This window comes from Streptomyces catenulae (assembly GCF_000718015.1).
Lineage (GTDB): Bacteria > Actinomycetota > Actinomycetes > Streptomycetales > Streptomycetaceae > Streptomyces > Streptomyces catenulae.
Genome location: NZ_JODY01000002.1, coordinates 1 through 115,343 on the forward strand (window position 1 = coordinate 1; position 115,343 = coordinate 115,343).

The 115,343-nt window shown below is 73.4% G+C and carries 57 protein-coding genes (1 of these 57 running past the window's edge); 32 read left to right on the forward strand and 25 right to left on the reverse strand.

Annotation, left to right across the window (positions count from 1 at the left end; translation table 11 throughout):
- Positions 1-80: 80 nt before the first annotated feature.
- The 4 genes from IF23_RS0102405 (at position 81) to IF23_RS0102420 (ending at position 3,930) form a co-directional block, all read left to right on the forward strand.
- Positions 81-1,304 (forward strand): amidohydrolase, encoded by a 1,224-nt coding sequence (locus tag IF23_RS0102405; protein ID WP_078653737.1) that lies wholly within the window; start codon positions 81-83, stop codon positions 1,302-1,304.
- Between the two features lie 40 nt (positions 1,305-1,344).
- Positions 1,345-2,796, forward strand: coding sequence for an MFS transporter (locus IF23_RS0102410; RefSeq protein ID WP_037677122.1), 1,452 nt, complete (start codon positions 1,345-1,347; stop codon positions 2,794-2,796).
- A 130-nt stretch (positions 2,797-2,926) separates the two neighbouring features.
- Positions 2,927-3,331 (forward strand): VOC family protein, encoded by a 405-nt coding sequence (locus tag IF23_RS0102415; protein WP_030279224.1) that lies wholly within the window; start codon positions 2,927-2,929, stop codon positions 3,329-3,331.
- Positions 3,332-3,369: 38 nt separating this feature from the next.
- Positions 3,370-3,930 carry a DinB family protein gene (locus tag IF23_RS0102420; protein ID WP_078653766.1) on the forward strand — a complete coding sequence of 187 codons (561 nt, stop codon included), beginning with the start codon at positions 3,370-3,372 and terminating at the stop codon, positions 3,928-3,930.
- A gap of 74 nt (positions 3,931-4,004) precedes the next feature.
- Here IF23_RS0102420 and IF23_RS0102425 read toward each other — a convergent pair whose 3' ends face one another.
- From IF23_RS0102425 to IF23_RS0102440, 4 genes are all read right to left on the reverse strand, one after another.
- Positions 4,005-4,502, reverse strand: coding sequence for a nucleoside deaminase (locus IF23_RS0102425; protein WP_030279227.1), 498 nt, complete (start codon positions 4,500-4,502; stop codon positions 4,005-4,007).
- 31 nt (positions 4,503-4,533) lie between these two features.
- Positions 4,534-5,004: a cyanase gene (cynS, locus tag IF23_RS0102430; RefSeq protein WP_030279229.1), complete on the reverse strand. Its 471-nt coding sequence runs from the start codon at positions 5,002-5,004 to the stop codon at positions 4,534-4,536.
- 76 nt (positions 5,005-5,080) lie between these two features.
- Positions 5,081-5,674, reverse strand: coding sequence for a carbonic anhydrase (locus IF23_RS0102435; RefSeq protein WP_030279231.1), 594 nt, complete (start codon positions 5,672-5,674; stop codon positions 5,081-5,083).
- Positions 5,675-5,843: 169 nt separating this feature from the next.
- Positions 5,844-6,563 carry a GntR family transcriptional regulator gene (locus IF23_RS0102440; protein WP_030279233.1) on the reverse strand — a complete coding sequence of 240 codons (720 nt, stop codon included), beginning with the start codon at positions 6,561-6,563 and terminating at the stop codon, positions 5,844-5,846.
- A gap of 226 nt (positions 6,564-6,789) precedes the next feature.
- On the opposite strand from IF23_RS0102440, the gene IF23_RS0102445 reads away from it, so the two are divergent.
- From IF23_RS0102445 to IF23_RS0102455, 3 genes are read left to right on the forward strand one after another with little or no spacing between them, the layout of a single operon-like run.
- On the forward strand, positions 6,790-8,034 hold the full coding sequence (locus tag IF23_RS0102445; RefSeq protein WP_245654865.1) for an amidohydrolase family protein: 1,245 nt from the start codon (positions 6,790-6,792) through the stop codon (positions 8,032-8,034).
- A 57-nt stretch (positions 8,035-8,091) separates the two neighbouring features.
- A complete protein-coding gene (gene cynR, locus IF23_RS0102450; RefSeq protein WP_030279237.1) occupies positions 8,092-9,000 on the forward strand; it encodes a transcriptional regulator CynR in 909 nt (302 codons plus the stop codon).
- A 59-nt stretch (positions 9,001-9,059) separates the two neighbouring features.
- Positions 9,060-9,710, forward strand: coding sequence for a GntR family transcriptional regulator (locus tag IF23_RS0102455; protein ID WP_037677124.1), 651 nt, complete (start codon positions 9,060-9,062; stop codon positions 9,708-9,710).
- Between the two features lie 79 nt (positions 9,711-9,789).
- Here IF23_RS0102455 and IF23_RS31840 read toward each other — a convergent pair whose 3' ends face one another.
- Positions 9,790-11,211, reverse strand: coding sequence for a VanZ family protein (locus IF23_RS31840; RefSeq protein WP_051739122.1), 1,422 nt, complete (start codon positions 11,209-11,211; stop codon positions 9,790-9,792).
- A gap of 415 nt (positions 11,212-11,626) precedes the next feature.
- Positions 11,627-12,784 carry a glycoside hydrolase family 76 protein gene (locus tag IF23_RS30835; protein WP_051739123.1) on the reverse strand — a complete coding sequence of 386 codons (1,158 nt, stop codon included), beginning with the start codon at positions 12,782-12,784 and terminating at the stop codon, positions 11,627-11,629.
- Positions 12,785-13,074: 290 nt separating this feature from the next.
- On the opposite strand from IF23_RS30835, the gene IF23_RS0102475 reads away from it, so the two are divergent.
- From IF23_RS0102475 to IF23_RS0102485, 3 genes are read left to right on the forward strand one after another with little or no spacing between them, the layout of a single operon-like run.
- Entirely contained in the window at positions 13,075-13,944 is an 870-nt protein-coding gene (locus tag IF23_RS0102475) for a protein kinase family protein (RefSeq protein ID WP_030279243.1), read from the forward strand.
- Positions 13,945-13,948: 4 nt separating this feature from the next.
- Positions 13,949-16,108: a protein kinase domain-containing protein gene (locus tag IF23_RS30840; RefSeq protein ID WP_051739124.1), complete on the forward strand. Its 2,160-nt coding sequence runs from the start codon at positions 13,949-13,951 to the stop codon at positions 16,106-16,108.
- A gap of 26 nt (positions 16,109-16,134) precedes the next feature.
- Positions 16,135-18,258 (forward strand): protein kinase domain-containing protein, encoded by a 2,124-nt coding sequence (locus tag IF23_RS0102485; protein WP_030279246.1) that lies wholly within the window; start codon positions 16,135-16,137, stop codon positions 18,256-18,258.
- 21 nt (positions 18,259-18,279) lie between these two features.
- Here the strand turns inward: IF23_RS0102485 and IF23_RS0102490 are convergent, their stop codons facing one another.
- Positions 18,280-18,501 (reverse strand): hypothetical protein, encoded by a 222-nt coding sequence (locus tag IF23_RS0102490; RefSeq protein ID WP_030279247.1) that lies wholly within the window; start codon positions 18,499-18,501, stop codon positions 18,280-18,282.
- 159 nt (positions 18,502-18,660) lie between these two features.
- Here IF23_RS0102490 and IF23_RS0102495 point away from each other — a divergent pair, with 159 nt between their 5' ends.
- Together IF23_RS0102495 and IF23_RS0102500 are read left to right on the forward strand one after the other, a co-directional pair.
- Entirely contained in the window at positions 18,661-21,405 is a 2,745-nt protein-coding gene (locus IF23_RS0102495; protein WP_030279248.1) for an AfsR/SARP family transcriptional regulator, read from the forward strand.
- 165 nt (positions 21,406-21,570) lie between these two features.
- Positions 21,571-22,206, forward strand: a complete 636-nt coding sequence (locus IF23_RS0102500; RefSeq protein ID WP_030279249.1) for a DUF4232 domain-containing protein — start codon at positions 21,571-21,573, stop codon at positions 22,204-22,206.
- 172 nt (positions 22,207-22,378) lie between these two features.
- On the opposite strand, the gene IF23_RS0102505 is transcribed toward IF23_RS0102500, so the two are convergent.
- A complete protein-coding gene (locus IF23_RS0102505; protein ID WP_030279251.1) occupies positions 22,379-23,584 on the reverse strand; it encodes a glycosyltransferase in 1,206 nt (401 codons plus the stop codon).
- Between the two features lie 400 nt (positions 23,585-23,984).
- On the opposite strand from IF23_RS0102505, the gene IF23_RS0102510 reads away from it, so the two are divergent.
- Positions 23,985-24,683: a glycosyltransferase family protein gene (locus tag IF23_RS0102510; RefSeq protein WP_030279253.1), complete on the forward strand. Its 699-nt coding sequence runs from the start codon at positions 23,985-23,987 to the stop codon at positions 24,681-24,683.
- A gap of 87 nt (positions 24,684-24,770) precedes the next feature.
- Here IF23_RS0102510 and IF23_RS0102515 read toward each other — a convergent pair whose 3' ends face one another.
- Positions 24,771-25,427: a TetR/AcrR family transcriptional regulator gene (locus tag IF23_RS0102515; protein WP_030279254.1), complete on the reverse strand. Its 657-nt coding sequence runs from the start codon at positions 25,425-25,427 to the stop codon at positions 24,771-24,773.
- Between the two features lie 110 nt (positions 25,428-25,537).
- Between IF23_RS0102515 and IF23_RS0102520 the strand changes: the two genes are divergently transcribed.
- Positions 25,538-26,767 (forward strand): GDSL-type esterase/lipase family protein, encoded by a 1,230-nt coding sequence (locus IF23_RS0102520; protein ID WP_030279256.1) that lies wholly within the window; start codon positions 25,538-25,540, stop codon positions 26,765-26,767.
- A gap of 22 nt (positions 26,768-26,789) precedes the next feature.
- On the opposite strand, the gene IF23_RS0102525 is transcribed toward IF23_RS0102520, so the two are convergent.
- A complete protein-coding gene (locus IF23_RS0102525) occupies positions 26,790-28,280 on the reverse strand; it encodes a UbiD family decarboxylase (protein WP_030279258.1) in 1,491 nt (496 codons plus the stop codon).
- A 215-nt stretch (positions 28,281-28,495) separates the two neighbouring features.
- Between IF23_RS0102525 and IF23_RS0102530 the strand changes: the two genes are divergently transcribed.
- From IF23_RS0102530 to IF23_RS0102545, 4 genes are all read left to right on the forward strand, one after another.
- Entirely contained in the window at positions 28,496-29,404 is a 909-nt protein-coding gene (locus tag IF23_RS0102530) for a helix-turn-helix domain-containing protein (protein ID WP_030279259.1), read from the forward strand.
- Positions 29,405-29,834: 430 nt separating this feature from the next.
- On the forward strand, positions 29,835-33,833 hold the full coding sequence (locus IF23_RS0102535) for a non-ribosomal peptide synthetase (RefSeq protein ID WP_281179945.1): 3,999 nt from the start codon (positions 29,835-29,837) through the stop codon (positions 33,831-33,833).
- A gap of 74 nt (positions 33,834-33,907) precedes the next feature.
- Positions 33,908-43,051 carry a non-ribosomal peptide synthetase gene (locus tag IF23_RS0102540; RefSeq protein ID WP_030279262.1) on the forward strand — a complete coding sequence of 3,048 codons (9,144 nt, stop codon included), beginning with the start codon at positions 33,908-33,910 and terminating at the stop codon, positions 43,049-43,051.
- A gap of 39 nt (positions 43,052-43,090) precedes the next feature.
- Positions 43,091-43,960, forward strand: coding sequence for a TauD/TfdA dioxygenase family protein (locus IF23_RS0102545; protein ID WP_030279264.1), 870 nt, complete (start codon positions 43,091-43,093; stop codon positions 43,958-43,960).
- Between the two features lie 58 nt (positions 43,961-44,018).
- Here the strand turns inward: IF23_RS0102545 and IF23_RS0102550 are convergent, their stop codons facing one another.
- Together IF23_RS0102550 and tatA are read right to left on the reverse strand one after the other, a co-directional pair.
- Positions 44,019-44,801 carry a hypothetical protein gene (locus IF23_RS0102550; RefSeq protein ID WP_245654866.1) on the reverse strand — a complete coding sequence of 261 codons (783 nt, stop codon included), beginning with the start codon at positions 44,799-44,801 and terminating at the stop codon, positions 44,019-44,021.
- 49 nt (positions 44,802-44,850) lie between these two features.
- On the reverse strand, positions 44,851-45,261 hold the full coding sequence (tatA, locus tag IF23_RS35550) for a Sec-independent protein translocase subunit TatA (protein WP_078653768.1): 411 nt from the start codon (positions 45,259-45,261) through the stop codon (positions 44,851-44,853).
- A gap of 138 nt (positions 45,262-45,399) precedes the next feature.
- On the opposite strand from tatA, the gene IF23_RS0102560 reads away from it, so the two are divergent.
- Positions 45,400-46,917 carry an LCP family protein gene (locus tag IF23_RS0102560; protein ID WP_078653738.1) on the forward strand — a complete coding sequence of 506 codons (1,518 nt, stop codon included), beginning with the start codon at positions 45,400-45,402 and terminating at the stop codon, positions 46,915-46,917.
- Positions 46,918-46,945: 28 nt separating this feature from the next.
- On the opposite strand, the gene mgtA is transcribed toward IF23_RS0102560, so the two are convergent.
- Together mgtA and IF23_RS0102570 are read right to left on the reverse strand one after the other, a co-directional pair.
- Positions 46,946-49,678 (reverse strand): magnesium-translocating P-type ATPase, encoded by a 2,733-nt coding sequence (gene mgtA, locus IF23_RS0102565; protein ID WP_078653739.1) that lies wholly within the window; start codon positions 49,676-49,678, stop codon positions 46,946-46,948.
- Complete coding sequence (locus tag IF23_RS0102570) at positions 49,590-49,880, reverse strand: ArsR/SmtB family transcription factor (RefSeq protein ID WP_391642655.1); 291 nt, start codon at positions 49,878-49,880, stop codon at positions 49,590-49,592. Before IF23_RS0102570 ends, mgtA begins: the two co-directional genes overlap by 89 nt.
- A gap of 233 nt (positions 49,881-50,113) precedes the next feature.
- Here IF23_RS0102570 and IF23_RS0102575 point away from each other — a divergent pair, with 233 nt between their 5' ends.
- Positions 50,114-50,527, forward strand: coding sequence for a DUF779 domain-containing protein (locus IF23_RS0102575; protein ID WP_037677127.1), 414 nt, complete (start codon positions 50,114-50,116; stop codon positions 50,525-50,527).
- 31 nt (positions 50,528-50,558) lie between these two features.
- On the opposite strand, the gene IF23_RS0102580 is transcribed toward IF23_RS0102575, so the two are convergent.
- The 3 genes from IF23_RS0102580 to IF23_RS0102590 all read right to left on the reverse strand — a co-directional run bounded on the left by IF23_RS0102580 (position 50,559) and on the right by IF23_RS0102590 (position 53,040).
- Positions 50,559-51,224, reverse strand: a complete 666-nt coding sequence (locus IF23_RS0102580; protein ID WP_030279276.1) for a nitroreductase — start codon at positions 51,222-51,224, stop codon at positions 50,559-50,561.
- Positions 51,225-51,411: 187 nt separating this feature from the next.
- Complete coding sequence (locus tag IF23_RS0102585) at positions 51,412-52,359, reverse strand: hypothetical protein (protein WP_030279279.1); 948 nt, start codon at positions 52,357-52,359, stop codon at positions 51,412-51,414.
- 162 nt (positions 52,360-52,521) lie between these two features.
- Entirely contained in the window at positions 52,522-53,040 is a 519-nt protein-coding gene (locus IF23_RS0102590; RefSeq protein WP_030279281.1) for a lytic polysaccharide monooxygenase auxiliary activity family 9 protein, read from the reverse strand.
- 339 nt (positions 53,041-53,379) lie between these two features.
- Between IF23_RS0102590 and IF23_RS0102595 the strand changes: the two genes are divergently transcribed.
- From IF23_RS0102595 to IF23_RS0102605, 3 genes are all read left to right on the forward strand, one after another.
- Entirely contained in the window at positions 53,380-53,703 is a 324-nt protein-coding gene (locus tag IF23_RS0102595; protein WP_030279284.1) for a WXG100 family type VII secretion target, read from the forward strand.
- Between the two features lie 25 nt (positions 53,704-53,728).
- Positions 53,729-54,049: a WXG100 family type VII secretion target gene (locus IF23_RS0102600; protein ID WP_037677135.1), complete on the forward strand. Its 321-nt coding sequence runs from the start codon at positions 53,729-53,731 to the stop codon at positions 54,047-54,049.
- 74 nt (positions 54,050-54,123) lie between these two features.
- Positions 54,124-55,500: an EsaB/YukD family protein gene (locus IF23_RS0102605; RefSeq protein ID WP_030279287.1), complete on the forward strand. Its 1,377-nt coding sequence runs from the start codon at positions 54,124-54,126 to the stop codon at positions 55,498-55,500.
- A gap of 188 nt (positions 55,501-55,688) precedes the next feature.
- Here IF23_RS0102605 and IF23_RS0102610 read toward each other — a convergent pair whose 3' ends face one another.
- A complete protein-coding gene (locus IF23_RS0102610; RefSeq protein ID WP_078653740.1) occupies positions 55,689-56,432 on the reverse strand; it encodes a response regulator transcription factor in 744 nt (247 codons plus the stop codon).
- 397 nt (positions 56,433-56,829) lie between these two features.
- Here IF23_RS0102610 and IF23_RS0102615 point away from each other — a divergent pair, with 397 nt between their 5' ends.
- Entirely contained in the window at positions 56,830-57,849 is a 1,020-nt protein-coding gene (locus IF23_RS0102615) for a hypothetical protein (protein WP_030279291.1), read from the forward strand.
- Positions 57,846-60,614: a right-handed parallel beta-helix repeat-containing protein gene (locus tag IF23_RS0102620; protein ID WP_037677136.1), complete on the forward strand. Its 2,769-nt coding sequence runs from the start codon at positions 57,846-57,848 to the stop codon at positions 60,612-60,614. Before IF23_RS0102615 ends, IF23_RS0102620 begins: the two co-directional genes overlap by 4 nt.
- Positions 60,615-60,704: 90 nt before the next feature.
- On the opposite strand, the gene IF23_RS0102625 is transcribed toward IF23_RS0102620, so the two are convergent.
- Positions 60,705-61,421, reverse strand: coding sequence for a hypothetical protein (locus IF23_RS0102625; RefSeq protein WP_157847969.1), 717 nt, complete (start codon positions 61,419-61,421; stop codon positions 60,705-60,707).
- 213 nt (positions 61,422-61,634) lie between these two features.
- On the opposite strand from IF23_RS0102625, the gene IF23_RS0102630 reads away from it, so the two are divergent.
- The 5 genes from IF23_RS0102630 to IF23_RS0102655 all read left to right on the forward strand — a co-directional run bounded on the left by IF23_RS0102630 (position 61,635) and on the right by IF23_RS0102655 (position 102,782).
- Entirely contained in the window at positions 61,635-61,937 is a 303-nt protein-coding gene (locus IF23_RS0102630; protein ID WP_051739126.1) for a WXG100 family type VII secretion target, read from the forward strand.
- Between the two features lie 150 nt (positions 61,938-62,087).
- Entirely contained in the window at positions 62,088-62,606 is a 519-nt protein-coding gene (locus IF23_RS0102635; protein ID WP_051739127.1) for a WXG100 family type VII secretion target, read from the forward strand.
- Between the two features lie 128 nt (positions 62,607-62,734).
- Positions 62,735-97,930, forward strand: coding sequence for a TcdA/TcdB catalytic glycosyltransferase domain-containing protein (locus IF23_RS30845; protein WP_037677137.1), 35,196 nt, complete (start codon positions 62,735-62,737; stop codon positions 97,928-97,930).
- 271 nt (positions 97,931-98,201) lie between these two features.
- The gene (locus tag IF23_RS31845; RefSeq protein WP_051739128.1) at positions 98,202-98,633 is read left to right on the forward strand and encodes a YbaB/EbfC family nucleoid-associated protein; all 432 of its coding nucleotides are present in this window, start codon (positions 98,202-98,204) and stop codon (positions 98,631-98,633) included.
- Between the two features lie 60 nt (positions 98,634-98,693).
- Positions 98,694-102,782, forward strand: a complete 4,089-nt coding sequence (locus tag IF23_RS0102655) for a type VII secretion protein EccC (RefSeq protein WP_030279303.1) — start codon at positions 98,694-98,696, stop codon at positions 102,780-102,782.
- Between the two features lie 75 nt (positions 102,783-102,857).
- On the opposite strand, the gene IF23_RS0102660 is transcribed toward IF23_RS0102655, so the two are convergent.
- Positions 102,858-105,569, reverse strand: coding sequence for a SpoIIE family protein phosphatase (locus IF23_RS0102660; protein ID WP_037677138.1), 2,712 nt, complete (start codon positions 105,567-105,569; stop codon positions 102,858-102,860).
- A gap of 592 nt (positions 105,570-106,161) precedes the next feature.
- Here IF23_RS0102660 and IF23_RS0102665 point away from each other — a divergent pair.
- The gene (locus IF23_RS0102665) at positions 106,162-106,851 is read left to right on the forward strand and encodes a TetR/AcrR family transcriptional regulator (protein ID WP_030279307.1); all 690 of its coding nucleotides are present in this window, start codon (positions 106,162-106,164) and stop codon (positions 106,849-106,851) included.
- A 121-nt stretch (positions 106,852-106,972) separates the two neighbouring features.
- On the opposite strand, the gene IF23_RS33345 is transcribed toward IF23_RS0102665, so the two are convergent.
- Together IF23_RS33345 and IF23_RS0102675 are read right to left on the reverse strand one after the other, a co-directional pair.
- Positions 106,973-108,292 carry a DUF6214 family protein gene (locus IF23_RS33345; RefSeq protein WP_157847970.1) on the reverse strand — a complete coding sequence of 440 codons (1,320 nt, stop codon included), beginning with the start codon at positions 108,290-108,292 and terminating at the stop codon, positions 106,973-106,975.
- Positions 108,293-108,478: 186 nt separating this feature from the next.
- Positions 108,479-108,850, reverse strand: a complete 372-nt coding sequence (locus tag IF23_RS0102675; protein ID WP_030279310.1) for an ArsR/SmtB family transcription factor — start codon at positions 108,848-108,850, stop codon at positions 108,479-108,481.
- 210 nt (positions 108,851-109,060) lie between these two features.
- On the opposite strand from IF23_RS0102675, the gene IF23_RS0102680 reads away from it, so the two are divergent.
- Positions 109,061-109,717: an HhH-GDP family DNA glycosylase gene (locus tag IF23_RS0102680; RefSeq protein ID WP_030279312.1), complete on the forward strand. Its 657-nt coding sequence runs from the start codon at positions 109,061-109,063 to the stop codon at positions 109,715-109,717.
- A 35-nt stretch (positions 109,718-109,752) separates the two neighbouring features.
- On the opposite strand, the gene IF23_RS0102685 is transcribed toward IF23_RS0102680, so the two are convergent.
- The 3 genes from IF23_RS0102685 to IF23_RS0102700 all read right to left on the reverse strand — a co-directional run.
- The gene (locus tag IF23_RS0102685; RefSeq protein WP_078653742.1) at positions 109,753-112,302 is read right to left on the reverse strand and encodes a phosphoketolase family protein; all 2,550 of its coding nucleotides are present in this window, start codon (positions 112,300-112,302) and stop codon (positions 109,753-109,755) included.
- Between the two features lie 1,025 nt (positions 112,303-113,327).
- Positions 113,328-114,434 (reverse strand): SCO6745 family protein, encoded by a 1,107-nt coding sequence (locus IF23_RS0102695; protein ID WP_245654867.1) that lies wholly within the window; start codon positions 114,432-114,434, stop codon positions 113,328-113,330.
- A 270-nt stretch (positions 114,435-114,704) separates the two neighbouring features.
- A protein-coding gene (locus tag IF23_RS0102700; RefSeq protein WP_037677139.1) for a SigB/SigF/SigG family RNA polymerase sigma factor crosses the window boundary here: on the reverse strand, positions 114,705-115,343 show its 3' portion. 177 nt of this gene lie beyond the right edge of the window; only the last 639 of its 816 coding nucleotides appear in the window; its start codon lies off the right edge, out of view — the gene reads right to left on this strand; it ends in the stop codon at positions 114,705-114,707.

Consider the following 115,343-nt stretch of genomic DNA (forward strand, 5'->3'; position numbering starts at 1 on the left):
TCCCCGCCCGGAGTGCCCCGGCCCCCTCCCCCGGCCGGGGCACCCCGCCGCTCCGCCCACCCCCCTCACCAGGAGTTGTCATGCCTTCCGCCCCCGATCCGTCCCGGCACGGCGCCGGGGACACCGGTCGCCCGGTGGTCTTCCGCGACGTCCGGCCCTTCGGGGCGGCCCGTCCGGTGGACCTCACCGTCGTCGACGGTCTGATCAGCGACCGGGCGGCGCCCGCCGACGCCGAGGTGGTCGAGGGCGGCGGGCGGATCGCGCTGCCCACCCTGGTCGACGCGCACATCCACCCCGACAAGACGACCTGGGGCGGCCCCTGGGAGTCGCGGCGGGCGGCGCACTCCATCGAGGAGTTCGCGGCACAGGACGCCGAGCTCTTCCGCCGTCAGCGCCGGTCCGTCGGTGAGCGGGCGTACGGGCTGATGGCGCACGCCGTCACCCGCGGCACCCGGGCGATGCGGGCGCACGCCGATGTCGCCCCGGCGTACGGGACGGCCGGTGTGGAGGGCCTGGCGCAGGCCCGCGAGCGGCTGCGGCACGCCCTGGACGTGCAGATCGTGGCCTTTCCGCAGCACGGCGTGGTCCGCGCCCCCGGCACCGCGAGGCTGCTGACGGACGCGGCGCGCGACGGCGCCGTGGATCTCATCGGCGGGATCGACCCGGCCGGTTTCGACGGGGCGCCGGAGGCCCAGCTCGACCTGGTCTTCGACCTGGCGGACCGGTACGGCGTCGGGCTCGACCTCCATCTGCACGAGCGCGGCGCGCAGGGCCTGACGTCGCTGCGCCGCATCCTGGACCGCACCCGGGCGCTGGCGCTGCACGGCCGGGTGACGGTCAGCCATGTCTTCTGTCTGGCGGACCTGCCCGAAGCGGAGCTGGCGGCGGTCGCCGCGGACCTGCGCGAGCTGGACATCGCGCTGACCACCGTGGCCCCCAGCGGCTCCCTCGTCCTGCCGATCGCCGCACTGACCGGGCACGGCGTCCGCGTCGGTCTCGGCTCGGACGGCGTCCGCGACTCCTGGAGCCCCTTCGGCGACGCCGACATGCTGCACCGCGCGCACCAGCTGGGCCGGGTCCGTGACGACCGCCTGGACGCGGAGTTGACGGCCTGTTACCTGACCGGGGCGCACGGCGGCGCCGAGGTGCTGGGGCTGCCCCGCGCCGACCTCTCCCCCGGCTCACCCGCCGACTTCCTGCTGGTGCGCGGCGAGTGCGTACCGCAGATCGTGGTGGACCTGCCGCCGCGCGACCTCGTCGTCCGCGGCGGCCGGATCGTCGCCCGGGACGGCGCCCTCGTCTGATCCGTCCGCCGTCCGCCCACCCCTTTGACCCGAGAAGGCCATGACCACCCGCCCGACGTCCCCCCTGCCCGCCGAACCGTCCGCCCCGCATCCGCGGCGCTGGTGGGCACTGTGTGTGCTCGGCTTCGCCCAGCTGATGATCCTGCTGGACAGCACCATCGTGACCGTGGCGATGCCCTCGCTCCAGAGCGAGCTGCACATGGCCGACGGCGACCGCCCCTGGGTGGTCACCTCCTACACCGTCGCCTTCGGCGGGCTCCTGCTGCTCGCCGGGCGGATCGCCGATCACGCGGGTCGGGGGCGGGTGTTCGTCGCCGGGCTGATCGGCTTCGCCGTCGCCTCCGCCGCGGCGGGCGCCGCCCCCACCGCGCAGGCGCTCTTCGCCGCCCGGGCGGTGCAGGGCGCGTTCGCCGCGCTGCTCGCCGCGTCCGCGCTCGCGCTGGTGGCCACCACCTTCCCCGACCCGGTGGAGCGCCGCCGGGCCATCGCCGTCTTCGGGGCGCTCGGCGGTGCGGGCGCCTCGCTGGGCGTCGTCCTCGGCGGGGTGCTCACCCAGTGGTACGGCTGGCGCTGGTGTCTGCTGGTCAATGTGCCGATCGCGCTGGCGGCGCTGCTCGGCACGGTGTGGATGCCGCGCGACCGCTCCCCGCGGGCGGCGGGCCGGATCGATGTGGCCGGTGCGGTGCTGGGCTGCGGCGGGCTGACGGCGCTGGTGTTCGGCTGCAGCCGGGCGGAGGCGGCCGGGTGGACGTCGCCGTCGGTGCTGGGTGCGCTGGGCGGCGGCGCGGCGCTGCTGCTGGCGTTCGCCCGGTGGCAGACGCGCGCGGCGCTGCCGCTGCTGCCGCCGACGCTGGTCCGCGACCGTGGCCGCTCCTCGGCGCTGCTGGCGGGCGGTGCGCTGATGATGGCCCAGCTGTCGGTGTCGCTGTTCCTCACCTACTACCTCCAGACGGTGCTGGGCTGGTCCGCCCTCGCCGCCGGGCTGGGGTTCCTGCCGATCAGCCTGGTGACGACGGCGACCGCGACCCAGCTCGGCACCCGGCTGCTGCCCCGGCTGGGCGCCCGGGTGATGATGACCGCCGGGCTCTCGCTGGCCGCCTGCGGGCTGTTCCAGCTGACCCTGCTGGGTCCGGACTCCTCGTACGCGGCGCAGGTCCTCCCGGCGCTCGCGACCTTCAGTGTCGGTCTGGGCGGCAGCTTCCTCGCGATCATGAACGGCGCCACCACCGGCGTCCCGCCCCAGGACTCCGGTATCGCGTCGGCGACCGTCAACTCCGTGCAACAGGTGGGGGGTTCGATCGGCTCCGCGGTCTTCAACACCGTCGCGGCGAGCACCGCCGCCGCCTTCCCCGGCACGGCACGCGCGGCCACCCTGCACGGCTTCACCACCGCCGTCTGGTACCCGCTGACGGTGCTGCTGCTCGCCGCGGCGGCGACCGCGACGCTGGGCCGGGCGCCGGGGCGGGCCACCGCGGCGGAGGGGACGGCGTGAGCCCGGCCGGTGCCGTCAATCCCGATTGACGGCACGGTCCGGGAGTGGTTACCGTCCCGGGCGGCATCGCGTGTCGGTCACCGTCCGGGTGAGGCATGGAGGTGCCGGGACATGCCTTCGGAGGCATTCCATGTCGGTCGAGTTGAATCACACCATCGTCCACGCCCGGGACAACCGGGCCTCCGCGGAGTTCTTCGCGGAACTGCTGGGGCTGGAGATCACCACGGAGTGGGGGCCGTTCGTCGCGGTCGCGCTGGGCAACGGCGTCACCCTGGACTTCGCCACCGTCCCCGGCGGCGACATCACCCCGCAGCACTACGCCTTCCTCGTCTCCGAGGAGGTCTTCGACGCGGCGTACGCGAAGATCGTGCACCGCGGCATCCCCCACCAGGCCGATCCGCACGGTGAGCGCCCCGGGGAGATCAACCACCACGACGGCGGGCGCGGCGTCTACTTCCCCGACCCGGCGGGCCACTTCCTGGAGCTGCTGACCGTGCCGTACGGCGGCTGGCCCGCCGAGGCGCCGGGAAATTAGGTGGCGGCCCGGTCAACCCCGGCGCCACCATGCCCCGTATGAGCGACGAACCCGCGCGATGGACCCAGGCGACCGTCCACCCCGACATGTGGACGGATCCGGACAACGACCCCCGCGAGAACACCGGGCCGAGCCCGGACGGTGAACTCGCCACGCTCCAGGACTTCCTGACGGGGTACCGGCTCACCCTGCGGATGAAGTGCGAGGGGCTGGACGCGGAGCAGCTGGCACGGCGTTCGGTGCCGCCGTCGACGATGTCGCTGCTCGGTCTGGTACGCCATCTGGCCGAGACGGAGCGGGACTGGCGCGGCTGGATCGGCGACGAGCCCGCACCGGCGAAGCTGTACGGCGCCCGGGACGCGGACTTCGACGGCGCGGTCGGCGAGGAGTCCCAGGTGGTGGCCGCCTTCCGCGATCTGGAGCGCGAGCAGGAGGAGACCGACGCCGCGCTGGCCGCGCATCCGGATCTCGGTGAGCGGGTCGGCAAGAACAAGATCGCGATCCGGGAGCTGCTGGTCCACCGGATCGAGGAGTACGCCCGCCACTGCGGCCACGCGGATCTGCTGCGCGAGCGCGTCGACGGGCGGGTGGGCCAGTAGCGGGGCCCGCCCGGGCACCGCGTGAGGGCCGCACCCCGGATGACGGGGTGCGGCCCTCGGCGTGTGGTGCGCGGTCAGGCGGTGGGGGCGCCGGAGACGCGGCGCTCGCCGCCGTTCCGCTCCTGCCAGCGGCGGTAGACGTCGACGGCGTCCTCCCGCGGCTGGTACGTCATCGGCATCCGGCGCTCCTGCCAGGGTGCGGCGATCTCGTCGTAGAAGGTGTTCAGCTCGAAGTACTTGCGGTCGTCCACGTAGTGCGGCTCGTAGGCGTCGCGGGTGGTGAGGAAGACGACCTCGTCCGGGGAGCAGTAGTACAGCGAGCCCAGGCACATGGGGCACGGGTGCGCCAGGACGTAGATGGTGGCGCCGGTCAGGTGCTCGGTGCCGAACTTGGTGCAGGCGTCGCGGATGGCGAGGATCTCGGCGTGCGCGGTCGGGTCCGAGGTCTGGGCGACCAGGTTGGGGCTCTCCGCCAGGATCTCGCCGTCCTTGACGATGACGGTGGCGAAGGGGCGGCCGCCCTCCTCGACGTTGCGGCGGGCGATGTCGATGGTGCGTTGTGCGAAGTCCACGGTTCCTCCGGGGAGTTGGCGGGAGGGGTGATCAGAAGGGCTTGGTCGGCAGGTACTTGCCGTCGAGGGTGATGACGGCGCGCTCGCCGCCCTCGGGGTCGGCGACCTTCTGCACATCGAGCTTGAAGTTGATCGCGGAGATGATGCCGTCGCCGAACTGCTCGTGGACCAGGGCCTTCAGGGTGGTGCCGTAGACCTGGAGCATCTCGTAGAAGCGGTAGATCGTCGGGTCGGTGGGGATGCCGCCGGGGATCGAGCCGCGGGTGGGGATGGTCTGCAGCAGCAGGGCCGCGTCGTCGTCCAGGTCCAGCAGCTCCGCCACCGCCTTGGCGGACTTCTCCGGCAGGGCGTGCTGGCCGAGGACAGCGGCGGTGGTGAAGGCGGCGGACAGCCCGGCGGCGTCCGCGATCTCCTGCCAGGTCAGGTCCTTACGGGTCTTGGACTCGACGGCGACGATCGAGAGGGCCTGGCGGGCGGCGGGGTCGAACTGGGCGTGTGCCATGGGGGTGTTCCTTTCGGGAGGTGCCGGACGCACGGTGCGTGCGGCACGGTACGGGGGCGGCGGGCGGCAGGGCCGGTCAGACGCCGGCGCGGTCGAGGGTTTCGAGCCGGTCGACGGAGCCGGAGGCGATGTCGAAGACCCAGCCGTGCAGCGTCAGACGCCGTTCGGCGAGGGCTTGCGCCACCGAGGGGTGGGTGGCGAGGTTCCGCAGCTGGGCGGAGACGTTGGCCCACACCAGGGCGCCCACGTCGGTGGGGCCTTCCGGGGTGGCGGCGCGGGCGACGGAGGCGTCCGCGTGGCGCAGCCAGGTGGCGAGTTGGGGTGCGTCGCCGAGGTCGTGTCCCTCGGCGAGTGCCGTCATGGCGCCGCAGCCGGAGTGGCCGCAGACGATGACGTCGGTGACGCCGAGCACGCGGACGGCGAACTCGATGCTGGCGACGGTGCCGTCGGCGGTCGGGCTGTGGGCGGGGACGAGGTTGCCCGCGGTGCGGATGACGAACAGTTCCCCGGGCTCGCTCTGGGTGATCAGCTCGGGCACCACCCGGGCGTCGGAGCATCCGATGAACAGGGTGGTGGGCCGGTGTTCGGTGGCCAGCCGGGCGAAGAGCCCGGCCTTCGCCGGGAAGACGTCCCGGCGGAAGTTGGCGACACCGTCCATGAGGTCGGGCATGGTCACTCCCTTCAGTGGCTGCCGACCCCTGCCGGGCCGACGGGTTCCACCATGCACGAGCTGGCCCTATAGCGTCCAAGACGCAGTGGAGATGATTGCTATTGGTGTCACCTATAGCTGTGGCTGTGGCTCCGCGCAGCTCCGCCGGAGGGGGCGGACGCCCGGCCCGTCAGGCGGTGCCGGACTCCGGGGCGAGGGCGTCCTCGGCGATCCGGGCGGCGAGGCAGCGGAGCGTGGCCTCGCGGGTGCCGACGACATGGGCGCGGGCCCGCTCCTCGGCCCGGTGCGCGTCGCCCGCGCGGATCGCCTCGTACAGCCGCTCGTGCTCCCCGCACATCGGGTCGCCGTCGTTCAGCTCGGAGGTGAGCCGGAAGAGGCGGCGCAGACGGGAGTCGAGGGGCGCCATCAGATCGCGGAGCAGCGGGTTGCCGGAGGCGTCCACGACGAGTTGGTGGAAGTCGGCGTTACGGGCCACGGCCTCCCGCAGCCGACCCGCCTCGGACGCCTTCCGGCTGCGCGTCAACAGGCTTGCCATGGAGCGGAGTTGGGCGGGGGTGGCGCGGCGGGCGGCGAGACCGGCGGCGAGGCCCTCCAGCTTCTCGCGGACGTCGAAGAGGTGCTCGGCGTCCTCGGTGCCGAAGTCCGCGACGACGGCACCGCGCCGCGCCTGCACCAGCAGGAACCCTTCCGACTCCAGGCGCTGCATCGCCTCGCGCAGCGGGATCCGGGAGACGCCGAACTCCTCGGCCAGCTCCCGCTCCACCAGGCGCCGTCCCGCCGGGTACTCCCCCTCGATGATCCGCTCGCGCAGCTCCTCGTGGACCCGGTCGCGCAGGGACCGGTGGGTGTCGCCTATCGGGGTGCGGCGGTCCGGGCGGCGGGTGGTCATGGCGTCAGCTCCAGGTACGGGCGGACAGGGGCGGCGGGGCCCCTGGCACTTCGATCATCGCAGACCGGGGCGGGCGGGAGAAGCCGCGGAGATCCGCCCGCCGGGCCCGTTGCCCGGTATTCGGTATACCAGTTAGCGTGGCTCTGCCCGTCGCCCGCCGACGCTCCGTGCCGCATCCGGCCGCCGGTGGCGTACGACGGCATGCCGCGAACAGCTGGAGGACCCCGTGTCGCACCCCGTCGACGCCCCGCCGATCCCGTCCGTACCCACCGCGCTGCGGAATGTGACCCTGCCCGACGGCCACCGCGCCGATGTCGCCCTGCGCGACGGCCGGATCGCCGCCGTCACCGGGCACCGCGCGGACGCCGCCCCCGACGGCGCGGCGGTCGACCTGGGTGGCGCGCTGCTGCTGCCCGCCCTCGTCGACGGCCACGCCCATCTGGACAAGACGCTGCTCGGCGCCGCCTGGCAGCCGCACCGGGCCACCGCCACGCTCCAGGAGCAGATCGCGAACGAGCGGGAGCTGCGCGCCACCGTCGGTGTGCCGGTCGCCGACCGGGCCACCGCGCTCGCCGAGCGGATGATCTCCCTCGGTACCGGCCATGTCCGCTCCCACGTCGACGTCGACCCGGACGTCCGGCTGGACGGGCTGCACGCGCTCCTCGGCGTCCGCGAGGCGTTCCGCGACCGGCTCTCCGTCCAGCTCGTGGCGTTCCCGCAGAGCGGGGTGGTCAGCTCGCTGGGCGTCGCCGATCTGCTGGACGCCGCGCTCGCCGAGGGCGCCGAGCTGATCGGCGGGCTCGACCCCGCCGGGTTCGACGGCGACGTGGACGGTCAGCTCGACATCGTCTTCCGGCTCGCCGAGCGGCACGGCGCGGGCATCGACATCCACCTCCACGACGGCGGCGAGAGCGGCACCGCGCAGCTGCGGGCCGTCGCCGAGCGGACCGCCGCCCTCGGGCTCGGCGGCACCGTCACCGTCAGCCACGCCTACGCCCTCGGCCAGGTGGAAGGGCCCGAACTGGACCGCACCGCCGCCGCGTTGGGCGCCGCCGGGGTCTCGATCATGACGAACGGCCCGCGCACCACCATGCCGCCGGTGCTGCGCCTGCGCGACCACGGCGTCCGGGTCTTCGCCGGGTCGGACAACATCCGCGACTCGTGGTGGCCCTACGGCACCGCCGACATGCTCGAACGCGCCACGATCATCGGCCTCCAGGGCGGTCTGATGACCGACGAGGAGCTGCACACCGCCGCCTCGCTGGTCACCGGCGAAGCCGCCGCGGCGCTCGGGCTGACCGGCTACGGGCTCGCCCCCGGGGACCGCGCCGATCTCGTGGCCGTCGCCGCCGGTGGGGTCCCCGAGGCGGTCGCCGCCCACCCCGAGCGGCTGCTCGTCCTGCACAGCGGGCGGGTCGTCGGGCCCACGCCGAGCGGCGCGTATCCGCGGTTCACACCGCCGTCCGTGTGAGGCGGCGGTCCGCGGGCCGGTGCGGGCGCCCGGCGCCCCGCTGCCTATAGTCCGCGTATGGGTCCGGAACTCCGTCATCTGCGCTATCTGATCGCGGTCGCCGAGCACGGCAACTTCACCCGCGCCGCCGAGGCGCTGACCGTCTCCCAACCGACGCTGTCGCAGCAGATCAAGCAGTTGGAACGGTCGGTGGGCGCCCAGCTTTTGGACCGCAGCGGGCGCACCGTGCGGCTGACCGACGCGGGCACCGCCTACGTCCACTACGCGCGGCGGGCGCTGCGGGAGCTGGCCGCCGCCGACCGTGCGGTGCTGGACGTCGCGGATCTGACCCGGGGCCATCTGCGGCTGGCCATGACGCCGACGTTCACCGCGTATCTGCTCGGTCCGCTGGTGGCGGCGGTGCACGACGAGCACCCCGGGCTGACGCTGGAGGTGCACGAGGAGCCGCAGGACCGGATCGAGGCGGGGCTGCTCGCCGACGACCTCGACCTCGGCATCGCCTTCGAGGGCCCGCATCTGCCGGGTATCGCCGCCACCGCGCTGTTCGCCGAGACCCTCGGGCTGGTCGCCACCGCGCACCGGCCCGGGGCCGACGATCCACGGCCGATGCCGGTGGACCGGCTCGGCGGGCAGCCGCTGGCGCTGCTCAGCGCGGACTTCGCGACGCGGCGCCACATCGACACCTACTTCGCCCACCACCGCATCGACCCGCCGATCGCGGTGGAGGCCAACACCATCCAGGCGCTCACCGAGATCGTCCGGCGCACCCCGCTGCTGGCCACCGTGTTGCCCGACGCGATCACCGACGACCATCCGCATCTGGCGCCGGTGCCGCTCGATCCGCCGCTGCCGACCCGGGTGGCGGCGCTGCTGCGGCGGGAGAGCGCGTACCGCAGCGCCGCCGCCCGCGCCTTCACCGGCGTGGTCGCGCGGGTGGTCCGCGACCGCGGCTACCCCGCGCCCTGAGCGCGGCGCCCGGGCGCGCGGCACCGGGCGGGGCGGGCGCCGATGAGAGAATCGGGCCCATGACAGGGTCTGAGAAGTTCGAGCCCGAATCGGAGCGGGTCACCCGGCAGTTGCGCGACGACATCATCGACGGTGTCCGCGCGCCCGGCAGCAAACTGGTCGAGCGGGAGCTGGCCGCGGAGTTGGGCGTGAGCCGCCTGCCGATCCGGGACGCCCTGAAGGCGCTGGTCACCGAGGGGCTGGTGACGCCGCGGCCCCGCAGCTGGGCCGTGGTGCGGGAGTTCACCCCGTCGGACCTCGCCGATCTGGAGGAGGTCCGCTCGGCGCTGGAGACGATGGCGTTCCGCCTCGCCGCGCAGCGCCGCACCCGCGCCGGGCTGGCCCGGCTCCGCGCCGACCTCGACGCCGAGCTGTCGGCGGCCCGCGCGGGCGATGCGGTACGGGCCCGGCGGGCGGCGGCCGACTTCCACGAGACGGTGATCTCACTCGCCGACAACGAACTCCTCAACGAGCTGGAGCGCACCCTGCGCAGCCGGATGCGGTGGCTGCTGGGCCAGCACGACGACCTGGTGGCGATCGCCGAGGAACATCAGGCGCTCTACGACGCCGTCGCGGACCGCGACGCGGACCGGGTCGCGGAGCTGACGGCACGTCACCTGGCGACCAGCCGCCGGGTGACCGCGGCCCGGCAGGCCCGCCGCGAGGGCTGAGGGCCCGCGCGACGGCGGGGCCCGGCGGAGCGTTCCGGGCGCGCGGCGGCCGGGCGAAGGGCCGCCGCGCACCCGTCGGTCACGGTCCGGCGGGGGTCTTTCCGGCAGTGTCCGGGGCGTCCGGGGCCTCCGCGGCGGGGGCCGCGGGCTTCGCCGCGGGGGCCGCGGGCTTCGCGTCGGCGGCACCGGCGGCCGGGGTGTCCGCGCCCGGGGTCGCGGGGGCACCGGGCTTCGCGCCGGTCTCGGTTGCGCCCGCACCGGCCGTGCCCGCTTCCGCAGCATCCGCACCCGGCCCCGGCTCCGTACCGGCAGCCGCCGTCGTCGCCGTCGCCGCCTCCGCCGCCCGCTTCCGGGCCCGCCCGTGTGGCAGCGGCCGGTTGACGACGCCGGACCAGATCTCGTGGTGGCCCAGGCCCTCGGGGTGGCGGTGGGCGGCGCGGGCGGCCCAGAGGTAGACGCCGAGGCAGACCAGCGCGCCGCAGCACAGCAGCGCCGCGAGGACCAGCATCTCCACCGCGCCGCCGGTCGCGCCGCCCTCCAGCACCCGCACGAAGAGCAGCGCCATGCCCAGCGCCAGGACCAGCGGCGGTGCGGCGAGGACCAGCGCCCGCAGGGTCAGCGCGCCCAGCCCGGGGCGGGAGCCGTCGCGGGCGGTCAGCCGGAGCAGCAGCACCCGCTTGCCCGGCGTGAACCCGCCGGTCAGCCACGGCACCACGACGAACCACAGCACGGTCAGGAGCACCGAGGTCAGCACCGCCGTCTCGGCGTCGCTGAGCAGCGTCACCACGAAGCTCACCGGCGGCCCCACCAGCAGCAGCCCCGTCACGTCCAGCAGCAGCGCGACCAGCCGTCGGCCGAACGGGACCTTGTCACCGGCGGCCAGCGCCCGGTCGTCCAGGGTGTTCAGCTCCGGCAGCCTGCGGGCCAGCGGCGCGACGACCAGCCAGCCCAGCGACGCCCCGGCCGCGTTGGCCAGCAGGTCGTCCATCGCGAAGAGCCGGTACGGGCAGGGGTAGATCCCCCACAACCCGGTGAACTGCGTCAGCTCGAAGAAGAGCGAGACGCCGAACCCGGCGAGGGTGGCGGCGAGCAGACCGCGCCGCAGGTGCAGCCGGACGAAGACGCCCAGCGGCAGCAGCAGGAGGAGGTTGAAGACCGTCTGCCAGAACGCCGAGTTGTGCAGGATCAGCGCGCCGAAGGAGACCTGGTGGTGGGCCTCCTTCCACATGTCGGCGACGAACATCCCCGGTGTCCACTGCGGATGCTTGAAGGTCGGGAACGCCCGGCAGACGTCCACCGCGCCGCTCGGCAGCGGCACCACCACGAGGCAGAGCGCCGAGATGGCGAAGTAGACGAACGCGAAGACGGAGAGGGTGCGCCAGCGGGTCATGATGCCGTGGCGCCGGTAGAGGACGATCGCCACCGGCACCGAGAGCAGCAGGGCGAGGGCGGGGAAGAGCATCGCCGCGGTGTTCAGCGGCAGGAGGTAGGCGCCGGTCACCGGGGGCCCTCCCCCGCGGCGGTGTGCTCCCGGTGCGGACGCGCCGCCGGGTATCCGTCGGCCGCCGGTGGCCCCGCGGCGCGGTGGTCCGCCACCGCGCACCGCGTCTTCGGCCGGACGACTCCCGTGGGCGGGAAGGTCCCGAGGTTCATCTCTGTCCTGTCATCTTTCACAGCAAGGATCGCGGGAGCCCGCCCCGGTGAACGGGGTCGTCCCGGCGCCGCAGGGCGGGGCACGGGAACGGGCTTCCGCCGTGATCCTGTCAGACGGAAAGTCGCCCCCGGAAACCCGTATACACCCCGTCCGACCTGCCCGTTTCACCCCGCGGGGGCGAATCGGTCGGTACCGCACCACTCCCCCCGACCGCCGCCGGGGGAAGCGGTGGGCCGGTGCCCGCCGGGCCGGGACGCGGCGGCTACGGTGCCGCGTTCAGCAGGTCCAGCGCGGAGTGCTGGCAGCCGTGGCCGGGACCGTCGCCGCGGTCGCCGTTCCAGTGCGGGCCGTACCGGTCGTGCGCGTCGCGGTCCTTGGCGTAGGCGGTGTCCGCCTGCTTCTTCAGATAGCCGTCGTAGGGGTGCCCGTCCAGCGCCCGGTCGAGGACGCCGAGACCGCGGACGTAGGCGCCCTTGAAGCTGGGACCGTCGCCGGTGCAGGAGGAGGACTCGCCCGGCTCGCGGAGGATGCCGCCCGGGTTGAGGTCGCGCGATCCGGTGGAGGCGTCGGCCAGTTCGCGGGCGGCGCGCAGCAGCTCCGGATCGCCGGTGGCCTGGTGCAGCTCGGTGAGACCGCCGAGGATCACGCCCTGGTTGTAGGTCCAGGTCGGCTGGCCGTTGTTCCGGCAGGAGCCGTCCAGACCGTCGTTGATCAGGTGCTTTGCGTTGATCATGCCGCTGCCGCGCAGCCAGTTCCAGCCGCTGGTCGCCCGGTCCAGGGAACGGGTGTCGCCGGGCGTCCGGTTGTGCAGGGCGGCGTTGAGCGCCACGTACAGCTCGTTGGTGACGGCGTTCTTGTACGCGGTGTCGGTCTTCCACTGGACGCCGCCGCCGCAGGTGCCGGTCCAGTAGCGGGCCATGTGGTCGGCGTCGGCGCGGGCGGTGTCGAGGTAGCGGGCGTCGCCGGTGAGGTCGTACGCCTTGATCCAGGCCAGCCCCCACCAGCCGGTGTCGTCGAGGTACTCGTTGCGGAACTGCCTCTGGTTGCCGCCGTCGGTGCGGTCCTTGTTCTTGTCGTACGTCTCGTCGACGGCGTGGGCGAAGCGCGTGTCGCCGGTGCGCCGCATGGTGTCGATGACGGCGGTCAGCGCGTTGGCACTGGTCCACCAGGCGTTGCCGCCGAAGAGCCCGGTCTTGTGGTCGTAGTCCCGCATCAGCGCGGTGGCGGCGGCCATCCGGCGGTCGGCGGTGACCGGGGCGGCGCGGTCCGCCCGGGAGCGGTCCGGTGTGGCGGCGGGCGCGGGTGCCGCGACGGCGGCGAGCACCCCCGCGGCGGCGAGCGCGGCGGCCGTGCGGCGCACCCTCGCGCGCCGCGGGGACGCCGGTGCCGGGTCGGAGGTGGTGTCCGGTTTCGGTGGCATACGGGCTCCTCGTCGTCGGGGGGCCGAAGGCGGCGGCCCACCGGATGCGGTCACCTCCGAGGACGCCGCCCGCCGGGCGTCAAGTTCCGTACGGCGCCGGAGCGTTGGCGTCCACGCCGGGCGGTGCGGCGGCCGGTCCGCGGTCGGGCGGCGGTCGGGCGACGGGAGCCGCCGCGGCGGGCGGTGCCGCGGCCCCGGTCCGGCCGGGTCCGGCGGGATCACCCCGGCCGCCCGGGGATCCGACCGCCGGGTAGGCTCGCGTGCCGGTGTGTGACGAACGGGGAGACGGTATGGAAGGGCTGCGGCAGGACGATCCGCCGCGGATCGGGGAGTTTCTGACGCTGGCGCGGCTCGATCCGGCCGCGCGGCGGGGCGTTCCCGAACGGCGCTATCTGGCGCGCAGCGCCGACGGGGCGCGGACGGTGCTGATCGCTCTGCCGCTCCAGGGTGCCGATCCGGGGCGCTGGGCGGCCGAGGCGCGGTGGGCGGCGAAGCTGAACCAGCCCGGTCTGTGGCCGGTGGCGGAGGTCGGCGGCAGCGCCGCGTTCCCCTGGCGCGCCTCGCCCTACCGGCCGGTGCTGCCGCTGCCGGAGGCGCTGGACGCCTGCGGCGGTCCACTGCCCGAGGAGGCGGTGCGGGCGCTCGGTGCGGCGCTCGCCGAATCGCTGGCGTCGGCGCACGTCCTGGGCGTGGTGCACGGCGGGCTGTGCCCGGCCGCGGTGCTGCTCACCGCGTACGGTCCGCTGGCGTCGTGCTTCGGCGCGGTGCGCGCGGCGGCTCCGGAGGGCGCGCCGCGGACCGGGCTGCCCGGCATCGACGCGGGCTGCCTCGCCCCCGAACCGGCCGCGGGCGGTCCGGTGCAGGCATCCGCCGATGTGTACGCGCTGGGCGCGGTCCTGGCGTACGCGGCGACCGGCCACACGGTGCCGGAGCGGGCGGAGCTACCGGCCGGACTGCGGGCGCCGATCACCGCCTGTCTGTCGCGGGATCCCGCCGCGCGGCCCGAACCGGCGCGGCTGCTCGCGGAGTTGGCGCCGGGCGCGGCCTGGGGTACGCAGAGCGCGGGCACCGAGCCGGCGAAGCTGCCCGGCCGGGTGGTCGCGGCCCTGTCCCTCCAGGCGGCCGCGGTGCTCGCCGCCGAACTCCCCGAGGTGCGCTGACACCATGCAGACCGCTCTTCTCCACGACGATCCGCACACCGTCGGCCCGTATCTGCTGCTGTCCCGGCTGGGCGGCGGCGGGATGGGCACCGTCTATCTGGCGCGGACGGCGGGCGGCCGCACCGTCGCGCTCAAGGTGCTGCACCAGCGGCTGTCCGCCGACACCGGGCTGCGCCACCGCTTCCGGCTGGAGGCGGACGCGGCGCGGGTGATCGGTGGCCGCCACGGCGCGCAGGTCCACGACGCCGATCCGGACGCGCCCCGGCCGTGGCTGGCGACGGAGTACGTACTCGGCCCGCCGCTGGACGACGCGGTGGCGGCCACCGGTCCGCTGCCGGAGCGGGCCGTGCGGGCGCTGGGCGCGGCGCTGGCCCGGGGGCTGGCGCAGCTGCACCGTTCGGAGGTGGTGCACCGCGATCTCAAGCCGTCGAACATCCTGGTCACGGCGGACGGACCGAGGATCATCGACTTCGGGGTGGCGCACGCCGTCGGCGAGGCGCCGCTGACGCAGGCGGGCGCGGCGGTGGGGACGCCCGCGTTCATGTCGCCGGAGCAGGCGGCGGGTCTCGAACACGCCACGGCGGGCGATGTGTTCGCGCTCGGCGGGCTGCTGGTGTTCGCCGCGTCCGGCCACGGCCCGTTCGGCTCCGGGCAGCCCACCGATCTGCTCTACCGCGTCCGCTACACCGAGGCGGACCTCGGCGGGGTGCCGCCGGAGCTGGTGCCGCTGCTGGGCCGCTGTCTGGCGAAGGACCCGGCGCAGCGCCCGACGACCGAGGAGCTGGCCACCGCGCTGGCGCCGGACGGCGTTCCGCAGGTCTTCGCGGAGGTGCTGCCGGACGGGGTGCTGCGGATGATCGCGCGGCGCGGTGACGACGTGTGGCGGCAGCCGCCGCGGCTGACGCCGCCGCCCCCGGACCTGCCGCCGGGCCCGGCGACGCCGCCGGGCGGGGCGGCGGGGCCGTCGCGGCGCCGGATGCTGGCGATGACCGCGGGTGGCGTCGTCGCGGGCGCCGGGGTGGCGGGCGGGCTGTGGGCGTGGCTGGGCCGGGGCGGCGGGCCCGGCGGGGAGGCGCCGCCGCCGGAGCCGGTGAAGCCGCCGACCCGGCTGTGGACGTTCCCCTCGCGCACCCCGGACCGGTTCGGCGACGTGGTGTCGACCCCGCACGGGCTGGCGATGCCCGCGGGCGTCGTGCTGTGCGGCGTCAACCCGGAGAGCGGCGAGGGCACCTGGCAGGCGAACGTCGCCGACGTCTGGCGGTGGGCGGTGGGCGGCACCGACCTCTACGCGCTCCGCGACGACGAGCAGGGCAAAAAGCTGGCGATCTGCCTGCTCGACCCGGCGGACGGCCAGCCCGGGAAACCGCTGGTGGAGCTGGCGGAGTACCGCGGCGGCGAGAACCGTAACCAACTGCTGTGCGTGGCGGGGAAGACGGCGTATCTGGCGGCCCGGGCGGTCTCGCCGGACCGCTGGTACGTCCTCGCCGTCGAGCTGCGCACCGGCCGGGTGCGGTGGCGCACCGGTGTCGATGCGGCGGCCGACGGCTATCTGCCGCCGATGCTGCGCGGGGTGGTCGTCGGCGACCGGCTGGTGGTGTCCCGCTCCGACTCCGGCATCCACTTCGTCAATGTCACGACGTACGCCCTCGCCGACGGCAAGGTGGGCTGGACGCAAGCCTCGCCGTTCTCCGGCGAGCCGCCGTCCGAGCTGCCCGTCGACGACCGGTACGTCTACCTCTCCGACGCGGCGGTCGGCGCCCGGAAGCTGGCCGACGGGGAGAGCGGCTGGCTCTTCGGCCACGACCGCGACGTCGGCGGCAGCGCGGGCCAGACCCGCGTCTACGGTCCCCCGGCGCTGCACGGCGGTGTCCTGTACTGCACCGAGGGCGACCGCGGTCTGGTGGCGCTGGACGCGCTGACCGGCAGCCTCAACTGGGCGGAGAAGGGCCTCAAGGGCCGCCGCCTCCGCCGCGACGTCGCGCCGGTCGTGGGCCGGAAGTACGTCTACAGCCTCGACGACAAGGGGCTGCGCGCGGTGGACCTCCGCAGCCGCACCGCGGTGTGGACGTTCCCCACCGACGCGACGGTGCTGGCCGCCGACCGGGAGCGCGGAAAGCTCTACCTCCGCGAGGAACGGGCCACCTTCGCGCTGCCGCTCGCCTGAGCCCTCTCGTCCAGGAAGGACCGAAGTTGAGAACACTCGGCGCCGGAGATCCGCTCCGGCTCGGCCCGTACCGCATCGTCGGGGTGCTCGGCGAGGGCGGGATGGGCAAGGTGTACCTGGGGCGGGACGCGGCGGGGCGGCCGGCGGCCGTCAAGGTGCTGCTGCCCGAGCTGGCGCACGACCGGCATCTGGTCGACCGGTTCGTCCGGGAGGCGCAGACCGCGCGGGCGGTGACCGGCGACGGCGTCGCCCGGGTGCTGGGCGCGGAGCTGGAGTCGGGGCGGCCGTGGATCGCCTCGGAGTTCCTGGCCGGGCCGACGCTGGACGACGCGGTGCAGCGGCACGGCCCGCTCGACGAGGGGCTGTTGCGGGAGACCGCGCGGGCGCTGGCGGTCACGCTCGGGGACATCCACGCCACCGGGCTGGTCCACCGTGACCTCAAGCCGTCGAACGTCGTCCTGACCTCGCATGGCCCGCGCGTCATCGACTTCGGCATCGCCCGCCCCGAGCACGGGCTGACGCTGACCCGGACCGGGCAGATCCCGGTCACGCCGGGGTACGGCGCGCCGGAGCAGGTGCTGGGGCGGCGCGTCGGGCCCGCCGCGGACGTCTTCTCGCTCGGCGCGGTGCTGGTCTTCGCCGCGAGTGGCCGCCCCGCGTACACCGGCGCCGAGATCACCGCGATCCTCTACGAGGTGGTGCACGGCGTCCCGGATCTGACGCTGGTGCCACCGGCGCTGCGGTATCTGGTGGAGCCGTGTTTCGCGAAGGATCCGGCGGCGCGGCCGCTGCCCGCGCAGATCGCCGAGGCGGCCCGGGCGCCGCAGCGGGGCGCCAAGCTGTGGAAGTCGGGGCCGTACGCCGCCGACATCCGCGACCGGGAGGGCGCGGCGCGGCGGATGACCGGGGAGAACCCGCCGACGGTGCTGCCGGGCGGGGGCGCTGCGGGCACGGAGGCGACCGCGGTGTCCGGGGCGCGGCCGTCGCGGCGGCGGTTGCTGCTGACGCTGGCGGGCGGCGGCGCGCTGGTCGCGGCGGGGGCGGGCGGGGCGGTGTGGTGGCTGTCGGACGGCGGTGCGCAGGTCCTGGCCGATCCGTTCGACATCCCGTCGGCGGCCACGGTGCGCCCCGCGGAGCTGAGTTCCGGCACCGGGACGCCGGAGCCGCTGTGGGGGCCGGTGGAGGGGGTGGCCGACGCCGGGTCGCCGCCGCCGCTGCCGGTGCGGGACGTGGTGGTGTTCGCGGCGGCGGGCGGCGGGATCGCCGCGCGGCGGGTCGTCGACGGCAAGGAGCGGTGGCGCGCCGGTGACGTCCGGGGCGACGCGGGCTATCTGGCGATCGCCGACCGGCTGGTGGCCACCGCCGACAGCGACGGTGTGCTGCGCACCTACGTCGCCGCGACCGGCGAGCCCCGGTGGACCGCCGACGCCGGGGTGACCACCCTGCTGGCCGCGGACGCCGCCCATGTGTACGTGCTGACGTCCCGGGGTGAGCTGCGGTGTGTGGCGACGAAGGACGCGACGGTGCGGTGGACGCGCCGTCCGCCGCTGCCGCTGACCGGCGGGCGTCCGGCGGCGGCGCTGGGCGCCGGGGTGCTGGTGGTCTGCACCTCCGGCGGCGATGTGGCGGCGGTGCGGACCTCGGACGGCGGGCGGGCGTGGGTGCGCAAGGGGCAGGCGGCGGGCGCGCTGCGGCCCGCGATCGACAACGGCACGGTGTATCTGGGCGGCCACACGCTGGCGGCGGTCGGCGCGTCCGACGGCAAGGTCCGCTGGTCGATGCCGACGATGCAGCCGATCCGGCGCGGGGTGTACGGCTTCGGCCCGCCCACCGTGGCGTCCGGGGTGGTGTACGCCCTCGACGGCGATGCGCTGCGGTCGACGCGTACCGACGGGGAGGAGGCGGGGATGACGACGATGGTGGCCGGGGTGACGCCGCCGTGGCAGCCGCCGGTGGTGCAGGCGGGCAGTGTCTGGGTGGTGGAGAGCCGCGACACCGGGATCAGCGGCTGGCCGCGCGGCGCCGACGTCAGCTCCGGCCAGGGGCAGACGTATCCGCTGAAGGAGGGCTCGGGCCGGACCGCGGCGGGCGCAGCGAACCGGCTGTTCGTCCTCAACTCCGGTGCACTGCTGGCACTCCGGGTGTTCTGAGCGCCGGGCCCGGCGGGGGCGTCAGCGGGCGTTGCGCGGGTGGTGGCGGGCGGTGCGTTCGGTGCCGCGGCGGTAGTTGCCCGTCCAGCGGGCCATCACCAGCTGTGCGTCGCCGGAGGTCACCTCCCGCAGGAACTGTGCCGCGCGGGCGCCGCGCAGCACCGCCGCGCGGCGCCCGTGGTGGTGCACCGGCACCGTTCCGTCGCCCCGCTCCTCGTAGGTGAATCCGTGTGCTCCCGGCATCCGCCGCCCCCGTTTCCGTCCATGCGTTCGACTCCCCATCGTGGGGGCCGGGGCGGCGGCCCGCCACCCACTTTCCGGGGGCGGGCGGAGCGCTACGGCCGGGGAACGTTCCGGCGCGCTCCGGTAATCTGACGGCTTCCCCCAGGAGGAGATGCGTCAGTGGAGTTCCGGCTGCTCGGAGCGGTTTCCGTCGTCACCGAGGTCGGCGAGCTGCCGCTCGGTCCCGCGAAGCGGCGCAGTCTGCTCGCCGCTCTGCTGCTGCGGCCCAACCATCCGGTTCCGGTGGAGGCGCTGACGGACGCGCTGTGGGAGGAGCCGCCGCCGCGGGCCCGGAGCGTCATCCAAGGCCATGTGTCGCGGCTGCGGTCGCTGCTGACCGGCGCCGGGGCCGCGATGTACGGCGTGGAGCTGGTCACGCAGGGCGCCACGTACATCCTGCGGATGCCGGAGAGTCTGCTCGACGCGCACCGTTTCGAGGAGCTGGTGGCGCTGGCGCGCGGTCAGCGGGCGGCGGGCGACGCGGTGGCGATGTACCAGGAGGCGCTGGCGCTGTGGCAGGGGCCCGCGCTCACCGGCGCGTACCGCAGCGCCCCGCTACAGGCCGCCGCGCACGCCCTGGAGGAGCTGCGGCTGACCGCCGTGGAGCTGCTGGCCGGGGCGTACACGCAGGTCGGGGAGTATGCGCGGGCGGCGGCGCTGCTGCGGGCGGAGGCGGCGGCGCAGCCGTTGCGGGAGTCGCTGTCGGCAGCGCTGGTGCTGGCGTTGCAGCGGGCGGGGCGGCGGTCGGACGCGCTGGACTGGTTCCACCGCACCCGGCGGCTGCTCTCGGAGGAGTTGGGCGTCGATCCGGGGCGGGAGCTGGCGGAGGCGTACGCGGTGGCGCTGCGCGGCGACGGCGACCCGGCGGCGGAGGCGAGGGCGCCGGTGGTGCCCGCGGTGCCGGAGTCGCGGCCCACGCCGCCGGAGGTGTCGGGGCACCCGGAGACCGTCGATCTGCTCCCCCGGATGCCGCGGGGTTTCCACGGTCGGGCCGACGAGTTGGCGGCGCTGGATCGTGCCACCGCCGGGGAGACGCCCGTCTGTCTGGTCACCGGGCCCGCCGGGGTGGGCAAGACCGCGCTGGTGGTGCACTGGGCGCACCGCAACCGCGAGCGGTTCCCCGGCGGTCTGCTCTACGCCGATCTGCGCGGCTTCAGCGACACCCCGGAGGTGGAACCGGCCGAGGTGGTGCGGGAATTCCTGCTGGCGCTGGGGGTGGCGCCGCGGCGGATCCCGGAGTCGGCGCGGGGGGCGTCGGCGCTGTTCCGGTCGCTGGCGGCCGACCGCCGGTTGCTGGTCGTCCTGGACAACGCGCCCGGCTCCGCGCCGGTGCAGGAGTTGCTGCCGGGCGGTGCGCGGTGCGTCACGGTGGTCACCAGCCGCCACCGGCTGCCCGGGTTGATCGCCTCCGACGCGGCGCGGCCGGTGCCCGTGGACGTGCTGGGGCCGGCGGACAGTGCCGCGCTGCTCGCCGCGGTGCTCGGCGAGGAGCGGGTGCGCGCGGAGGCGGGCGCGGCGCGGCGTCTCGCCCAGTTGTGCGGCGGGCTGCCGCTCGCGCTGCGGGTGACGGCGGCCCGGCTGACCGATCAGCCGGAGTGGTCGCTGTCCGCGCTGAGCGGTGAACTCTCCGACGAGTCACGGCGGTTGGCGCTGCTGGACGTCGAGGACACCGGGGTGCGGGCGGCGCTGCGGCTGACGGTGCGGCGCCTCCCGGCGGACGCCGCGCACCACTTCGCGCATCTGGGCCGCCACCCCGGCACCCATGTCGACCGGTACGCGGCGGCGGCCCTGGCGGGCACCGGCCCGGCCGCCGCCGAGGTCGCTCTGGAGCGGCTGGCCGCGGCGCATCTGGTGACCCGGGCCGCCCCGGACCGCTGGACGCTGCACGATCTCGTCCGGCTCTACGCACGGGACCTGGACGCGGATCCGGACGCGCTGCTGCGGGCGCTGGACCACACCGTGGTGACCGCGCTGGCCGCCGCGGACGCCGCCGAGCCGGGCGACGAGTCGTGTTTCCCGCTGCCCGCGGATGTCCGTACGCCCCGGGAAGTCCGCCGGTTCGCCGCCCGGGAGGAGGCGATGGCCTGGTACGAGGCGGAGCACGAGGAGGTGACGCTCGCGGCGGCAGCGGCGGACGCGGCGGGGCTGCACAGCCGGACCTGGCGGCTGGTGCTGGGGCTGTGGCCGCTGATCGTGTGGCGGGTGCGGGACGGCTGGAGCCCGCTGCTGGGCACGGCGCTGGAGGCGGCGCGGGCCGACGGGGATCTGCGGGCGCAGTCGCGGATCCTGGCGCTGCTGGGCTGGGTGCTGACGGAGGAGGGCCGGGTCCCGGAGGCGCTGGCCCATCTGGAGGCGGCGCCGGTGCTGGCGGCGCGGGCCGGGGACCGTAGCGCGCAGGCGACGGCGCTGGTCAACCTGTCGCTGGCGCAGGCGGCGCTGGGCAGTCCGCAGGAGGCGGCGGAGGAGTGCGCCGATGCGGCGCGGCTGGCGCGCGACGCCGGGGACCCGTACACCGAACGTCTCGCGCTCTACCACCTGACGCGCCATCAACTGGACTGCGGTGCCTGGGAGGCGGCGCTGCGGACGGTGGCCGCGGCGCAGGCGCTGGACGAGGTCGTGGACGCCTCGGCGGCCGGGCGGGTGCTGCTGGTCGCCGCGGCGGGTGAGGCGCTGCTGGGTCTGGGCGACGAGGCGGCGGGGACCGCCCGGCTCCGGGAGGCGGCGGACGCGGCGGAGGCGTGCGGGTTCGACGACGGTGCGGTGCGGGCGCTCGGGGTGCTGCTGAAGGGGGCGTCCGGCGCGGAGCTGACCACCCTCCGCGCCCGGTACGACCGGGCCCTGGCGCGACTGCAATCACGTTCCTGACCTGCACAAACGCCATACCTGTCGGGGTGTCACCCGTTCGCCCGTGGACCGTCAGTGGCACGTTGGTGAGGCGTTGGTGGAACGTCAGTCGCCGCGGGAAGAGTGGTGTGCACACCGCGGGAACGTCGCCGAGAGGTCCCGCAACCGACCACAGGGGACCTGATCATGCGCACCTCCCGTATCCGTGCCACCGTCCTGGCGACCGCCACCGCCGCCCTCGCCCTGAGCCTGACCGCCTGCGGCGGCGCGGACAACGGCGCGAAGGATGACAATGCCGCCGGTCAGAACCGGTCCGCATCCGGGGCGGACGCCAAGGGCGAGGCCAAGTCGGCGTCGGCGACCGGCGGTGCGGACGCCACCGGCAAGGGCGCCACCACCTCCAACACCCGGCAGTGCGTCGGCGACGAGACACATGTGACCGTCGAACACCGCTTCGCAGGCCAGCAGGGCGACCACCTGCTGATCACCATGGTGAACAAGAGCGACAAGCCCTGCTGGGTCACCTCGTACCCCTCCGTCAAGCTCAACGGCGAGGGCGCCGCCCTCCCGCTGTCGAAGAAGTCCGACGGCGGCGACCAGCACCTCACCCTCCAGCCCAACGGCACCGTCTACAGCGCCGCCAACCTCTTCGACTACGGCAAGGACAACCACCGCGCCAGCAGCATCTCCCTGGCCCTGCGCGACAACGACGGCCGCCTCCAGCCCGAGTACTCCGTCGACGTCACCGGCGCACACAACGAGTTCGCCTGGAACGAGGCGGACGTCCTCAACTGGAACACGGAGAAGCCCTACGACTTCTGACCGTTCCGGAACACCGGGCACGCCTCGGAGGATGCCGGTCGGGCGGGAACCTCGGGGGGAGGTTCCCGCCCGACCTGTCGTGTGTGGCCGTGCAGCGGCTGCGTCTCCAGGTCCGCCCGGTCGCGCGGCCTTCAGCGGAGCGGACGTTCTCCGTCGGGTGGGCCCGGCCCCTTCACCGTGCGGCGTCGAGCAGCAGGTCCGCCGCCACCGCCGCGCCGTCGCTACGGACCTCGGCGCCCAGGGTCGCGGCCCGGGCCCGGGTCTGCGGAGCCAGGGCCGTCCTGAACGCGGCGCCCAGGGACCCGGTGTCCGGGACCGGGCCGTCGAGCGCCGTACCGATGCCCAGGTCCGCCACCCGGTCCGCCCAGTACAGGTTGTCCGAGATCGCGGCGGGCACCACCACCTGCGGCGCGCCCGCCCGGGCGGCCGTCGCCGTCGTGCCCGCGCCGCCGTGGTGCACCACCGCGGCCACCTGCCGGAACAGGCGCTGGTGGTTGACCTCGCCGAGGGCGAAGCAGTCGTCCCGGTCGTCGATCAGCCCCAGGTCGGCCCAGCCGCGGGAGACCAGCGCGCGGTGCCCCTGTGCGCGGAGCGCCTCGACGGTGTGGCGGACGAGGTCCTGCGGCGCGTTCGCGCTGCCGAAGCCCACATAGACCGGTGGGTCGCCCGCCTCCAGGAACGCCACCAGGTCGGCGGGGAGCGGCCGTTCGTCCGGCAGACTCCAGGTGCCCGTCTGGACCACGTCGAGGCCCGGGGTCCGCGGCCACGGTCCCAGGGCGGGGTCCGCCGCCAGCCAGGGCCGATCGGTGAGGACATGGTCCCGGACGCTTTCCACCGGCGGCAGTCCGAGCGCGGCCCGGTGGCGGTTGAGCGCCTCGGCGAACTGCGTGTTGACGTGCTCGGCGTCCCGTTCCCAGCGCGCCCGGTGGTCGTCCACCTCCGGCTCCGGCCAGCCCGGGCGCGGCGGCGGCGCATGGTGCGGCGACGGCAGGTGGACCGCCGCGTAGCTCACGTAGACGTAGCGGACGCCCGCCGCCTCGGCCACGGACCGCGCGGCGATCTGCGCCAGACCGGCCGCGACCAGCACGTCGCACCCCTCGACCGCCGCGGGGAGGAGGGCGAACTGCGCCTCCACCAACGCGTCCCGGGTTCGGGAGAGGTCCGCCGCCGACGGCAGGGCCGTCCCGCGCGCCAGCGACCGTACCGACGGCCCGACCGGCACCGGGCGGACGCCGATGCCCGCCAGCCGCTCCGCGAACTCCTCGTCCGGCGGCACGCACATCCGTACCTCCGCGCCGCGCTCCCGCAGCCGCACCGCGAGTGCCACCAGCGGTTCGACATCGCCGCGTGACCCGTATGTCGACAACAGCACCCGCATCCGCGCCCTCTTCCGTTCCGTCGCCCCGGACCTCGGCCCGGCTCGGCCTGCGAACGGCCCGTCGCCGGCGGTACGCCGACCGTGGCAGAGGTGCGGCCGGCAGTTTACGCGGCGGGTACGGAGCGCGGCGGCCGGCCCGGAGGCCGCCGGTCCGGTGACCGCGTGTGGGCCGGGCGCTGCCGGGAGCAACTTCCGCTCCCCGGGGCGGCGGTGGACCGGCGCAGGTCCGAGGGCCGGGGAGGGCACCGGAGCGCGTTCCGCTCTCGCCCGGAGCCGTCCCCGGTGCTTACGGTGAGCGCCCGGCGTGCGCCGCGCTCGACGGTGCGGCGCGGGTCCGGCCGCCCGTGGCCGACGCGGCGCGCGGGGTGTCCGACCGTCAGCACAACCTGAGAGCCATGTGATGCCCAGATCCTTCGCGCCCGTCCCCGATGTGTCGGTCATCCTGCCCTGCGCGGGATTCGCGACCCGCTTCAGCGCCCCCTACTCCAAGGAACTGCACTCCCTCGCGCCCGGAGTGACCGTGCTCGACCGCAGCCTGGAGGCGGTCGTCGAACTCGCCCGGCACGGGCTCCATGTGCGGCTGGTCGTGGTGTTCCGGACGCACAAGATGGACACGGTGAGCTATCTCGCGCGCTACGCCGACATCTTCCAGATGGTCTTCGTCTACCAGGACGCCGAATCGGGGCTCGACGGCGCGATCCGGACCGCCCTGCCGATGACGGAGGGCCCGGTGGCCCTCGTCCTCCCCGACATCGTCCTGACCGGCCCGGACAGCGCCGACAGCCTCCGCTCCGCGCTGGGGCGGATAGGGACGACCGGCTGGTGTGTGGTCGCCGCGGAGGAGCGCGATGCCCACGCACTGCGGCAGGTGGGCGCGTTGGCCGTGGCCGGGGAGGGCGGTGCCGCGACCGTCGGCGCGGCGGTCGAGAAGCCGTCGGACCCCTCGGGCTTCAACGCGTTCTGGGGCATGGTGGTGGCCGCCGAGGACGAGGCGCACCGGTTGCCCGACGTGGTGACGCGCGAGGCGGACAGCCCCTTGGCCGGAGCCGCCGCCCTCATGGTGGACGGAATCGTCAACTACAACAGGGCCGTCGGCTGACGGACGGCGCCCGGCGCCGCGCCCGGTCGGGGCGCGGCCGCCGTGCCACCCGGGCGGCCTCCGTCGGGGCTCCCCGACGGGCACCGGTCACTCGGCGGTCGTCCGGTCGCCCTCCACGCCGGTGTCCAACGCCCCCGCCGGAAGGCCGAGTTCGCGTTCGGCGGTGGTCTGGGCCATGCGGGTCACCGCGGCGGGGCGGTCGGAGGTGTCGGTGTTGGCGTGGGCGCCGAGACCGTCGATGACGACCAGGATCCGGATCATCGTCACGTACGGGTCGTCGGTGCGGAACTCCCCCCGGTCGACGCCGTCGCGGATCACCGACTCCAGCCGCTCGCGCCAGGCGGCCTCCTGGTCGCCGACGCGGGTGCGCAGGACCGGGCGGTAGCGGCTGAGGTGGCGGGCGTTGATCCACAGGCGGCTGACGCCGTCGTAGGCGGGGCCGGTGGCGCGGGCGAAGAACCGGGTGAGGCTCTCGGTGGGGGTGGTTGCGGTGCGGTCGGCGGGCAGCAGGACGTCCAGTTCGGCCCGGGCGGCGCTGCCGAACGCCTCCGCCACCAACTCCTCGACCGACGGGAAGTAGTGGCCGATGAGTCCGGGGCGCACGCCCAGGTCGTCGGCGATCCGGCGCAGGGTGATGCACTCCAGGCCGTCGGCGAGGGCCACGGCGGCGGACGCCGCGACGATCTCGGCCCGCCGGGCGTCGGGGGACTTGCGGGTGCGCTTGCGCGGGACGGTGGACGACATACCGCGACGCTATTGACTGCCTCCCGGCGGTGCAAACCGCGGGCCGCCCGCCCCGTGCCCCGCGCGGGAATTGGTGTGCGCATCCGGAAAACAATTGACAAGGTGGTGCCATGACCCCTCAGCACGACGACACCGCAGGTCCGGGCGGTACGCCGAACCTGCTCACCGTTCCACTCACCGAGTCGCTGCTGCGCGGCGCCCTCGATGTGGAGCGCACCGCGCACGGACTGCTGCCGCACCGGCTCCCCGCCCGCGCCCGCGCGCAGTTCGCCGATGCGCAGCTCTCCCTCGCGGAGTCGCAGCCCTCCGGCGTACGGCTGGTGTTCCGCACCCGGGCCACCACCGTCGAACTGGACACGCTGCGCACGAAGATGGCGTACGTGGGCGCGCCGGAGCGGCCGGACGGCGTCTACGACCTGGTGGTGGACGGGCGGCTCGTCGCGCAGGGGTCGACCGGCGGCGGCAACGTCCTGCTGGTGGACATGGCCTCCGGTTCGGCCGAGACGAAGCCGGGGGAGCCCGGCACGGTGCGCTTCGCGGGGCTGCCCGAGGGCGCCAAGGACGTCGAGATCTGGCTGCCGTACAACGAGATCACCCAGCTCGTGGCGGTGCGCGCGGACGCGCCCGTGGAGCCGCGGCCCGCGCGCGGGGCGCCGGTCTGGCTGCACCACGGCAGCTCCATCAGCCACGGTTCGAACGCCGCGAGCCCCACCAGCACCTGGCCCGCGCTGGCCGCCTCGCTGGGCGGTGCGGAGCTGGTCAACCTGGGTCTGGGCGGCGGCGCGCTGCTCGATCCGTTCACCGCCCGGGCGATGCGGGACGCCGCGGCGGATCTGCTCAGCGTCAAGATCGGCATCAATCTCGTCAACGCCGATCTGATGCGGCTGCGCGCCTTCACCCCGGCGGTCCACGGCTTCCTCGACACGATCCGCGAGGGCCACCCGACCGCCCCGCTGCTGGTGATCTCGCCGACGTTCTGCCCGATCCACGAGGACACCCCGGGCCCCAGCGCCCCGGACTTCGAGAACCTCTCCGGCGGGCAGTTGCAGTTCAAGGCCACCGGCAGTCCCGCCGAGCGGAGCGCCGGGAAGCTGACGCTCCGCGTCATCCGGGAGGAGCTGGCCCGGATCGTGCGGCAGCGCGCCGCCGGGGATCCGCGGCTCTTCCTCCTCGACGGGCGGGAGCTGTACGGCGAGGCGGACTTCGCCGAGCTGCCGCTGCCCGATCAGCTCCACCCGGACGCCGCCACGCACCGCCGGATGGGCGAGCGGTTCGCGGCGCTGGCGTTCGGCCCCGGCGGCGCGTTCGCCGGTGCGGGGCGGCCCGTCGGCGCGGAGTGAGCCGCCGACGGGCCTGGTGCCGTCAGCGGTAGCCGTACGTCGCCCACTCCGCGACGATGCGGCGGCGCAGCTCCGGCGGGTAGGAGGTGGCGAACGACGCGGTGACCGCGCGGGAGGTGCCGTCGAGCTGCCCGGGCAGCAGACAGCAGGTCACCGACTTCCCGCCGTGGCCCGCGGCGACCTCCTCGGGGGTGAGGTAGGGCACCAGCGGGATGCCGGGGGCGTCCGGGTAGGTGTGGGTGCCGGTGCCCGGGTGGCTGCGGGTGGCGAGCGCCCAGACGACCTGGCGGATGTCGGTGATGTCGATGTCGTCGGTGACCAGCAGCACCTTGGGGACGAGCCAGCCCGCGTGCGAGCCGAACAGCACACGGGCGACGGTGTCGGCCAGCTCCCGTTCGGTGGTCCGCATCCGGCGCAGCCCCGCCCGGTCCAGGGAGACCACCAGCCAGCAGGTGGCGGCTTCGTAGGAGCACCAGGCGAAGTCGACGGGGAGTCCGGCGGTGCGGAGGGTGTCGAGGGCGGTGGCGGAGATCATCGTGCCCCAGATGGTGTGGTTCTCCTCCGGCGGCAGGCCCGCGACGCAGACCGGCAGCACCGGGCGGTCGCGGTGGGTGAGCGTCTCGACGTGGAAGACGGGCTGCGGGCGGCTCTCCCCGAAGGAGTAGCCGTGGTACTCCCCCATCGGCCCCTCGGGCGCCGTCTCGTCGGCGCTGAGGTAACCCTCCAGCACGATCTCGGCGTTGGCGGGGACGTACAGGTCGTGGGTCTCCGCCCGGACGACCTCGACGGGGCTGCCGGTGAGCGCGCCGACGTAGCCGTCCTCGCCGACGTGTGCGGGCAGCGGCATCCCGGCGGCGGCGAGCGCGGCGGGCGGGGCGCCCAGCACCATCGCCCACGGGGTGCGCAGCCCCTTCTCCCGCCACATCGCGTGGATCATGCCGAGGTGTTGCTGCGGCATGGCCGGTCCGACGAGGGTGGTGGGGCCGTGCAGCATGGTGCGGGCGACGGACCAGCTGGTCCAGGAGGCGTCCGGGGTGCGGACGATGTGGAAGCCGTAGGTGCCGAGGTAGCGACCGCCGTCCTCCTGGTGGAGCAGCGGGACGGGGAGCGCCGTCAGGTCGAGGTCGGCGCCGCGCACCACGTTCTCCTTGCAGGGTCCGTCGGTGACGGTGACCGGCGGGAGCGGGGCGGTGTGCATCGCGGTGATCAGTTTCTCGACGACGGTGCGCGGGGTGGCGTCCCGGTCGAGTCCGGCGTGGGCGGCGAGGCGGCCGTAGGCGCCCTTGTCCGGGGTGCTCATCCCGGCGGGCGCGCCGAGGAGGCGGAAGCCCGGGGTGCCGGTGGTGAGGTCGGTGAAGAGCGGGGCGGGGGCATGTGTCTCGTAGGCGCGGCGGGTGACGGCGCCCGCTTCGAGGTGCGGGTCGACGGGGCGGCCGACGGGGACGGCGTCGCCGGTGGCGAGCAGGGTGTCGAGGAAGTCACGGAAGTTGAGGGCGGGGCCGTGCTGGGTCATACGGGTCTTCTCCCGGCGGAGGGGCGGGCGCGGCGGAGCCGTGCGGGGGCGGAGCCGTGCGGGGGCGGAGCCGTGCGGGGGCGGACGTCGCGGCGCCGGATGGAACACTTTCGGACAGGGCGGCGCGGTCGGCCGCCGCGTCCGGCGGCGGTCGGTGCGGTCAACTCACGCTAGGCACGGCCGAGGCGGCGGCCGGTGTACGCTCCGGACGCATCATGCGCAGAAACGGACAGGTTGCGGGGCGGGCGGCGGGCGGGATCGCCGAGGTGGCGTTCCCGGTGACGCCGGGCGGGCCGCCGGGCGTGGAGGTCACCGATCCCGCGGGGCTCGCCGCGCTCACCGGCCGGTGGGGCGTGGCCGCGGGCGCGCCGCTGCGGCCCGGCTTCCATCTGCTGGTCACCGTCGGGTCCGGGGAACTGCACTGCTCCGTGGACCTCACCCCGTGCACGGTCGCCGCGGGCGGCTGGCTGTGGGTGCGGCCGGGGCAGGTACTCACGTTCGCCTCGGACCCCGCGGCGGCGCGGGGGACGGTCGTCCTCTTCCAGCCGGGGTTCCTGGACGCCGCGACCGCCGGTGCCGCGCAGGTGGAGCGGCGCGCCTGGCGGCTGCCGCTCACCCCGGCGGAACCGGCCGCCGGTCAGCTGCGGGCCACGCTGGAGATGCTGGAGGGCGAGTACCGGCGGCTGACGGATCTGCCGCTGGAGGTCCATGTCGAGGTCGTCCGGCATCTGCTGGCGGTGCTGGTGCTGCGGCTGTCCCAACTGCCGGGCGGGGTGCGGCGGGAGCGGGCCGGAGGTGAGGTGTTCGACCGCTTCCGGCGAGCGGTGGAGCGGGACTTCACCCGCAGTCACCGGGTCGAGGACTACGCGCGGGCGCTGGGCTACAGCGTGCGGACGCTGACCCGGGCGACGGACGCCGCGACGGGCTGTGGCGCGAAGCGGTTCCTCGACGACCGGATCCTGCTGGAGGCGAAACGGCTGCTGGTCCACTCCGATCTGCCGTCCGCGGCGATCGGCGAACGGCTCGGATTTCCCGGTGCCGCCCTCTTCACCCGCTTCTTCCGGCTGCGCGCCGGAGCGACCCCGGTGGCGTTCCGCGAGCGGGCGCGGGGGACGGCGGGATAGCGGTGACGCGGCCGAAAATGCCTGTTCCGGGGCGTCGTGGGCCCGGATCCGGTTCACCAACAGTCGGCTTCGCGTCACCGAATGCGACTTGAACCTCCTGCCATTGACACCCGCTCACGTGTTGATCAATCATCACTGAGGTCGTAGGAACGAGCTTTCGACTCATTCCGCCCGATACCGACCCCCGCACCAGCGGTGCCACGGCGACCGAGCACGTACGTGGCGGGCGGACACCGGCCGCTCGTTCCCGCCGGTCCGTCCGGCGGACAGATATCCGGCGCCGCCGCCCGCCACCCGGCACGCCGGGCTCCGCGGGCCGGAGCCACCGCCCCCTCGGAGCGTCACCGACCGTCCCCCTCGACGCCACACCCGTCGGCACGCCCCGCCGCCTCCGACCCCCTCCCCCACAGAGGAAAGAGATGGTTTCCCGGTGACACAGACCTTCGCTCATCGCCACAGCGGCCCCTCCGACGCGGTGCGGCCCTCCCGCGGGGAAGCCGCCGTGCCGGGAGAGGGGGTGCCGCGGCCGCTGTCCCCCTCACAGCGCCGCCTGTGGGTGCTGAGCCAGTTGGAGGGGGCCGAGGACGCCTACAACGAGCCGCTCCCCTACCGGCTGCGGGGCCCGCTCGACACGGTGGCGCTGCGCCGGGCGCTGGACACGGTCGTGGCGCGGCACGAGATATGGCGCTCCCGCATGGTGGCGGTCGACGGTGAGACGTACCAGATAGCGGCGCCCGCCGAGGTCGGTCTCCCGATGGTCACGCTCGATCTGTCGGACGAGAACCCCTCGGAGGAGCGGCTCGCCGAGGTGCTCCGGGCGGAGTCGGCCGTCCCGTTCGATCTGAGCACCGGCCCGCTCGCCCGCGGTCTCCTCGTCCGGCTGGCGCCGGAGGACCACGTCCTGATGGTGACGGTCCATCACATCGTGATCGACGGGGCGTCCCAGATCATCCTGATCAACGAATTGAACGCGCTCTACGCGGCGTTCCTGGCCGGTGCGGACGATCCGCTGCCGCCGGTGTCCCGGCAGTTCGCCGACCACGCGGCCGATCAGCTCGCCCGGACGGCCGACGCGGAGGTCGTCGCGCAGGAGGCGTACTGGCGCAAGCACCTGGCGGACGCGCCGCCGGTGCTGGAGGTGCCCACCGACCGGCCGCGCCCGCCCCGCCAGGACTTCACCGGCGACCAGGTCGTGCTGGGGCTGGACGCGCGGACGACCGAGGCGCTGCGGCAGGCGGCGCGGGAGCACGGTGCCTCGCTCTTCGCCGCCGTGCAGAGCGGCTGGGCGGTGCTGCTGTCGCGGCTGTCCGGGCAGACGGACATCGTTGTCGGCATCCCGAGCGCCAACCGCCGCGGGCGGGACGCCGACGACGTCATCGGCTTCTTCGCCAACACCCTTCCGCTGCGCAGCGATCTGTCCGGCGATCCCACCGTCGCCGAGGTGCTGCGCCGGGCCCGCGCCGGGATCCGGGGCGCGCTGATCCACCAGGAGCTGCCGCTGGAGCGCGTGGTGGAGCTGGTCAACCCGCTGCGCAGCACCGCCCACACCCCGCTGTTCCAGACGACGCTCTCCTGGACCCCGGCGCTCGGCACGCTGCTGGAGCTGCCGGGGCTGACCGCGGAGAAGCTGAAGCTCCCCTTCATCGCCGCCAAGTTCGATCTGATGCTGATGGTGACCGAGGAGGACGGCTGCCTCACCGGCCATCTCGACTACGCCACCGCGCTGTTCGACCGGGCGACGGCGGAGCGGTACGCCCGCTACCTGGAGCGGGTGCTGACGCAGATGGCCGCCGCGCCCGGGCGGACCATCGGTGAGCTGGAGCTGCTGGACGAGGCGGAGCGCCGGTGGCTGCTGGAGGACTGGGACGCCACCCGCGGCGACGGCGCGGTGCCGCTCGCCGCGCCCGCCTCGCTGGTCGCCCGCTTCGACGCGCAGGTCGCGGCCCGTCCCGGCGCCACGGCGGTGGAGTGCGCGGGGCGGCGCCTGGACTACGGCACGTTGGCGCGGCGGGCGGAGCGGCTGGCCGCCGCGCTGGTCGCCCGTGGGGTGCGGCCCGGTCAGCTCGTCGGGCTGCACGCCGGGCGGACGCCGGAGCTGGTGGTGGGGTTGCTCGGCATCCTGAAGGCGGGCGCCGCGTTCCTGCCGCTGGACCCGGGGCAGCCGGACGCCCGGCGCGCCGCGATGATCGCGGACGCCGCCCCGGCGCTGGTGCTCACCGACCGCGCCGACGCGCCCGACGGCCATCTGGACCTGCGGAGCGTCGAGGCGGCGGGCGACCCGGAGAAGGCGCCGGTGGTGACCACGGGGCCCGAGGATCTGGCGTACGTCCTCTACACCTCCGGTTCGACCGGGCGGCCCAAGGGCGTGGCGGTCACCCACCGCAGTGTGCTGAACCTCTTCGACACCTGGCTGGACCGGTTCGGGCCCACGCCCGGTGAGGCGACGTCCGCATGGTCGGGCATCGGCTTCGACGCGATGGTCCACGAACTGCTGCTGCCGCCGACCACCGGCGCGGAGCTGCACCTCGTCCCCGACGGACTCCGCGGCGACCCGGACGCGTTGCTGACCTGGATGCGTGAGCACCGCATCGTCCAGGCGTTCCTGCCGCCCGCCTACGTCCGCTGGATCGACGAGGCGCCCGGCGAGCGGCTGGCCGGGCTGGCGCTGCGGCAGTTGCTGACCGGCGTGGAGCCGCTGCCCGAGAAGGCGCTCCACCGGATGACGGAGGCGCTGCCGGGGCTGCGGATCTGTTACGGCTACGGGCCGACCGAGGCCACCACCTACAGCACCGCGTACACCGATCCGCGGCCGCTGGACCGCTCGTGCCCGATCGGCCGGCCGCTGGGCAACACCCGGCTCTACCTCCTCGACGCGCGGATGCGTCCGGTGCCGCCGGGGGTGCCGGGTGAGGTCTGGTTGGGCGGCGCCTCGCTCGCCGCCGGGTACCACGGGCGCCCGGATCTGACCGAGGAGCGGTTCCGGCCGGATCCGTTCGTCCCGGGTGGCCGGATCTACCGCACCGGCGATCTGGCGCGGCGGCTGCCCGACGGCAACGCGGAGTTCCTGGGCCGTGGCGACGACCAGATCAAGCTGCGCGGCTTCCGGATCGAACCGCGCGAGGTGGAGACGGCGCTGCTGGCGCTGGACGGGGTGCGGGAGGCGACGGTCCTCGCCGACCGGGACGACGCCGGTGACCTGCGGCTGGTGGCCGCCCTCGGGCGGGGCGACGCCGCGCCGCGCCGCGCCGACGAGTGGCGCACCGCGCTCGCCCGCCACCTGCCCGACCACATGATCCCGGCGCTCTTCGTGGAGTTCCCGGTGCTGCCGCTCAACCGCAGCGGCAAGGTGGACCGTAAGGCGCTGCTGGCGGCGGCGCACGCGGCGCCGTCGCAGGTGAACACCGCGGCGCCGCGCGACCATGTCGAGCTGGCGCTGCACCGGATCTGGCAGGGCGTGCTGCTGCGCCCGTCGATCTCGGTCACCGACAACTTCTTCGACATCGGCGGCACCTCCGTCTCCGCGATCAAGGTGGCTTCCGCCGTCCGTGAGGAGTTCGGCCGGACGCTGCCCATCCGCGATCTGCTGAGCCATCCGACGATCGAGGCGCTGGCCGGACGGCTGCGCTCCGACGCGTCCGGGCAGCCCGGCAGCAATCTGATCGAGTTCCGGCCGGGCGACGGGCGGCGGGTGGTCTGTGTGCACCCGGCGGGCGGCACCGCCTTCTGCTATCTGCCGCTGGCCACCGCGCTGCCGCCGGAGACCGGCGTCGTCGGCATCCAGTCGCCCGGTCTCAACGCCGGGGAGGAGCCGCTGCCGTCGGTGGAGGCGATGGCCGAGGAGTATCTGCGGCTGATCGAGGTGCGCGCGGACGAGACGCTGGTGCTGTGCGGGCTCTCGTACGGCGGGCTGGTCGCCCATGCGATGGGGCGGCTGCTGGCGGAGTCCGGGCACCGCGGGGTGAGCGTGGTGCTGCTCGACACCCGCGGCACCGACGACCCGGAGGCGCGGGCGGCGGTCACCCCCGTGGACGCCGATGAGTTCCGGGCGAAGCTGGTGCGGTTCAACGGGATGTACCCGGGCATCGAGGACGCGCAGATCGACCGGTACCTGCGGGTCTACAACCACAACCGGATGACCGCCCGTGACTACGAGGTCCCGTCGACCGGTGCCCGGCTGGTGTTCGTCCAGGCGACCGAGGAGGACGAGGACCCGGCGACCGTGCGGGAGGTGCGGGCGTTCTGGGAGCGGCGGGCCGACGGCGGGCTGGTGACCGAGCCGGTGGCGTGCGGCCACTGGGACATCCTGGAGGGCGCGCAGCTGCCGCGGGTGGCGGAGGTGATCGCCGCGGAGCTGGCGCGGCTGCCGCAACCGGCGCCGCCGACCGCCCCGGACGCCGCGGACCCCGGCTCCGCCGGAGGTGCGGCGTGACCGGATCCCCGCACGGCCGCACGGCGGACCGCACACCGGAAGAACCCGAACCCCCTCACGGAGAAGGTCAGTTGATGTCAGGACTGGCACAGGAGGTGCACGCCCGGGCGGTGCGCACCCCCGAGGCGCCCGCCGTGCAGGACGGTGCGGTGCGGTTGGACTACGCGGCGCTGGACGCGGCCGGTGCCGCCGTCGCGGACGGGCTGCGCCGCCACGGCGTCCGCCCCGGGCAGGCGGTGGCGGTGCAGCTGCCGCGCTCCTGGCAGCTGATCTGCGTGATGCTCGGCGTGCTGCGGCTGGGCGCCCATGTCGTCCCGCTGGACGCGCAGAGCCCGCCGGAGCGGCGCCGCCACATCCTCACCGACGCGGGCGCCGTCGCGCTCGTCCACGGCGCGATGCCGCCCGAGGTCCCGGCGGGTGTCCGGGCGCTGGACGCGGACGGGCTGCTCGCCGCGCGAGGCCGCTTCCCGGCGCCGCAGGAGCGGCCGGACGCCGCCGGTCCGACGGCCTTCCTCTTCTACACCTCCGGAACGACCGGTCTGCCCAAGGGCGTCGAGGTCCCCGGCGCCGGGGTGCTGCGGCTGGCCCGGCCCGAGTTCGTCGGGACGGCGCCGGGGATGCGGTTCGGCTGTCTGTCCAACCCGGCGTTCGACGCGCTCACCTTCGAGGTGTGGGCGCCGCTGCTGACCGGCGGCTGCTGTGTGATCGTCGACGACGCGGACGTGCGTGATCCGGAGCGGCTGGCGGCGACGCTGCTGCGGGAGCGGATCGAGACGCTCTTCGTCACCGCGGCGCTGTTCAACGCCGTGGTGGACACCGCGCCGGACTGCTTCGGCGGCGCCCGGCAGGTCCTCGTCGGCGGCGAACAGCTCAACGCCCGCACCGTCCGCCGCTGGTACCGGCACCACCCCGGCACCGCCACCCGGCTGATCAACGGCTACGGGCCGACCGAGACCACCACCTTCGCGGTGTCGTACCCCGTCCCGCCCGACTTCGACGGCGAGGTGGTGCCCATCGGGCGGCCGCTGCCGGAGACCGGCGCGGTCGTGGTCGCCGCCGACGGCACCCGCGCCGCGGCCGACGGGGAGATCGGCGAGCTGTATCTGTCGGGCTCCGGGGTGGCCGCCGGGTACCGCAACCTCCCGGAGGAGACGGCCCGCCGCTTCGTCCGGCTGCCCTGGTACGACGGCGGGGCGACGGTCCACTACCGCAGCGGCGACCTGGTGCGCGCCGACGCCGACGGGCTGCTGACGTACGTCGGGCGCGCCGACCGGCAGGTGAAGGTGCGCGGCTTCCGGATCGAACCGGGCGAGCTGGAGCGGCAGATCACCGCGCACCCGGCGGTCCGCCACGCCCATGTCTGCACCCGCCGCTCCGGCACGGACGGCCCGCACGAGCTGCTGGCGTTCCTGGTGCTGGACGGGGAGCTGTCGTACGAGGAGTGCGAGCGGCACCTCGCGGACGGGCTGCCGACCTATATGCGTCCGCACCATCTCTTCCTGGTGGACGCGGTGCCGCTGACCGCCAACGGCAAGGTCGACGAGGCGGCGCTGCTGGCCCGCGCCGACCGGCCGTGGCGGCGCACCGCGGACACCGCCGCCGCGGAGGTCACCCCGTGGCAGCGGGAGGTGCTGGAGCTGGCCGGGGAGGTGCTGGGGCTGGCGGATCCGCGGCCGGACGACCGGTGGATCGCGGCGGGCGGCGACTCGCTCAAGGCGCTGCGGTTCTGCTTCGCCGCGCGCCGCCGCTGGGGCTGTGAGCTGGACCGTTCGCTGGTGCTCGGCGGGGATCTGGCCGCCGTCGCCGAGGCGGTGGCCGCCGCCCGCGACACCGGGGAGTCGCCGTACCCGCCGGTCGCGCCGCCCTCGGGCGCGCGCTCCGCACCGGCCACCGCCGAACAGCAACGCCTCTGGCTGCACCAGCGCCGCCACCCCGCCTCCCGCGCCTACCACGTGGGCCAGGCGTTCCGGCTGGACGGCGCGGTCGACGCGGCGGCGCTGCGGCACGCGGTGCGGCAGCTGGTGGTGCGCCACCCCGCGCTGCGGACCGCTTTCGAGGCGACGCCGGAGGGGCTGGAGCAGCGCGTCGGCGACCCGTACGACCCGTGGACCGAACCCGGCGACCCGCCGTCGGACGAGGCGGGGCGCCGGGCCTTCGCCGCCCGGTTCTTCGCCGAACCGTTCGACCTGGCCGCGCCGCGGATGCTGCGCGCCTGTCTGCTGCCGGACGACGACGGCGCGGTCCTGCTGCTCCAGCTGCACCACATCGCCGTCGACGGCTGGTCGCTCAACGTCCTGTTCGCGGACCTCTCGCGGGCGTACGCGGCGTACCCGGACGGGCCGCCCGCGGCGCCGGAGGAGGGGTACACACCGCTCGACCACGCCCGCTGGCAGGCCGAGTGGTTCGACCGCCCCGGCTACGCCGAGCGCCGCGACGCGCTCGCCGCGCAGTACGACGCGACGGCGGCGGGGCCGGGCGAGCGGCTGCTGCCCGCCCGGACGACGCCGTTCCCCGAGGCGCACCTGCTCCACACCCGGCTGGACACGGTGCGCCGCACCCATGTCGACCGGCTCTGCGCCCAGCTGGGCCTGACCCGTTTCCAGGTGCTGCTGGGTGTCTTCGCCTGGAGCCTGTACGCGGTGACCGGCCGCACCCGGCCGCGGATCGCGGCGCCGGTGGCGGGCCGTCCGGTGCCCGAGTTCGCGGACGGCGTGGGGATGTTCGCCAACACCGTGCTGCTGCCGCTGACCGTCGCCCCCGACGAGGAGCTGCGGACCCAACTGCTGCGCGGGGGCGCGGAGACGGCCGCGGTCCTGGACCGGCAGGATGTGGCGTTCTCGGACGCGCTGGACGCGCTGAGCGGCGCGTGGGGCGCTGACGACGGCGCGCCGTTCGATGTGCTCTTCGTCCAGGAGAACACCGACTTCGACGCGCTCCGGCTGCCGGGCTGCGCGGCCCGCCCGCTGTGGTGGCCGCCGGCCGAGGCGAAGTGCCCGCTGACGTTCTCCGTCGTCGCGTACGCGGACGGGCTGGAGTGCGTCTGGGAGTACGCCACCGACCACTTCGACGCCGACGAGATCGCCGCGCTGGACACCCTGCTGCGGCGGGCCCTGGACCTGCTCGCCGACCCGGGCGCCCACACCCCCGCCGAACTGGCCGCCCCGCACCGCGCGCTCCAGCCCGACCACGGGCGCGGCCCGCGGGCCCGTCCCGGGTTCACGACGGTGGCCGAGGGCTTCGCCCGGCAGGTGGCGCGCACCCCGCACGCCCCGGCCGTGGCCGACGGCGAACGGAGCGTCGACTACGCCACGCTGGACGGGTACGCGGCGGCGCTGGCGGCCGAGGTGCGGGCGGCGTTCCCGGTCGCGGACGGGGCTCCGGCGCGGGTCGCGCTGTATCTGGAGCCGTCGCTGACGCATGTGGTGGCGCTGCTGGCGCTGGCCCGGCTGAATCTGACGGTCGTCCCGCTCGACCCGGCGTACCCGCCCGCGGTGCTGCGGCAGATCCTCGACCGGGCCGCGCCGCTCTGCGTACTGGTGCCGCCGGGTGGCGCGCCCGGTCTGGACGCGGTCGATCCGGCGGGCCGGGTGGTGCGCCATCCGGTGACGCTGCGGGCGGGCGGCGCGGGGGCGCCGGTCGCGGCGCACGACGGGGCCCGGCCGCTCTACACGCTGTTCACCTCGGGCTCCAGCGGTACGCCGAAGGGCGTCCAGGTCTCCGACCGGACGCTCTGCAACCTCCTCGCCTGGCAGGCGGACGCGGGCGGTCTGGGCGCGCCCGCCGTCACCCAGCAGTTCTCGATGCTCTCCTTCGACGTGTCGTTCCAGGAGATCTTCTCGGCGCTGTGCGGCGGCGGCACCCTGCGGCTGATCGGCCCCGGCCTGCGGCAGGACGCGCCCGCGCTCCTCGCGCAGCTGGAGGAGTCCGGCGCCGAGCGGATCTTCCTGCCGTACGTGGCGCTCCAGCTGCTCGCGGAGCACGCCGTCCATCTGGGCCGGTACCCGTCGCGGCTGCGCGAGATCGTCACCGCGGGCGAGCAGTTGGTGTGTACGGAGGCGATCCGCCGCTGGCTTTCGGGGCTGCCCGGCGCCCGGCTGTTCAACCACTACGGGCCGACCGAGACGCATGTGGTCAGCGCCCTGTGCCTCGACGGGGACCCGGCGTACTGGCCGGAGCGCCCGGCCGTCGGGCGGCCGGTGGCCGGTGCGGTGCTGCGGGTCGTGGACGGCGACGGGCGGCCGGTGCCGCCCGGCTGCCCCGGTGAGCTGCTCATCGGCGGCACCATGGCGTCCCGCTGCTATCTGGCCACCCCGGAGGCGGACCTCAACGCCGAGCGGTTCACCGAACTGCCCGGCGAGGGGCGGTTCTACCGCAGCGGCGACCGCGCCCGCTTCGACCGGGACGGGTTGCTGCACTACCTGGGCCGCGACGACCAGCAGATCAAGCTGAGCGGGCACCGGCTGGAGCTGGGCCAGGTCGAGGCGGCGCTGCTCCGGCACCCGGAGATCACCAACGCCGTGGTGGTGGCCGACGGCGCCGCGCTGACCGCGTGCTTCGAATGCCGCGGTACACCGCCGGACGCCGCCGCCCTCACCGCGCATCTGGCGACCCTGCTGCCCGCGTACGTCCGGATCGCCCGCTTCCGGCGGCTGACCGCGCTGCCGCGGACGCCCAGCGGGAAGCTGGACCGGGCGGCGGCGCTACGCGCGCCCGGCGAGGAGATCGGCGGCCGGGCGGCGGACACCGCGCCGCGCTCCCCGCGCGAGGCCGAACTGGCCGCGCTCTTCGAGGAGGTGACCGGCCGTCCGATCGCCCCCGAGCAGACGTTCTTCGACGCCGGGGCCTCCAGCCTGACCCTGATGCGCTACCACCTGCGCTGCACCACGGAGCGCGGGCTCCGCCTCACCGTCGCCGACCTCTTCGAACACGTCACGGTCCGGGCGCTGGCCCGGTTCCTGGACGGAGCGGCGGCGGAGACCGGGCAGGCTCCGGCCGCGCCCGAGCCGCCGGAGGCGCTCCCCGCGGCCGAGCCGATCGCCGTCGTCGGGATGGCGGTCCGGCTGCCCGGTGCGGTGGATCTCGCCGCGTTCTGGGAGCTGATACGCACCGGCGGCCGCGGTATCGAGGACTTCGAGGCGGCCGAGGGCATGGTCGGCGCGCGCAGCATGCTGGACGGGCCGCTCGCCTTCGACCCGGAGCACTTCGGCCTCAGCCGCGCCGAGGCCCGGCTGATGGATCCGCAACAGCGCCATCTGCTGATGTGCGCGGCGCAGGCGCTGGCGCACGCCGGGATCGCCGATCCGGCGACCGGTCCGCGCACCGGTCTGATCGCGGGCGCGGGCGAGAGCACGTACTACCGCACGATGCTCCAGGAGGGCGATCCGGCGGCGCTGCCGGACGCGTTCCGGCTCTCGCTCCACCACGAGAAGGACTATCTGGCCACCAAGCCCGCCTACCACCTGGGGCTGACCGGTCCGGCGTTCACCGCCCAGGCGGCGTGCGCCAGTTCGCTGGTCGCGGTGCATCTGGCGGCCGGACTGCTGCGGCAGGGCGACGCGGACGTGATGCTGGCCGGCGGGGTGCTCGTCGACACCACGCTGCACGACGGCTACCGCTACCAGCCGCAGCACATCTTCTCCGCCGACGGCCACTGCCGTCCGTTCAGCGACGGGGCGAGCGGCACCGTCGGCGGCAGCGGCGTCGGCGTGGTCGTCCTCAAGCCGCTCGCCCACGCCCGGCGCGACGGCGACACCGTCTACGCGGTGCTGACCGGCTCCGCGGTGAACAACGACGGCGCCGACAAGATGGGCTACAGCGCACCGTCGCTCGCCGGGCAGCGGGAGGTGATCCGGGCGGCCCTGCGGCGCGGTGGCCGCACCGGCGCCGACCTCGCGTACGTCGAGGCGCACGGCACCGGCACCCGGCTCGGCGACCCGGTCGAGATCGGCGCGCTGCGGCAGGCGTTCGATGTGCCGGAGTCCGGCCGGACCGCGCTGACCTCGGTCAAGAGCCAGCTCGGGCATCTGGGCGCGGCGGCCGGTGTGGTGGGGCTGATCCGGGCGGTGCTCGGTGTGCACCACGGGGTGATCCCGCCGCACGCCGACTTCCGCGCCCCGAGCCCGCACATCGACCCGGACCCGACGCCGTTCCACTTCCCGACCACCGCGCGGCCCTGGCCCGCCGACCGGCCCCGGGTGGCGGCGGTCAGCAGCTTCGGCATCGGCGGCACCAACGCCCATGTGGTGCTGGAGGCGCCGCCCGCGGCGGAGACCACCGGGCCGGACGCGGCGGACGGCGCGCTGTTCCTCTCCGCGTCGAGCCCCGCCGCGCTGCGCGCCGACGCCGCGCATATCGCCGACCATCTGACGGCCCGTCCGGAGACCTACGGCGCGGTGCTGCGGCATCTGCGCTCCGGGCGCCCGCAGCGGCGCTGGCGGGCCGCCGCGGTCTGCCCGGACGCGGCATCCGCGGTGCGGTGGCTGCGCGGCGTGGAGCCGGTGGCGGCCCCGGAGCCGTCCGGTGCGGTGCCCGTCGCGGACGGCGCCGACCCACGGGACACGGTGGCCGCCTGGCTCACCGGCGCCCCGCTCCCCGCCCGCCCCGGTCCGGCCCCGGCGCCGTGGGACTTCCCGCCGCCCGCCTTCGACCTGGCCGAGTACGACTTCCCGCGGGCGCGCCGGGAGGACGACGCACCGGCCCCGGCCGAGAGCCACCCGGCCCGTACCGACGCCGATACCGCCGTCCCGCCGCGGCTCCCCGAGGCCGAGTGGTTGAGCCAGCCGCACTGGGTGCGGTGGCGCCGGGCCGCGCCCGGCTGCCCGGAGCCCACCCTCCGGCAGCTGGTGCTGGTCACGGACGGACCGGTGCCGGACGCGGCGCCGCCGCAGCTGGCGGCGGCGTACTCCCGGGTGGTCCGGGTCGGCACCGCGGACGCCTTCGTCCGCCGCGGCGACGACGCCTTCGAGGTCGATCCCGCCGACCCCGCCGCCTGGCGTCAGCTGCTCGACGCGCTGGGCCCGGGGGCCGACGGCGGCACCGACTGGCTGCACGCGCTGCCGCTGGGCCTGACCGGACCGGTCGGCGCGGCCTCCCTGGCCCGGGCCGAGCGCGCCTGTCTGGACGCCCCGGCCGCCCTCGTCCAGGCGCTGGCGGACACCCCGCCCGCGCTCCGGCCGCGCCTGTGGTGGCTGTCGTACCGGGCGCAGCCGGTCGGCGGCGGTGTCGAACGGCCGGAGGCGGCGCTGCTCACCGGCGTCGCCACGGTCGCCGTGCAGGAGGGCGCCGCCGACGGCCGGTGGCTGGATCTGCCCGCCGCGGACCCCGCCGAGTGGGCCGGGCCGCTGGCCGCGCTGCTCACCTCGGCCACCCCGCGCACCGCCCTGCCCGAGCGGTTGGCGCTGCGCGACGGCCACTGGTGGCATCAGGTCGTCGTGCCGGTCACCGCACCGGATCCGGCGCCCGAGCTGCCCGAGGGGGACCATGTCGTCCTCGGTGGCACCGGCGGCATCGGGACGGGCGTCGCCGCCTGGCTGCTGCAACACACCGCGGGCCGGGTGCTGCTGGTCGCCCGGCGGCCCCGGCTGCCGGAGGCGCTGGCGTCCTGGGCGGAGCGGGTCGAGCTGATCGAGGCGGACCTCGCCGACGCCGGCGGCCACGAGGCGCTCGTGGCCGAGATCGCCGCCCGCACCTCGGGCCCGGCCACGGTGGTGCACGCCGCCGGTGCCGCGACCGGCGGACTCGTCGTCCGGCGCCCGGCCGGTGCGGACGGCCAGCAGGCCAAACTGCACGGCGCGCTCCTCGTCGAGCGGCTGGTCGAGCGCTGCGCCCCCGCGCTCGTCGTGCTCTGCTCGTCGATGTCGGCGCGGCTCGGCGGCGTCGGCCAGTACGACTACGCCGCCGCGGCGGGCCTGTTGGACGCCTTCGCCCACCACCGGCCCGGCGCCACCGCGCGGATCGCCCTCGACTGGGACGTGTGGCGGGAGACCGGCATGGCGCTGCGGGTCCCGGCGGGCGACGCCCGGCACCGCGCCCATCTCTCCGTCGGCCTCACCGTCGAGGAGGGCAGACGGGTCTTCGGCCGCGCCGTGGCGCTGCAACTGCCGCAGCTGCTGGTCTCCACCACGGAGATCGAGGCGTCCCGCACCTTCTACGCCGGGCCCGTCCCGGAGGCCACCAGCGCTCCCGTGCCGGTCGGCGGCGCGGCACCGGCCGTCCCGGAACCGGCCGCTCCCGCCCCCGCGGAGCTGCTCACCGACTGGCTCCGCGACTGGCTCGACGCCGATCCGCTCGACCCGGACGCCCCGCTGTACGACCTGGGCGCCGACTCGCTGACCCTGCTCGACCTGATCGGCGTGGTCAAACAGCACTACGGCGTGGAGCTGGACCTGTCGTGGTTCGGCCCCCGGGTCAGCCTCCACGACCTGCTGACCCACCTCGCCGGGGACCCGGCGGCCGAAGCCGCGGCGGACGCGGTGGCCCTCGACGTGTGGCAGGAGGGCACCGGACCCGAGGTGGTGTGCCTGCTGCATCCGGTGGGCGGCGACATCCAGGCGTACCGGTCGCTGGTCGCCGCGCTCGACGACCGGGCGACGGTCTGTCTGATCGCGGACCCGGCGCTGCGCGACCCGGACGCGGCCACCCCGGCGCTGGACGAACGGGCCCGCCGCTACCACGCGGCGCTCCGGGCCCGGTTCGGCGACGCCACGGAGCGGCTGCACCTGGTCGGCTGGTCGTTCGGCGCCTGGACCGCGGTGGGCATCGCCGCGCTCGCCGAGGCGGCCGGGCACCCGGTGTCCGGCGTCCATCTCCTCGACCCGCCGCCCCCGGGCTCCGGTCCGGGCTTCCAGGGCTACGACGAGGAGCAGCTCGAAGCGGTCTTCGCACACGAACTGGGCTCGGTGGGCGGCGCGTTCACCGGCGAGGGCCAGGCGTACGCCCAGCGGCTGGCGCGGTGCTGCCGGGCCAACCTCGCCTCCATGGCCGACCACCGGCTGCCCCGGCTGACCCGGACGCCCGCCCGGATGTGGCTGGCCGAGCACCCGGCGGAGGGGCTGCCCGCGCCGCTGCCCGCCGCCGCGCACCGGGAGCTGTGGCGCGACCATCTGGCGCTGCCCGGCGACTGGCGGCAGCTGCCCACCGACCACTACGGGATCGTCCGGCCCCCGCACACCCGGGCCGTGGCCGCCGCGCTCCATGCGGCGCTGGACACCCATCCCTGAACCATTCTCCGTACCGTCCCTCCACCGAAGGAAGCAGACATGGAGCAGTACGAACTCGACGCCATCGAGCGTCTCGTCACCCGGCCCGCCCGGAAGTACCGGACCATCGAGGTCGCTCCGCTCACCCAGGTGATCGGCGCGGAGGTGTCCGGGGTCGATCTGACCGAGGAGCTGTCGGACGAGCAGCTCGCCGAGGTCAGGACGGCCTTCCTCGACCACCATGTGCTGGTGCTGCGGGACCAGGACATCAGCCGCGAGGACCATCTCCGGTTCGCCTCGCACTTCGGTGAGTTGCGGCCGGTGAACCCGCCGCCGCCCGAGGGCGACCCGCACATCCTGGAGATCGTCACCACCCCGGGCGCGGAGGACGTGGCGGGCAACGCCTGGCACGCGGACGGCACCGCCGACGCCGAGCCGTCGCTCGGCTCGATGCTGCACATCCTGGAGACGCCTCAGGGCACCGGCGGCGACACCCTCTTCGCCAACATGCACCTCGCCTACGACCTGCTCTCGCCGACGATGCGGGAGCTGCTCGACGGGCTGACCGCGGTCCACGACGGGCTGCTCGCGTTCGGGGACCGGCCCATCCCGAAGGGGCACGTCACGGCGCGGAACGAGCACCCGGTGGTGGTGCGCCACCCGGAGACCGACCGCAAGCTGCTCTACGTCAACCCGATCTACACCCAGCGGATCCCGCAGCTGTCGGCGCCGGAGAGCCGGGCGCTGCTGGACATGCTCTACCAGACGGTGTCGGGGCGTCCGCTGCTCCAGTGCCGGGTGCGCTGGGAGCCCAACACCCTGGTCTTCTGGGACAACCGCTGTGTGCAGCACCATGTGTCGTACGACTACTACCCGCTCGCGCGCTACGGGCGCCGGATCGCGATCAACGGCGGCCCGCTGAAGGGCTGAGCGAGGCAGCGCAAGGCCGCTGGGGCGGGGCCGGTGACGGCGCCGCCCCGGCGGGGGCTCAGCGCTCCGCGGCGCCGCCCGGCCCGCTGAAGTCCGGGCTGCCGAAGTCCGGGCTCGCGAAGTCCGGACTGGCGAAATCGGGGCTGGCGAAATCGGGCGCGCTGTAGCCGGGACCCGTACGGGGCCGCTTTTCGCCCGGCGACGCGTCCGGCTCGGGCCGGGGCTCCGCCGCGGCGTCGCCCAGCCGGGCCCGCAGGAACGGCAGCAGCCCGCGGGTGAGCAGCGCCTCCTGGTAGGCCGTCAGGGCGCGGGCCACCTCGGCGTCCGCCGCCGAACGGCTGCCCGCCGACGGGCGGTTGCGGGCGGCGACCACCACCATCCACAGCAGGCCGCAGAGCGTCGCCACCGCCGCGACCCCGGCCGCGATCTCCCCCGCGACGATCAGCTCGTCGGCGAACTGCCCGCGCAGCCCGACACCCCGCAGCAGGAACCCGAGCAGCAGGAAGATCGCCGCGGCCACCGCCGCCAGCCCCGGTACGAGCACCCCGAGCGCGGGCAGCACACCGCCGGTGGCCCCGCTCGACGGGCGGCGGACCACTGGACGGACCGGTCGGGGTGCGGGGCGGGCGTCGGCGAGGCGGCGGTAGGTGCGGTACTCCTGCTCGGCCGCGGCGGCGATGACGGCGACCGAGCTGAGCGCATCGGCGCGCAGCTGCCCGGCGTCGGGGTCGCCGCCCGCCCGGCGCAGCCCCTCGGCCATCTCGCGGGTGGCCAGCGCGCGGTCCAGGAGCTTCGGGAAGTCCGCCTCGTCCGGCAGCTGGAACATATCGGTCGTCGTCACATCAACCCCCGTGGTCGGTGCGGTCGGAAGGGTGGTGCGGGGTCTCTCGTCAGCCACCGCCGGTCCCCCGGTCGGTGACGGGCACGGCTGCCGGGGCGGAGTCGCCGGACGCGGTGGGGCGGCCGGGGCCCGTCGCGGGCAGCGGGTGCGCGGTGGCCGTGGCCGGGCCACCGGGCTCCGGCGCCGGTGCGGCAGATGCCGGGGCGGAGGGCGCCGTGGCCGGGCCGGTGGTGGCGCCCGGGGCGTGGAAGGCGGCGTAGGGGGCGGCGGGCTCGGCGGGTCCGGACGGCGGTCCGGCTCCGGTGTCGTCGTTCTTCATCGCCTTGGTCTCGCTCTTGAGGATCCGCAGGGATTTACCCAACGCGCGTGCGGTGTCGGGGAGTTTGCGGGACCCGAAGAGCAGGATCACCACGATCCCCACCATCAGCAGGTGCCAGGGCTCGAGTCCGTTGCGCAGCATCGCCGCCGCCTCTCGGATTGCCGGTCGCCGGTGGACCAGCACCGGCATTTACTTGCTACATTGCGCAACTATACAACTCTGGGTGGGGGATGAACCGCCTTCCCCGCAGGAAAAATCCGGGCAATTGAGGGTGCACACGTGACAGGCAGCCATTCCGCACGCGACGGACGCCGCAACGGGGACAACGCCGCCCGGGGACGGCGCAGGCGCAGGCGCAGCAAGGCCCGGATAGCCGGGGTGACGACCGCGTCCTTCCTGGTCCTGGTGGCCGCCGGAGCCGGCTGGCTCTACCACCGGCTGGACGGCAACATCACCACGTTCGGCGCCGACGGCGTCAGCCGCGACCGGCCCGCCCCGAACACCGGCGGCAGCAACGTCCTGGTCATCGGCTCCGACTCGCGCTCCGGCAAGAACAGCGAGCTGGGCGGCGGCGAGGGCGATGTGGGCCGCTCCGACACCGCGTTCCTGCTGCACATCTACGGTGACCGCAAGCACGCGCTCGCCGTGTCCGTCCCGCGCGACGCCCTCGTCGACATCCCGCCCTGCCGCCTCCCCGACGGCTCCTGGACCCAGCCGCGCACCAACACGATGTTCAACTCGGCGTTCACCGTGGGGGAGACCGCGGAGGGCAACCCCGCCTGCACCCAGAACACCGTCGAGAAGCTGACCGGGCTGCGCGTCGACCACACCGTGGTCGTCGACTTCAACGGCTTCGCGAAGATGACCGAGGCGGTCGGCGGCGTCCCGGTCTGCGTACCGCAGGACCTCTACCAGGGCGATCTCAATCCGAACCTCGGCCACCGCGGCAAGCGGATCTTCACCAAGGGCCAGCAGACCGTCGAGGGGCACAAGGCGCTGGACTACGTACGGCTGCGGCACGGCATCGGCGACGGCTCCGACATCGGCCGCATCAAGCGGCAACAGGCATTCGTCTCCGGGCTGATACGCAAGATCAAGGAGCAGGGCGTCAACCCCACCACGCTGCTGCCGCTCGCCACCGCAGCCACCGAATCCCTCACCGTCGACCCGGAACTGGGCAGCGCCCAGAAGCTGCTCTCGTTCGCGATGGGGCTCAAGGACATCGATCTGCACAACACCGCGTTCGTCACCGTGCCCTGGCGCTACCAGGGCGCCCGGGTCGCGATCGTGCACCCCGCCGCCGACACCCTGTGGGCGGCCCTGCGCGCCGACCGCACCCTCGACGGCAAGGACGCCGCCGGGGAGGGCGGCGCGAAGAAGAAGCAGGACGAGTCCGCGTCCCAGGAGCCCGTCTCCGGCGCCGGGATCGACGTCACCGTCCTCAACGGCACCCACACCCCCGGCCTCGGCTCCCGCGTCGCCGACACCCTGCGCTCCTCCGGCTTCACCGTCGCCTCCGCCACCACCGCCCCCTCCCAGGAGCACGCCACCACGGAGATCTCCTACGGCCCCGGCCAGGAGGAGAAGGCCCGCACCACCGCCCGGCTCTTCCCCGGCGCGGAACTCCACGAGGGCACCGCGCCCGGCATCACCGTCACGGTGGGCAGCTCCTACTCCGAACCCTCCCCCGGCAGCACCGCCTCGGCGCCGCCCGCGGACGGCAAGGTGCCCACGGAGGTCTCCGACGACGCCCGCACCGCCGACGACGACGCCTGCGCCAAGCTGTCGTACGGCTGACCGGGCGCGCGGCCCCGGTACGTACCGGTCAGCGGGTGTCCGGCACGTACCGCCGCCGGGCCCAGGCCAGCGCCGTCCCGTAGAGGGCGAGGACGGCGGCGAGCAGTGCGTAGTAGAGCAGCGGCGGCGCGGCCAGGCCCAGCGGCGGTCCCAGCGGGGAGAGCGGCAGCAGCAGACCGATGACGGCGAGGACCGCCGCGGCGCACGGGACCGGACCCGGGCGGCCCCGCACGGTGAGGTGTCCGGCGCGCAGCAACAGCATCACCAGCGCCTGGGTGAAGAGGTTCTCGGTGAACCACGCGGCGTGGAAGACCTCCTCTCCCCCGGCGCCCGCGGTGTGCAGGGCGACCGCGAGGGCGGCGAACGTCGCGACGTCCGCCGCGGCGTTGATCACTCCGAACACCGTGATGAACCGCAGGAAGGCGCGCGGCCGCAGCGCCGCGGGCCCGCGCAGCACCCCGTCGCCCGGCCGGTCCAGCGCGAAGGCCAGCTGGGCGGCGTCGAAGCAGAGGTTCTGCACCAGGACCTGCGCGGGCAGCATCGGCAGGAACGACAGCAACAGCCCGGCGCCGAGCATCGCGAGGACGTTGCCGAGGTTGGACGAGAGGGTGATGCGCAGATACGCGGCGAGCGAGCCGCTGCTGTACCGCCCGGCGGCGACGGCCCGGCCGATGGCGGTCAGGTCCTTCTCCGCCAGCACCACGTCGGCGCCCTCCCGCGCCACCGTCACCGCCCCGCGCGGGGTGATGCCGACATCGGCGGCGTGCAGCGCGGGCACATCGTTGACGCCGTCGCCGAGGAAGCCGGTGACCTGCCCGGACCCGCGCAGCGCGGCGACGATCCGGGCCTTGTCGGCGGGGGCGCAGCGGGCCACGACGGTGGCGCCGTCGACGGCCGCGGCGAGCGCCGGTCCGTCCAGCTCCGCCAGCGCCGCGGCGGTCAGCACCTCACCGGGGTCGAGGCCCAGATCCCGGCAGACGCGGGCGGCGGTGCCCGGGTGGTCGCCGGTGAGGATCTTGACGCGGATGCCGCGCCGGGCCAGCACCCCGAGCGCATCGGCCGCCGACGGGGCGAGCGCGTCGCGCAGCGCGACGAAGCCGAGGAGGGTCAGCCCCCGCAGATCGGTCTCGCGGTACTCGCCGGTGCGGGCGGGGCGGTCCGCGACGGCGACGGCGAGCAGCCGCAGCCCGTCGTCGGTGTCCCGCGCCACCCGGGCGAGCAGCCGCGCCCGCCCCTCGTCGTCCAGTTCGGTGTCCGTACCGTCGCTGCGCGCCCGGGCGCAGCGGGCCAGCACGTCCTCGGCGGCGCCCTTGACGACGAGGGTGTGGGTGCCGAGCGCGCCGGGGCGGCGGACGACGGCGGCGGCGATCCGCCGCACCGGGTCGAAGGGGAGCGCCGCGACGCCGTCGTGGGCGAGCGGGTCGGCGCCCGCCTCCTCCGCGGCGGCGAGGACGGCCTCGTCGAGGGTGTCCGGGGCGGGCAGTTCGGCGAGTTCCAGGGTCCAGAAGCTGCCGACCGCCGCCCAGCGCAGCACGCCCGGGTCGGGACGCCCGCGGGCGTCCACGGCGTGTGCGACCAGCGGCCGGTCCTGGGTGAGGGTGCCGGTCTTGTCGAGGCAGAGGACCTGCATCGCGCCGAGGTCGTGGAGGGCGGGCAGCCGTTTGACGATGACCCCGCCGGTGCGGGCGAGCCGTGCGGCGCCGCGGGCCAGTGTCGCGGTGACGACGACCGGGAGCATCTCCGGGGTCAGGCCCACCGCGACGGCCACCGCGAACGGCAGCGTCTCCAGGCCCCGCCCGCGCACCGCCGCGTTGGCCATCAGCACCAGCGGCGGGGTCAGTAGCATGAAGCGGATGAGGGTCCAGGCGATGCCGTGGACGGAGCGGTCGAAGGCGGTCTCGGCGCGCCGCCGCCCGAGGGCGCGGTAGGCGGCGGCGAAGCGGGTGTCCGAGCCGGTGGCGACGACCAGTCCGGTGCCGCTGCCGGAGGCCACACTGCTGCCCTGGAAGCACAGATGCGGCGGGTCCGCGGCGTCGTCGTCCGACGGATCGTCGACGGGGTGCCGGGGCACCGGGGTGGACTCGCCGGTCAGCGACGCCTGGTGGACGGTGAGTCCGCTCGCCCGCAGCAGCCGCAGATCGGCGGGGACCAGATCGCCCGGCCCCAGCCGCACCACGTCGCCGACGACCAACTCCTCGACGGGGATCTCCCGCACCCGGGGCGGGGCGTCGTCGTCCGGCCGCCGCTGCACCGTCGCCGTGGTGGCGACCATCTCGCGCAGCGCCGCCATCGCGCGTCCGGCGTGTGCCTCGCCGGAGGCGCGCAGCACACAGCTCACCCCGACCAGCACGGTGATCACACAGGCGGTGCCCCAGGACGCCACGGCCGCCGAGACCAGGCCGAGGCAGAGCAGGACGGCGGTGAACGGGTCGCGCAGGCTGCGCAGGAAACGGCGCGGCCAGGACGGGGTGTGCCAGGCGGGGACGGTGTTCTCGCCGTCGCGGACGAGCCGGGCGTCCGCCTCGGCCTCGGTGAGGCCACGTGGGCCGCTCGCCAGGCGGCGCATCAGCTGGAGCGGGGTGAGGGCGGCGCCGTCCGCGGCGCCCGTGCTCACCTCGGCGGGCGCCGGCCGGGGACCGGGCAGTCGGCCGGTGCCCGGTGCCGCGTCGGTCTCAGCCACCGAAGCGGCGGGCGCCGGACGCGTGCTGCCCGCCGCGGTCGGCGAGCCGTCCGACGAGCAGCCGGACGACGGCCACCACATCGGGGTCGTCGACGAGGTAGACGACGCGGCGGCCCTCGCGGCGCGAGCGGACCAGACCGGCCAGTTTCAGCTTGGACAGATGCTGGCTGACGGCGGGCAGCGCACCGCCGACGCGCTCGGCGAGCCCGCTGACGTCGCTCTCGCCCTGGGTGAGCGCCCAGACGAGGTGCAGCCGCGGCGGTGAGGCCAGCAGGCCGAACATTCCGGCCGCCTCGGCCAGCACCTCGGCGGACGGATCCGCCCCGCCGCCCTCGATGCCCCTTGTCACTGCCGTCTCCGTCCCCCTGGGCGTATGCCTCGTACCGAAGGGACAGTCTAGAGCCGCGGGGCAAGGCGGCACCGGGCGGTGCAACGTCGGTGCAACGCGGCGGCGGGTTGGCTGGGGCGCGGGTTCGCGCGGGAGCGGCCCCGGGGCGACGGACGGGAGGTCCACGGATGGACGGGACGGGAAGCGGGCCGGACGGTGCGGCGGCGCGGGTGGCGGTGACGGAGGCAGCCGCCGGGCTGCTGCGGCGGCTGCGGGCGGCGCACGGGCCGTTGATGTTCCACCAGTCCGGCGGGTGCTGCGACGGCAGCGCGCCGATGTGCTTCCCGGCCGGGGAGTTCCGCACCGGCGCGTCGGATGTGCTGCTGGAGCGTCTGACGGTGGCCGGGGTGGCGGAGCCGGTGGAGTTCTGGATGGCGGCCGACCAGTTCGCCCGCTGGCGTCACACCCGGCTGATCGTGGACGTCGTCCCGGGCCGGGGCAGCGGCTTCTCCCTGGAGGCGCCGGAGGGGGTGCGGTTCCTGATCCGCTCGCGGCTGCTGGCGGAGAAAGAAGAACGGCCGGGCGGCACGGACGCGCCCTAGGGCGTATCCCGTCGGTCTCGGCCACTGGCGGTCACATTCCGAGGAAACGCACCGTCTCCGTCAGGTCCGCCCGCCCGGTACGCAGCCGTGGGACGCCTTCCTTCTCGTACCCCACCGAGATGCCGCAGAACAGCACCCGCCCGTCATCGGCTCCGACTGTTCGGCCGACGGTCTCGCGGTACACGGTCCACATCACCTGGGGGCAGCTGTGCACCCCTTCCGCCCTCAGCAACAACATGACCGTCTGCAGGTACATCCCCACGTCGGCCCACTGCCCGGGCCCCATCGTCCGGTCGAGGTAGCAGAACAGGACGGTCGGCGCCCCGAACGCCGCCACGTTCAAGGTGGCGATCTTCCGGGGCCGGTCGGGGTCGTCGCGCTCGATGCCCAGCGCCTCGTAGCGCTGAGCCGCCGCAGCGGCGAAGCGGTCCCGATACGGCGCGGTCAGTCCGTCCGGGTACATCGGATACTCCCGCTCGTCCCCCGGGTCTCCCGCCAGCGCCCTGGCCCTCGCGCGCCGCTTCAGCTCGGCCAGCGGCTCGCCGCTCACGACGTACAGGTGCCACGGCTGGAGGTTCCCGCTGGACGGGGACCGCGTCGCCGCGGTCAGCACCCGTTCGAGGATCTCCCTGGACACCGGCTCGTCGCTGAACGCCCGTACAGCCCGGCGGCTGTCCACGGCCTCGTACACATCCATGTCTGTGCGTCCTCTCCGTCGACCGGGAGCCTCACCGTATGCACCGGTCGGCGGCGGGCGGCGCCGGGGGCGGACATGGCGAGACCCCGCGCACGGGGGATGACGCGGGGCCTCACTCGGGATAACGGTGCGGGGGCCGTCCGGGTTCCCCTTCCGCGGAAAAAATGAGGGACGATTTTTTCGGCGGTCACGCCTCGTCGTCGACCAACCGCTCCAGCATGTGCTGGAAATCGCCGTCCACGACCACCCGCAGCCCCGCCCCGTCCGGCTCGCTGAGCGGTGTCATCACTCCGCGGCGCCACCAGAACACATGGGGGCTGATGGCGCCCGCGGCGTCCTGGTACCCGGCGGCGGCGAACTCCGCCATCCCCTGGAGCGCCGGGATGACCTGGGCGTCGCAGATGCGGTGGAAGCCGAGCTGGTGGCGGAAGGGCAGCGCGACGAGGGCGCCGTCGGCGGTCAGCGGGGTGCCCATGAGCCGTTCGACCAGTTCGCCGAGGACCAGGACCCGGCTGGCGGTGAAGAACGAGTCGCCGAAGAGGACGTCGAAGGAGGCGCCGTCCGGGCGGCGGACCGTCTCGTGGCCCTCGACCGGCAGGGCGCGCAGATTGTTCAGGGCGCGGATCCGCAGCTCGGCGATGTCCCCGACGTCCCGCAGCGAGTCCTCGCTCAGCATCTGTACGGCGTCGGGCAGGTCGAGCGCCAGCACCTCCCGCAGCCCCTCGGCGGGCTCGTGGCCGTAGCGGAACGCGTCGGAGGCGGGCAGGGTCTCCTCGGCGACGACGCGGGGGTAGAGGCAGGCGCGGATCTCGTCGGTGGAGAGGATCTCCAGCGGCTGCGGGCCGTCCATGGTGCGCAGGACCTTGCCGACGTGGTCGCGGATCAGACCGGGCCAGCTGCGCTCGCCGCGGCGGTCGCGGTGGCAGACGGCGGCGAGGTTGCCGAGGCCGAACCGGCGGCCGCCGGAGTCGGTGACGACGCCCGCGTAGACGGTGACCTCCAGGCCCTGTTCGGCGAATGCCTGGCGGACCTGGGAGCGGAAGACGCCGCCCTCTCTGTCCGAGAAGAAGGAGAACTCCCCGTCGCGTGGCAGGTCACGGGGATCCCGCTTCGGTCCTCGGCGGAACAGGCCCATCTCGTCCTCCCGGCGACGGCCACGTACGACGGCCACGAAAGGCCGATCGTAACGGGTGGGCCGGGGCGCCGTTCACCGCGTGCGCCGCGTGGTGCGGATGCGCGGTGCCCGGACGGTCGGACCGGCTGCGGAACCGGCCGTCCGGGCGGGGGCGGGGTGCGCTCAGCCGCCGATGTTGACGTCGATGCAGGCGTAGAAGGCGTTCTCGGTGTCGGCGATGTTCCACACCGCGAGGACCTTCTGCTTGCCGGAGATGCCACCGAAGTCGACCTGGTGGGTGACGGTGGCGCCGGGCTGGGCGCCGTGGTCGTTGAACTCGGCGACCTTGTTGCCGCCCACGAAGTACTGCCAGGTGCTGGTGGCGTGACGGGCCTCCAGCTGCCAGGTGAAGCTGGTGGTGCTGGAGACGGGGGTGACCTTCCAGCCCTTGGAGTCGTCGTCGAGGTCGGCCCAGCGCTCGTCGCCGCCGCTGCAGCTGGTCAGCCCCTTCGGGCCCTCGACGCTCTGCGGCTCCCACTTGATGGGTCCGCACTTGACGGTGCCCGCCGCGCACTGGGCCTGGCGGCTGGGCGGGTTGGAGATGTAGCCGTGGGCGCTGGCGGAGCCGGCCGGAACGGTGACGACGAGCAGCGGGGCGATGGCCGCACCGATGCTCATGGCCAGCCTGCGTTTCCTGTTCATGGCATACCTTTCGCGGAGGAGGCCACCGCGGAAGACAGCGGGACGCGCCGCCTGGCACGCACGCCCCCGGGCAGCCTCGGGAGTGGGGGTGAATGACGCGAAGGTGGTGCACGGTGGGACGGGCGGCCAACGCCCGGTGCGGGACACCGGATGCGGTTCCGACCCGCCCACCAATTGGTCTGGACTTTACCTGTTGTCCGCGCACGGTCAAGAGGTCGGGACGGTTCCGGGACGCGGGGGGACATCTGAACAGGGGACTGTTTCGACACCTCGGCCTGCTGCGACAGTTGCCCCAAAGGAGTCGACGCCGGTGGTCACCGGCTGGATGAGGGCGGGCAGATGACGACGGACTACCAGGTAACTCCGGAGATGGTCGCGGATGCTGCCGTCTCCTGCGACAACACCGCCGCCGAGGTCGAGTCCAAGCTGCAGATGCTGAAGGCATACGTGGTGCAGCTGGAGGACATGTGGCAGGGCGTCGCCCACCAGACGTTCGTCGGCTACATGCAGCAGTACGACATCAACGCGCAGCATCTGCACCACGCGTTGACGGAGATCGCGACGGGCCTGCGGACGAACCACGTCAACTACAGCCAGTCCGAGGAAGACAACATCCGCCGCCACAAGGCGCTGGAGCACCAGCTCCCGCCGGCCCGGATCTGACGGACCCGACGAACCAGGAGCCACCGTGTCCATCGACAGCTCGCACATCAAGGTCGCCTCGGGTCTCGAAGGCGCCAGCGGGTACATCAACACCCTCGCCGAGCAGATCCTCACCGACCTCGACCAGCTGAAGGCCAAGATCGCCCCGATCGCCGAGACCTGGACCGGTCAGGCGCAGGTGCAGTACCAGACGCTGCAGACCGAGTGGGACACCGCCGCCTCGAACCTGTTCGGGCCGCACGGCGTGCTGGGCGAGGTCTCGCGTGCGATGCACCTCAACTACACCAACTACTCCGAGGCCGAGGGCGCCAACGTCCGCACCTGGACGAGCAGCGCGGGCGGCTGAGCCCTCCCCGTCACCGCCGTCCCCCGTACGGCACCGCACAACGCACCTTGCACGAGAGGACCTGACAGCACCCGATGGCCGATGAGCGCTGCCGGATCACGGTCGTGGGCGAGCACAGGCAGGTGGACCTCGCGGTCCCGGCCCGGGCTCCCATCGCCGAGTACATCGATGACCTGGCCCGCCTGTGCGAGCTGGAGGAGAACGAGCTGATGCCCGCCGCGTGGTCGCTGGCGACGGGCACGGGCGGGGCCATCGCGCCCGAACGCAGCCTCGCCGACCTCGGCATGGCGGACGGTCAGCTTCTCTACCTGCGCGACGTGGTCGCCGACGAGTTCGACGAGCCCGTCGTGCTGGACGTCGCCGAGCAGGTCTCCGAGGTCTCCGAACAGGCCCTGGACCGGCGCTGGGACCCGCGGTCGCGGACCGTGACGGTGATGGCCTGCGGACTGGTGTGGTGGCTGGCCGCGCTGGTGCTGGTCGCCGTGGTGCGGCCGGTCGAGACCGCGGTCACCGGCACCGCGGCCGCCGCGCTGGGGCTGCTGCTGCCCGGGCTGTCGTGGCTGGCGACGGAGCGCCGCTGGTCGGTGCCGGGCTCGGTGCGGCTGGCGCTGGCGCTGAGCGCGATCCCGTGTCTGACGGTCGCGTCCTGGGCGCTGGTGGCCGAGGAGACCGCGCCGTCCGCCGCGCTGACGGCGAACGGCACGACGGCGCTCTGCCTGGCGGGCGGGGTGCTCGTCGGTGCCGTACTGGCCGCCGTCGCGTCGATGGGCGTCACCACCACCGCGGTGCTCCTCGGGGCGCTGATCGGTACGGCGGTGACCGCGCTGCTGGCGCTGTTGAAGGCCGACACCGCGCAGTGCGCCGCGGTGGTCGCGGTCGTCGCGTTCGGGCTGCTGCTGATCGCACCGGCGACCGCCGGGCGGGTGGCCGCGTTCGGCTACCGGCGCCAGGGCGGGTCGACGCCGGAGGGCGCGGAGCTGGAGACCGCGGTGCGGACCGCGATGCTGCTGCTGGCGCTGTGGGGCGGGGCGCTGTCGCTGGCGTGCGCCGTCGCGCTGGTGCTGCTCGGTACGGACACCACCTCGCCGTTCAGCGCGGCGATCACCGCCTGCGTCGGGCTGGGGCTGCTGCTGCGGGCCGGTGCCGCGAAGGTCGTCGTCGAGGTGGCGCCGGTCGGCGTCGCCGGGGCGATCGGCCTGTTCACGCTGGTGCTGGCCGGGCCTGCGCAGCTGGATCTGCCGGGCTGGTCCGGTCCGGTGACCGCGCTCGTGGTCGGTGCCGTGCTGGTGCTGTACGGGTTCCGGCGGCTGATGCGGCCCGAACTCCCGTCGATGCGGCGCCCGCTGTGGTTCGGCGGTCTCGGCGCGGTCCTGGGCGCCTTCGCGATCCCCCTCACCGTCGCCGCCTTCGGCGTCTTCGACCAGCTCATGGGCGTCGGCCGGAATCTGTGAGGGACGACGTGCGGGCGGTGGAGAGGTCGTGGCCGGGGTCGGCGGCGGACTGCGCGGTGGTGTCCGCGCGGTCCGCCGGCCGGGCGTCGGTGGTGCCCTTCGCCGTCCGGCGTCACGGGGGCGCGCCGGTGCTGCCGTACGGGGCCGGATCCGCGGCGTCCGGTACGGCGGATGCCGCTGTGCCGTCGTCAGTTCTTGCCGAGCAGCAGGGAGCGGGAGCGGCTGGCCATCGGGCCGAGCGCCCGGCCCGGCGCGGGCAGCGGCGCCGCGCCGTCGCCACCGGCCGCCGCGGGGTCGCGCAGCAGCCCCAATTCGATGGCGGTGCGGGTCAGATCGGCCTTGTTGCCGACGTTGAGCTTGGTGCGGATGCGCTTGACGTACGTGCTGACCGTGGCCTCGGTCAGGCCCATCCGGCGGCCTATCTGGCTGTGCGTCAGGCCCTCGGCGAGCAGCCGCAGCGCCTCCAGTTCCCGGCGGGCGAGCGAACGCGGCTCGGCGCCGCCGGGCTGCTGGAGTTCGGACTGGAGCCGCGGCACGAGCGTCGAGGAGAGGTGGAAGCCGCCGCTGACGACGGTGTCCACCGCGCGCAGCAGCTCGTCGTCGTCCACCCGTCCGGTGACGCACCCCAACACCCCCGCGCGCACGGCCTCCAGGACGCGGTAGGGCCGGTGGAAGTCCGAGACCAGGAGCACCGGGGCGCGGGCGACGAGCCGGGCCAGGGTCTGTCCGGGCAGTTCGGACTCGGCGGCGCAGTCGTGCACGGGCGGGCCGTACAGGATCGCGTCGGGGGCGGGGTCGTCGAAGGGGAAGTCCTGCACGCGCCCCACCGCGGACACCACGTCGAGCCGTGGGCTCTGGGAGAGCACCCGCTCCAGTCCGTGCCGGACCAGATTCTGATGCTCGATAATGGCAATTCGCGCACAATTGGACATGCGTATTCCCGTCGTCAGGTCAATGCGTCACGCTCAGGTCCCCCGCTCGACACGCTATCCGGGCAGCGGGTCGGTGTCGTTTCAATGTACCGGACAAAATCAACAGTGCACGGACTGACGGACGTCTGTGACAGAACTGCAGCACCGCAGGTCAGAGCCGTGACGCTCCGCCAACCCCCCTGCAGGTACACCGGGGACGGAACTCTTGCCGCCGCGGTTGCGTCCGCCAGGTCACGATTGCGTCATGCTTTGCCACGGCCACGTGACAATTCTGTGCACACCCGCAAGACAAATCGCTCAAGCTGAATTGAATTTCTCTTGCGGACATTTTCCGTTTACCCCTCGGCGGTATTCTGTGCCGCTGTCCCCCACGCCGAGACAATTGGAGAGTACGTACGTGGCTGACCAGGAAAAGTCCCAGCAGCCCGCTGCCGAGGCGCCGGGCCGTCTGCCGGAGGAGGACCGGCACGGATTCGTCTCCGCGTTCGTGGGCGGCGTCCGCTCCGAGGGTGAACAGGGCAAGCCCGGCAAGCGACTGGTCGCGATCGGTATCGCGGTCGTCGCCGCGCTGAGCCTCGGTGCCCTCGTCATCGGCGCCCTCAGCAGCTCGGACGAGAAGAAGAACCAGGCCGACAAGGTCTCCCCCGCGGGCGCCACCGCCAAGGCCGACCACCACCAGGACGGCAAGTCCTCCCCCAACGGCTCCGGCGGCAACGCGGGCGGCACCGGCGGTCAGCAGCAGCAGCAGCAGACCGTGCCGGACAGCCAGCGGATCATCCCCGCCGAGGACACCCCCACCTCGGGCTCCACCCACACCCCGCCCTCGCCCTCCGCCACCACCAAGGACGAGAGCGGCAAGACCGTTTCGCAGAAGTCGGTCACCTCCTCGTTCACCGCCCTCGCCGGGTACGGCTGCCCGTCGTCCCCCGAGGCCAAGATCTGGACGAAGGACCCGAACTTCAGTCAGGAGGCGGGCTGGCGCAAGACCAACAGCGGCGGCTACACCGGCTCCGGCTGCAACGGCCAGTACCTGTCCATCCCGATGTCGGGCTCCACCACGAAGTACGACGCGACGCAGTACGTGCTGTGGAAGTTCGACTACCGCGCGAAGATCAAGGGCGACGCCTCCTGCCGCCTCGCGGTCTTCGTCCCGGGCAACTCCGACGTCCGCTACGTCGGCGGCCACCCCGCCAAGTACGCGGTCTACGCCTCGGACCACAGCGGCGGCACCCCCGCCGGCAGCTTCGACGTGGACCAGGTCAACAACCACGGCAAGTGGCTGGCGCGCGGCCCGTTCAAGGTCTCCGGCGGCTATGTGACCGTCAAGATGTTCAACACCGGCATCGACTACGAGTCCTCCAACAAGGACGCGCACGACGCCGCCGGGCCGGTCCAGCTCAGCTGCACCCCGGCATGATCGGGCGGTCCAGCGGCGCGGCCGCACTACGCGTCGGGGCCCGGGGCTGGGGCGGGCACCGCACCATCGGCGCGGCGTTGCGCGCCGCTGGACCGGGCGCCACGGTCTCGGTCCAACCCGGCACCTACACCGAGAACCTGACCCTGGAACGGGACATCAGCGTCGTCGCCGAACAGGGCGCCGGAACGGTCCGGCTGGTCGCCCCCCGCGGCACCCCGCTGACCGTGCTCGGCGGCGCCGGGGAGGTCCGCGGGATCACCGTCCAGGGCACCGACCCGGACCAACCCGCGGTCGCCGTGACGGGCGGCACCGCCGTCCTCGACGGCTGCGAGATCACCGGTGGGCGCGTCGAAGTCACCGGCACCGCGGCGCCCACCCTGCGCGACTGCCGGGTGCACGCCGCGGGCGGCCCCGCGGTACGCCTGAGCGGGGACAGCCGGGCGACACTGGAGCGGGTGACCGTCACCGACGCCGGTGGCACCGCGCTGCTGGTGGAGCACGGCGCGGACGCCACCGTCACCGGGCTGGCCGTCAACACCGCCGCCGGGCACGGCGTCCAGGTCCGCGGACCGGCCACCGGCACCTTCACCGACTGCGAGATCACCAGGACGGGCGCGGCGGCGCTCGCCGTCGAGGACGACGCCCGGCCGGTGCTCCGCTCCTGCCGACTCACCGACGGCTCCGCCCAGGGCGTGCTGGTCACCTCGTCCGCCACCGGCGCCACCCCGGCGCCCGCCCCCGACGACACCGACGCGGGCAGCGGACCGGAGGGGGACGCCGGGGCGTCCGGGCACACCGCCGGGGTGCTGCTGCACGACTGCGAGATCGCCCGCAGCGGCGCCGCGGGCGTCCAGGCGGCGGGTCCGGTGCGGCTGACGCTGCGCTCCTGCCGGGTCGACGAGTCCGGCGGCGTCGGCGTGCTCGCCGCGCAGAACGCGGTGGTCCGGCTGGACGCCACCACCGTCGGCGACTCCGCGGACAGCGGGCTGGCGGCGGGTGGCACGGCACAGGTCGAGATGCGCGGCGGCGGGCTCGCCCGCTCCCGGGCCAACGGCGCCTTCGCCACCGACGAGGCGCAGCTGACGCTCGTCGACTGCGCGGTCACCGACAGCGCCTTCACCGCCCTGCACCTGGCGGGCTCCGCCCGCGCCACGGTCCGTGACGGGGAGCTGCGCGGCACCCCGCAGCACGGCGCGCGGGTCACCGAACGTGCGCTGCTGACGCTCACCGGCACCCGCGTCGAGGCGACGGAGCTGTCCGGTATCGCGGTGGACGGCGGCGATCTGACGGCCCGGCGCTGCCGGGTGACGGACGCCGGGACGGGCATCAGTCTGACCTCCGCGCACCGTCCGCTCCTCGACAACTGCGAGATCGCCGACTGCGGCACCGGGCTTGAGGTGACCGCGGACACCGGTGCGCTGGTGGCCGACACTCGGGTGCGCGGCAGCCGTTCGGCCGGGGTGTTCCTCGGTGAGCGCTCCACCGCCTGGCTCGACAGCTGCGAGATCACCGACAGCAAGGGCAGCGCCCTGGTGCTGTGGAACGGCGCGCGGCCGCGGGTCAGCGGCGTACGGATCGCCCGGTCCGCGAAGAACGGTGTGTATGTCGCCGACGGCGCGGCGGGGCTGCTGACCGACTGCGACGTCTCCGCCACCGGTTTCCCCGCGCTCTACATCGGCAAGGACGCCAAGCCGGTGGTGCGCCGCTGTGTGGTCCGCGACACCGACGAGGACCTCAAGCTCGCGGACGGCGCGGAGCCGGTCTTCGAGGAGTGCCGGGTCGATGGGGTGAAGGACAGCACCCTGCCGGTCTCCGCGACGGGCCCGGCGCCCACCGGGGTACGTGCCGTGGCGGCGGGCGGCGCGCCCGGTTCCGCCCCCGCGCTCGGCGCCGAGGTGACCGAGGCTGCCGCCGAGTCGCTGGAGGACCTGCTGGCCGAACTCCGGTCCCTGATAGGTCTGGAGCGCGTCAAGCAGGACGTGGAGACGCTGGTCAAGCTGATGCAGCTGGTCCGGCGCCGTACCGAGGCGGGTCTGCCGCCGCCCCCGCTCAGCCGCCATCTGGTCTTCGCGGGGAACGCCGGTACCGGTAAGACGACGGTGGCCCGGCTCTACGGGCGGCTGCTGGCCGCGCTGGGGCTGCTCACCCGCGGCCATCTGGTCGAGGCGGACCGGGGCGCGCTGGTCGGTGAGTACGTCGGCCACACCGCGCCGAAGACCACCGCGGTGTTCCGGCAGGCGGTCGGCGGTGTCCTCTTCATCGACGAGGCGTATGCGCTGGTGCCGCACGGCCAGGGCAACGACTTCGGTCTGGAGGCCATCTCCACGCTGGTGAAGCTGATGGAGGACCACCGCGAGGACGTGGTGGTGATCGTGGCCGGTTACCCCGACGACATGGGCCGGTTCATCGACGCCAACCCCGGTCTCGCCTCCCGGTTCACCCGGACCCTGCTCTTCGACGACTACGACGCGGACGAACTCGTCGGCATCGTCGCGCAGCAGGCCGAGCACCACCGGTACGAGTTGGGCGAGGCGACGACGGAGGCGCTGGGCACCTACTTCGCGGGCGTCGAGCGGGACGACCGGTTCGGCAACGGCCGTACCGCCCGTCAGCTCTTCCAGCGGATGACGGAGCGTCATGCGGCCCGGCTGGCGGACTCCTCGCTGTTGCTCTCCGCGACGGCGGACGAGGCGGACGTCGAGGCGGAGACGGCGAGCCTGGTGACGCTGTTGCCGGAGGACATCCCGCCGCTGCAGACGCTGTAGCCGGAGGGACACGGCGAAGGGCCGGGGCACCGTTTCACGGGAAACGGTGCCCCGGCCCTTTTCCGCCGCGCGGCCCGGTGCGGGCGCCGCTCACTCCGCGATCGGCCTGCTCCGCGGCTCGGGGAAGGCGGACGCGTGGTCGGCGTTGGCGTAGTAGGTGCCCGCGCGGTCCAACCGGACGATGAACTGTCCGGCCATCTCGATGGAGTTGGCGCAGAGCGCCAGCACCTGGTTCATCCTGGGGACCATCCCGGCGGCGAAGTACTTGGCGGCGTCCTGGAGCTTCTCGTCCGGCTCGTTGCCGCCGTTGTGCTTGGCGTAGTTGGGGCTCACGCCCTTGGCCGCCTGCAGTCCGTGCACGGCGCTGCCGTCCTGCTTGCCCCAGTCGTCCTTGTGCGTCGCCTGCTGACCGAACGTGGCGTTGTCGGTCGACGCGGTGTAGACGAGCGCCTTCAGCGTCGTGTAGGCGTCGACCGAGCGCCGGGACGACTCCAGCATCGCCTGCATGGCGTCGGCGATGGATCCGACGCCGACGTTGATCGCCGGGTGGATGCCGGCGTCCTTGTTGTCGCCGCCGCCACCGCCGCCGCCCTTCGGCAGATAGGTGGTGATGGGCGGCGCGTCACCCCAGATCATCGTCAGGGAGGGCGGCTGCCGGTAGCCGGGGACGGTCTGGTCCTGCGTCTTCTTCTGCTGCTTCTGATCGTCCGTGAGACTGTTGTCCGCCGTCGGATCTCCGCCCTGCGGCTTGTCCTTGTCGTACTCCCTCGGCGGGCCGTGCCGCGAGTTCCTCGGGTCCACTGCCATGGCTGCCTCCACCGGGTGCGCTCGGGTAGGGTCCGGTCAATCCCAGCTCATCCCACCGGATACCGCGGTGACCTGCCAGGTCCCAGTTCAGAGACGCCGACGCGGACGGCACCGGGGGAGGTCCCCGTTCTGAGACACCGTGGCTGTCGGGGAATTGGGGCGTACCCCGGGCCTGGCGCTCGCACATAGGGTCGAGGGGTGGCCTCTTCTACCATGACCCTTGCCGATTTCCGCATCGAGCTGGAGCACCTTCACGACGCCATGTCGACGGTGAAGGGCTGCACCGCCAGCATCGAGAACGACGTGAATCTCGTGAAGCAGGTCCTCAATCTCGCCGAGGGGGTCTGGCAGAGCCCGTCGGGGGCGACGTTCGGCAACCTCCAGCGCGACTTCGGCGACAACATGAGCGTCCTCGTCGATCTGCTGCGCGAGATGTCGACCCGCCTGCACACCGCGTACGAGGAGTACCGGCAGGTCGAGGAGACCAACACCAAGAACTTTCAGCACCAGCACTAGTTCCGCGGAGCCTGGCCGCCGTGGTGCGACGGGCCGCCCGGCCTTCCGGGGCGGTGTCGCCGGGCGTCAGGAACCACGCCAGCGAGGGAGCCACCCGCGTCGCCCGCCCCGGCCCGCGGTGTGCTCCCCCACCCCCTTCAGGAGCACCCGGTGAGCCCCCAGAAGCCCGACCCCATCGACCTCGACCCGACGAAGGCGCCCGTCTACGGGCTCCGCGGCGCCAACAACGCCCAGATCAGCGTCGACGCCCAGATGCTGCGGGTCTTCAGCACCCAACTCGGCGGCACCGACGGCTCCGGCGGGCTGGTCGCGAACCTCGCCACCCAGATCAACACGATCAACACCGTGATGAGTCAGCTGAAGCTCGCCTGGGCGGGTCGGACGAAGGAGGAGGTCGAGTCGTTCTACGACCGCTGGGACGCCTGTATGACCGACCTCTTCGGCAAGGAGGGCGACGCCGCCAGCTCGGAGAACGCCGTCCTGCCGCGCATCGCCTTCTCGCTGGGCGCCGCGGGTAACAACTACCTCCGGGCCGAGGACAGCATCGTCAAGGAGTTCACCGACTTCAAGACGCAGATCAGCGGCGACGGCAGCGGTGCGGACCCCAACGCCGCGCCGAAGGACATCAACGACCCGAAGATGACCGCGATCGCCGAGACCTACGGCTGACGGTCCCCGCCAGGCCGCCTCCCGGTGGTCTCCGCGTCACCCTCCGCACCACCGGCGGTGCTCCCGTTGTTCCGGGGCACCGCCGTTCTTCCCCACTCCGCACACTCCGTCCCACAGGTGATGTCGCCATGTACGAGCCCGATCCGACTGTCACCGACAGCATCTACGCACTCGGCAACGCGTGGATCGACTTCAGCGACCAGCTGTGGGAGGAAATGTCGTCCATGGACGCGTCCGTCCACGGGATGCAGTGGAGCGGCGACGCGAACAACACCGTCCAGGACGCCTGGAACACCCTGCACAACACGCGCATGCAGGTGGCCGTGGACGAGGCGCGGGACGTCGGCAACAAGATCAACGCGTTTGGCGACTACATCAAGCAGCTGCAGGCGGAGGAGCTGCACGAAGCGCAGATGGAGTCGATCAAGGCGCTGATCGAGTTCTTCCTGCCCGCCATCGCCGCCATCGGTCTGGCGGTGCTGCTGCCGCTCAGCTCGATCCTCACCGCGATGACCGCGGTGCTGGAGGCGATGGGCGCGGTCATCGAGGGCGCCGCCGCGGCGGCGGTCTTCGCCGCGGGTGTCGCCACCGACGTGGCCATCCAGGCCGGTGCGCAGATCGGTTTCGACATGGCCGCACAGGAGTTGGCCTCCGCCGTCACCGGCACCGAGCGGCCGGACTTCTCCAAGGCCGAGTGGTGGAAGAACGAGGCCCTCAACGCGGGCCTCGCGGGCGCGGGCAGCCTCATCGGCCCGGCCATCAAGGGCGCCGGGATGGCGAAGAAGGGGATGGGTGACCTCACCTTCGGCGGCGGCTCGCCGGTCAAGTCCCCCGACGTCAAGCCGCCCGAGATGACCACGCCCAACGGCGGCGGGGTCACCGGCGCCCCCGGCAACGGTTTCGCCGGGAGCGCCGCCCCGACGCTCAAGTCGCCCAACGGGATGACGCCGGTCGGCGGTGCGAAGGGCTTCGGCGGCGCCACGGAGAACGTGCCGTTCACACCGAACGGGCCGACGTCCGGCAGGGGCGGGCCCGGTGAGACCTTCACCGGCGGGCCGAAGGGGGCGCCCGCCAAGACCGACGGCGGCTTCACCGGCGGAAAGACCACGGTCGAGCCGGGGCAGACCAACCCGAACCTCACCCGTCCCAACACCTCGGCCAGCGGCTCCCCCGGGGCCAAGGACACCCCGAACCTCACGCAGTCGGAGACCTCGTCGACCGTCGGCCAGCAGCACGCCCCGACCACGTCCAAGACCACCACCGCGAACGAGACGGCCCACACCTCCACGTCGGGGCAGACCAGCGGCGCGCCGACGGCCCAGAAGCAGCCCGGTACCCCGGCGGCGAACGAGCACACGTCGAACCACCAGACCTCGGCGAAGGGCAACCCGACCGAGGAGCAGCACTCCACCACGTCCCCGAAGACGTCGGAGAAGGCCGACCACGCCCCCGATCAGTCCGCCGGGCAGAACGGGCAGAACGGCAAGAACGAGGCGGGCGTCGGCGAGGAGGGCAACCACCAGCAGCAGACCACCGTCCCGACCGCCGGGGACAAGAACGTCGTGGTGGGCAACAAGACCCCGGTGACCGAGGTCCACGAGGCGCCCACGACCAAGCCCGACCACGTCACCGGGCCCACCACCAAGGACCACTCCGCCACCACTCACGGCACGGAGAAGAATCCGACCGTCACCGAGAAGACCCCGACGGCGACCGAGAAGAACCCGACCGTCACGGACAAGAATCCGACGGTCACCGAGAAGAATCCGGTCGTCACCGAGAAGCCCACCGGTCAGAGGTCCACGGTCACGGAGAACACGTCGACGGCCCACCACACGGACCGGGCCACGGCGACGGAGAAGCCGACCGTCCAGGAGAAGAACGGGGCCCAGGCGAAGCCCTCGCCGCAGGAGAAGTCCACCGTCAAGACCGGCGACCACCCGCAGACGAAGGCCGAGTCCAAGAACGAGGCGACGTCGCAGGAGAAGACCGGGGAGACGAAGAACTCCGCGGAGAACACCGAGCACACCTCCGCCTCCTCCGACAAGGAGACCGGCAAGAACCACCAGGCGGGGGCCGAGGGCGAGCAGAAGGCCACCGCTCAGCACCAGAACACCCCGGCCACCGCGGAGACGCACACCTCCCAGGGCGAGGGCCACACCCCACCGGCCGCCCAGCACCACGTGGGCGAAGCCGCCCATGTCAAGGCGGCCGAGGAGCAGAGCGGGAAGGTGCCCGCCGGCAAGCAGGAGAAGACCTGGCAGGAGGAGAGCGGCCACACGAAGAAGTCCTTCACCGAGAAGCTGGACGCGGTCGCGAAGGCCGAGAAGCTGGCGTCGGAGAAGGAACTCGGCAGCGCCCTCAAGAACGCCGCCGACAAGTTCGCCAAGACCACGGAGACCTCCAGGGCGCTCCGCGGTCTGGACCGCGACAGCTGGCAGAAGGTCTTCGACACGGTCGTGGACGACATCCGCGGGACGCACCAGAAGATCTTCGGGGATCTCCACGGCAACCCGCGCGTCACCGGCGCCGAGGTCGCCCGGGCGGAGAAGGCGTGGCAGCAGGCGCTCGACAGGATCGAAGACACCTTCCGTGGCCGCGCCAAGCTCCACACCGAACTGCCCGCCGCGCAGAAGCAGCTGAAGTCCATGGTCGCCGAGGCCAAGGAGAAGTGGACCAACTCCCCGGCCCACCGGGACCTGGCCGACGAGGCCGCCGCCCGGTACGAGAAGGATCTCCAGAAGGCCCTGGATTCGTCGTACAACCAGCTGAAGGAGAAGCCGCACTGGAAGGTCGACGCCAAGGGGGACTTCGCCGACCAGGCTGCCAAGCTCCGGGACGGGCTGCCCGAGAAGCTGGTGCGCGAGGCCCGGGCCGAGGAGTTGCTCACCACCGCCCGGGCGAAGATCGATGACACGCTGACCACCTGGCAGAAGGAGCACCCCGGCTGGAGCGACGCGGAGCTGCACGCCGTCGGCGACCGCTACCACCAGGGCGTCCGGGACCACCTCTCCGGCCTCACGGAGAAGGAGGCCGAGCAGATCCGGGACAAGAAGTTCCTCTCCAAGGTGCGCCCCAAGGCGCACCGCCCGGAGCTGCTGGTGCGGGATCTGGACGACGCCCACGCGCGGGCGGTGCAGAAGTTCACCGACGGGGAGTCCGCCCTCACCGAGCAGCTCACCGCCGAGCTGCGGGCCACCGACCGCGTCCACCACTTCGTCAAGGACCTGCCGTCCACCCTCGACCGTGACCTCGCGTACGTCGGCGACGCGGACGCCCTGAAGAGCCAGCACGTCAGCAGCGTCGAGCACGGTCTCCGGCAGGACGCCGAGCGGCTGCTCGCGGACGTCAAGCGCGAGCCGGTGGGCTCCGACCCGACGGGCAGCACCGCGAAGTTCAACAGCGGGATGGACAAGCTTCCCGGCACCGTCGACGAGCGGTTCCGCTTCGAGACCGTCTCGCACAAGACGTGGGAGCTCCACCAGAGCACCGGTGTCCCCGCGGCGAAGGACCTGGGCTCCCAGGGCGACTGGGTGCGCTCCCGGCTCGACGACCTCACCCACGGCGCGGTCGCCGACGCCCGTAAGGGCCTGGGCACCGACTGGACGAAGACCCATGTCGACGACGCGCTGGCCCGGCTCAACTCGTCCCTCTCGGACATCGAGAAGTCCGTCCCGGACCTGATGCAGACCGCCGAGAAGCTGCCGCAGGTCTCCGCCGAGGGCAAGGCGGCGTGGGACCAGGTCCTGCACGAGTGGCAGAACCCGGGCGCCGTCGGCGGGAAGGGCCCCGGCCACCCCACCGCCGGGACCCCCGGCATCGGCCACTCCGGCGCCGGGAACCACACCGTCGATCCGGCCGTCGCCGCAGAGCTGAAGGAGGACTTCCTCCAGGACTGGATGGCCCGCTACGACAAGGCCCACACCGGCGGGCGGCTGGACGCCGGTCGCTGGGAGAACGGCGGTGCCCCCACCGGCGGCCACCCGCAGGGGCCGGGCCACTCCCCCGCGTTCGAGCAAGCGCTCCACGAGCAGCACACCCTGGCGAAGCAGCAGCTCACCGGCCACTACCAGGAGGTCCTCGACCTCGCGGCGACCCGCAACGACCAGCTGCTCAAGCTGGAGTCGCAGGTCGAGGCGGCGGCCAAGGACTGGTCGGCCGCCCAGGCGCGGTCGAGGGGCGCCGGCGCCCCGTACCAGGCGCCGAAGTTCACGTACACGCCGGACCTCGGCGAGATCAAGGCCGTGGTCAAGGACGTCACGGCCGAGATGCACAGCGCCTTCGGGGAGCTGAACCGGGCGCCGAAGCCGGGTGCGCCGGTCCGGTCGGCGGCGGAGCTGAAGCAGTCCTGGGAGAAGTACCACCAGGAGCTGATCGACGGGCTCCAGGAGCGGTTCGACGCCCGCGCCCACGCGGTCGAGGTGGAGCTGCGGGCGGACGACGCCCTCAACGCCTACCTCACCAAGAAGGAGTTCACCGACGACCCGCTGCACCCGGAGACCTCCGACACCCTCCGGTCGCACTACTTCGACGACGTCCGCACCGCCCACGAGACCGCGGGCGGCAAGGGGCTCACCAAGGAGCAGCTCGACGCCGTCGGCACCCCCGCCGACCGCTTCGCCTACGGGCGGGCGGCGCAGCACAAGATGGACGATCTGCTCCAGCAGTTCGACGACGCGGCCGAGCACTCCGCCGGGCTGCACGGTGAGGACCCGCTGCGCGGGCAGAAGCGCGACGCCTTCCAGGAGAAGGTCCGCGGCGATCTGCTCGGCGCCTACCGCGACACGGTGCAGCTGCGCGGCAAGGGGCTCGGGGAGCAAGAGGCGTTCGACCTCGTCCTGGACGGCGCCGCGAAGCGGGCGCAGGAGCATCTGAGGATCGACACGGAGCTGCTGCCCGGGGTCGAGAAGGAGTTGCGGAAGGCCGCCGAGTGGCACGGGCTCGACGTGGACGGCCCCGTGCTCGACAAGGCGAAGGAGAGCCTGGGGAAGGATCTCCACCAGGCGGTGGACGACGCGTTCACCACGTACCACAGCGGGCACCAGGATCTGCCGCACAGCCTCCCCGACGCGCTGTCGCACGCGCAGGGGAAGACCGCCGCGATGACCGGCGGGCGCGGGCTCGGCGACCGTGTGCTGTTCCACAAGGAGCTGCAGGCGCAGCTGGAGAAGGTGCGTACCGCCCTCGGCGACCGGAGCGGCCACACCGCAGGGACGCTCGGGCGGGTCGGCGACGCGCTCGGCGCGCAGTTGGAGAAGAGCGCGGAGACCCACCTCGGCGCGGTGCGCAACGGTGAGGACACCCTGCTCGGCGGCGAGCGGGATCCGCGTGTCCAGCAGTGGCGGCGGGACGCCGCCGATCTCCTCGGTGACATCGACACGCGGCTGGAGCGGGACGCCGGGCGGCAGAGCGCGGTGCGGGAGGGCGGCGAGCACTTCGAGAACACCTTCGGCGACCACGCCGTCGTCAAGGGCAGCGAGGAGTTCCCGCACGGCGGCGCGGACATCGCGGCGGCCTTCCGGGACGACTGGGTCGCGGTGCACGACCACTTCCGCAACCCGGGCGCAGCCGACCTCACCGCGTGGCTGCAGACCGAGAAGCACACCACCGACGCGTTCACCCAGGGGCTGGAGCACGCCCGCGGCGCCAAGGCGCAGGCGCAGGACGCGGGGAGCCCGGGCAGGAACGGCGACACCGGGCAGGACGGCAGCCAGGTCAAGGAGAGCGGCCACGGGCAGTCGGAGGACGCCGGGGGCAAGGGCGTCGAGCCCCAGCACGAGGGGACCGATCCGTCCGCCGCACCGAAGGACGACGTGGCGGGGACCGGCGGCACGGAGAAGCACGCCGAGGAGCACCCGCAGCCGCCCGTCCACGACCTGCGGTCCGCCACCGAGGACCTCTACGCCCACCACGACGCGCGGATGGACCTCGCCGAGCAGCGCAACGCCACCTTCACCCGGCTGAAGGAGAAGGTGGACGCGGCGTACAAGGAGTGGGCGGGCAAGCCCGGCGCCACCACGCCGGACGCGGTCCGCAACCACCTCGACGACGGCCACCTCGACGCCGTCCTCGACAGGCTCCGCTCCGATCTGTCCAAGGACTTCGAGAACCTCGTCGGCACCTGGGAGGGGCCGGGCGGCACCGGACACCCGGTGATCAAGGACGGTCCGGGGGCGCCGCGCGCCGCGTCGGCCGACCGGAACCCGACAACGCTCAAGGACGCCTGGCAGCACCGGCTCGACACCCGGTTCGACGAGCTCCACGCCCGCTTCGACGACCAGTTGCTGGAGATCCGGACGACGGCCACCGCGAAGGCCGAGGTCCAGACGTACCTCAAGGACCACCCGCTCTCCCGGCCGGGCAAGCATGTCAAGGTCGCCGAGCTGGTCGAGGAGCAGTACGTCGCCGACGCCGTCAAGGAGGCGCGGGAGGCGGCCAAGCTCTCCGGCAGCGCCTCGGGCACCGAGGTGGCGCCCGCCTCGGGCACGAGCCTCAAGGACACCCTTGAGGCCCGCTTCCGGCACGGTCAGAAGGTCGCCGCGCAGGTCGACACCGTCATGAAGCAGGCGGAGAAGTACGTCCCGCACAACAAGCCCGAACTGCTCACCGAGTACCGGGACAAGGCCGTCAAGGAGCTGTCCGGCGCGCACGAGAGCCCCAGCGGCTTCCGCGACTACGCGCAGGAGTCCGACGCGGTACAGCAGAAGCTGGACCACTCGCAGCACAAGCTCGTCCAGCATCTTGAGGTCGACCACGAGGTCGGTGTGGCGGGGAGCTCCCGGCTGACCCGGCTGCACAGCGGGTACCACGCCAGTCTCGACACCCTTGAGGACAAGGTGCTGTCCGAGGCCAAGGCGAGCCTCCACCGCGATCTGCACCACGCCGTGGACCGCACCACGGGCACCTCCCGTCCGCAGGAGTTCGACACCCTGCTCAAGGACGAGGCGCTGAACGGACGTCTCGACTTCCACCAGGAACTCCAGAGCAAGGTGGACGCCCTCAAGTCCAAGATCGACCAGCTCGGTACGGAGCTGAGCGCGGGCGGCAGGACGCGGCTGACCCAGGCCAAGCTTCAGCAGTTGGTGGACGCCGCCGAGGACCACCTCGGCTTCCTCCGGGGCACCGACCCCAACCACCGGCCCGGGTTCGGCCTCAAGTTCGCCGGTCACCAGAAGATCTCGTTCGGCCTCGAAGCCGACAAGGTCCTCCAGGGGCTGGAGCAGGACATCGCCACCGAGGTCCGGCTGGAGAAGACCGTCCACCAGGGCGGTGAGGCGTTCCGCGGGCGCTACGACCACAAGTCCCTCGGCGCGGTCGTCACCGACGAGAACGCGCCGCTGCGCGGCCACGGGACCGGTGGCCTCACCAAGCCCACGTCGTATGTGCTCGACAAGGATCTCGGCGGGTTCGCCGAGGACGCCGCGGCCTTCCGGAAGGACTGGACCACCGTCCACGAGTTCTACGAGGGCGGGAACAAGGTCGACGTCACCGACTGGCTCGCCAAGGAGAAGGCGACCGGCGACGCCTTCACCAAGGGCGTCAAGAGCGGGGAGGCCATCGGCACCTACGTCGAGGCCAAGAACGGGCTGGACAAGGCGGTCCGGGACGCGGAGCGGCGCGGCCTCGGGGTGACGGACGTCCAGAAGCTCATCGCGGCGAAGCAGGAGTTCGAGGGCGCGCTGTCGGTGCCGCACGGGCGGAGCCCGGCGGAGGCGGAGAAGCTGCTCCAGCAGGCGCAGGACCTCCTGGACAAGGCCCCCGCCGAACTCTCGCGGGGCGGGGGCGGCACGGTCCTCGGGTCCAAGACCGCCTCGGACCCGGAAACCCTCTACAGCGCCGCGAACAAGGACCTGGTGGCGGAGCGCGAGGCGGGACTCCTGGACCGGGAGAAGAAGGCCCTCAACACGGAGTCGAACCCGCAGTCGTCCCCCGCGCACGGCGCCGCGAAGTCCTCCGGTGCGGAGGGGGGCGACGACGTCTTCTCGGGCGAGGGCCACCGGCTGGACCAGGGCACGGGCACCACCACCCTCACCAAGGAGGAGATCCGCCAGGCGCGTCTGGACAAGTTCGACAAGGCGAAGGCCGACGGCGACCGGACCGCCGACGGCACCGCCGGGGAGAAGAAGCCGGGCTCGTCCGACGCCGAGACCGGCGGTACGAAGACCGAGCAGACGGAGACCCCGGCCGACTACACGGACGCGAACAAGCAGCTGGCGGACGCACACCTCAAGATCGACAACCCGCCGAAGAAGACCGGGACGTCCGGCACCTCGGGCACGTCCACCGGCTCGACCGGCCACCCCTCGGGCTCGTCCAGCAAGACCGTCACCGAGACGCCGCAGCAGAGCCCGAAGCAGAACCCGCAGCACACCCCTGCCCCGACGCAGGAGTACACGTCCGTCAACAGCGAGCTGAAGGAGGCGCAGGAGTTCGCCGCCGAGCAGCGCGCGCTGGGCAGGAAGCCCGGCGACAAGACCGGCGGCACTCCTGCCGAGACCGTCTCCGGGAAGGCCCCCGAGCAGGTCTCCCCGGAGAAGCAGCAGATCGTACGGGAGGACCCGCAGCAGACCGGCGGGAGCGGCACCGGCGTCACGGGCGGCGGCACGGCCACCCACGCCGCCCCGGGCTCCAGCACGACCACGGTCACCCTCGACGCCGTCGAGCCGACGCCGCTGCCTGCGCCGTCGGTCAAGCACCCCTCCGGTGACACCGGGCCGGGTGCCGGGAACGGGTCCCCGCACCCCGAGGAGTCCCCCACCGCCAAGGAGCCGCTGTCCGAGGAGGCGCCGACGCAGGTGTCCGCCGCGCACACCCAGCTCCAGACAGCCAAGGAGGCCGAGGCCACGGCCGCGAAGGAGCTGCGGCAGGCGCAGGCCGACCGGTTCGTGGTGCGGCAGGTGGCGTACTGGAAGGAGCGGATCGCGACGGAGGAGCTGGCGCTCCGCGCGACGCCGCCGGAGCACACCGACGCCGTCCGGCAGCACACCCTCGCCCTGGAGCGTTTCCGCGCCATGGCCGACGAGTCCGAGCAGCACGTCGCGGGGGTCGACGCCGCCACGGTCGAGCAGCGGTACACCGAAGCCGAGCTGCGGCACACCCTGGCCCGGCAGGAGCTGTCCGGGGCCCGCGCCCAGGTCCGGGCGGAACAGGCCCAGGAGGAGGCGACGGCCGCGCAGCAGCAGGCGACGGCCACGGACCGGGCCCAGCAGGACGCGGCGGCCACCGCGCAGCAGACGGAGCAGGACCTCTCCCTCGCCCGGGAGAAGGAGCAGGCGAAGTCCCTGGAGCTGAACGCGCAGCGGCAGCGGCTCGACGACGCCGAAATCCTCCACCGGCACGCCGCGGCCACCCGTGCCGCGCACCGCACCGGCGTCCCCCACCTCACCCAGCACATCGCCACCGACACCCACCTCTACCTGGGCACCGGCCCCGCGGTCGTACGGCAGGTCAACGCCGTGCTCCAGCAGTTGGGCCCCGGCACCCAGGCGGTGGTGCAGCCGTGGCAGAACGGGCAGGCGGGCTCCCCCACCGGCCACGCCGTGCACCTCGGCGGCCACACCAACTGGCGCACCCCCGACAACACGACCGCCGACGCCACCTCGGAACAGGTCACCGGCGACCTGACCGGGGACCACGCCCCGTTGGTCGTACAGTTCTTCACCCGCACGGGCCGCCCGCTGGCCCCGCACGTCATCACGTCCCTCCTCCCGGGCGCCCTGGCCCGGCACACCGGCGCGCCCCTCCCCACCAGCACCCCCGAGCAGGACCCCGCGGTGCTCCAGCGGGACGAGGCGGCGGTACGGAAGGCGGCCGCGGCGCGGAAGGTGGTCGCGGCCGGTTGGCGGGCGGCCCGGGAGGAGCACGACCACGCCCAGGACGCCGTCCGGCAGCTGCGGCAGCAGAGCGAGCGGGAGCAGCAGACCCTCGACGAGGCCGAGCGGCTGGCCCGGAAGGCCCGTCAGGAGGCCGACCAGGCGCGGCACACCCACGCCGTGGCGCTCAAGAAGGCGGCCGCCGCCCTGTCGGAGCAGGACGCCTCCGGGCCGCTGCTCATGGCGGACGGCACCGTCATCCACTTCGACGACATCGACCACGCGGCGGTCAACGTCCCCGGTACCGACATCAGCACCGGCCGGTTGTTCCACACCCCCGAGGAGCAGGCCGAGCGGCTGCTCGTGCGCAACGATCTCGATCTGCGCAGCCCGTACTACGCGCATCTCGACCCCGCGCGGGTGGCGGACGGCCGGTACACGGTGGTGTCGACCGACCTCGACCCCGTGCCGTGGCAGTCCGACGACGACCTCTATCTGATCCTGTTGCACGGCAAGAAGGGCTGGCTGACCCTGCCGGTCAACGGCCGCCCGGTGGAGATCGGCCCGCACGATCTCTTCAAGGTGCTCCGGAGGCGGAAGAGTTTCGCGAAGCTCAAGAAGGACGCCTGGCTGGTGCTGGCCGCCTGCGAGGCGGGCGCCGTGGACGAGAACGGCGTCTCGGTGGCGCAGCTGCTCGCCGACGCGACCGGCATGAAGGTCGCGGCCGGCACCACGGTGCTGGCTCCGGTGCCGGGCCGGAAGGGTTTCAGCTTCCTCGTCCACCCCGACGCCCAGGGCAACCGCGGCGCGTTCCAGGTGTTCCACCCGGCGAACGCCGCCGCCGGCAGCGCACCGCGGAAGCCCCGCAGGGCGCCCGTCCTGGTACCTCCGGCGGTGATCGACGCGCCGTTCCCGGCGACGCAGAGCGCACCGCACGCCTCGGGCACGGGCACGGGCACGCTGCAACAGCAGCTCGACACCAAGGCCACCACCGACAACTGGGGCACCCTCCAGGACCTCACCTTCATGGCGATGCCGCGGGAGCTGACGGTCGGCGGCACCCGCGGCACGCTCGTCCCCGTCCCGCAGGATCTGCACTTCGTGTGGCTCGGCGGCCGGATGAGCGACGGTGCGCGGGAGAACCTGCGGACCTGGCTGGAGCGGGCGGCGGGCACCGGCTGGACGGTGAACCTCTGGCTCGACGCCTCCGCGCAGACGGCCAACGGCCCGCTGCTCACCGGTGCGCTGTCCGGCCTCACCGTCCGCAGCGTGGACGACGCGACGCTCTACGACCGGCTGCCGGAAGCGGTCCGCGACAAGGTGCGCGCGCTCGCCGGGCTCGCCACCACCCGTGGCGCCTATCCCGCGGCCAGCGACATCATCCGCTACTCGCTGCTGTGGCTGTACGGCGGCGCGTACCTGGACGTCGACATCGCGCCGGGGTCCTTCACCCTGCCCTCGTCGCCCGTGCGGATGGCGGCGGACGGGCCCAACCTTCCGCTGATGGCGCCGATGCTGCGGGACCACGCCGTCTTCGAGCGGGTCCGCAGCCGCCTGCGGACCGCGGGGCTGCCGCTGGGCACCACCCTCGCCGAGCAGATGGAGAGCGTCGCCCGCTACCGGTACGCCCGCGGCGACTACAACAACAACCTGATCGTCACCCCGCCGGGCTCCGCCTATCTGCACCATGTGCTCGCCCAGCTGACCGACCCGGTGATCCCGGCCATGGCGCCGGATGAGGACTACGTCTCCTGGGTGCAGCAGCACGCCACCAAGTTGCTGCAGTTCCAGAACTTCATCGACGCCAGCGCCACGCTGACCGGACCGGAGTTCCTCGTCAACGCCGCCCGCGCGTACGCGAAGGACTTCCCGCTCCCGACGGACCCGGAGTACCGGCCGCTCGACGCGGAACTGCGGGACCAGTGGCTCCCGTTGCAGTGGATCACCGACGAGAGCGACGACAGCGCCGCCGCCACCGAACCGGCGGTGACGCCGTTCCCCCTGCTCTCCGTGGAGCAACAGGCCAAGCTGACGTTCCGGATCCGCTCGCGGCGCGGTCTGTTCGCCCCGGGGCGGCGGGCGGGCGGCCCGCCGCCGCTGGACCAGACGCAGTTGCTGCGCACCGTCGACGTGGTGAACGTCCACGACCGCCTCTACGCCGCCGCCGGTCGCACCGACCGTGACCTGTCGGTGCTGGTCACGCTCCGTCGGCTCGCCGAGGTGATCGAACGCCACCACGGCAGCCCGCTGGGCCGTTTCACCGTCGGCTCGCTGGACACGCTGGTCCACGCGGTCCACGGCCCCGTCAGGGTCACCGACGACCTCCGCCGTCAGCTGGTCGAGGCCGCGCGGCAGGCCAAGCGGCGCGGCCACCCGCTCACCCTGGACGCCCTCGCCGTAGCGGCCGGTGCCGTCGGGACGACGCTGGACCTGAACACCCTGCCCACCCAGTCCACGGCCCCGCTCCCCCCGCAGACGGACACCGGGAGCGACGACTCGGTGACGGACGAGGACCGTCCGGCCGCCACGCAGGACGCGGTGGTCACCCGGCAGGAGCAGCAGCTGCGGATCGCGGCGGCTCTCGTGCTGCGGAAGGGGCAGCTGACGTCGGTCCTCACGCAGGTCGCGCGGGAGCTCGACGAGGCGGGCCCGGGATCGGTCTCGCTGGTGGTGGCGCTCCCGGACCACGGCGCCTCCTTCCAGCTGTACGCGGCCAACTTCGACGGCACGGTGCGCTGGATCCGGCCCAACGGCCGGACGGTGTACCGGACCGAGGAGCTGACGTTCACCGGTGCGGGCCAGGTCTCCACCCTCGACCTGAACGCCGACGCCACGCTCCGCCGGGGCGGTGTGGGGACGTTCCCCGACGCGCTGGCCGACATCCGGGCCGGGTTCACCGCGCTCGCCGCCCCGGCGCGCCTCGGCGAGCCGGACGAGGAGGCGCTGGCGGGGCTGGCGGACCTCTACGACAAGGTCGTCCCGCCGATCGGCTTCGGCGCGGCGCACGACACCGAAACCGAGGAGGCGCAGTACCCCCTCGGCATGTTCGGCACCGTGCTCTCCTTCCGGGACGTCCGGTTCGACGGCGCCACGCTGCCGCGCCCCCCGCAGCCGAACGGCTCCGGCGGCGCGCCGTCCGCCACGCCGGACACCGTCTTCGAGGACCTGGTCGTGGCGCTGCTGCCGCAGCACGACGCCGCCCTCCTCGCGCATCTGGAGACCTCGGTGCGCGCCCAGATCCGGTCGCTGATCGCGCAGTTGGGGGCCCGGGACTTCGCCCGGCGGCTCGTCGACGGCGGGCTGGACGTCCTCGTCCCGGGCTCCCGCCGCTCCGAGCACACCGTCCATGTCCAGATCACCGACATCGTGCGGGACCGCGCCTCGCTGACCGAGTCGCCGTACCGCCTGTACGGCGAGAAGTCCATCGGTCTCCAGGAGGCCGCGTCGGACCGTTCGACGGGGACCGGCGAGTCCATCGGCAACAGCCGCAGCGCCAGCCTGGGCGTCAGCGTCCCGCAGTCGCTGAGCGGCGCCGCCATCACGCCGAAGGTCGGCGTCACCCTCTCGTCGTCGCAGTCCTACGGGCAGAGCCGCAGCGTCAACGCGTACAGCAACCCCTCGCTGGGTCTCAGCGGCGAGCTGTCGCACTTCTCCTTCGCCGATGCCCAGCTGTACGTCACCACGACCGGTCCGGGGGTGCAGCCGCAGCAGCAGAAGCAGAGCATGTCCGGCGCTCTCCACGCCGCCTTCCCGACGGAGTTGGTGGCGCTCGCCGGGGACGACTCCGGCACGCAGTGGCAGGCCCGGCTGGCCCCGGACGCCGGTCCGCACGCGGCCACCCGGCTCACCGCCGAGTTGCTGCGGTTCTTCTTCATCCCGCAGCAGGTCGGCGGGGTCGGCGCGATCCGTGACCGGCTGCTCCGCGACTACCAGACCGAGGCCCGCCCGGGCAGCGCGCTCCACGAGTTCCTGCACAACCGGATCAACGAGCTGAACTTCCTCAGCGATCTGACCCGCATCCTGGACGGCGGGATGCCGCTGCCGCAGACGCCGCTCAGCGGCGGCAAGAGCCTGACCACCCGGCTGCGCGGCCAGTTGCGCGGCCTCCGGCGGATCGGCGGGCCCTCCGCCGTCCCCGCCGTCCTCAACAGCCGCTGGCTGGAGCTGCAGGGCGCCTCCACCAGCTCCGGCAGCGGTTTCTCGCTCAGCGGCGGGGCGTCGTTCGGCCCGGAGGCCGCGCATCTGCCGTCGTGGCTGTCGCTGTCGGCGCCGGTGAAGCTGGACCTCGGCACCTCGACGTCGTTCAGCACCTCCGGCGACGTCGGCGGTGGCCGCTGGCATTCGGTCCGCTACAACGGCAACACCGTGCCGTACCTGCTGGACCTGGAGATCGAGGCCGGTTCGCGGCCTCTGGGCGACCCCATCGGCCGGGAGCACACCACCCGTGTGTCGGTCGTCATCCGGGTGCCCGAAGAGTTGGCCGATGCCTTCCAGGAGGCGCTGGCCCGGATCGTCGCCGAGGAGACGCCGAGCGACGACGCGGACGCCACCGTCACCACCGGCGCTCCGCTCACCTTCACCCCGGTGCCCGGTGCGCCGCTGCCGGTCGTCCCGACCGAGCTGAGCACGCCGCAGGGCAGTTCGGGGCTGCACGGTCCGGTCGGTCTGTCGGGGCTCACCCGCCCCTCCGGCACCGGCCGCCCGGCCCCCACCGACGTCCGGGCGCAGCTGATCCGACAGTTCCTGGAGAGCGAGCGGGCCACCGGGATGCCGGAGTGGACCCCGGCGGAGCTGCGCTCCTTCGACACCTTCCTCGACACCCACTTCCACACCCAGTCGCTCAACGCCCGCTTCACCGAGCTGTACGGCGAGGACGGTCTCCACCGGACGCTGGTGCGCCCGCTGGCCGACGGGGACACGGAGGTGATCACCTTCCATGTCCGCGCCGAGCGGATGACCGACGAGGAGGGGAACGTCGTCCCGCTCTCCGCGGTCCACCTGGCGGACGCCGGTTTCGACCTGTGGCCCAGCGCGATGCGGGACTTCGCCAACACCGAGTCGCACGGTTCCAAGGCGGAGCTGTCGCTGGGGCTTTCGAGCGGCTGGGGCGATCATGTCTCCCATGCGAGCAGCATCAAGCTGTTCTCCCGCAGCAAGACCGACAAGAACGGTCTGACCTCGTACGCGTACATCCTCTCCGGCCTCAACTACGCGGGTCCCGCGCACCAGTTGACGTTCAGGACGGTGGTGTTCACGTCGGTGACCGTCGAGCGGGTCGCGGCGCCGCAGCCGCTCGGGGCGCTCAACAAGGCGCTCCAGAAGCTGAACGCGGCGGCCCACCACGGGCAGGCGGTGACCAAGCACACCACGCCCGTCCGGCAGCTCACCGGTGAGGCGCGGTGGCTGGTCCCGGTGCCCGCGGAGAACTCCACGCTGCCCACGCCGGTCTCCGGTGTGCCCGCCACCTCCGGCGACGCCTTCACGCTGACCCAGAACGACCGGGTGCTCGGCATCGCGGGCGTGGCCGAGGTCCGGGCGAAGGCGCTGGAACTCCTGGTGGCGCAGGGCGTCCCGGAGCACCAGGCGCAGCTGCACCTGGAAACGGCGCTCACCCACGACCAGTTGGTGGCCGCGCTGCACATCGGCTCCGATGCGGGCGCCCTGCACGTCGCGCTGGACGGCGTCCTCACCGACCGCAGGATCCGGCTGGACTACGAGGCGCAGATCTCCCATGTGGTGGCCTCGGCGGAGTCCTTCGAGCTGAGCACGATGGACCTGGCCGAGTACTCGGCGGGCTTCTCCGGCGTCAAGAGCGTCACCACCAACCACGGCAACCACAGCCATTCCGCCACCTTCTCCGGCGGTTCCGGCGAGCTGACCGGCGGCGCCGGTTACGGTGTGGCGCACTCCCCCAGCAAGGGGACGAGCCTCTCGGAGATCACCAACGTCAACTCGGGCCGCTACGTCACGCACGACAAGGTCACGCACCGCAGGCTCATCGCCCGGGTGGAATGGAAGCTGACCCTCCGGGCGCACGGGACCAGCCAGTGGGGTAACTGGTCGCCGGAGGTCCAGCAGGTCGTGGTGCCGGTCGAGAACGGCGTCACGTTCCTCAGCCCGCAGTGGCCGACGCCCGATCCGCACCTCGTGCTCCAGGTGCCCGAGGTCCTCGACGTGACCACGCTCCCGCCGACGGTGGCCAGTGAGCGCTTCCTGCCGCCGCTGGAGCAGCCGTCCGTGCCCGTGCCCGGGCACACCCCGCAGAGCCCGGCGGCCCTCTTCGAGCAGCTCAAGGAGGCGATCCGGGAACTGTTCGGTGAGCACGCCGACGAGGCGTTCGAGCACCGCTGGATCCAGGACCACCTCCAGGGTTCGCAGACCGCGCCGCCGCCGGCGCTGTCCGGCTCGCTGGACTCCGTCCTCGCGCCGCGCAGTCTGCACGCGATGACGCCCGCGATGCTCGGTGCGGGCATGGTCCTGCACACCGTGGTGCCCGGTCCGATGCACAGCAGGCACTACCAGCTGCGGCTCCGGTACAACCGCGACCCGAAGCGGCGGGGCGCGCGCTTCAACCAGCAGCTGGTGAACGGCACGATCAGCAACTACGTCCAGTGGAACAGCGCCGAGGACCTCGCCCTCACCCGTGGCCGGTCCACCGGCCACACCTTCACCGGCTCCCTGTCCGCCCTCTCGACGTCCGTCAGCAGCACGTCGTCGTCCTCGCAGACGCAGAACGCCCGGACGCTGAAGCGCCGTCACGACGGTCACACCGTCGCGGGCCCGCTGGCCGGGTTCCTGCTCGACGGTGAGCTGGAGATCATGCTGGAGAAGACGGTCGTCCCGTCGCGCGGCGCCGCCACCGCCACCGCCGATCTGGCGCGGATGGCGGCCCGGGTCTACCAGGCTCTCAGCCACCGCACCCACCGGGTGACGGTCCCGGTGCGGGAGCAGCTCGCGGTCCCGCTCTCCGTGCTCCACCAGCTGTGGAAGCCGGAGCTGCCGGGGTCGGTGCCGCGCCCGCCGGTCACCCGGCCCGTCGAGCAGGCCGACATGCTGGCGTTCGGGGAGGCGCTGGTCCGCCACCAGATCCCGGCGTCCGCGGTGCTCGGCAAGGCGGTCGGTGTGACGTTCAACCCCGTCGCGGTGCGGAAGCTGTTCGACACCGGTCTCAAGCTCTGGCTGGGGCGGTCCGGCGGTCTGCCCAAGGACCTCATCCGGAGCGGCGGGTTCCCCGCGGGCGGTATGTCGCACTACTTCCACACGGGCGTCCTCTTCCGCCACCTGGAGCTGAACGGACTCAACGGCTCCCCGACGGTCATCGGCCCGGACCTGCGGGCGGCGGGCGGCCCCCTCACCGACACCGTCGGGACGCTCCACCTCGCCATCGTCCCCGCGCAGATCGGTGATGCGCAGGGCTGGCTGAACGTGACGACGGAGCGGAGCGACTACGGCTCCCAGAACAACGGGCTGTCCTCCGGCCACGGCCAGGGCAGCGGCTTCTCGGTCGGCCTCAGCCGGAAGCTCGGCTCCACGACCCCGAACCTCGGGATCGCGTACGACAAGACGCACACCCGGTCCGTCACCAGCTCCGGCTGGGCGATGCACCACGTCGAGGGCGCCGCGCGCAACACCTATGTGCAGCACCACGAGTACACGGACGCCTATGTCGTGATGTGGCTCGACACCGTCAACAACCGCGACCAGCTGTCGTACGGCGGCAGTCGGCTCCAGCACGTCTTCAAGGTCCCGGACCTGCTGTCCCTGTGGTTCACCCCGGAGGCGACGCTGCTGGGCACCGGCGGGGTGCCGGGCTCCGCGATCCGTACGTCATCCGGCTACTACGTGCCGGGCTGGAAGGTCGAGGGCGAGTCCGACGCGGCGCTGCTCGATCTGCTCCGGGCCCAGCAGGTGGAGCCGGTGGAGGGCGTCCTCCTGTGGCAGGCCACCGGCCAGGCGGACGGGACGGTCCTCGCGTACGGCGAGGTGCTCGACCGTGCGGAGTTCGAGGAGCGGTTCATCCGCCCCGAGCTGGAGCGTGAGAAGGCGACCGCCGACCACGTCCTGACGTGGGGCGAGCCGGACGCGGACGGCAAGCTCCTGATCACCGCCCACGCCCCGGCGCAGGTCTCGCACGGCGTGGCGTCGGGCAGCGGGAACACCGGCGGTCAGCAGGGCTCGCAGGACGAGCAGCACGAACCGGACGAGGAGCGGCAGGAGCAGCAGGACCGGCCGCGGACCCCGCAGCCGGAGGAGCAGCAGGAGCAGGCTCAGGAGGAGCAGGACCAGGACCAGCCGCAGGAGGAGCAGGAGCAGCCGCTCGGTTCGTCCGACGGGCCGCGGGAGAAGAGCGAGAAGGCCAAGGGGAAGGAACGGGCGAAGGCGCCGCAGCCGGAGCCGCACCCCGAGGAGGAGCAGTTCACGCATCCGCTCGTCACCGAGCAGCCGCTGTCGAACCGGGCGGCGAGCAGCTCCGGGACGGTGACGAACGCCGAGGCGTCCACCTCCGGGAGCAAGCAGCAGCCCACCACGCCCGCGCCGCAGTCCGCCGCCCCCGTACCGCAGCTCCCGGCGCCGCCGTCGCGGCTCGGCATGGGGCAGCTCAGCGCCGGGGACCACGTCCAGAAGCTGGGCGACTCCCCGGACGCCCTGGTCAAGGCGGTGCGCGAGGCGCTGGTCGCGGCGTTCGGCGAGGAGACCGCCACACTGGTGCAGCAGCAGCTGGTCGACCATCTGGGGACGCCGCAGCTCAAGCCCTGGCTGTCCGGGATGAGCCGGGGGGCCAAGCGGTCGGTGCCGATCGAGGTGCCCGGCTGGGCCGGTGAGGTCGAGGTCGGGGTGACGTTCAAGAACGCCACCACCGTCAGGACGCTGCCCAAGGTGGAGTTCGAGAACGGCGCGGAGTCCGGCGCCGGAGCCGGTTACCTCAACGAGTCGGGCTGGAACGCCGGGGCGGGCGCCGGGGTGCGGGTCACCGTCCCCTTCACCCGGTTCGACTTCTCCGGCAACGCCCGGTACCAGTCCGCGACCGGCACCACCACCGAGCAGCTGGACCGGATGTTCGCCCGGGCCAAGACCCCGACGACGGCGCTGGAGATCAGCGTCGACGCGGAGTTCACCCTCGACTTCTCGAAGGTGCGCTCCACCGGCGTCCTGCCCTCCCGGCTCCGCAAGGACAAGCCGCTCCCCCTCCCGCAGCCGGAGTCCGGCAGCGCGGAGGCGCCCACCCGGCAGCTCACCGCCTCGCTCGGGGCCGTCCTGCGGGTGCCCGCCTGGGAGTCGGCCGACCACAGCACGGCGTGGAACGGGACCGGCCACACGATCACCCAGTGGGGTCCGGACGAGAAGAGCAAGAAGACCGACCGGCACCGGCTGCCGCCCGTGCGCATCCGCGAGCTGCGCGCCATCGGCTCCACCGACGTCGTCGTCGACGTGTACGCCTCGGACCTCCACGGTGAGCGGCTGCACGGGATGGAGGACGTGCTGGCGCAGCAGCTCGCCGGTGGCCCGTCCGTCGACGACCTCGGCGCCGAGGTGTTCGGCGACGACTGGCCGCAGGTGCGGGCCCAGTTGCTCGACCGGGTCGACTTCGGTGTGCTGCACGGCCAGCTCACCGCGATGATGAACGGTGAGCCGCTGGAGATCGACCTGCTGGACGGTCTGGGCTCGGTGCTGTTCTCCACCGAACTCGCGGCGATGCGCCATGTCCACGACACGGTGGAGACCGAGTTCAACGTCGGTACCGATGTGAACCGCACGGTGACCACGGTCTCCTCGACCGGCACCGGGAAGTCCGGTGCGGTACGCGGCCAGGTCGCGCCGATGGGCGACGCGCCCCTCAAGGCCGTCGGGCAGATCCAGGGCCAGACCGGTGACGACGGCGTCACCATCGAGTCGTCGTCCAGCCGCGCCGGTGCCGCCACCAAGGCCAAGGTGCCCGGTTCGCTCTTCGACGGTGTGGCCTTCCTCCGCGTCGAGTTCCTCCGCGGCAGCGGGGCGAAGTCCGGGCAGCGCCAGGCCACCCGGCAGCCGACGGCCGCCTTCACCACCGTCGGCTTCCGCACCCTCTCCGAGACCTCGGAGACCGAGGAAACCGACCACCCCACGGTCTTCCGGACCACCTGGGCCGAACAGCTCCTCACCGAGCGCGAGAGCGACGAGGAGCGGCCGGAGCCGACGCAGCAGCCGCGGGTCCTCAAGGAGTCGGTCTTCGGCCCGGGCACAGTCATCCACCGGCCGCCCTTCTCGGTGTGGCACGGCACGTCAGGGAAGGGCGGGCTGCCCGACTCGGCCGTCGTCCACGGGGTGTTCGCCGGTGGCGACATCCAGCTGATCCCGCAGAGCAGCCGCGGCGACCACGCCACCAAGAAGCCGGTGATGATCCGCGACCGGATCGACGCCATCGGACGGGAGCACTTCACCGAGGACGAGTGGCAGGAGCTGAAGGACGAGGCGCACAGCAGCTTCCGGATGGAGCGCTTCGGCGCCGGGCTGAGCTGGCTCACCCGCGGCGGCAAGCTGACCAGCTCGCCGCTGGGCAACGCCGTCGGCAAGAAGCACCTGACCATCTCGGCCCAGGGGCGGCTCCAGGCGCTGCGCTATCTGCGGTCGGTGGACGGCGCGGAGCTGAACATCCTCAGCGAGATGTCCCACGGCACCTCCCGGCGCGTCATCTCCTGGACGGAGCTGGGCGGAGAGGGCGCCCTCGGCGGGCACATCACGCTGCCCGAGAAGAGCTTCCTCGAAGGCATGGGAGGCAAGGGCAAGGCGGTACGGAAGCGCAGCGGCGACCGGTCCGGCGACCAGTCCCGGAACATCGACAGCATCAAGTACGCCGAACCGATGGCGGTGTTCGCCGGTGAGGCCACCGTGTGGTTCGACGTCACGGACGAGAAGGGCGTCCCCAAGCCGCCCCCGCTGAAGAAGCCGCAGGACGTCACCGTGCAGCCGACGGAGGGCACCACCGGCACGCAGGAGAAGACCACGGTGGGCACGCTGGGCGCCGCCACCCTGCCCTTCCTCGTCGCCATCCCGCAGTCGCTCTGCACCCAGGTCGACGGCGAGTACGTCTTCCTCCGCGAGAAGGAACTGGCGGCGGAGAAGAAGCTCCAGAAGGCGGCCACGGCCCCGCAGGAGGGGACGAGTGCGTCCGCCGTCGCCTCCTCCTCGTCGTCCACGCCGCAGGCCACGGGCGGTACGGAGACCGAGAAGGAGACCGGCAAGGACAAGGGCAAGGAGAAGGCGAAGGCGAAGGTCCCGCATCCGCCGGAGCGGGTCACCCGGCACCGGCTGGCCTCCACCGACCACGTGCTGAGCCTCGGTCTGAGCCGGGAGCACGACAGCTGGCCGCTGTCGGCGCTACGGAAGGCGCTGCAGGGCCGGTTCGGGGAGGACCACTGGCCGACGGTCCAGGAGCAGCTGACGCCGCACTTCAACCTCCAGTCGCTGCGCCCCCGCATCCCGCAGCTCAGCCGGAACCCGGAGACGATGCCTCCGGTCCTCGTGGCGGCCGGTGGCATCGTCGCCGAGGTATCGCTGACCGGCATCACCTTCCACGACCTGCGGCACCGGCGGCACGTCAAGAAGTTCGAGGTGGAGACCGGCACGGCCGGGTCGCGCAGCACCGGCCACATGGTGGACCGGCGGGACCGCTCCCAGATCACGTACCAGACGGACGCCAAGGCGCCGATCGTCACGGTGCAGTACGCCACCAACGAGATCGAGGACATCAGCACCGGCCGCGCCATGGACGCGGGCAACTCCCTGCCCCACACCGGCAAGACCGTCACGGAGTACGACCTCTTCGACGGCTCGGTCACGTTCACCTTCGGCATCAAGGTGTCGACGTCCTGGCGCGCCAAGCTCGCCGGACCCGCCAAGCTCCTCCCCCCGGCGGAGGTGACGGAGCAGGAGGAAACCCAGGGGTCGAACGCGTCCACCGCCTCGACGGGCGCCTCCGAGGAGAACACCACCGAGGAGCAGACGCCGCTGGTCGTCACGGCGGATGTCGCCGCGCTCCTCGCCTTCCCGAACCGCGACCTCACCGACGCCGACGGCGCGCTGCTCACCCCGCACCAGCCCTCGGCGACCGGTGTGCCGCAGCGCATCAAGGACGCGGGCCGTCTGGGCGACAGCGACATCGTCGCGTCCGTCCTGGCCCCGGCGACGGAGTCCATGGAGGATCTGCTCGGCACCCTCGACCACGAGGGCAGGCTGGTCTTCAAGCGCGGCTGGAGCCAGGCCAAGACCGAACTGGCCAAGGTGCTCACCACGGACCTGATCCGTCGGCAGCTGCGCGCCATGATGGCGGACCAGCCGCTGATCATCGACGTGCCGGGCGGCTACTTCCGGCTCTCCGCCGGGATGAGCAGCACGGTGGAGGAAGAAGTCCGGATCACGTCGGACGGGAAGACGGAGACCGTCACCACGGCGGGCATCCGCACCGGCGAGACCGAGTTCACCGTCGGCGGCACCGACCGCAATCTCAACATCGGCTACTCGGACGGCACCTCCGCGCTCGCGGGCGGCTCGGCCAAGGGCCGGAGTCTGGCCGCCAACGTCAGCGTCCCGCTCCCGTTCGCACCGGGTGTCAACGCGGTGGGCGGTGTCCGCGTCTTCCGGGGCCGTGGCCACGACAGCATCTCCACGGCGGGCAGCACCGGAAAGTCCTCGTCGACCACGAAGACGAAGGCGCCGTCGGCACAGCACCAGGGCCGGATCGTGCTCTTCGTCGAGATGGTCTCGACGCAGAACGGGCTGTTCCAGAAGGCGTGGCGGGCCGTGGACCGGATGCGGGCCCGCGGCATCGAGAAGAAGCTCGGCAGCCAGAAGAACCGTGCCGCGGTCAGCTCCGCCGGACCGCGCCCGCAGATCACCGGGCTCGCCCAGGTGCTCCAGCGGCTCGGTGTGCTCGACCCGCAGCGGAAGATCCTCGGCGCCGAGGCGTACGAGAACCTGTTCCGCCACCGCGGCGACCTGCTGCTGCGCGGCGGGGGCCGTGCCATCGGCGGCATCCTGCTCGACATCGACTACGTGGTGGAGGACGTACCGACAGCGGGCACCCCGTCCATCACCTGGCCGAAGCAGCCCACCGACGACTGGGTCGTCCGCGCTCTGGACTCCGTGCACGGCGTGCACCAGATCCTGTCCCGGGGCGGCGCGTCCTTCTTCGGCGCCGCCAAGTGGCAGGCGGAGCAGGGCGCCGGTGAGCAGTCCTGGGAGGAGGTGGCGCAGCACGCGTTCGGCGTCGAGGCGCTGGGCTCCTGGCTGATCGACATGGCGCGGGTGAAGGTGCCCGAGGAAGGACCGCTGCGGCCGGGCTCCACCCTTGAGGTGAAGCTCTGGAAGGAGAAGGGCGAGCAGCTGTGGATCGCGGCGACCGTGGAGTTGCAGACCGATCGGCCGACGCTGCTCCGGGTGGACAAGAAGGCCGAGTCCGCGCAGGTGGCGGAGGCCGGTAACCAGTTCGGTACGGCCCAGCACAACACCAAGCAGTGGCAGGCCCGGGCGCAGATCGGCGCCTCCGGCGGGGCGCCCGGGGTGGACGCCGCCCGGGGCACGGTCAACGCGAGCGGCGGTATCCAGTACCGCGAGGGCGGCACCCAGCGCAACACCAGCCGCGCCTTCGAGGGCACCAAGACCCCCAGCCCGCAGGAGATCCACGCCGGCTCGGTCCTGCTCACCTTCCACTACTACCGCGGTGACCAGCTCCTCGGCACGACGCACGGCACGATGCCGGTGACGCTGGGCATCCCCGTCCAGGAACCGGCGAAGCCGAAGACGGCCGAGGAGCCGAAGAACACCACTGCCGAACCGACGGTCACGGAACAGCCGAAGGTCACGGAGCAGCCGAAGACGGCCGAGGAGCCGACGGTCACGGAGGACCCGAAGGCGACGGCTTCGGCGACGGAGCCCCCGACGCCGACTCAGCAGCCCGTGCCGAAGCCTCGGCAGAAGCGCCCGCTCCTCGGGCTGAAGTCCGCCACCCCGCCGGACGCCACCGAGCTGACGGAGACCCTGACCGCCTCCGAGGAAGCGCCCTCGGCGCCCCAGCAGGAACAGCAGCAGGAAGAGCCGGAGGAGCAGGAGAAGGAGCAGGGCAAGGAGGAGCAGAAGGAACCGGAGAAGAAGGAGGAAGCGGAGGAGGAGGAGGAGCCGAAGAAGGAGAAGCGGCCGGTTCCCGACGGTGCCCAGGAGGGGTACTCGGCGACCTACGAGCTGTCGAAGGACAAGCAGCGCGAGCCGGGGATCAACTTCCAGGAATCCGCGGACCGCATGGTGCACCTGTACCTGCTCACCCGGACCCGCGGGACGGCGCCGCCCGTCGCCGAACTGCAGCTCTTCGGCGATGTCTCCCAGCTGAAGGCCACCAAGGACGAGAAGCTCACGACCGAGACGCTCGCCACCGACCTCGTCGAGCAGTTCCGGAAGCTGCTGCGCGACGCGGCGAAGAAGGCCGTCCCGAAGGACGGCACGCCGCTGGACCTGGACGCGCTACAGGTCGAGGCGGTGAAGCCGTCCGAAGCCGAGGCCGAGGGCAAGGCCACGGCAGAGCCCTTCATCAAGATCACGCTCCGCCGCCCCGGTGCGGACGATTTCTACCTCGAAAACGACCTCCGGGTGGCGGCCCGGTCGGAAAGGACCGGGGAGTCTGTCCTGGTCAGGCTCGGTGACCTGATCAGCCGTCCGATGGCCCACGTCAAGAAGTCCGGCGATGCGTCCGGCTACCGCATCGGGCGGGTCTTCCACGGGAACGCCGAAGTCAACAACGACATCGAGAACAACACCCTTTTCGATCTGACGCAATCGCACTTCCTCCTCTTCCCCAAGGACTTCGCGGAAGAGGATCTGAACAAGTGCGATCTGGAGACTGCCAAGACGTTCAAGCGGGGCACCACTCCGTGGCAACAGTCACGTGATCTGTACTTCGCGATGACACACGGCGCGCCCGGCTTGGTCGAGGTGGTGATCGACAAGGGCGGTTCCGACGACTCGCACACGGTCACCGGCGAGGTCCTCGGCACGACGCTGAAGCACCGGAAGAGCCTCCGGGACATGCTGAAAGCGAAGAAGGCGCAGGAGGCGAAGCCGGAGACACAGCCCGAGGCAAAGCCGGAAGCGAAGCCCGAGGAAAAGCCCGAGGAGAAGCCGGAAACCAAGGCCGAAGAGAAGGTCTCGGCGAAGCCGCTGCCGCAGATCGTGCTGCTGGTCTGCCTCGCCGGCGCGAAGGACGAGAGCGGGGCGACCACCGGTCAGGAAGCGGCGGACAACGCCGGTCTGGAGGTCTGGGCGGCCACCACGTCGGTCTACGCCTGCGGCCCGGAGTCGGCGAAGGAAACCTTCCTCCCCCTCGGCCTGATGTACGACGAGGAGGCGGACAAGGAGGGCGAGTGGCAGCTCTTCCGCCCGACGTCGTGGAAGTACACCGCGCACCCCAAGTACGCGGAATACCAGCAGAGCTTCAGGAAGCTGATGAAGCTCCTCAAGAAGGGGACCGAAAAGGACTTCCTGGCCGCGAACGACCAGTGGAAGCAGCTGAAGGAGGAGATCTACGCCCTCTTCGACGGAGAGCGGAACCTCCCCATCGACCAGGACGCCAAGGGCATCTCCCCCGAGGCCACCCAGCCCGCCCTGCGGCGCACCCGTGAGCTGAGCCTCTGGGCCGCCATGCGGCTGGACCGGATGCACTCCCTGCTGAAGAAGCTGCCCGAGGAGGTCGCGACCAAGGAGACCGTGGCCCCCGCGTTCAACGATCTGCTGAAGGAAACAGGGGATCAGTACACGCGGGTCACGCACACGCTGGTCGACGAGTGGGACGCCCTGCTGGGCGACACCCTCACCGCCCCCATGTCCTCCACCGAGCTGGAGGTCCTCCCCGGGGAAGAGCCGCCCGCCGTCGCGGTACCCCTTCCCCCGGCCAGGTTCGAGGACATCGAGGTCACCGGCTCGTTCACCGAGCCCACCAACACCGACCTCACGCCTCCCCCCGGTTTCACGGACCCCTTCCCGGCAGCCCCGGCAGGCTTCACCGAAATCACCTCCACCGACCTCACGCCTCCCACCGGCTTCACCGACCCGTTCCCCGCACTCCCCACCGGCTTCACCGAAATCACCCCCGGCGACCTCACGCCCCCGACGGGCTTCACCCACCCCTTCCCCGCTCCTCCGACCGGCTTCACCGCCCCCTTCCCCGCAGCCCCCACCGGCTTCGCGGACCCCTTCCCCGCCCTTCCCACCGGCTTCACCACGGACTCCTTCACCACCGATTTCACGATGGACCCGGTGCCCGGCGGGGACACGTTCCCCGGATTCCCGATGGAGCCCGGCGCGCCCACGCAGTGGACCTTCGAGGTCACGGAGCCCCTCGACGAGGAGACGGACGGGGCCGTGCCGCGGCCCCCGGCCGGGCTGCGGCTGTTCAAGAGCGCGCTCCCCGCGCCGGACGCGCTGTCGTCGGCGAGCTCCTCCCAGGAGACACCGCCGATGGAGGTGCTGCCCCCGGACGGCGAGGAGACGGACACGGAGTCCACCGACGGGGAGTACACCGAGGACGAGACGACGGACGACGAGTCGGTGGGCTCGGTCCCCATGGAGGGCGTCGTCCAGACGATCAGCTGGGTCTCCGGTGCGGCCTTCCCGCTCGACGCCGAGCTGGACCCGCGGCCCACCGAGGAGGAGCTGAGCGCCAAGGATCTCTCCCGCGCCCGCGACGCGCTGGTGCAGCTGCGGACGTACGTCGCCACCTGGCAGCAGTCGCTGCAGCCGGAGGGTGACCGCACCGGGCACCCCTGGCTGACCGGCACCGGGCAGGAGCCGTACCGCCTCCGTAAGAAGGCGCTGGACACGTTCCTCGCCACCAATCTGCCGTTCTTCCCCGATCTGCTGGCGAACGGCCACGACAGCGCCGTGCGGCGTTTCATGGCCCGGTATGTGGAGCCGTGGACCAACGGTGAGCTGCTGGACGAGGTCACCGAGGAGTTCGAGCGCCTCACCGGCGCGCCCGCCCCCGTACCGGCGCCGATCGCCGGGCTCCTGACGGAGCTGTGGGAGCGCTCGTCCTTCAGCGACACGACGCTGGAGCAGGTCACGCACACCTGGCGCGAGCTGTGGACCACGTTCACGGCCGAGCAGGACCGTCCCGGGTTCAAGCTCCACGCCGAGGTGCGGCTCCACCGCTATCTGGAGCTGGCCGAGAGCACCGCCGGTCACCGGATCGTCCCGGTGGAGACGCTGGCCACGCTGCTGCTGATGAGTGGTCTGCCCCTCAACGGTGAGCAGGGTCCGCTCGTCCTCCCCGACCGCCTCCTGTGGGACTACTTCGGTGATCTGCTCGCCGACGAGAAGGCGCTCCAGGGGGTGCAACTGGCGAGCCGGGCCCGCTACTTCTTCGGCCGGTACCTCGGTGGACTGCTCTCCGCCGAGCAGCTGTTCGCCTTTGTCGTCGATGCGGCGTCCCAGCTGACCGGCCACACCGGTGACGCCCCCGAGGAGCTGACGGAGGAGAGGGCGCAGGAGGTGCAGCTGCTCTTCCGCGAGCTGCACCAGTTCTTCCAGGCGGACGTGGCCGTCCCGTACACCACGAACGTCCCGGGCGCGATGCTGCCCTCCCCGGAACCGCTGTTCGCCAAGGTCGCGACCGCGGACGGCGGGACCGTCGTGGACCTGGTCGAGGACCCGACGCTGCGGTTCCGCTACGCGGGCGGGTACGAGGAGCGGTACGCGCGGCTCGCGGAGATGTTCGGGACGACCGAGCAGATCCGCGCGGAGTTCCTCCGCAGCGCGCGCCCGCAGCTCGCCACGGACGCCTGGCGGGACGGCTGGCTGCTCGCCGACGATCCGATGGACCGGCTGCAAAACGGCTACCGCCCGACTCCGCAGGACCACGCCGCCTACCTCGATTTCCGGGCACACCTGGGCCCCACGCGCAACGAGAGCGCCGAACTGTGGGACCTCTTCCACCAGTTGGCCGCCGACGGGCAGGGCACCGCGTCCCCCGCCGCGGTCGCCGCGCTGTCCGCGGTGTACGCCCTGGTCAGCGGCGATCTGGCGGAGGTCTTCACCCGGAGTCTCGCCGAGCGGCAGCTGTCCGCGATGGCCACCGCCGCCGTCGTGGGCGCCGGTCTTGAGCAGCTCGACACGTACACCGGCCCGATGTGGCAGCGGCTGAATCTGACCGGTCTCCCCTACATGGTGGGGAGCGAGATGGATCTCGGTCTGACGGTCGCGGGGACCTCCCCGCACGGTGCGGGCAACGTCGAGATCGTCTACGCGTCCTTCACGGCGACCTCGACCGCGCAGCTGCGCGGGGGTGACCCGCGGTCGCCCGTGGTCTTCCCGCCCGGCGCCAAGGGCGTCGTCACCGCCGTCGAGTCGGCGCCGGATCTGACCATTCCGGCCACGGGCAACACCCCCGCCGTCCCCGGCTACCGGCTGCGTGTCGTGCCGATGGTCCGGGAGATCGGCGACCCGGTCCTGGTGCGGCCGCCCCGCAACATCCATCAGAAGCTGGGCGCCCTCAGCCCGACGTGGTTCCAGCAGTTCGAGGTCCGGCGCTTCGAGTTGGGCGACGGGACCGAGCTGCTCCGGCTGGCCGCCACCATCCACCTCGCCCCCGACTCCCGGCTGACCGCCGAGGACGTCAAGGCGATGGAGGAGATGGCGCTCGACGCGGTGCGCCGGAACGACAACGTGGGGCACCGCTTCCCCGACGGCGCGCTGGTGCAGTTCGTCCCGACGTTCACCACCGACGCGCCCCGCGCGCACCACAAGGTGTCCCTGCTGCCGGATGCGGGCCGGGCGAACAACGCCACCTGGTACCGGCGGATGCAGGACCAGACGGTCCGTCACGAGGTGGCCCACCTCTACGGTCCCCGCGACTGGTACCAGGAGAACCGGCCGCGTCCGGTGGACGAGGACGGCTCCCTCATGTCCACGACCTGGGTCGACGACCTGGGCGAAGTGCGGCTGAACTCCAACTACCCCGCCGCCGACATCAACCGGTTCGTACCGAATCTGCGCTTGCTGCGGCACGACCTGCTGATGCTGTATGTCTCCTACCGGCACTCCAAGCTGAAGCAGGAGGGGGCACCGCGGAGGTCCGGCCTGCCGCCGCTGATCACCGTGCCGCAGGAGGTCCGCGAGCGGGTCTTCTGGGGGAACGCCTCCCGGCCCGGGCGGATGGCGCCGCGTAACGGTGCCACGCACCGGGAGATCCCGCAGATCAGGGGCGTGCGGAACCCCAACGGCACCTACTGGGCGGTGTACCCGAGCCGGTCGCCGCGGTTCGGCCGCCCCGGGCCGTTGCAGAGCACCACGAGCGCCTGGCACCTCTCCGACGCGGGCGATCTCGCCACGTCGCTGCCGCGTGACGGCCGCGTCCTGATGTTCCCGCCGGAGATGACCGAGGACGAGGTGGTGACCGCCGCCGAACAGGCGCTGCTGGACTGGCTGCAGCGGAACGGCGGCTGGCCCGAGGGCGTCGGACGGGTCACCTTCGACGGCGTCTACCAGGGCCTGCGCATCAAGGGCACGGCGGACGCCAAGGGCACGATCCTCGACTTCGCCCCGCACGAGTGGCAGGTCGCCCCCGAGGACCGCAGCTCGAACCCGAGCCCGCTCCAGCCGCCGCTGTCCCGCCCCCATATGAGGCCGTTCCAGACGGGCAGGATCCCCCGCATCACCCGGATGACGGAACGCTTCGTGCTCGACGGCGACCGGGCCCGGCGCGTGGGCGGTCACCACCACTACAACGTGCGGACCACGTTCGGGACGGCCCCGGCGGATGTGCAGAACCTCCGGGGTACGACCTACCGGATGGTGCCGGGACCGGCCGCCGTACACCCCAACGGTGTGCGGGCGGCGCAGGTGTGGCTGCTCGACAACAAGATCGGGCGGTTCACGCACGAGGCCAACCACAACACCAGTCTCTGGCGCCCCGTCGTCGACGGCACGCGGGGCACCCATCTGCTCTTCCCCGCGGATTGGTCGGCGCGCCAGGTCTGGAACTCCATCGCGGAGGCGCACGAGGACGCGCTGAACACCGGGCGGTTCACCCTGCCCGGCGTGGACGACGCCCGGGTCCAGGCCGGTTACGTCTGGATGGGCGAGAGCAACGGCGTCCGTATCGAGGGGTACGTCCTCCAGGGGCGGCACGTGTGGGTCCGGCCCTCCGCATTCCAGCCGCTGCCGCACTGGCGGCACCGGGACTCCGTCACCGTCGTGGCGTCCACGGCTCCGCACCCGGTCCAGGTGGTCCTCCCGGGCCAGGCGCCGATGCCCTTCACGCTGACGTACCACGTGCTGGGCGGCAACGACCTCGGCGTGCGGCTGGTGCGCAAGGTCAATGTGCCGCCCACGACCACCGCCGAGGAGAAGCGGCGGCTGGATGCGATGAAGGAGGCGGTGCAGCGCGAGATCGATCTGCACCACAACTCCCTCAGGCGGGCGAGCGGCAGCCCGGTGGTCCGCTTCGAGCTGTCCTTCGAGGAGAACGCCGGTCTGACGGCGGCGGACTTCCTCGACCGGGCCGACCGGATCGGGCACGCGGTGCTGGCGCCGAGCTGGCTGGGCTTCGTCCCGCGGGTGGAGATCGTCGATCCGGTGGCCCGCCTGGCGAGGGGCGCGTTCCCGATGCCGCACCCGAAGACCGCCCCCGACGCGTGGCACGTCAAGCTGTCCCCCGAGGATGCGGCGCTCGTCGGCCAGCACCCGGAGGTGGCGGAGGGGTACCGGCGGCGGGCCCAGCAGCTCGTGCTGGACGCGTTCGTCGCCCGCTCCCCCGGTTCCGTGTTCCATATGGCGTTCCAGCCGCTGCTGGATGCCTACCCGCCCCATGAGGTGGCGCCGTACGCCACCGGGCAGAGCACCGTGGAGGAGTTGCTCGCCCAGCGGCACACGCGCTTCGCCGCCGGTGCGGGGAGCCGGGTGGACAATCTGCCGCCCGGCGTCACGGACGGGTATGTGCGGCTGCTCGCCTTCCGCACCGTCCGGCAGGCCCAGCTGCTGGGCCCGCTGCTCACCGGCTTCGCCACCTTCATTCCCGGCCATCCGGATCTGCTCCTCCAGATCCGGGCCGACCGGGTCGGCGTCATCCACGACTACCGGCTGGTGCCGAAGGCGGAGAGCAACAGCCCCTGGCCGCAGGCACAGACCGGCGCGCAGCCACCCGTAGCGGCGCCCGCCCCGCAGGCACCGGCCCAGGCACCGGTCCAGGCACCGGTACAAGCACCGGTCGAGCAGACGCCGGACGAGCAGACCGACACCGACAGCGACACCGTCATGTCCGTGGACGACGTGGACACCGACGACCTGATGGAGGAGGACGACTTCCCGGAGGACGACCTCCAGGAGAGCGCGGCGCAGCCGTCTCCGCTCGCCTCCCCGGCGGTCGTCGTCCCCAACTCGGCACAGGAGGACGTCGAGACCCTCACCGAGCAGCTCCGTGACCAGCACCTCACGGAGAAGCAGGACGAGCAGGAGAAGGAGGAGGAGAAGAAGGAGAAGGACCCGAAGGGCGCCGAGGAGGAGAAGGAAGAGAAGGAGGAGAGCGCCGGGGCGGAGCCGGACGAGGAGGCGTACCGGCTGTCGTTCGCGATCGATGACAAGGACGCGAAGCTGCTGCTCTTCCAGACCATCGTGACCCGGGCGATCCAGCTGTCGCTGAACAGCGTGCACGAGGGGACGCCGCTCCCCGAGATCGAGGTGCGGACGTTCGTCAGCGACCGCGATCCGGTGCTGGGCTCCAAGGGCAAGCCGACCCCGGTCGACAAGCTCGCCCAGCGGGCCAAGCGGTCGCTCCAGCAGGTGTGGAAGGAACAGCTCGCCTCCCTCGACCCCGACGGGCTGCTCGCGAAGGCTGTCGTCCCGGTCACCACGCCGACCCCGGAGAACGGCGCCGAGCGGGCCGAGGCCAACGGCGCGCCGTTCACCGAGTTCCGCATCCGGACGAACCGGACGACCGACCGGTTCCAGGAGCCGGACTTCACGATCCGGAGCATCACGACCCAGTCGGGCCGGACCGCGTCCCTGCGCCTCGGCGACCTGCACCACCACCGCATCCTGAACGCGGAGGGCGAGCGCGCCGGACGGGCCTTCTTCTCGGAGTCGGAGGCCCACACCCGGATCAAGTCGTTCACCCACCTCGACCTGGCGAAGGAGACCTTCGCGCACTACACCTCCCGGCGGGTGAGGACGGCGGACGGGGCCACCAAGACCCAGTTCGTCATCTCCGGGTACGAGAAGGTGCCGTGGGATCCCTCCCGGCCCCTCTACGTCGCGTTGACGCACGGCTCGCCCGGCTCCGTCGAGCTGACGGTGACGGCGGACGGCAGGACGTCGACACACGCGGTGGACGCCGAGGCGCTGAGCGATCTGCTCAAGCGCCGCGGGAGCTTCACCGGCATGCAGGAGCGCCACGGCAGGAAGGCGCAGCTCATCCTGTTGATGTGCCACGCCGGAGCCACCGACGCCGAGGGCCGGAGCGTGGCGCAGGAGGTGGCCGACCGGCTCGGCATCGAGGTGTGGGCGGCCACCACCGCCACCGTCTCGGTGCATACCTGGGTCCCCTCCCTGACGGAGAGTCACACCTTCGGTCTGGAGGCGGACGAGAAGACGGGCGAGCCCGGCGAGTGGCTGCTGTTCCGGCCCGCCTCCTGGGGCGACGCCACCGGGATCACCGCCTATGAACTGAACGCGCCGGACGACGTCTTCACCACCGTCGACACCCCGGACGACCTTCTCGCCCCGCCCGGCTTCGACCTGCTGAGCAACAGCGCCTCCCCGGCCTTCCGGTCCTCGGTCCGGCGCTCCGCGCCCTCCGCCGTCATGGACCTGGACGACATCGAGGAGACGCCGACCCCGGCGCCCCCGGTGCCGCAGCCGGTCGTCGGCGGTCCCAGCGAGCTGCGGGAGACGTACACGCTGCGCTCCACCGACACGCAGCCGCTGACCGAGTCGCAGATGCAGCACGTGCTCTTCCAGATCGCGGAGCGGCTGATCGCTCTGGAGGTGAGCACCCGGCGGCGGGGCACGGCCCGGCCGCGCGTCGAGGTGTCCGTCTTCGGTAACACCGGTCTGCTGGCGGTGGACGGCCCGGACACGGCGCTCACCGGCCGGACGCTGGCGTCACAGATCAGCGAGCACCTGTGGGACGAACTGCACACCCTCATCGGCGATCAGGCCGACGAGTTCTCGATCACGCAGGTGAAGCCGTCCCCGACGGAGGGCACGTTCACCGTCGACATCTCCCTCCATCTGCCCGGCGTGACCGACGCGTTCCTCGACGAGGACCGTGAACTGCCGCTGGTGACGTCGACCCCGTTCCAGTACGCCGTGATCCGGCCGCGCGACCTCCAGCACCAGCGGATCGTCGTCAAGCAGATCGGCGATGTCGAGTTCCTCGCAGGCCGGGCGTTCCACGCGTACGACGAGTACGTCGACAGCTCCTGGGACATCACCGAGGTCGACGTCAGCAATGTCCGCTTCCCGCATGTCGTCCGCACCAACGACGAGGGCACGCACCACCGGATGATCGGCTGGGGCACGGCGGGTTGGGACCCGCGGCGCCCCACCTATCTGGCGATGACGCACGCCGAGCCCGGCGCGCTGGAGCTGGTCGTGTCGGACGGCCGCGGGTCGCAGGTCCACGACGTTCCGGGGAAGTCGTTCGCCCGTGTGATCACCAAGCGCGGCAGCTACCAGCGGCTCAAGGAGCTGGGCCGTCCGCAGGTCATCCTCCTCGCCTGCCAGGCCGGTGCCGACGCGCAGGAGTACGGCGTCAACGCGGCCCAGGAGGTCGCGGACGAGCTGGGCGTGGAGGTGTGGGCGAGCGACGCCACCGTCGTGTCGATGGCGGCGCGGAACGGCTGGCAGGGCAGCGCCTTCGCCCTGGAGGTCGACGATGGTCGGCGCGGCGAGTGGAAGCTCTTCGTCCCGCGGTCCTGGACCAAGGAGTCGCACCCCGGGTACGAGCGGCACGAGCAGGATCTCGCGATGATGGCGGGCCTGTTCGACGGCGAGTCGGGGGTCGAGGATCCGCTGGACGACTGGGAGGTGGCCGTCACCGTCTGGGAGGAGATGCAGCCGCGGCTGCGCCGTCACCTCTTCGACGCCCCGCACCACTCCGCGCTGCTCCCGACGGACACCGCGGAGCTGGCCGCCGCGCACCCGTCCGCGCAGCCCGTCCTGCGGCGGACCCGGGATCTCGGGGTCTGGTTCCGGGACCGGCTGGGCGCGCTGCACGAACTGCTCGACGGTGTGCTGGAGGACTTCGAGGACCACCGACGCCCCGGCGCGCCGCTGGACACCGCCCTCGCGGCCCGGCTGACCGCGATGCGCGAGGGCGTGGTCGAGCTGCGAAAGGCCCTCGACGGCGAGCGGATCCCGCTGTGGGACTTCCTGCTGCACGAGGACAACGCCGCCCGCGCGCCGCAGCAGGAGGCGCCGCGCCGGGACGGGCTCCGCCCCCCGGCGAGTCCGGAGCCGGAGTCGGCGTCGGACCACGACGACGCCATGGAGGTCGACGAGGAGAGCGAGGGGAGCGAGTACACCGGCACCGGGGAGAGCGGGAGCGAGGAGAGCGAGGACACCTCCTCGGTCGATGACGCCGCCTCGCAGGGGTCGGCGTCGATGGACCTCGACGAGGAGCCCGTGGACCCGGTGCCGCCCCGCCGCCGGGAAGCCGCGCCGTCCGGTACGGCGAAGGAGAAGACCGCGCCGCCGGTCGTCTCCGGACCGCGCGTCCCGGACGTCCGTAAGGGCACGACGAACCCGGTAGCCAGCCGGGCGAAGCAGCGGACGGGCGCCCTCCCCTTCGCCAACCTCGACGCGAAGCCGCTGGCCAACCTCGATGCCACGCCGGTCGCCAAGTCCGCGCCGCCGCAGCCGACGACGGTGCCCGTGACCGCGCCGCAGGTGACCGCGGCGCAGCCGCCGACGGAGCAGGTCACCGAGGCGCCGGTGCCGCAGCCGGTCACGGTCCCGGTGCCCGGCAAGAGCGGGCAGGCGCCGAAGGTGCCGCTGGTCGAGGACCGGAACCTGGTCCGCGGGCGGCTCCAGGCGACGCGGTGGGATCAGACACTGGCGAGTACGGTCGGCGCGGCCGTCGGTCAGATCCGCTACGGGCTCGGGCAGTTGGACATCGCCCAGCTCACCCCCGGCAGCCCGGTCACGGAGCTGGCGACCGGCGGGCGCGGCGGTCAGCCGCCTCGGGTGCTGCACCTGAGCACGGCGATGTGGGACGACGGGACGTCCGGCGAGGTGGCGCAGATCGTGGCGGCGCTGCTGCGGCGGGCCGCCCGGATCGCGCACGGCGACGGCATCGACCCGGGCGCCGATCTCGTCCTCGTCCAGACCAACGCGCCGGTGCTGACGCCCGAACTGCTCGGTGTGTACGGCTTCGAGGAGCTGGCGGGCGGCGGCGGTCTGTGGCACACCTCGGCCGGTGCGCTGATCGCGGTAGTGCAGCAGCAGGGCGGTTCGGAGGGGCTGGTCGTCGACAACTGCGAGACGCCCCGGTAGCCGGGGTCCGCGGTACGGGGTGGCCGGGCCCCGTACCGCGGCCCGTCTTGCGGCCATCCGCCGTTCACCGGCCCGTCCCGGTCAGGAGGTCCCCGAACAGGGATCTGGGCAGGTGCGGGGCGGGGCGGGAGGATGTGCGTGGACCGATGCCGTTCCCCGCGCGCGACGCCCGGCGGCCACCTGTCGCCCGGTGGCGCCCGAAAGGGCCGCCGTCTTCCGTCGTGCACCGGCATCTCCGCGCCGATTTCAGCCCGCACGAGGAGCTCCGCCCATGTCCGACCGCCCATCGTTCGACCTCGCGGCCCTCACGGAGCGGATGCGAAACCTTCAGGGCAGCCTCGCCGGAATGAACGACGCCGTCGGCTCGGCCGAGGCGACCGGCCACGCCGGTGGCGGTCTGGTGACCGCGAAGGTCAACGGCGAGGGCCGGGTGACGTCGCTGCGGATGGATCCGTCGGTCATCGACCCGGACGATCCGCAGACGCTGGAGGACCTGATCATCGGCGCGATCGACGCGGCGCAGTCGACGCTCAGGGCGGCCCGCGCCGAGCAGGTCGAGGAGTTCACCCAGGGGCTCACCGGTCTCGCCGCGGGACTGCGTGAGCAGACCGCGCGCCGCCCGAAGTCCCCGCCGGTGAACCCGTTCGCCGGTCTCACCGACGGTGCCGCCCAGCCGCCCCAGGGCGGTCCCGCACCCCGCTGACCCGGTCAGCCGGGCCCACGCCCCCCTCTGCCGCCCCACCTCCCTGCACAGAGAGCCCTGATGTCGCGGATCGTCTTCCACCGCCCCGCCCGGGTCGCCCCGCCCCAACTCCCGACCGACCCGGTGGTGGTGGCCGCGCCACCACAGCCGATCGCCAAGGACTCCGGCGCCAACTGGCTGATGCTGCTGATGCCGCTGCTGTCCAGCATCAGCATGGCCGCGTACATGATCGTCGCGGGCAAGAAGATGCTGATCCTCCTCGGCATCTCCTTCGTCCTCCTCTCCATCGGTCTCACCGTCGGCGTCCGGATGCAGATGCGCGGCAACCAGCGCAAGCAGCGGCTGAGCGCCCGTGACCGCTATCTGGAGCACCTCGTCGAGATCCGGAAGACGGCCCGTCAGGTCGCCTCCGACCAGCGCACCGTCGCCGCCTGGCAGCACCCCTCGCCGCACCGCCTGTGGGCCATCGCCCGGCGGCGCCGCCGGGTGTGGGAGCGCCGCCCCACCGACCCGGACTTCCTCCAGATCCGCATCGGCACCGGCCGGGCGGCGCTCTCCACGCCGGTGCGGCTGGCGACCCGTAACGACCCGACGGTCGAGTACGACGCCCGGGCCAAGGCCGCCGCGGACCGGCTCATCGAGAACACCGCGAGCGTCGGCCACCAGCCGGCCACCGTCGACCTCGACCAGTCCGGCGTCATCAGCGTGGTGGGCCCGGCCGGGCGCGCCCGCGGGGTGGCCCGGGCGCTGCTGAGTCAGGTCGCGGTGTTGCACGCGCCCGACGACGTCTGTCTGACGGTCGTCACCGGCGGCTCCGAGGACGCGCAGTGGGAGTGGGCGAAGTGGCTGCCGCACACCCACGAGGAGGACGCGACGGGTGAGGCGGGCGTGGTCCCGCTGGTCGCGGAGGACTTCGACGGTGTCGCCGACCATCTCGCCGCCTGGCTGAACGCCGCGCACGAGCAGGCCGCCGCCGCCCGCCGCACCTTCACCTCCGGCCGGGAGGCCGCCGCCGGTCGCCGCCGTCTCGTCGTCCTCCTCGACGGCTACGACCCGCGCAGCGCGTGGGCCCGCTCCGCCATCGCCACCCAGCTGCTGGCGGACGCCGGTCCCGGCACCGGCGTCACCGTCGTGTGTGTGGTCGGCCGCGAGGCGGACGAGCCGACCCGTGCCGATGTCCGCGTCCATGTCGACGAGGACGGCCGGTTGCTCATCGAGAACCGCCGCGGCGACGCCCGGGGCGCCGCCCCCGTCGACGGCGCCGTCGCGGACGAGCCGAGCCCGGTGCTCTGTGCGGCGACCGCCCGTGCGCTGGCGCCGCTGCGGCTGTCCGCGGAGGGTGAGGAGATCCTCGCCCAGACCATGTCGCTGCCGAATCTGCTGGGCGTCCCGGACCTCGACTCGTTCGATCCGGAGGACCTGTGGATCGAGCCGGACTCGGAGGATGTGCTGCGCTTCCCGGTCGGCTTCGACGGCGAGGGGCGGCCGCTCGCCCTGGACCTCAAGGAGGCCGCCCAGGGCGGTATGGGCCCGCACGGGCTGGTCGTCGGTGCCACCGGTTCCGGCAAGAGTGAGCTGCTGCGGACCCTGGTCGGCGGGCTGACGGCGATCCACTCGCCGGACATCCTCAGCTTCGTCCTCGTCGACTTCAAGGGCGGTGCGACCTTCGCGGGCGTCACCGAACTCCCGCACGTGGCCGGTCTGATCACCAACCTGGTGGACGATCTGGCCCTGGTCGACCGGGTCCGTGACGCCCTCCAGGGTGAGCAGCAACGGCGGCAGAAGCTGCTGCGGGACGCCGGGAACCTCGACAACGTCCGCGAGTACCAGCTGCGCCGGGCCGCCGGGCAGACCGGTCCGGACGGGCAGCCGCTGGAGCCGCTGCCGTATCTCCTGGTCATCGTCGACGAGTTCGGTGAGCTGCTCTCCAGCCGTCCCGACTTCATCGATCTGTTCGTGCAGATCGGCCGCGTCGGCCGAAGCCTCGGTATCCACCTCCTGCTCGCCACCCAGCGGCTGGAGGAGGGCAAGCTGCGCGGTCTGGAGTCCAACCTCTCGTACCGGATCTGTCTGCGGACGTTCTCCGCGGCCGAGTCGCGCGCCGTCATCGGCACCCCGGACGCCTACCAGCTGCCGCCCATCCCCGGCTCCGCGTACCTCAAGGTCGCCGATGCGGTGTACGAGCGGTTCCGGGTCGCCCATGTCTCCGGGCCGCACGAGAGCGCCGAGGACAAGAACGCCGACGAGGGTCCGGTGGCCGCGGCGCCGGTCCCGTTCGGGCTGCGGCACGCGCCCGACCCGGACGCGGAACCGGCGCCCGAGCCCGAGCAGCGCCCCCGGCCGCTGCTGACCGGTCCCACCGAGATGCAGGTGCTGGTCGAGCGGCTGCTCCGGTCCGGTCAGGCCGTGCACCAGGTGTGGCTGCCGCCGCTGCCGCGGGCGCTGCCGCTGGACGCGCTCACCGGCCCGCTCGCCGCGTCGCCGGACGGCCCGGGGCTGCGCGCCCAGTGGTGGCCGGAGCACGGCACGCTGAAGGTGCCCGTCGGTGTCGCGGACATCCCGGTGATGCAGCAACAGCACCCGGTCGTCCCGGACTTCGCCCACGAGTACGGGCATCTCGCCCTCATCGGCGCGCCGCAGTCCGGCAAGAGCATGTTCCTGCGCACCCTCATGCTCTCCGCGATGGCGACCCACTCCCCCGACGAGATCCAGTTCCTCTGCGTCGACTTCGGCGGCGGGGCGCTCCAGCCGTTCGACCGGGCGCCGCACGTCAGCGGCGTGGTGGGGCGGCACGACCTGGAGCGGGTGCAGCGTGCGCTGGCCGAGGTGGTCCAGCTGGTGACCGAGCGGGAGCAGCTCTTCCGGGAGCTGGGCATCGACTCCGCCGAGGAGTTCCGGCGCCGCCGGGCGGCCGGGAAGCTGCCCGACGGTGTCCGCAGCGCCGACATCTTCCTGCTCCTCGACAACTGGGCCGGACTCCGCGGTGAGCTGCTCGACAAGATCGACATCGACGCCACCGTCCTGGACATCGCGGCGCGCGGTCTGGGCGTCGGCATCCACCTGGTGCTGACCGCCAACCGCTGGGCGGATCTGCGGCTGGCGCTGCGCGACAGCATCGCCGCGCGGCTGGAGCTGCGGCTCAACGACCCCGCCGAGTCGGAGATCGACCGCCGTGCGGCGCGCCGCTTCGCCTCCTCGACGGCCCCGGGCCGCGGTCTGGCCCCCGGTGGGGTGCAGTTCCAGGTGGCGCTGCCGCGGCTGGACGGGATGGACACCCTCGACGGGCTGGCCGAGGCGCAACAGGACGCCCTCACCAAGATCGCCGACTCCTGGCCGACGGCCGCGGCGCCGCCGATCCGGATGCTGCCGGAGCGGATCGACCGCACCGAACTGGCGGCGCTGCCCGCCGCGTCCGACCGTCCGTCGGCGGGTGTGCCGATCGGTGTGGCCGAGCAGGATCTGCTCCCGGTCCACCTGGAGCTGACCGACGCGGACCCGCACTTCCTGGTGTTCGGCGACTCCGGCTCCGGCAAGTCGGCGTTCCTGCGCAGCTGGCTGACGGGGATGGCCGAGCGGTACTCCGCGTGGGAGGCCCGTTTCATCGTCGTCGACTACCGGCGTTCGCTGCTCGGCATCGTCCCCGAGGAGCACCTCGGTGCGTACGCGGGCGACGCCACCGCCGCCGCGTTCTACGCGGAGCAGGTCGCCGAGAAGCTCGCCGAGCGGATGCCCCCGGCCGACGTCACCCACCAGCAGCTGCGCGACCGCGACTGGTGGGAGGGGCCGGAGCTGTATGTCGTCGTGGACGACTACGACCTGGTCGCCAACGGGCGGCAGTCGCCGCTGGCGCCGCTGGTGGACTATCTGCCGCAAGCCCGTGAGCTGGGCTTCCATCTGGTGACGGCGCGCCGGGTGTCGGGTTTCGCGCGGACCGCGATGACCGATCCGATGCTGACCCGGGCGCGGGAGCTGGGCGCCTCCGGGCTGGTGCTGTCCGGCGAGCCGAAGGAGGGCGTGGTGCTGGGCGGCGAGCGTGCCGAGCCGCGGGTGCCGGGCCGTGGTGTGCTGGTGCAGCGCCGCGCGCCGCGGACGGTGGTGCAACTGGCGCTCACCGAGGCGGACGCCACCGATCAGGGCGACGGCTACTGACCGCCGCACCGCGCTGAATCCCGTACGTCCGTGGGGCCCGGTCCGTCCGGGCCCCACCGGCGTGTACGGGCCGGGTCATTCGAGGTCGTCCCACTGGTCGAGCAGGTCCTCGTCGCTCAGCTCCTCGGTGGGCATCGCGGGCGGCTCCAGGGACTGTTCGGTCCACACCACCTTGCCGCGGTCGGGGTAGCGGGTCCCCCAGCGTTCGGCGAACTGCGAGACCAGGTAGAGCCCGCGACCGCCCTCGTCGGTCATCGCGGCGCGCCGCAGATGCGGGGCGGTGGGGCTGCCGTCGGAGACCTCGCAGATCAGGCTGCGGGCCCGCAGCAGCCGTACGCGGACCGGGCCGGTGGCGTAGCGGATGGCGTTGGTGACGAGTTCGCTGAGGATGAGTTCGGTGGCGAAGCCCAGGTCGGCCAGGCCCCAGGAGCCGAGCCGCCCGGCGACCTCCGCGCGGACCGGGGCGACGGCCGACGGGTCGCTCGGGACGGCCCATTCGGCGACGTGGTCGGAGTCGAGGCGGCGGGTGGCGGCGACGAGCAGCGTGATGTCGTCGCGGGACCGCGGTCCGACCATGGCGTCGATGACCGCCTGGCAGGTCTCCTCCGGTCCGGCGTCGGGCAGCCCGGCGAGGACGTCGCGGAGCGCGGCCAGACCGACGTCGACGTCGCGGTGGTACTCACGGATCAGCCCCTTGGTGAAGAGCACCAGCCGACTGCCCTCGGGCAGCTCCAGCGTCGCGGTCTCGAAGGGTTCGCCGCCCAGACCGAGCGGCGGCGAGACGGGGATGTCGGGGAAGCTGACGGTGCCGTCGGGCAGCACCAGCGCCGGGGTGGGGAGCCCGTTGGACGCGAAGGTGCAGCGTCCGGCGGCGGGGTCGTAGACCGCGTAGAGACAGGCGGCGCCGGAGACCTGGGCGGAGCCGGTGGCGCCGCTGTCGTCGATCCGGCCGACCAGTTCGTCGAGGTAGCCGAGGAGTTCGTCGGGCGGCAGGTCCAGCGCGGAGAAGTTGTGCACGGCGGTACGCAGCCGGCCCATGGTGGCGACGGCGTGCAGCCCGTGGCCGACGACGTCCCCGACGACCAGCGCGACGCGGGCGCCGGGCAGCGGGATGACGTCGAACCAGTCGCCGCCCACCCCCGCCTCCTCGGCCGGAAGGTAGCGGTAGGCGGCGTCCACGGCGTCCTGGTCGGGGAGCCCGCCGGGCAGCAGGCTGCGCTGGAGGGTGACGGCGGTGGTGTGTTCGCGGGTGTAGCGGCGGGCGTTGTCGATACAGACCGCGGTCCGCCCGACCAGTTCCTCGGCGAGCGCCAGATCGTCCTCGTCGAACGGTCCGGACGCCTCGGTGCGCCAGAACTCCGCCAGCCCCAGCACCCGTCCGCGGGCCCGGACCGGCACGCTGATCAGCGAGACGAGACCGAGGGCGTGGATCCGCTCGGCCCGCCCGGCGTCCGCGGGCCCGACGCTCCCGTCCGCGGCGGCACCGGCCCGCTCCGGCCCCCCGGTCAGCTCCGGCGCCTCGGACAGATCGGCGACGAGGACCGGCTCCCCCTCGGCGAGCGCCCGGGCGTGGGCGGCGGGCCGCACCGCGGTGACCGGCTCGCCGACGGGGAAGATCGCGCTGCCGCCGTCCGGCCCGGTGCCCTGGGTGACCGTGGTGACGGCCGTACGGCGCAGCGGCTTGCCGGAGTCGTCCGGTTCGTCGCCGCGCAGCACGGGGTCGGAGAGGTCGATGGTGGCGACGTCGGCGAAGCGCGGCACGGCGACATCGGTCATCTCACCGGCGGTGCGCCGCACGTCGAGGGTGCTGCCGACCCGGGCTCCGGCGTCGTGCAGCAGCCGCAGCCGCTCCCGCGCGGCCTCGGCGCGGCCGGTGACCGCCTGGAGTTCGGTGGTGTCGCGGAGCGTCGCGACGCTGCTCGCCACGCCGCGCGGGCTGTCGGTGAGGCGGACGTTGATGACCAGCAGCCGGTCGCCCGAGGGCCGGACGGCGTCCGACACGGCGCGCCGCTCGGTGAGCAGCGCGGCGACGGACGGTTCCAGGTCCAGTTCGGCCACCAGCCGCCCCTCGGCGTCCGGTGCCAGGTCCAGCAGCCGCCGCGCCTCGTCGTTGGTGAGCAGCAGCCGCCCCTCCGCGTCCACGATCAGCACGCCCTCGCGGACGGCGTGCAGCACCGCGTCGTGGTGTTCGTACATCCGCGTCATCTCGGCGGGCCCCAGGCCGTGGGTCTGGCGGCGCAGGCGGCGGGCGGCGAGGACGGTCCCGGCGGCGGAGAGCACCAGGACGCCCGCGGCGCTCCCGAGGAGGGCGGGGAGTTCCCCGGCGGTGGTGTTCTGCGCCCGTTTGACGGTGACTCCGGCCACGGCGAGCCCGGCGATCGAGCCGTTGCCGCGCTCGACGGGGACGACGGAGGTGACGGTGATGCCGCGGATCCCGGGGATGGTGCGGGTGAAGGCGCCCTCGGTGAGGGCCGCCCGGTAACTCCGGTCGGCCTCCTTCCCGATGAGCGACGGATCGGGGTCGGTGTAGCGGATGCCGTCGGGGTTGAGGAGGACGACGAAGTCGACGTCGGCGGCTCTGCGGACCGCCTCGGCGCGCGGCTGCAGCTCCGCGGTGGGGTTCTTGCCGTCCAGCGCCTGTGCGGTGCCGGGGGCGTGGGCGAACGACTCGACGACGGCGCGGGTGCGGTGCTGGGCGTCGCGGGTGCTGGCGTTGCGCGACTGGAGCACCAGCGCCAGCGCGGCGATGGCCACGAGGACGACCACCAGCACCAGTTGCACCAGCATCAGCTGTCCCGCGAGGCTCCGCGCGTTCCAAGGGAAGCGCAGGGCCCGCGGTGCTGCGGAGCCCGGTGCCCGGTGCCCGTTCTTGCGCATGCGCTACCCGTCACCCGCCGGATCGCCACACACGCCTCGGTCGGAGACCGGCCCGGCCCGGTGGCTGAGGAACTGGAAGCATATCGACGCAAATATACCAATTTATCACCACAGCCGTACGGCAACCGCGGCACCCATCACCCGTTCCGCCGCATCCCCCTACTCCACTCGGGCCCCACGCCAACCACCCGCCCCATCGCGGCCGTTACCGCAATTTTTTCAGCCATTCGGGAGGTTTAGGAGAGGCGAGGAGGGGACCGCGCACCGCACGAAGAATGCACGGCTCACACCGGCAAAGAACCGCAAAGTGGCAGCGCCCGTGCGCCGCGTCCTTGCGATTCCTCGCTCGGACGCTGCGCACGGGCGCTACCAAGGACTGGTTCGGACGATCCCCCGCGTCGTCCGAACCAGCCGGAGCGGCCGGAATTCGCACCTGGAAAGGCGGGCAACCGGCTTGCCCTGAGTATACTGGCTGCCAGCCAGCCAACGCAGGAGTTACAGCATGTCCCCTCGCAGCGCATCGGTCAACGAAGAACTGCGGCGGCGTTCCCGCGAGCGGCTGCTCCAGGCGACGGTCGACCTCGTGGGCGAGCGCGGCTACGACGCCACCACCCTCGGCGACATCGCCCTCCGCGCGGGCACCGCACGCGGTCTGGTCTCGTACTACTTCCCCGGCAAGCGTCAGCTGCTGCAGTCGGCCGTGCACCGCCTGATGCACCTCACCCTCCAGGAGGCGCTGGAGCGCGCACCGCGCCCCGAGGGCCCGGACGCCGGACGCGAGCTGCTGGCCCGCGCCATCGACGCGATCCTGGGCCTCACCCGCGACCATCCGCTGCTGATGCGCACCCACATGGCGGGCATCCTCACCGCCGACGGCTTCATCCAGTGCCCCGAGCAGCAACGGCTGGCGTATCTGCTGCGCGAAACCGTCATCGCCTACGGCTCCGCCGACCCGGACACCGACTACCCCCTGCTCCGCGCCCTTCTGATGGGCGCGGTCGTCCCCCTCCTCCTGCCCGGCGCCCCCACCCCGCTCCCCCGCCTGCGCGCGGAACTCTTCCAACGGTTCGCGCTCCACTGGCGGTCGGGTTTCCCGCCCGCGGACGGCCCTCCGGCGGAGAGCCCGGCGGAGGCCACGGCGGCGACGGCACGTGCCACCGCGCCGCAGGGTGAGGAGCGGGGCGACTCGTAGCCCCGTAAGGGCAACCCCTGCGTGGCGGCTCCCCGGGGCCCGCGGGGCTTCCCGGATCTGCCGCCCGTACGGCCTCTCCCCGTGGGGCGCCCCGCCGCCTGGGTCCGTGAGGGGTGGACGGTCATCCCGGGCGCTTGTGGTGCCGGGGCGACAGCAGTCCCGCGTCGCGCGCCCCGGCGATCAGCCGCAGGGCGCGGCGCCGCCCGCGTCCGGTCGCGCTCATCACGGCTTCCACCGGGTCCCGGCCGTCCCGCTGCGCCGCCCGGTACGCCTCGGCCACCGCCTTGCTCCGATCCCCGCTGCGCCCCCGCAACGCCCGGCCTTCGGGGGCGGCGGACGGATCGGTGGGCGGGGACGCGTCATCGGTCCGGTCGGCGGCCGGAGCAGCGGGCCGGTCGGCGGGCTCGCCGGTGGCGTCGGGGGTCGGGGTTTCGGCGTCCGGTGCGGGGGATGGCGCCGGGGCCGCGTCGGCGGTCGGGGTGGCGGCCGGGTCGGGGTGGAGGTCGGCCGTCCAGGCCGGTGTGGGAGCGATCGGCGGTTCGGTGGTGGCGGTCGGCCCGGTGGCCGCGGCCGGTTCGGGGGCGGGTTCTGCCGTGGAGGCCGCCTCCGGCTCCGCCGTGGGGGCCACCGCCAGACCGGGCGCCGGGTCGGTGAGGGGGGCGTTCGCCGGGTCGGTGAGGGGGGCGTTCGCCGGGTCGGTGAGGAGGGGGTTCGCCGGGTCGGCGAGGGGGTCATTCGCCGGTGGCCCGGCCGGTGGCTCGGACGCCGGGTCCGGCGCCGTTTCCGCCGGTCGCTCCGTCGCTCCCTCCACCGCTTGCGCCGCTACCGGCTCGACGGTCGGGCCCTCCGGCAGCTCCGCCGCCCGTCCCGTGGCGGCGGGATCCGCATCGGGCCCGGTGGGCGGCGTAGCACCGCCCGTCTCCAGCCCGTCCGCGACGGAGGACGTGCCACCGCACGCCCCGGACCGGCCGGAACCGCCGCTCCCCCGCGTGCCACCGTTCCGTGGTCCGGAGACGGCCGACGGGTCGGCGGTGGGTGCCGGGACGGGGCGGGCTCTGCGGGTGCGGCCGGTGGCGATGCGGCAGGCGTCGTCGAGCGGGCCCTCGATCCAGTGGGCGAGGGTGGCGAGCCCGCTGAGCGGCAGCGGCGGGTCGGCCCGCAGGTCCTCCACGGTGATGCCGTCGTCCTCCACGGTGACCAGCACATCGATCCGGGCACCGTCGGCAAATGTCAGCCGCGCGCTCACCCAGGGCTCCAGCGGATCCAGCCGGGGCGGCGCCTCGGCCGTCTCCAGGGGATGGCCCCCTTCCGGGTGGTCGTCCGCGCCCCTGCGGGGCGGCGCGGCCGAGCCGTGTCCGCGCAGTTCCCAGGCGGGCCAGTCGGCCCTCGCATCCTGAGCTTCATATCGTTCACTAACGGTATAAAAGTCGCTTTCCGACACGGAGGAAACCTAGCGTCCGCCCTGCCCGGCCCAGCCTCGCGGCACGCTCATCGCACCGGGTCTACCCCGATAGCGCAGCTCACTTCACCGGCGGAGTACGACTCACCTGCCCGGAGGCCCGCCACCTGCCGCCGTTCCCGGGGCCCGGCGGGGACGATCACCCACTCCTTCGGCGGTCCCGCCCGGTCACTCCCCGCCGAGCCGGTCGGCCTGGAGTCCGGCCGCGCGCAACACGCCCTCGATCAGTCCGGGGAAGAGCGCGTCGAGGTCCTCCGTGCGCAGGGCGTTCATCTTCGCCGTGCCCCGGTAGATCTGCTGGATGACGCCGTTCTCGCGCAGGACGCGGAAGTGGTGGGTACAGGTGGAGCGGCTCACCGGCAGCTCGATGTCCGCGCAGTTCAGCTCGGTGCGCACGGCCGCGAGACGGCAGACGATCCGCAGCCGCATCGGGTCGGCGAGGGCGTGCAGCACCTCGGCGAGGCGGATGTCCTCGCGGCGCGGGTGCTCCAGTGCGCGCGTGCCGGTCGCGGTGCCGGCGGACGGCGTCTCGGTCGGCATGGCGGCTCCTGACGTGCGGCGCGATGAACGGCGGGCCGGTGCCCCACCGGCGTTCATTGTACGAGGAACATCGTCATTCCAAGGTCGTCGCCCGGGGCCAATTCCCCGCACCGGCCGCTCCGTAGCTCCCCGCGCGCCGCCCCGGCCACCCGTGAGACAACGGAGAAGGGACAACGCCACCGTCCACGCGGGAGAGCCGGAGGTGCAGGCATGAGCCGGAAGCGCGATCGGGACGTGGCCGGGGCCCTGCTGGAGCGGCACGGTACGACCTATGCGGCGGAGGCGGGCGTCCGGCTGCGGGACACACCCCAGCCGCTCTACCAGCTCCTGGTGCTGGCGTTGCTGCTCAGCGCCCGGATCCGGGCCTCGGTCGCGGTGGCGGCGGCCCGCGAACTCTTCGCCGCCGGGATGCGGACGCCCCGGTCGATGGCCGAAGCCACCTGGCAACAGCGCGTCGACGCCCTGGGCGAGGGCGGCTACCGCCGCTACGACGAGCGGACGGCCACCCAACTCGGCTCCGGCGCGACGCTCCTGACCGACTCCTACGGCGGCGATCTGCGGCGGATGCGGGACGCGGCCGAGGGCGACCGCTCCGCGCTGAGCGAGGCGTTGCAGGAGGTCCCCGGCATCGGTCCGGCCGGAGCCGCGATCTTCCTCCGGGAGGCCCAGGGGGTGTGGCCCGCCCTCGCGCCGTTCCTCGACACCAAGGCGCTCCAGGGCGCCGAACGGCTCGGGCTCCCCCAGGACCCCGACCGGCTGGCCGCGCTCGTCCCGGACGAAGACCTCGCCACGTTCGCCGCCGCCCTCGTCCGGGCGGCCCTCGACGCCCATGTGGTCGACGACGTACGGGACGCCTGTGACGGGTGAGCCGATCGCGCGGCCACCGCTGCAGGGCAGGGCCCTCATGTGCCCGCCTCGTCCCAGGTCCAGTCGGCGACCTCCGGCAGATCCGTGCCGTGGCGGCGGGTCCAGGCGTGGTGGCGGGTGCGGGCATCGGCCATCGCCTGGCGTACCGCGACGGCGCGGACGCCGAGCCCCGGCACCCGGTCCACCACGTCCATGACCAGCCGGAACCGGTCGAGGTCGTTACGGACCACCATGTCGAACGGCGTGGTCGTCGTCCCCTCCTCCTGATAGCCGCGCACATGGAGATGCTCGTGTCCGGTCCGCCGGTACGTCAGCCGGTGGATCAGCCAGGGGTAACCGTGGTACGCGAAGATCACCGGCCGGTCGGGGGTGAACACCGCGTCGTACTCGGCGTCCGGCATCCCGTGCGGATGGGCGTCGCGCGGCAGCAGCCGGGCCGGATCGACGACATTGACGACCCGGACCGCCAGGTCGGGCAGGTGACGGCGGAGCAGCCAGGCGGCGGCCAGGGTCTCCTGGGTGGGCACATCGCCCGCACAGGCCAGCACCACGTCCGGCGCGCGGCTGCCGTCCTCCGTCCCGGCCCACTCCCAGACGCCGACGCCCCGCGCGCAGTGCGCCCGGGCCTCCTCCAGCGTCAGCCAGTCGAACGTCGGCTGTTTGCCCGCCACGATCACATTGACGTAGTCGCGGGAGCGCAGGGCGTGGTCCGCGACGGAGAGCAGCGTGTTGGTGTCCGGCGGGAGGTAGACCCGGACGACCTCGGGGCTCTTGTTCAGGACGTGGTCGACGAATCCGGGGTCCTGGTGGGAGAAACCGTTGTGGTCCTGGCGCCAGACGTGCGAGCTGAGCAGGTAGTTCAGCGAGGCGACGGGGCGGCGCCAGGGCAGTCGGCGGGCGGTGCGCAGCCATTTGATGTGCTGGTTGACCATCGAGTCCACGATGTGCGCGAACGCCTCGTAGCTCGCGAACAGCCCGTGTCTGCCGGTGAGCAGATACCCCTCCAGCCATCCCTGGCACAGATGCTCCGACAGCACCTCCATCACCCGGCCGTCGCGCGCCAGATGCTCATCGGTCGGGAGCGTCTCCGCCTGCCACGCCTTCGCGGTCGCACCGTAGAGCGCCTGGAGGCGGTTGGACGCGGTCTCGTCCGGGCCGACGACGCGGAAGTCGCGGCGCGTGGCCGTCGCCGCCATCACGCCTTCGAGGAGTTCGCCGAGGACGCGCGTCGGCTCGTGCGTCCGCCGCCCCGGGGCCTCGACGTCGACGGCGTACTCCTCCAGCGGCGGAATCGGCAGGTCACGCAGGAGCAGCCCGCCGTTGGCGTGCGGGGAGGCGCCCAAGCGGCGGTTGCCCTCCGGGACGTGCGCCAGCACCTCCGGACGCGGCCGCCCGTCCTCGTCGAACAGCTCGCCCGGACGGTAGGAGCGGAGCCAGGACTCCAGTTGCCGCAGGTGGGCGGGGTCCTCGCGGACGGCGGGGAGCGGCACCTGATGGGCGCGCCAGGTGCCCTCGACCGGCACTCCGTCGACCTCACGCGGACCGGTCCACCCCTTGGGCGTACGGAGCACGATCATCGGCCAGCGGGGCCGGTCTCCGCCGCCGTCCGCGCGGGCCGTGTGCTGGATCGCGGCGATGCGGTCGAGGGCGCGGTCCAGGGCGGCGGCCATCGCCTGGTGCACCGGGCCCGGTTCGTCGCCCGTGACGTACAGCGGCTCATGGCCGTAGCCGCGCAGCAAGGCGTCCAGTTCCGCCTCGGGGATGCGGGCGAGGACGGTCGGGTTGGCGATCTTGTAGCCGTTGAGGTGCAGGATCGGCAGGACGGCGCCGTCGTGCACCGGATCGAGAAACTTGTTGGCGTGCCAGGACGCGGCGAGCGGCCCCGTCTCCGCCTCACCGTCACCGATGACACAGGCGACGGCCAGCCCCGGGTTGTCGAACGCCGCCCCGTACGCATGCGTCAGCGCGTACCCCAGCTCACCCCCCTCGTGCAGCGAACCGGGTGTCTCCGGCGCGACATGGCTGGGCACGCCCCCGGGGAACGAGAACTGCCGGAACAACTCCGCCATCCCCGCCGCGTCCCGGCTCACGTCCGGATAGGTCTCGGAGTACGAACCGTCCAGCCAGGACTGCGCCAGCACCGCCGGACCACCGTGGCCCGGTCCCCAGACGCAGACGGCGTCCAGCTCCCGCGCCTTGATCACACGGTTGAGGTGGGTGTGGACAAGGGTGAGGCCGGGCGAGGTGCCCCAGTGCCCGAGCAGCCGGGGCTTGATGTGCTCGGGCCGCAACGGCTCGCTGAGCAGCGGATTCCCCCGAAGGTAGATCTGCCCGGCCGCCAGGTAGTTGGCGGCCCGCCATTGCGCATCCAACTGCGCCAGATCGGTGGGCGAGAGAGCGGCGGGGGCGCTCGGGGCGAGGTCGCGGCGGGTGGAGGTGGAGGGGGAAGTGGTGGCGGGCGGCGGATCCGGGGCGCCGGAGGTTCCGGCGGGAGCCGTGCGCGCCACGCTGCCCGTGGAGCCCTCGGTCGGCGCAGAACCGGAGCCGGAGCCGATGGGGTCGGCCGGGTCGGTGGGGTGGGACATCCGGGTCTCCTTGGTCGGACGGGGCGCGGGCCGAGGGCGTACGGGCGGGCGACAGTTCGTGGCGGGTCGAGTGCGGTCCGTGGTGGCCGCCGGGCGGACGTCTCCGGGGCCCTGTGTCGTGGGTCGGTGTGGTGGGTCGGTGTGGTGGGTCGGTGTGTGGTTGTCCGGTGCCCGGGGCGCACTCCTCGTGCACCGGGTCGGTCGCTGACGCCCGGCGGGGCTTCCCTTACGAGGATTCCGGCGAAGCCACGAGCGCGCCTGCCGGAAACCTCGCTGCGGGAGCGGGGTGCGGCGCCGGGAGAGGTGCCCGCCGGGGCGGGTCGGGGACGACGGCTCCGAGGCGTCGGATCCAGACGTCGCCTCACGGGCTCGGGTCGGTCTCTGCTCGGTCAGGTCTGTCTGCCCGGTCAGGTCTGTCTGCGCTGTCAGGCATGGCTATGTCTCAGATAGCTCGGAGCGCTTCCGCCTCAAGCCGATCGGTACGCACGCGCCTGTCCGACCGGCCGGTACATGTCCGTCGCAAGCTCCCTCCCGTACCCGTCCACCCCAAGCTGGTGGGCGTACGCGTCCATCTCAGGCCGATCCGTGGACGTCCGCCCAGGCCGGGTCGATCCGCAGCCGTCCGGGAGCGGTCGTTGCAGGTCCCGCCCGTTCCGACCGGTCCAGGGCCACCTCAGTCCGGGGGCTCCTGCGGGGCGGCGTCAGGGTCGGCGTCCGGTCGGGGCTCCGGGTGGGGCTCCTCCGGTGGCTCGGGTTCTGCCGGTATCGGTCCTTGCGGCTGAGGGTCCCTGGGTACCGGGCCTGGTCTGTCGGGCGTGGGCCCGGATCGTTCGGAGGCTGAGTCGGTCGTCATCGTCGCTCCTTCTTCCCTGGGCCTCATCGGAACCACCGTGGAGAGGCACCTTCTGACGGGTACCACGGCGCGCGTCCCGCCGCCCGGCACGGCCACCCGACTGCCTGCCTCACCCGCCGCGCGCCGGGTGAGGGGCGCTTCGACTCGCTCCAGGTACCCGGCTCCGACGTATTCAGTCGGTCGCGGTTCCGGCCTCGGTCGCGGTCTCGGCCGGGTGTGCCCGGCCTGGGCTCCGGCCGTCGGTGTGCCTGCTGGGTGCCGGGGCGGTCGGCAGACCTATCGGGTTGGGGAACGGCAGGAGTTTGGTGGCGAGGACACGGTGGGTGACGGGCCGCAGGTCCCGGAGGAGTTGTTCGGTGTCTGCGGCGGTGAGGGGGCGGAGCAGGCGGGCCGCGAGGGCGTCGGTGCGGTCCTCGATCTCGGTCCGTTCCGCGGCGCCCCGGGCGGTCGCCGCGCCCCCGCTGTCGACCAGGCCCCGCGTGCCCAGGCGTGCCGTCGCGACGGCCCACTCCTCCTCGGTCCAGCCTCGGTCCCGGCGCATCGTCTCCGCGGGGACGAGACCGCAGGCGACGGCCAGGACCAGGGGTTCGCAGCCGGTGAGTCCGTGCTCGGCGAGGACGGCGAGGTGGGCGTCGCCGCGGAATTCGCGCAGGGCGGTGGCCAGTTGCCACAGGTCCTCGACCGGGTCGGCGCGGTCGCAGAGCGCCTGGTTCGCGGCGAACAGCGGCCGGGCGGCTCTCGGGGCATCGTCGACCATGGCTCTGAGGGCGGGGGCCACCTTCGCGACGGATGCCTCGATCGCCGGGTCGGCGGCCCGCAGTGCGTCGGCGGCGCAGCGGGCGCGGGCGTCGAGGATCCGCTCCGGGCCGACGATGTCCCAGGCGGCCGGGAGAGCGCGGGCCGTCATGGCGGGGGCGAACAGGCCCAGCAGTTCGGTGGCCAGCGGGGCGGACACGGCGCCCACGGGGGCGGTGCGGGCGGCGAAGTAGCCCATCCAGAAGCCCTTGAGGCCGAGGGCCTTTCCGAGGCCGCGGCAGGTGGCGTCGAAGTAGGTGACGGCGTGCAGCGGTTCGGTCAGGTGCCAGAGCGTCCGCGCGGCGGCGCCCGCCTCCGCTCCGGCGTCCGGCCGGGGCCCTCGCTCCGTCCGGCCCGCCGCCCGGTCGTGGTGTGCGTTTCTTTCCTGTCCCTCGGTCCGGTCGTGGATTCGACCGCGGCCCTGCACCTGCCCCTGCACTTCTCCCCCGCCCTTCTTCCTTGCTGCGATGTGTGTGCCGCTCATTGCTGCTGCGGTGTGACGCGCGTTGCGTCGTCGACGTGGCGAACGCTACCGCCGCGTAGGGCGTGCGGGCAGGGGGTTCGAGCAAGGTCAGGGGTTGATCGGGGAGATCCCTGAGCGATCACGGATAGTCACCCTCCGTGATCTCAGGGGGAATTCAGGTGCTCGGCGGGAACCAACCGTGACGGCCGGACGCGGAGCGTCATCGGACCTCGGCCCCGGGGCTCGACCCCGGGCGCCGAGCCGTGACCGACGGCCGCTCGCGGATGCCGGTCACGGGGCCGCCGCGAGGGCCTTCTCCCGTACGTAGGCGCAGGAGCGGCGGAGCAGCCGGGAGACATGCATCTGGGAGACGCCGACCCGGTCGGCGATCTCGCTCTGTGTCAGCCCCAGGTAGAACCGCAGGTAGAGGATGTGGCGTTCGCGTTCGGGCAGGGTGCGCAGGCCGGTGGCGGCGGCTTCCCGGTCGTCGACGAGGCCGAGTGCCGGGTCCTCCTGGCCGAGCAGATCGCCGAGGGTCTGCTGGGTGTCCTCGCCGCCGAGGGGGCGCTCCAGGGAGAGCGCGGTGAAGGTCTTCTGCGCGTCGAGGCCGATGAGGACGTCCTCGTAGGGCATACCGGTGTGGGTGGCGACGTCCTGGACGGTGATGGTGGTGTGGCCGGGGCGGACGGAGAGTTCCTGGCGTGCCCGGTGGACCTGGGCCCGGAGTTCCTGGGCGCGGCGGGGGACGTGGACGGCCCATAGTTCGTCGCGGAAGTGGCGTTTGATCTCGCCGATGATGGTGGGGACGGCGAAGGCGCCGAAGGCGGTGCCGACGCCGGGGTCGAAGCGGTCGATGGCCTTGAGCAGGCCGAGTGCGGCGACCTGGCGGAGGTCCTCGTCGCTCTCGCCCCGGCCGCTGTAGCGGCGGGC

Bases quoted from the DNA above. Each gene is read 5' to 3' on its own strand.
- IF23_RS0102620 (WP_037677136.1), top strand. From the start codon at position 57,846: ATGATCGGGCGGTCCAGCGGCGCGGCCGCACTACGCGTCGGGGCCCGG.
- IF23_RS30835 (WP_051739123.1), bottom strand. From the start codon at position 12,784: ATGCCACCGAAACCGGACACCACCTCCGACCCGGCACCGGCGTCCCCG.
- cynR (WP_030279237.1), top strand. From the start codon at position 8,092: ATGGGTCCGGAACTCCGTCATCTGCGCTATCTGATCGCGGTCGCCGAG.
- IF23_RS0102695 (WP_245654867.1), bottom strand. From the start codon at position 114,434: ATGAGCGGCACACACATCGCAGCAAGGAAGAAGGGCGGGGGAGAAGTG.
- IF23_RS0102510 (WP_030279253.1), top strand. From the start codon at position 23,985: ATGCCCAGATCCTTCGCGCCCGTCCCCGATGTGTCGGTCATCCTGCCC.
- IF23_RS0102630 (WP_051739126.1), top strand. From the start codon at position 61,635: ATGACCCTTGCCGATTTCCGCATCGAGCTGGAGCACCTTCACGACGCC.
- IF23_RS30840 (WP_051739124.1), top strand. From the start codon at position 13,949: ATGCAGACCGCTCTTCTCCACGACGATCCGCACACCGTCGGCCCGTAT.
- IF23_RS0102440 (WP_030279233.1), bottom strand. From the start codon at position 6,563: ATGACCACCCGCCGCCCGGACCGCCGCACCCCGATAGGCGACACCCAC.
- IF23_RS0102420 (WP_078653766.1), top strand. From the start codon at position 3,370: ATGAGCGACGAACCCGCGCGATGGACCCAGGCGACCGTCCACCCCGAC.
- IF23_RS0102520 (WP_030279256.1), top strand. From the start codon at position 25,538: ATGACCCCTCAGCACGACGACACCGCAGGTCCGGGCGGTACGCCGAAC.
- IF23_RS0102685 (WP_078653742.1), bottom strand. From the start codon at position 112,302: ATGTCCCACCCCACCGACCCGGCCGACCCCATCGGCTCCGGCTCCGGT.
- cynS (WP_030279229.1), bottom strand. From the start codon at position 5,004: ATGGCACACGCCCAGTTCGACCCCGCCGCCCGCCAGGCCCTCTCGATC.
- IF23_RS0102595 (WP_030279284.1), top strand. From the start codon at position 53,380: ATGACGACGGACTACCAGGTAACTCCGGAGATGGTCGCGGATGCTGCC.
- IF23_RS0102500 (WP_030279249.1), top strand. From the start codon at position 21,571: ATGCGCACCTCCCGTATCCGTGCCACCGTCCTGGCGACCGCCACCGCC.
- IF23_RS0102580 (WP_030279276.1), bottom strand. From the start codon at position 51,224: ATGGATGTGTACGAGGCCGTGGACAGCCGCCGGGCTGTACGGGCGTTC.
- IF23_RS0102475 (WP_030279243.1), top strand. From the start codon at position 13,075: ATGGAAGGGCTGCGGCAGGACGATCCGCCGCGGATCGGGGAGTTTCTG.
- IF23_RS0102525 (WP_030279258.1), bottom strand. From the start codon at position 28,280: ATGACCCAGCACGGCCCCGCCCTCAACTTCCGTGACTTCCTCGACACC.
- IF23_RS0102660 (WP_037677138.1), bottom strand. From the start codon at position 105,569: ATGCTGGTGCAACTGGTGCTGGTGGTCGTCCTCGTGGCCATCGCCGCG.
- IF23_RS0102415 (WP_030279224.1), top strand. From the start codon at position 2,927: ATGTCGGTCGAGTTGAATCACACCATCGTCCACGCCCGGGACAACCGG.
- IF23_RS0102610 (WP_078653740.1), bottom strand. From the start codon at position 56,432: ATGTCCAATTGTGCGCGAATTGCCATTATCGAGCATCAGAATCTGGTC.
- IF23_RS0102530 (WP_030279259.1), top strand. From the start codon at position 28,496: ATGCGCAGAAACGGACAGGTTGCGGGGCGGGCGGCGGGCGGGATCGCC.
- IF23_RS0102655 (WP_030279303.1), top strand. From the start codon at position 98,694: ATGTCGCGGATCGTCTTCCACCGCCCCGCCCGGGTCGCCCCGCCCCAA.
- IF23_RS0102505 (WP_030279251.1), bottom strand. From the start codon at position 23,584: ATGCGGGTGCTGTTGTCGACATACGGGTCACGCGGCGATGTCGAACCG.
- IF23_RS0102455 (WP_037677124.1), top strand. From the start codon at position 9,060: ATGACAGGGTCTGAGAAGTTCGAGCCCGAATCGGAGCGGGTCACCCGG.
- IF23_RS0102570 (WP_391642655.1), bottom strand. From the start codon at position 49,880: ATGTTCGGCCTGCTGGCCTCACCGCCGCGGCTGCACCTCGTCTGGGCG.
- IF23_RS0102680 (WP_030279312.1), top strand. From the start codon at position 109,061: ATGAGCCGGAAGCGCGATCGGGACGTGGCCGGGGCCCTGCTGGAGCGG.
- IF23_RS0102590 (WP_030279281.1), bottom strand. From the start codon at position 53,040: ATGAACAGGAAACGCAGGCTGGCCATGAGCATCGGTGCGGCCATCGCC.
- IF23_RS0102435 (WP_030279231.1), bottom strand. From the start codon at position 5,674: ATGCCCGACCTCATGGACGGTGTCGCCAACTTCCGCCGGGACGTCTTC.
- IF23_RS0102625 (WP_157847969.1), bottom strand. From the start codon at position 61,421: ATGGCAGTGGACCCGAGGAACTCGCGGCACGGCCCGCCGAGGGAGTAC.
- IF23_RS30845 (WP_037677137.1), top strand. From the start codon at position 62,735: ATGTACGAGCCCGATCCGACTGTCACCGACAGCATCTACGCACTCGGC.
- IF23_RS0102575 (WP_037677127.1), top strand. From the start codon at position 50,114: ATGGACGGGACGGGAAGCGGGCCGGACGGTGCGGCGGCGCGGGTGGCG.
- IF23_RS0102585 (WP_030279279.1), bottom strand. From the start codon at position 52,359: ATGGGCCTGTTCCGCCGAGGACCGAAGCGGGATCCCCGTGACCTGCCA.
- IF23_RS0102675 (WP_030279310.1), bottom strand. From the start codon at position 108,850: ATGCCGACCGAGACGCCGTCCGCCGGCACCGCGACCGGCACGCGCGCA.
- IF23_RS0102545 (WP_030279264.1), top strand. From the start codon at position 43,091: ATGGAGCAGTACGAACTCGACGCCATCGAGCGTCTCGTCACCCGGCCC.
- IF23_RS31845 (WP_051739128.1), top strand. From the start codon at position 98,202: ATGTCCGACCGCCCATCGTTCGACCTCGCGGCCCTCACGGAGCGGATG.
- IF23_RS0102410 (WP_037677122.1), top strand. From the start codon at position 1,345: ATGACCACCCGCCCGACGTCCCCCCTGCCCGCCGAACCGTCCGCCCCG.
- tatA (WP_078653768.1), bottom strand. From the start codon at position 45,261: ATGCTGCGCAACGGACTCGAGCCCTGGCACCTGCTGATGGTGGGGATC.
- IF23_RS0102515 (WP_030279254.1), bottom strand. From the start codon at position 25,427: ATGTCGTCCACCGTCCCGCGCAAGCGCACCCGCAAGTCCCCCGACGCC.
- IF23_RS0102490 (WP_030279247.1), bottom strand. From the start codon at position 18,501: ATGCCGGGAGCACACGGATTCACCTACGAGGAGCGGGGCGACGGAACG.
- IF23_RS0102405 (WP_078653737.1), top strand. From the start codon at position 81: ATGCCTTCCGCCCCCGATCCGTCCCGGCACGGCGCCGGGGACACCGGT.
- IF23_RS0102540 (WP_030279262.1), top strand. From the start codon at position 33,908: ATGTCAGGACTGGCACAGGAGGTGCACGCCCGGGCGGTGCGCACCCCC.
- mgtA (WP_078653739.1), bottom strand. From the start codon at position 49,678: ATGTGGTGGCCGTCGTCCGGCTGCTCGTCGGACGGCTCGCCGACCGCG.
- IF23_RS0102605 (WP_030279287.1), top strand. From the start codon at position 54,124: ATGGCCGATGAGCGCTGCCGGATCACGGTCGTGGGCGAGCACAGGCAG.
- IF23_RS0102665 (WP_030279307.1), top strand. From the start codon at position 106,162: ATGTCCCCTCGCAGCGCATCGGTCAACGAAGAACTGCGGCGGCGTTCC.